The organism is Paraburkholderia aspalathi (genome assembly GCF_905220735.1).
Lineage (GTDB): Bacteria > Pseudomonadota > Gammaproteobacteria > Burkholderiales > Burkholderiaceae > Paraburkholderia > Paraburkholderia aspalathi.
Window position 1 is genome coordinate 1 of record NZ_CAJNBA010000008.1, and the last position, 115343, is coordinate 115343.

The following is a 115343-nucleotide window of genomic DNA, read 5'->3' on the forward strand; positions in this document are numbered from 1 at the left end:
TCTTCAGGAATGTTCCGTCTGCTCATTTCTCACCTCAGTTGGAGAATTATCCCCTTTAGAGGTGTCCAGGTTCATTGAACCACTACAGTGCCGCCCCGCACAGGGGCAACAATAATAGACCACTAACAAAACAAGGAAAGGCACCAAGGCCAGAACAAGGAAACCCCAACACCCCGAGCAAACAAAAACCCAACCGCCAAGCAGGCAAAGAAACGTCACTTCACCCGCCGCCGCCCCAACCCCCGCACCGCGAGCAAACACAAAACCATAACCGTAAGCGACAAAACCGTAGTCATCGTTCCAAGCGCATAAATGACAGGCGTCGTCACCGACGTGGTAAGCCCCTGCAATTCGAGTGGCAAGGTATTCTGATCCCCAATCGCCTGCGAGGTACGCGCAATCTCATCCCATGAAAGCGTGAACCCAAACATCGCGACGCCGACAACCGAAGGTCCGATGATAGGCAAAACAACATGCCGGAAACTTTGCCACGGCGTGGCGCCGAGATCCCGCGAAGCCTCTTCATAAGCAGGATTAAAGCGGTTGAACACAGCAAACATCACGAGCAAACCGAATGGCAGCGTCCACGTCAAATGCGCGCCCAGCGCCGACGTGAACAAGCCCATCGACGTCGTATAGGTATCGGCAAACGATTGATACCCCCATGCGGAAGCAAGATACTTCACACCGTTATCGAGCAACCGGAACGTTAACCCGATCCCAAGCGAAACGATAATGGACGGCATGATCAGACTGGCGACCGACACGTAAAAGACCGCCGTATCCCCGCGAAATCGTCGGCGAAAGGCCAATCCGGCCGCTACCGAGAACAGCACGGTCAACACGGTTACAGCCAACGCCAGCCGCACGGATCGCCCAAATGCCCCCCAGATATCGACATCGCCGACACCGTCACGCAGCGCGGCAAACCAGTGCAACGACACGCCACGCATCGGAAACGTCAGCCCGCCCTCGGGTCCCTGAAACGAAAGAATGAAAATCGTAATGACCGGTCCATACAGGAACAGCACGAACAAGCCGAACAGCAGCGCGAGCCAGTAAAAGCTGGCTGGCCGACGCTCCCGATGTCTGAGGCGAATGGCCTGCATCTTCACAGCTCCTTTCGGATGTCGACCACCCGCGTCAAACCCCAAACGATCATCAACACGACAGCCAGCAAAATGATCGCGTTGGCCGCCGCGGCGGGAAATTGCAGGTAGCCGGTCTGCACCTGGATGATCTTGCCGACAGATGCGATCTGCTGGCCACCCATCACGCCGACGGTCAGGAAGTCGCCCATTACGATCGTGATCACGAAGATCGAGCCGATCACAATGCCGGTCTTCGACAGCGGCAACACCACGTCGCGAATCACTTGCCAGCCGCTTGCGCCGGCATCGCGCGCGGCCTCTAGCAACGAACGGTCGATCCGCATCATCGCGTTGAAAATCGGCACGATCATGAAGAACGTGTAGAGGTGCACGAACGCCAGCACGACCGAGAAATTCGAATACAGCAACCATTCGAGTGGCTGGTCGATCAGATGTGCGCCCAGCAGGGCCTGATTGACGAGCCCGTTACGGCCGAGCAATGGCATCCACGAAATCATGCGGATTACGTTCGACGTCCAGAAGGGAATCGTGCAGACGAGGAACAGGATTGTCTGCATGCTCGTCGTGCGTACGTGAAACGCCAGGAAGTAAGCAATCGAAAAACCCAGCAGCAAGGTCACGGTCCATACGATCGCGCAGAACTTGAGCGTCGACCAGTATGTTTTCAAGGTCACGCAGACGTCCGTCATCGACGAACAGCCATTAAAAATCGCCGCGTAGTTTTTGAGCGTGAAAGCCGGGATGATCTGATATTCGTTGAAGTCCCAGAAACTGACGATCAACGTGATGACCAACGGCACGATGAAAAACAGCAGGAACGTGAGCGAAAGCGGTGTGGCCTGCAGCCATGCCGGCGCGCGCGGGTGTTTGACGGGCTCATCCTGCGCGTGAGAGGGAAGGTCGATCGTTGCCATGGGCGGGTATCAGTGGAAACACTGCGCTGCGGAATGAGCGCGTCGTCGAAGAACTGCCGGCATGTCATGCACCGGCAGTCCGGCATGCGATTCAGTCGCTCAAGTCACGCTCGAGCCACGCCAAAGCCACATTTAAGCCGCGATGAACTCGTTCCACTTCTGAACCATGTAGATGTTCTCGTCCATCACGGCATTCCAGCAGGCAATCGCCCCCATGCGCTGGTTGTACGAGCCGCCGTCACGCACGGTGCCGGCTTTTTCGAGCAACTGGCCATCGGGTGCCTTGATGTCCTGCGCGGCAGCTTTGCCTTCGATCCAGTAGTCCCATTCGTAAGGCTGCATGTGCGTCTTTGCCGTCTCGAGCACACCCGAGTAATAGCCCTGACGCATCAGGTAGGCGCCAGCCCAACCGTCCTGGAACCAGTTGACGAACTCGTACGCAGCGTCGAGCTTCTTCCCTTGCAGGGAGCGCGGAAAGCCAAAACCTGACGCCCACGAGCGATAGCCTTCCTTGAGCGGTTGGAACTTGCAGGCGACACCCATGGTGCGCACCTTGGTCACGGCCGGCGACCACATCGACTGGATCACCACCTCGCCTGACGCCATCAGGTTCACGCTTTCGTTGAAGTCCTTCCAGAACGCGCGGAACTGGCCGGCGCGCTTGGCTTCGATCAGGATCTTGATGGTCTGGTCGATTTCGGCCTTGGTCATGTTGCCTTTGTCGCCGTACTTCACGTGACCCATCGCCTCGATCGCCATTGCCGAATCCATGATGCCGATCGCCGGAATGTTCAATAGCGCCGCCTTTCCCTTGAATTGCGGATTGAGCAGTTCGGCCCAACTGTCGATCGGGCGCTTGATGAGGTCGGGACGGATGCCGAGCGTGTCCGCGTTGTATGTGGTCGGGATCAGCGTCATCCATTCGGTCGGCGTTGCGGAGAATTCCGTGGAGCGCGGGCCGGTCAGGAACATCACCTTTTTCGGCGCGGTGCCCTGATCGCCGATCTTCTTGCCGTTCACTTCACCGCGTGTCAGCACCGGCGTGATCTTGTCGGCGAGCTTGATACGTTTCGCGTCCATGCCCGCGAGCGTGCCGGCCGGAATCAGTTTCTTGAGCGCGAAATATTCGGTGTCGACAATGTCGAACGAGTTGGGCTGCGTGATGATGCGCTTGGCCACGTCGTCAGTCGTCACCGGCACATATTGAATGTCGATGCCTGTGTCTTCCTTGAATTTCTTCGCGATGTCGGCGCTCTGATTCACCGCCGTGCCGAGGTAGCGCAACGTGATCTTCTCCTGCGCATGCACGTACGGAAAACCGGCAATGCCGGCCGCCGCCACAGCGCCCTTGATGAACGTGCGGCGCGACAGGCCCTTTTCCTTCAGATCGGATGCGGCCGCTGCCGGGCTCTCGTTCGCTTCACTCATTGCCTTCTCCTCAGTTGACGTTCGTTTGGTCTGCGCCTGATGTTCGGTCAGCGCCTGTTTGTCGTTCAGTTAAAACTCGGTTCACGTTTCTCGTTCAGAGACCTTCTTTGCGCCACCGTGTCGCGCAGGCAGAACACAACCGCGCACCCGCTCAGGCCGCCAGCGGATGCGCATCCTGCTCGTTCCACCAGACCACCACACGCGCGTCGGGGCCGAGCCGTGCCGGGTCATAATCGCCGTCGCTCACCAACGAGATCAGTTCCGGCGAGCCGTCGAGCGGATCGAGCGTCATGCGTAAATGGGTGCCCTGGTATTCCGCTTCGCGCACCTTGCAGGGCACGCCGCCGATCCGCGCCAAGCCACTCTCACCGGTTGCCGTCTGAACTGGCGTGACGCCGTGCGGCACCACTCGCAGATGATCGGCGCGCACGGTAAACGAGCGGCCATTCGTGTTGAATACGTTGTGACCACCGAGAAAACGCGCGACGAACTCGGTACGCGGACGGTTGAAGACTTCATGCGGCGTGCCGCTTTGTTCGATGCGCCCGTGGCTCATCACGACCACCAGATCGGCAAGCGCCATCGCTTCTTCCTGCGAGTGCGTGACGTGCACGAACGTGATGCCGAGTTCTTTCTGCCAGCGCTTGAGTTCTGCACGCATCTGCACACGCAGGAACGGGTCGAGCGCTGAAAGCGGTTCGTCGAGCAACAGGCAGCCCGGTTGATTCAACAACGCCCGAGCGAGCGCAACACGCTGCTGCTGGCCGCCCGAAAGTTGCGCCGGTTTGCGTTCGGCATACGCGGACATCGCGACCAACTCCAGCAGCTCACCGGCACGCTTGCGGCGCACATCCTTCGCGACGCCGCGCATTTTCAGGCTGAACGCGACGTTATCGAGCGCGCTCAGATGCGGGAACAGCGCGTAGTTCTGAAAGACCATTGCCGTGCCGCGGGCAGCGGGTTCTTCCCGCGTGACATTGCGTCCCGCAATCAGAATGTCACCCTCGGTGACCGATTCATGCCCGGCGATCATGCGCAGGGTCGAGGTCTTGCCGCATCCCGAGGGCCCGAGCAGGCAGCAATACTGACCGCCGGCAATGCGCAGATCGATGGCGTCGACGGCAAGCGAGTCGCCGTATTGCTTCGACACGTGCACCAGTTCGATATCGGCGGCTGTGGTTTCTAGCACCGTTGAAGCAGGCTGAATCATGGAGTGGATGTCCTCGTGAACGGCGAAGTGCTGACGCACGCAAAACCATGCGCGATGCCTCGGCGAAGCCATCCAAATGCAAGACATGTGCCATCCGTCCATTCGCGAGGTCCGGCGATTGCAAACGCGCCGGTGTGCTTAACGTCGACGAATTGGCTCACATATTGCAAACGATCTGCGGCGTCGATCGTCAGCGATCAAAGCGTTTCTTTTTGCGCAATCGCGGTGCGTCTTCGGTCCGTCCCGGGGCATGATCCGGCCAACTCGGTTCATGCGGGGCCTAGCGCGTCGCCTTTCGTCACTCACGGCTTCTTTACATGAACGACACACGGAACATGCCCGCAGCAGAGAATCGCGCCCGTCAACCGATCGCCACCCATGGCCGCTTTGCGTATCGCCCGATCACGGATAGCGACGCGTTCCGCTGGCCCGGCGATAGCGGGCTCGCGGTCTATCTCGGCTTCAATATCGAGCACTTTGCATTCGGCGAGGGACTAGGCGCCGCGCTCGGCCCGATTTCGCCGCAACCGGATGTGCTGAACCATAGCTGGCGCGAATACGGCAACCGCGTGGGCGCGTGGCGCTGTATCGAACTGTTCGATGAGCTGGAAATGCCTGCGGGCACGCTCATCAATACCGCGCTCTACGACCATTGCCCGGAGTTGATCGCGGCGTGCGTGGCGCGTGGCGACGAACTGATCGGTCACGGGCACACCAACGCACATCGGCAAAGCGACCTCGACGAAAATGGCGAACGCGAGCTGCTTCTGCATTGCCGCGAACGTATCGCCGAAGCGTCCGGCACGCCGCCGCAGGGCTGGCTCTCACCGTGGATCTCCGAATCGCACCTGACGCCCGACCTTCTGGCCGAGACGGGTTATCGCTATACGCTGAACTGGTGTCACGATGATCGTCCGGTACGTATGGCGACACGCAGCGGACCGTTATGGTCGATTCCGTACCCGCAGGAACTCAACGATCTGCCGATGATGGTGGGCCGCCATATGGACGGCCGCGCGTTCGCCGACATGATCGTCGATCAGTTCGACGAGATGCTCGAGCAGGCGAATCGCGGCACGCAACCGCAGGCGCTCGTAATGGGCATCGCGCTGCATCCTTATCTGGTGGGGCAGCCATATCGACTACGGCATCTGCGCCGCGCGCTCGAACACATCGCCGCGGCACGAGCGAAAGGCGATGTGTGGATCACGACGCCGGGCGCAATCGCGCATCACATGGACGAACTGGAGCGGGACGGCGTGCTGCGCCCGGAGGCTGCATGAGCACGAGTACGACCACCAAGCCGAAAACCGCCGCGGCCATCGCCAGAAAAACGCCGAAGGAAGAAGCGGACGACGACGCGCGCATCTATCAATCAATCTTCGACGGCGTGCTGAACCATCGTCTGACGCCCGGCACGAAGCTGCCGGAGCCCGAATTGTGCCAACTGTTCGGCGTGGGCCGCGCAGTCGTGCGGCGGGTGTTGGAAAAGCTCGCCTACGACGGCATCGTCGTGCTGCGGCCGAACAAGGGCGCGGTGATCGCCGAGCCGACGCCTGAGGAAACGCGCGAGATCTTCGAGGCGCGGCGCTCCGTTGAACGCATGCTGGTCGAGTTGGCCGTACAGCGCGCGAGCGCTCAGGACATCAAGGCCTTGCGCCAGCAACTGGCGAGCGAACATGAGGCGATGCATCGCTTCGACCAGCCTTCGTGGGCCACGCTCGCGAGCGGTTTTCATATGCGCATCGCCGCGCTCGCGGGCAACTCGATCCTGCAAAACTATCTGAAGGAACTGGTTTCGCGCTGCTCGCTCATTGTCGGCGTATATGAGCCGCCGGGGCATGCGCCGTGCGAGCACGCGGAGCATGCGACGATTGTCGATTGCATCGAAGCGCGCGATGCCGCCGGTGCAATGGCCCATATGGAAGCGCACCTTCGCGATATCCAGGAACGAATCGAAACCTCACGGATGCGCGGCGAGAAAAGCCTGGGCCAGTTGCTCGGCATCACTGGCTATGCCAATGCGTCAGCGCGGGAAACTACGTGAGTGGCGACACGCGGCCGCTTGACACTCAGCTGACTCAAACCCCGAGCGCACGGCCGTCGCTACGTGGATCGTGCGCGCCTGATGCTGCGCCGTCCGGCTCGATGCGGATCACGCCTGGATGGCCGGCCAAAGGACTCTGCGCTGGAATGGCGCTCACTTCATGCCCACGTGCAGCAAGTTCGGCAAACACGTCGGCGCCGACGTCCTCTTCGAGCTTCAACGCATCGCGTGTATCGGAGAATGTCTTGCCAAGCAGAAAGCGCGGACGGGCGAGGGCAGTGAGCGGGTCCATCCCGTAGTCGATCAGCCGCGTGAGAATCGCGGCCAGCGTTTGCGGCTGACCGTCGGCGCCTTGCGTGCCGAACAGCAGATGTGGCCGGCCATCCTTCAGATACATGCCGGGGTTGAGCGTGTGGAACGGCCGCTTGCCCGGTTGCACCGCGTTGTGATGCCGGGGATTCGTGCTGAATGAAGCGCCGCGGTTGTGCCACAGAATCCCCGTATCGCCCGCCACTACGCCGCTACCCCAGTCGAAGTAAACCGTTTGCAGAACACTGACGCTGCGGCCTTCGCTGTCCGTCGCGCCGATGAACACCGTGTCGCCCGGGCGGAACACGTGGGGCCAGGCGCGCGCTTCATGCAGATTGATCGAGCGTGCATGGGCATCGAGCGCGGTGGGCGAGAGCATGTCATCGACCGGCACCCAGTTGAACTCAGGATCGGACACGAAGCGGTCGCGGTCCGCGAACGCGCACTTCACCGCTTCCACCAGCAGGTGGTAGTAGTCGGCGCTGCCCTCGGCAATCTGCGCAATATCGAAACGATCGAGCGTGCCCATGATCTGCAGGGTCGTCACACCTTGAGTCGGCGGCCGCATGCTGACCAGTTCGCCACCGCGATAGGCCACCCGCAAAGGCGCCTCGTCGCGTGCTTGCGTTCGCGCCAGATCGCTCGACGTCAGCGGCGAGCCGGCTTCGCGCAAACCGAGTGCGATCCGCTCTGCAAGCTCGCCCTCATAGAACTCGCGCGCGCCGAAGCGGGCAATCCGCTCGAGGCTCTTCGCCAGCGCGGGTTGCACGAAAGGTTCGGCGATGGCAGGAATTTGGCCGTGTGGCGCGAAAGTTGCCGCAAAGCCGGGCAGGGAACGCAACTCATCCGCGCGGAGTGTTTGCCAGAAATGCTGCGAAGGCGTGACGGGAAACCCATTCGCTGCATAGTCGAGCGCGTGATCGAAGAGCGATGCCCACGATTGCTGCCCGCCCCATGAGGTCCGGCTGATCTGATAAGCCTGATTCCACGTGTCGACGGTCGCTGCCGTGGTGATCGCAGACGCGGCACCGCGCAAAGGAATCGCGCCGCTGTACGGTGGCAGTTGCTGCGCGGCCTGGCCGATGCCCGACACCGTGCGCAACGTCCCTTGCCTGTCGCCGATCACCCAGAAAGCGTCGCCGCCGAGCCCAGTGAAATGCGGATACGTCACGCATAGCGCCGCGCCGATGGCGATCGCGGCTTCGATCGCGTTGCCGCCCGCACGCAGTATGTCGAGGCCCGCGGCGCTGGCAACGGCGTGCGGACTGGTGACCATGCCGCTGGTGCTGCTGGCGAGTTTCAGGTTGTGCATCAATGCTCCGCTACCGAAGGTTCGCCAAAGTGTGTTGCGAGTATAGATCGCGCGCGAGGGCAAGCAACGCGCGATCGCTGCCGCGCGCGCCGACGAGCGACAGCGCAAGCGGACGATCGATTTCGTCAGTAAAAGGGAGCGTGATTTGCGGCAGACCGCCAATCGCGGCGATCGAGTTCATCGTGAGCGCAGCTTCATAGAAACCGCCGATTGCGGTGTCCGACGCGTCTTTCGCCAACAGCGCGACGGGCGTGGTCGGCATGAGCAGCACGCGATCGGGTTCGAACGTCGCATCGAGCACGCTGCGTAGTTCGCGCCGAGTGGCGCGCCATTTTTCGGCCTGGTTTCGATCGAGCGTCTGCAGCCGTGCAAAGCGGGCCGCAATGGATGGGCCGAAACGCGGCTGCGCCGAACGGATCCAGTCGCCGAGCGAGGCATCGATTTCAAGATCCTGCGCGGCCTGATAACACGCAAGCCAGCGCGCTTCGTCCCCGGCGAACAGATCGAGCGATGTGTCCGCACCTAACGATTCAGCTAGCGCCTCAAGGCGTAAAGCATCGTCGGGTGCGTTGCGCGCGCGAGCGGCGAACGCCTCGGCGACACGAACCAGGCGCAACGGCTGACCGGACGAGGAAGCTGCCGAGGCTGCTTCCGGCAGCAGTACGTCGCCCACCGCGGCAAGCACATCGATCGACCGCGCGAACCAGCCGACCGTGTCGAAGCACGGCGCGAACGGCAACACACTTTCGAGCGAAATCGCATCGTGACTCGGCCGCATACCCCACAACCCGCAGAACGCCGCGGGAACGCGCACCGAGCCACCGGTATCGGTGCCTAACGCAAAGTCCACCTCACCGCTGGCCACTGCCGACGCAGAGCCGCTCGACGATCCGCCTGGCAAGGCATGCGGCCAACGCGGATTGAGCGGCGTGCCGTCATGATGGTTGGCGCCTTCGAGGCTATAGGCGAGCTCGTCGGTGATCGTCTTGCCGTCGAGCGTCGCGCCTGCTGCCAGCAGCGCTCCGACACAGGGCGCGTGACGGAGCGCCGGCACATGGCCCGCCCGCCAGTCAGGATTGCCACCACCGGTCGTCACGCCCGCGACGTCGATCAGATCCTTCACCGCAAAGCGCAGGCCATCGAGCGGCCCGCTCGCCGTCGCAGCGACACGTACGCGTGGGCCAGAGATAAACGCACTCATGCGGCATCCGCCAAGGCATCGACGATGCGCGCCGAATCCGTGACGAAGCCAAAGCACTTCTTCACGTTCCAGACGGCCGCCTCCGTGCAGAACGCCGGCGACGACGTCGCGCAGCAGTCTTCCACCAGCACGCAGCCATAGCCGAGAAAGTTGGCGTCGGTCAGCGAATGCAGCACGCACTGATCGGTGTTCACGCCCGCGAACATCACCGTACGAATGCCGAGGTTGCGCAGGATGCTGTCCAGCGGCGTGTCCCAGAAGCCGCTGATGCGGTACTTGTCCACGCAGATGTCCTCGGGCAGCGGCTTGAGTTCGTCGACCACGGCAGCTGCCCAGGAATCCTTCTCAAGCACATGCGAACCGTTGCTCGCGAGCGGTTCGCCGAGGCCTGTGCCGGTTCCGGTCGGCTTATATAGATGCAACTGGTTCGGCGGCATGTTGGCGAGGTCGGGCCGGTTTCCCCAATTGACCCAGATAACCGGCACGCCGCGGTGACGCAGAGTCGGCAGCAGGCGCTGCAATGGTGCAATCGGCGCGCGGTCCACCACGAAATCGCCCCCAATCTGGGCAACCCATCCTCCATTGGTGCAGAAATCATTCTGCATGTCGATGACGACGATCGCCGTGCTGCGCAGGTCGATGCGCACGTTTTGCGGTTCGCACGACAGCGTCGCGACGATTGGTTCGGGCGGGGGCAAGGACATGTCGACCAGTTTCTCGCTGGCACTCCAGCGAGAGCGGCCGTCGCGGCCCAACTGGCCGGAAACGCTTGTGCCATATGCGTCGTGTTGTTTCATCGGAGGTTCTCCATCGTGTCTGAATCGCCATAAAAAGGGTGTTGCCCGGACCTCGACCCATGGTGCGTTTGCCGTGCGCAGTCCGTTGTTTCGAGCAGATCGGAATGAAGTCCGGCGCCTGTCAAAAGTACGGCATGGCATCGAAGTTGCATTTGTTTCGTTCATGAATAACCTACTTACCCAAACCAAACGCAAGAGGAATGCCAGAATGCCGATCGCCAAGTTCAAAACCCTCGCCACCTGCGTCGTGGCGCTCGCCGTATCCACCAGCGCGGTTCATGCCTTCGCTGCCGATCCGTTACGGGTCGGCGTGCTGATTCCCGGCTCGAAATCGGACAAGGGCTGGATGGAATCCGGCTACGACGGGCTCGTTGCCGCGCAGAAGGAACTGGGTCCGAAGCTCAAGACGCAGATGATCGAAAACATCAATTACGCCGACATGGAACAGGCGCTGACCAACCTCGCGTCGAAGAACCAGTTGGTGATCGGTGTAGGCGGGCAGACCCAGGCGTCAGTGCTGAAGATCGCCAAGCGCTTTCCCAATGTGAAGTTCGCAATCGTCGGCGGTAACAAGGGGCAGGACATGCCGCCGAATGTGGCGGGATATGACGTCAAGCAGGCGGAGATCGCTTACGTCGCCGGCGCGGCCGCGGCGATGCTGTCGAAGAACGGCGCGGTCAGCTACGTGGGCGGCATGGAGATTCCGTCAATCGTCAACGCCGGCAAGGAGTTCGGCAACGGCGCGCGCTCCATCAATCCGAAGATCAAGTACTTCGAGAGCTACACGGGCGATTTCGACAATGTCTCGAAGGCGAAGGAAGCCACGCTGGCGGCCATCTCCCAGGGCGCGGACGTCCACTATCACATTCTCAATCTCGGCTTGCGTGGCATGGAGCAGGCGGCCAACGAAAAGCACACGCATGTGATCGGCAGCTATACCGACCGGTGCGGCACGGACCCGCTGTATATCGCGTATTCGATTACCGGCGTCGGCTATCAGGTGCAGTACGCAATCGACCAGATGGCGGCTGGCACGTGGCAGCCGGGCTATAAGGCGTTCGGCCTGGCAATGGGACCGAAGGCGTCGGGCATGGTTGTCTGCAAGGCGACGCCGGAGATGTCGACGAAAATCAGGCAGATCGAGCAGGACATCGAGAGCGGCAAGATCAAGGTATCGGAAGGCTGATATGGACGCCACTCCAGCTTCTGCCGCTTGCACAACGGCGTTGGCCGGTGAGGGCGCCACGGCCCGCGCGAGTCACGACGCGCCGCGCACCGCGGTACTGCGCATGGACGGCATCGGCAAGCGCTTCGGCCCGTTTCAGGCGTTGAGCGACGTGTCGCTCGAACTCTTTGCGGGAGAAGTGCATTGCCTGCTCGGTGAGAACGGCGCCGGCAAATCGACACTCTGCAACGTGGTGTTCGGCGTGCATCAGCCCGACGCGGGATCAATGTGGCTGGATGGCGAGCCGTATCAGCCCCACAGTCCGCGCGACGCTCTTGCGCACGGCATCGCGATGGTGCATCAGCATTTCAGTCTCGTCGAAGACGTGAGCGTGCTCGACAACCTGCTGCTCGGCCAGGTACGCGGCTGGCTCGATCGCAAGCGCGAGGCGCAACGGGTGCGCGCGTTGGTGGCTGATCTGGGTCTCGCGCTTGAACCGGATGCGCGGGTCGCGGATCTGTCGGTCGGCGAAAAACAGCGCGTCGAGATCGTCAAGTGTCTGATCCGTGAGCCTCGGCTTCTCGTGCTGGATGAGCCGACCGCCGTGCTGCTGCCGGCTGAAATCGATGCATTGCTCGACACCTGTGCGCGGGTTGTCGGGCGCGGTTGCGCGGTTGTATTGGTGACGCACAAGCTGGCGGAGATCCGCCGGATCGCAAGCCGTGCGACGGTGCTGCAAAGCGGCCGCGTGGTCGCTCGTGCGAGTACGCCGTCGGCCGATGTCGATACGCTCGTGCGGGCCATGATTCAACGGCCGGGGAATGAGGGCCATGAAGCGAATCACAACGCAGATCCCGGCGCGAAGCCCGCGCCGCCGAAACCCCGCAGCGCGTCCCCTTACGGCCGGCCACTCGCCGACGAAGCCTTACAGATCGACGGCCTGACGGTGCGCGATGCCGACGGTGTCACGCGTCTCGAAGACTGCACGCTGGTGGTCAACCGCAGCGAGATCGTCGGCATCGCGGGCGTGGAGGGCAACGGTCAGAGCGAACTAGGTGCGGTACTCGCCGGCTTGCAGCGCGCAAGTGCAGGGCGCTTTTTCGTGCAGGGCAAAGATTGCACACAGGCTGCGCCGCAGACATTGACGAAGGCGGGTGTCGGCGTGGTGCCGGAAGACCGGCACGCGGTCGGCTGCGTGCCCGACATGAGCCTGACCGAAAACCTCTTTCTCAACCGCCTCGACGACTACGCGCGGCACGGCTTCATGCGCCGACGCGCGATGCGGCGCGACGCCCGTGCGCTGATGCAGCGTTTCGACGTGCGTGCCGCGAGTCCCGACGTCGCTTTTCGCGGCCTCTCAGGCGGCAACCAGCAAAAAGCGGTGCTGGCGCGCGAGCTCACGCTCGAGGGCCTCGCCGTGCTGGTCGCGGCGCAGCCTACGCGAGGTCTCGATGTCGGCGCGGTCGCGGCAGTGTATGAGCACATTCGCGCCGCGCGCGACCAGGGCGTCGGCGTATTGCTGATCTCGTCCGAACTTGACGAACTGATGGCGGTGGCCGACCGCGTCCTCGTCATGTATCGCGGCCGCATCATGGGCACCTGTGTGCCGGATGCGTCGCAAATCAATCTTCAACGCGAGCGCATTGGCGCATGGATGGCAGGCCAGACAGCATGACTCCCACGACCTCTTCGACTTTTTTGTCTCTTGTCTCATGGCACGGTTCGCGGCGCTTGCGAACCGCGGCCGTGCTGGGAGGCGCCGCGCTCTTCGCGGTTGCAGCGGCGCTGGCGCTGATTGCAATCGTTCATGTGCCGCTCGGCGACGCGCTTGCCGCCTTCGCCGACGGTGCGTGGGGCTCGCCTTACGCGATCGGCGCATCGATCAATCGCAGCCTCGTGTTCGCGCTGGTCGGCAGCGGCTTCGTGCTGGCGAACCGCGCGCAACTGACTAACGTCGGCGGTGAAGGGCAGATCGCGATGGGCGGCATCGCCGCCACCGCGGTCAGCCTCTATGGCCACGTCGCGCACTTGCCGTTCGGTCTTTCGTTCATCATGCCGATGCTGGCGGCCGCGCTGGCCGGCGCGGCGTGGGGCGCGCTTCCCGGCTGGCTGAAAGCGCGCGCCGGCACCAACGAAGTGATCAGCACCTTGCTGCTGACGTTCATCGCGGTGTGGTTCCTCTACTGGTGCGTGCAATCCGAAACGCTGCTGCGCCAGCCGATGACCAACGCCGCCACGCTGCCCGAGTCGCTGGATATCCCCGATTCGACCAAACTTCCGCTGCTGTCGAGTGCCAGCTCCACGGGGCTGCATATCGGTTTGCCGATCACGCTCGTGCTGTGCATCGTGGTGGCGCTGGTACTGGTGTATAGCCGCTTCGGCATGTATCTGCGCGCCGTCGGCCTGAACGCGCTGGCGGCGCGCCGCGCCGGCATGCCGATCACGTCGACAATCGTCGGCGCGCTGGCATTGGCCGGTGCGCTCGGCGGTCTCGCCGGCGCATTGATGCTGCAAGGCGATCAATATTCGCTGAAAGCCGGCTTCTCGTCGGGCTACGGCTTTGACGGCCTTGTGGTCGGTTTGCTCGCGCGTGGCTCGATAACCGGCGTGTGCGCGGCGGCGTTGCTGTTCGGCTTTCTGCGCTCGGGCGGCATCAATATGGAAATGGTCGCATCCGTGCCGTCGGCGCTGGTGCTGGTGGTGCAGGGCGTCGTGATCGTCGCGCTGGCCGGCGGATCGCTGTGGCTCGAGCCGAAAGGAGCAAGTTGATGAACGCGGAATTCGTAGCGGTTTTCGTCGGCTCCTCGATCCGGTTTGCCGCCCCGCTGATGCTGGCTTCGACCGGTGAACTGATCAGCGAACGGGCCGGCGTGCTCAACATGAGCGTGGAGGGCATGATGCTGTCGGGCGCGTTTCTCGGCGCGGCGGGTGCATGGGCGACCGGCAATGCGGCGCTGGGTCTCGCGATCGGCATGCTCGGCGTGCTGCCGATCGCTTTGCTGCAAGCGTTCCTGAGCGTGACGTTGCGCGCCAATCAGATCGTGACAGGCATCGGCATCAACATCCTGGCGCTCGGCGCGACGACGCTCGCCTATCGCGAGCTGTTCGGCGAACGTTCGAGCGCGGTGATTCCCGGCCTCGCGCGCTGGTCGCCGCCCGGTCTGGGTGCGATTCCGGTCATCGGCGAGCCCGTGTTTCATCAGGTGTGGCTCGTCTATCTCGGCCTCGCGATTCTGCTGGCAACCTCGCTCGTGATGCGGCGGACCGCGCTCGGTGTGGCGCTGCACGCGGTGGGCGCCGCGCCGAGGTCGGTCGATCAGTCGGGGCTCTCGGTGACGCGGCTGCGTTATGGCGCCGTGCTGTTCTCAGGTGTGATGTCGGGCGCTGCGGGTTGTTTCATTTCGATCGGCGACATTCACACCTTTACCGAAGGGATGACTGGTGGCGCCGGCTACCTCGCAATCGCGGCGATCATCTTCGGCAACTGGAAGATCGGCCGCACAGTCGGCGCGTGTTTGCTGTTCGGCGCCGCGAGCGCGTTGCAGTTCCAATTGCCCTTGATCGGTGTGCATGTGCCGACCGCGTTGCTGGTGATGCTGCCTTATCTGCTTGCGCTGATCGCGGTGGCGGGGCTGATTGGCCGGCAAACCGCGCCGCTTGCGCTGACCCAGCCGTTCCGGCGCTGAGGCCGCGCTTACAATCCCGTGAAGTCACGCAACCCTGACGCATCCATTTGACACAACCCCGCCACCGCCAGGCTTTCCATCGATATGAAACGTGCTTCCGCCCGATCGACCTCCGCTGCGTCGACCGCGCCCACAACCCAGCGTCAGAAGCTTGCTGCGGCGACCCGTCAACGCATCTTCAAGATTGCGATCGCCGAGTTTTCAGACAAGGGGCTAAGCGGCGCGCGCGTGGAGACGATTGCGAGCCGCTCGAAGGTCAACATCCGGATGATTTACCACTACTTCGGCGGCAAGGAGGCGCTTTATCTGGAAGTGCTCGAGTTCGTGCTGGGGCGCCTGCGGGAAGCCGAACTCAAACTCAAGCTCGATGTCGACCAGATCGAGCCGGTCACGGCCATCGTGCAGCTTTACGATTTCATCGAGGGGCACTTCGCGGCCCATCCTGAACTGTCGAAGCTTCTGTCGTTCGAGAATCTGAACCGCGCCCGGGTGATGAAGCGCTCGAGCGCGATTCCGGAAATGTCATCGCCGGTGTTGAGCCTGCTGCGCACGGTGATCGCGCGTGGCGAAGACGACGGCTCGTTGCGCAAGGACATGGACCCGCTTCATCTGTATGTCGCTCTGGTGAGTCTGTGTTCGTTTCACAAGTCGAACGCTTTTACGTTGTCGCGGATTTTCAACACCGACATGCTCGCCACGCAGTGGCAGGAAGATCACAAGGCGCAGGCACATGAGATGGTGCGCGCGTTTGTCTCCGCCGGCGCGTCGTAAGCGCCAGGCTCGAATGCAGGGCGCAGGAGCCCCGAGTTGGGGAGCGCTGCACCATGACGCATTGATCGAAAGGCGGCAACGCGGACCGTCTTCGCCGCCGGGAAATCGGCGCGAAACCAAACCTGGTAAGGCTAACAGCATGTTCGGGCTAACCTGAAAGTCACCTGGCATAGCTCCTGCTAATTTGAGTTCAAACTTGTATTCAAGATTGAACTCAAGGAAAAACCAGTGCCAATTTCGTCGCCCCTGAAGGTCCGTAGTCTCCTCTCGGCTTATGCCGCCAAACGTCTTACGCCCACTGAAGTCGTGGCGTCGGCGCTTGCTCGTATCGCCGAAATCGACCGGCCGGAAGTCTGGATCCTGCGTGTGCCTGCTGCAGACCTGGAGGCCCGCGCCCACGCGCTCGAAGCGCTTTACGAAGCGCAGGGCAGTGCCGTGTTCGAACGGATGCCGCTCTTTGGCGTGCCGTTCGCGGTCAAAGACAATATCGACGTTGCCGGCTTGCCGACCACCGCCGCGTGCGAGCCTTTCAGCTATACGCCGGACACCTCCGCATTCGCCGTGCAGCGCCTCATCGACGCCGGCGCGATCCTGATCGGCAAGACCAATCTCGACCAGTTCGCAACCGGCCTCGTCGGCACGCGTTCGCCTTACGGCGCGGTGCGGAACACCGAGTTTCCAGAGCGTGTGTCGGGCGGGTCGAGTTCAGGCTCGGCGGTTGCGGTAGCCGCGGGTTGCGTGGCCTTTTCGCTCGGCACCGACACGGCCGGCTCAGGGCGCGTGCCGGCTGGATTCAACGGGTTGGTCGGCCTGAAGCCGTCGCTTGGACTCGTCAGCAAGCGCGGTGTCGTGCCGGCGTGCCGCAGCCTCGACACGATCTCGGTGTTCGCGCACGACGTCGACGATGCGTGGCGCGTGTTCAATGAAATCGCGTGTTTCGATCCGCTCGACGGCTACTCGCGCAAGGTCCCAGGGCTCGGTCTCCTGCGTGGCGCGCCGCGGATCGGCGTGCCGGATCATCTCGAGTTCTATGGTGACGCAGCGGCGAATCAGGCCTTCTCGGCCGCACTCGATACGCTCTCTACCCATCTGCATCTCGCGCCCACGCCGATCGACTTCAAGCCGCTCAAGCAGGTCTCCGCGCTGCTCTACGACGGCCCCTGGGTGGCGGAAAGGCGCGCCGCGCTCGGTTCATTCTTCGAGACGCATCACGAAGCGGTCCATCCGGTCGTCGCTACGGTGATCGGCAAAGCGGATCGCTACAGTGCCGCTGACGCCTTCAACGGCCAGTACGCGCTCGCCGATCTGAAGCGGCACGCCGAGCAGCTCTTCGAGACGATCGACATCCTGATCGTGCCGACCACGCCGACGCATCCGTTGATCACCGACGTGCAGGCCAATCCTGTCGAGTTGAACAGCCAGCTTGGCTACTACACGAACTTCGTCAACCTGCTCGACCTGTGCGCGTTGGCCGTGCCATGTCAGCGTCGCCACGACGGCTTGCCAGCGGGCGTCACACTGATCGCGCCGAGCGGCGCGGACCGGCGGCTCGCCGAGTTGGGCGCGCGGATCCATGCGCTGTTCGGGAATGAGGCTGCGGACGTGGCCGGGATGGTGACTGAAAAGAAACCCGCGGCCGCGGCAAACACGATCGCGCCATTGCCGTTTCAGGAGCCGACGGTCGCGCTTGCCGTGGTCGGTGCACATCTGCGTGGCCAGCCGCTGAACTGGCAGCTTCAGGAAGCCGGCGCGCGTTTTGTCACGGCGACGCAAACCGCCACCGGCTACGCGCTTTACGCGCTTGCGAACACCCAGCCGCCGAAACCAGGCCTCGTGCGCGTTACCGACCAGCAAGGCGCACCCGTCGCCGTGGAAGTCTGGGAAATGCCGCTGCGCAGCTTCGGCAAATTTGTTGCCGACGTGCCCGCACCGCTCGGTGTCGGCTCCGTGCAACTCGCCAACGGCCTCACGGTGAAGGGCTTCATCTGCGAGCCGTCGGCAGTCAGTAACGGTAGTGGCGCACTAGACATCACCTCGTTTGGCGGCTGGCTCGCTTATCTCGACAGCCTGAACGTCAACTGAGGGCCAACGCTCTTCACCCCCAACCAGGAATTGGACACCATGACCAGTCGCCGCAAGTTCATCAAGAGCGCCAGCCTGTTGACGCTCGGCAATATCCTGCCGATTCAATCGGTGTTTGCCGCGCCGAAGACGACGGTCGGCGTGATCTACGTCGGTGCACGCAGCGACTACGGGTACAACCAGGCTCAGGCAACCGCTGCTGCCGTCATCAAGAAGATGCCTGACGTGAAGGTGGTGGAAGAGGAGAACGTGCCTGAAACCATCGCCGTGCAGAAAACCATGGAAGCGATGATCGAACAGGACGGCGCCACGCTGATTTTCGCGACCTCGTTCGGTTACTTCGATCCGCACGTGCTGAAGATGGCGGCCAAATATCCGAAGGTGCGATTCGCGCATTGCGGCGGTTTGTGGAAGCAGGGCAACCCGTCGAATATCACCAGCTACTTCGGTTATATCGACGAATGTCAGTACCTGAACGGCGTGGTCGCGGGCCACATGACGAAGAGCAAGAAGCTCGGCTTCGTCGCCGCCAAACCGATTCCGCAGGTGCTGCGCAACATCAACTCGTTCACGCTCGGCGCGCAGTCCGTCGATCCTTCGATCACCACGCAGGTGATTTTCACGGGCGACTGGTCGATGCCGGTGAAGGAGGCGGAAGCCACCAACAGTCTCATCGATCAGGGTTGCGATGTGCTGACCTGTCACGTCGACGGTCCGAAGGTCGTCGTCGAAACGGCGGAAAAGCGCGGCGCGATGAGTTGCGGCTACCACGCGAGCCAGGCGGCGCTCGCGCCGAAAGGCTATCTGACCGGCGCGGAATGGGACTGGGCGACGCCGTACAAGCAACTTGTCACGGGTGCACAGGCCGGCACGCCGCAACCGAATGTGTTGCGCGGCGGTTTGAAAGAGGGCTTCGTGAAGATGTCGCCGTACGGCGCGAAAGTCACCGCGCAGGCGAAGCAGAACGCCGACTCGATCAAAGGCAGCATGGTGGCCGGCAATTTCGTGATCTTCAAAGGGCCGATGAAGGACAACAAAGGCGGCACGGCGATCGCCTCCGGTGCGAGCCACATACAGACCGATTACACGCTCGAAAGCATGAACTATCTGGTGGCAGGCGTCGTCGGCCAGATCTGAACCTAGCCTGCGTGATTATGTGAGTGTGCGTGAGTTTGCATGAGCGAAGGAGCCGTGATGCGCCCCAATGCCCCTACCGCGAGAGTGATGCTGTCGCTCTTGCCCGCGCTGCCGACCGCGTTGGCGGTGCTCGGCACGCTGCTGCTGTTCTCGTTGTTCCTGCTGGTGCAGGGGCAGCCGGCGCTCGATGCGATCGGACTGATTTTTGAAGGCGCTTTCGGCTCGTCGTTCGCGTGGCAGAGCACCTTGCTGCGCGCGTCACCGTTGATGTTGACTGCGCTGTGCGTCGCGCTGCCCGCCCAGGTCGGACTGATCGTGATCGGCGGCGAGGGCGCACTCGCACTCGGTGGCATGTGCGCGGCAATCGTCCCGCAGATGCTGCCGCACGGCACGCCGTGGCTGGTCGCCACGCCGTTGATGGCGGTGGCGGGCATGCTGGCCGGCGGGTTCTGGATCGGCGCGGTGGGCGCATTGCGGCAGTGGCGTGGCGTCAACGAGACGATCAGCAGCCTGTTGATGTCGTATATCGCGATCGCGCTTTTCAAACATCTGGTGGAAGGGCCGTTGCGAGACCCCGCAAGCCTGAATAAGCCGTCCACCTATCCGGTGCCCGACGCGATGATGATCGGCTCGATCCCCGGACTCGACACGCACTGGGGACTGTTCTGGGGCGTCGTCGCCTGCATCGCGGCGTGGGTGTTCGTGAAGTTCAGCACCAAGGGCTTTGCGATGCGCGTGGTGGGCGGCAGTCATCGCGCGGCACGTCTGGTCGGCTTGCCGGTCAATCTGCTGGCGCTTGCCGCGTGCATATTGGGCGGTGCAGCGGCGGGACTCGGCGGCATGTTCGAAGTGGCGGCGGTGCAGGGCAGCGCAAATGCGTCCTTGCTCGCAGGTTATGGCTACGCGGGCATCCTCGTGGCGTTCGCCGCACGGCAGAATCCGCTCGCGATCATCGCCTGCGCGCTGATGATCGGCGGCATCGAGGCGAGCGGTTCTCTGCTGCAACGTCGACTCGATCTCCCCGACGCCACTACGCTCGTCTTGCAAGGTCTGCTGTTCGCTAACCTGCTCGCGTGGGAAGCGCTTGGCGGGCGCATCGCTGCATGGCGCGTCAAATTGCAGGCCGCCGCGCAGGCCGACCTTCCCGTGCAACTGGAGCAGACCCATGCCTGATATGCACTCGCCCATCGTGATCCTGTTGCTGTCGCTGTTCGCCGGTGCGATCCGCGTCAGCACGCCTTATCTGTTCGTCAGTCTCGGCGAGTGTCTGACCGAGAAGGGCGGGCGCGTGAATCTCGGCCTCGAAGGCATCCTCGTGTCAGGCGCGATGAGCGGCTATGCCGGTGCTTTTCTGACTGGTTCGCCGTGGGCCGGTGTGCTTGCGGCCGGTTTCGTCGGCTTGCTGCTCGGCTGCCTGCATGGCCTCGTGTGCTCGTTGCCGCGCGTGTCGGACATTGCGTTCGGCATCGCGTTGATGCTGCTCGGCACCGGGCTCGCGTTCTATCTCGGCAAGCCCTTCATCGAACCGCAGGCGCCGATGCTGCCGTTCATCGACCTCGGCACGTGGACCTCGTCGCCCCAATTGCATAACGCGCTGCATATCAACCTGCTGTTCGTGATCGGCGTGGTGTTGTCCTTCGTTCTGCAATGGGGCTTGCGCAATACCCGTTGGGGGATGGTGCTGCGGCTCGTCGGCGATCATGCCGAGACGGCGCGCGCCATGGGCTATCCGCTCACGCGCGTGCGCATCGCCGCGACGGCGGTGGGCGGCGTGTTCGCGGGTATCGGCGGTGCGTATCTTTCGCTGGTTTATCCGGGGAGCTGGAACGAAGGGCTCTCCAGCGGACAAGGACTGATGGCGGTCGCGCTGGTGATCTTCGCGCGCTGGCAGCCCTTGCGCTGCCTATGGGCCGCGTTGCTGTTCGGTGCGGCCGGCGCGCTCGGGCCGGCGTTGCAGGCGATCGGCGTGACGAGCGGCTATTACCTCTACAACGCGGCGCCGTATGTGCTGACGCTCGCGATCATGATCGTCAATTGCCGTCCGGATCGCACGCTGGCTGGCGCGCCGGGCGAGTTGAGCCTGACTCGCTGAGCTTGCTCCACTGATTTTGCCCTGCCATGCGTGCCTTCAACGACCCCGTCAGGACCTAACAAGGATCTCACCGCCATGAACCGATTCATCGAAGCGAAACCGTACCCGTGGCCCTACGATGGCGACCTGCGACCGGAGAACACGGCGCTCGTGATCATCGACATGCAGACGGATTTCTGCGGCCACGGCGGCTATGTCGACAAAATGGGCTACGACCTGTCGCTGACGCGCGCGCCGATCGAGCCGATCAAAAGCGTGCTGAAGCCGATGCGCGAACTGGGCTTCACGATCATTCACACGCGTGAAGGGCATCGCCCGGACCTCTCCGATCTGCCCGCGAACAAACGCTGGCGCAGCCGCCGCGCGGGCACCGACGGCGTAGGCATCGGCGACGACGGCCCCTGCGGCAAGATTCTCGTACGCGGCGAACCGGGCTGGGAAATCATCGACGAACTGAAGCCGCTGCCAGGTGAAATCATCATCGACAAACCCGGCAAGGGCTCCTTCTGCGCGACGGATCTCGAACTGATCCTGCGAACGCGCGGCATCATCAATCTGGTGTTGACCGGTATCACCACCGACGTCTGCGTCCACACGACGATGCGCGAGGCCAACGATCGCGGTTTCGAATGCACGGTGCTGGCCGATTGTTGCGGCGCGACCGACAAGGGCAATCACGACGCCGCGCTGCACATGATCACCATGCAAGGCGGCGTGTTCGGCACGGTGTCGGATTCGCACGCGCTGCTGGCTACGCTACTGGCCAAGACGGCTGCGCCAGCAGCGGCGCTTGCCACTTCGGGCAGATAAATCATGACCACGGCGCCGAAGGCATTGGGTGTGGAAGTGCTGAACGCAAGCAAATCGTTCGGCGCGTTTCGCGCATTGGATGGCGTATCGATCAAGGTCAAAGCCGGCACGATGCACGCGCTGCTCGGCGAGAACGGCGCGGGCAAGAGCACGCTCGTGAAGGGACTGGTCGGTTATGGCGTGCTCGACGACGGACAGATCGTCGCCGACGATCGTGAAGTCCACATCGCGTCGCCGCGTGATGCACAGGCGCTCGGCATCGGCATGGTGTATCAGCATTTCACATTAGCGTCCGGCCTTTCGGTCGAAGAAAACCTGTTGCTCGCACGCGGGCGGATGCCGTGGAAAATCGACTGGAAGGGCGAGCGCGCCGCGCTTACCGCGTTCATGCAGCGCATGCCGTTCCGCTTGCCGCTCGACGCGCCGGTGGCCATGCTCGCTGCCGGTGAAAAGCAGAAGCTCGAGATCCTGAAGCAGCTTTATTTGCAGCAGCGCTTCCTGATTCTCGACGAACCCACCTCTGTGCTGACACCACAAGAAGCGGACGAAGTGCTCGGCCTGATGCGCGATCTGACCTCACGCGGCGAGCTGACGGTGTTGATGATCACGCACAAGTTCCGCGAAGTGATGGCCTATGCGGACGACGTCACCGTGTTGCGCAAGGGCAGGCAAGTCGGCACGAGCGCGGTTGCCAACACCAGCCGCGACGAACTCGCAGCGTGGATGATGGGCACCGTCGCTAGCCACGCGCCGAACGAAGTGCCCTTGAAGGACGAGGCGCCGGTGATGGCCGTGGTGACCGTGGAACGCCTGCCACGCAAACCCGTCGACGACACTGCGCAAGTGCGTCTCGCACTACGCGACGTATCAGTGGAAGACGATCGCGGCCACACCGCAGTCAAGCACGCGACGCTGTCCGTGCGCGCGGGCGAAATCCTCGGGCTTGCGGGCGTTTCTGGCAATGGACAAAAGGAGTTGGTGGAAGCGCTGGTCGGTCAACGTCGCGTGAAAGCCGGCGACATGGAGGTGGCGGGCAAGGCCTACCATGCAACGCGCGAAGAAATGACCCAAAGGCGCGTGTTCGCGATTCCCGAGGAGCCGCTAAAGAACGCCTGCGTCGCTGCGATGAGCGTGGCGCAGAACCTCGCGCTGCGCGACTTCGATCGCGAGCCGTTGCGGCGCGGCGGCTGGTGGCTCGACGGGCGCGCGGTGCGTGAGCGCGCCGCGCAACTGATCGCCGAGTTCAACGTGCGTCCACCGCTACCCGAACGAACCATCGGCACGCTGTCGGGCGGCAACGTGCAGCGCGCGGTGTTGGCGCGCGAGCTCGGACAGCCGGTGGATGTGCTGATCGTCGCCAATCCTGTGTTCGGTCTGGATTTCGCGTCGGTTGCCGATATCCATGCCCGTCTGATGGCTGCACGCGATGCCGGCGCGGCGGTGTTGCTGGTCAGCGAAGACCTCGACGAACTGCTCGAACTGGCGGACCGCATCGTGGTGATCGCGGAGGGCAAACTCGTGTTCGAGACGCCTGCGGCGCGCGCGGACCGGACCGTGCTCGGTCAGCATATGGCGGGGCACGGCGATGCCCCGGCGCATCCCGCCGTACCCGCAGAAAGAATGAAGGAAGCCATTGGATGACACACCAAACCCCGTTGACGATCGACGCCCAACCGGGTCCCTTCACCTTGGACCCCACGAAAACCGCGCTGGTCGTGATCGACATGCAGCGCGATTTCATCGAACCGGGCGGCTTCGGCGAATCGCTTGGTAACGACGTATCGCTGCTGGCTGAGATCGTGCCGACCGTCGCGGCATTGCTGGCCTTCGCGCGCAGGCATCAATGGCTCGTGGTGCATACGCGTGAATCGCACGCGGCGGACCTGTCCGACTGCCCGCCGGCGAAACGGCTCAGAGGCGCGCCCAATGCCCGCATCGGCGATGCCGGACCGATGGGGCGCATCCTGATTCGCGGTGAGCCCGGCAATGCGATCATCGAGCCGCTCGCGCCGCTTGCCGGTGAACTCGTGATCGACAAACCCGGCAAGGGTGCGTTCTACGCCACCCGGCTCGGCGAAGATCTCGCGATGCGCGGCATCACGCGTCTCGTGTTTGCGGGCGTGACCACCGAAGTGTGCGTGCAGACCTCGATGCGCGAAGCCAACGACCGCGGCTACGACAGTCTGCTGATCGAAGACGCAACCGCCAGCTATTTCCCCGCGTTCAAGCAGGCGACGCTCGAGATGGTGCGCTCGCAAGGCGGTATTGTCGGCTGGACCGCACCGCTTGCTTCATTGACGAAACTCGACGAGACGATCCCGGCATGGAAGTGAATCAGCCCGACGTGGTAGCCCAAGTGCAGGCGGCATTTATCGAATATGAGCGGGCGCTGGTCGACAACGACGTCGCGGCGATGAACGCGCTTTTCTGGCACACGCCGGAGACGGTCCGCTACGGCATCGCCGAAATCCAGCATGGCGGCGAAGCGATCCGCGCATGGCGCGAGAGCTGCGAGCCGGTGCCGAAGTCGCGCAAACTGCATCGCACTGTGGTGACGACTTTCGGCACCGACTTCGCCACCGTCAGCACGGAATTCACCAGCGACGCGACGCCTTTGATCGGTCGCCAGATGCAGACGTGGGCGAGGCTTGGTCCCGCCGACGGCTGGAAGATCGTCGCAGCGCACGTCAGCCTTATCGCCATGCCATGAAACGCTGATAATAAGAAAAAAGGGGATGTGGCATCAATGAACGAAGATACGACGAATCTGCTCGAGACTCCCGCGGCGCCTGACACGCCTGCCATTCCGGCCGCCGCCAATCCGCTCGCCGAGCAGGTGTACCAGCAACTGAAGAACGATATCTTCAGCTTCCGCCTGTTTCCCGGCGACCGTTTTTCCGAAAACGGCATCGCGCAGCACTACGGCGTGTCGCGCACACCGATGCGCGACGGCCTGTTTCGTTTGCAACGCGAGGGCTATCTGGAGGTCGGCTTCCGGCGCGGCTGGAAAGTTTCGCCGATCAATTTCGACCAGCTCGATCAGCTCTATGATTTGCGCATCGTGCTGGAAGTGGCGGCCGTCGAACGCGTGGGGGCGGGCGGCGACGTCGCGCATGCGGCCGTGGAAGCGCTGAAAGCGATATGGTGCGTCGAGCCCGAATCGCGCGAGAGCGACCCAGTGAAAATGTTCGGCATGGACGAGAACTTCCACCGTCAACTGGTCGCGGCGACCGGCAACGCGGAGATGCTGCGCGTGCATAACGAAGTGACCGAGCGCATCCGCATCGTGCGTCGACTGGACTTCCTCAAACCGCACCGCACGAGCGCCACCTACGATGAGCACTCCACCATGCTGAACCTGATCGAACGCAACCGGGTGACCGAAGCGATCATCCTGCTGCGCGCGCATATCACGCAGAGCAAGCTGGAAGTGCGCAAGATCACGCTCTCCATGTTGGCCGCCGCGCGCGATAGCAAGTTGCCGTTTGTGTCCTGAGTGGCCTCAGTAAAATCCGCCCGGAAGACATCGACTTCTGCTCTGGAACTATCCCGCAGCCACACGTCCCCGGGCGAATTGGAGAGCGACTTGTGCCACACGCTCGCCAAGATATTCCGCCGTGAGCAGATCCGATTGCGGCGGGGAAGCTTCGGGGCCCTCGTCAGCATTTGACTGGGCGCCGGCGCCAAGAAAGAATCCCAGCCGATTCAGATCCTGCTCGGCACCCTTGGAGTGATTGTTGCCAGGTGGCAAGCCAAGGTTGACCCAATGCATGCCATGCTGGGCAGCCAGAATAGCGAACTGGATCAGCGTCTCAAGTTTGTCGCCGGACCGGGAGGCCGAATTCGTGAAACCGGCAGCGATTTTGTCCTTCCACGCTCCATCGAAAAAAAGCTTGGACGTTGCATCCATAAACGCTTTGAATTGGGCAGAGGCACTTCCCATATAGGTTGGCGCACCAAAAATGATGGCGTCCGACTGCGTGAGATCATCCCAGCGAGACTGCGCTTCTTCAGAGGTCAGAAATAGCGTCGACGCCCCTGCAACTTTCTCGACGCCACGTTTGACTGCCTCGGCTTGTCTGGCGGTGTGACCAAACCCACTGTGATAGACAATCGCAATCTTCACGGTGTCAGTTTTGGCTTTGCACATGCGTCATCCTTTCTCAAGTGCTATCCGGTAGTCTCACTAACGAATGGCAGTCAGACCGCCACGACAGCGTTCAAAAACTCATCGATCGTCAGGACCTCGTGGCCAAAGGTCGGATAGGACACGTCAATCGCTGCGCGATGGGCCAGTTCGGTAAAGTCGGCGACCGCATCCTTGAGGAAGGTGACATGGAAACCTGTCTCCAGAGCATGACGGCCCGTGCCTTCCACACACGTTTGGGAGGTCAACCCGGCAAGGACGACCTTTTCGATGCCGTTAGCGCGAAGCTGCTGTTCCAGATCGGTGCCAATAAACGAATCGAACATGCGATGCTGGCTGATGATCGTCTCGCCTGCCTGCGGCCGAAGCGGCGCGAAGAAGTCCGCTCCGTGGCTTCCTTTCCAGAATACCTGGTTGTCGATGCCAAACTGAAAGCGCGGATGCACGTGAGGGACGTCGTCGAAGCTATGTTCGTCAACCCCGTGCGGTGAAAAGAAAATTTTCATCCCTGCGGAACGCGCGCCTTGCAAAAGCCGCTTGAGATTTTCCACCAGCGCGGTTTCCTCGAGCATCGGCGCGATCATGCCGTTGAGCTTGCCGTCTTCCGCCAGAAAGTCGTTCAGCACGTCGACCAGGATCAGGGCGGTAGTTTGAGTTGAGTAGTTCAGTGTGTTCATCACGAATCCTTTTGCAGTAGGCAGTACGTTGGCGTTTGTGCCAGTTCGATGGCGATGCGTTGCGACCTCAGTTGGCGCTTTGACCGCCGTCCACAATAAGCGCGTGTCCATTCACATAGGAAGCCAGGTCGGACAGCAAAAACAGCGCGGCCTTGGCGATGTCATCAGGCTCGGCCAATCTGCCAAGCGGAATATTGGCCGCGAAGGGGTGGGACTCGGTACCGTCCGCGTTTGCTTCGATCCGTGCGGACGTCATGGGTGTTTTCGTGATCGATGGGTTGACGGAGTTGACACGGATGCCTTGTGAACCCAGTTCGACAGCCGCCGCACGGGCCAGTGCCACGACGCCACCTTTGCTGGCGCTGTAGATCGTCGTCCCGGGATAGGCGATGCTGGCAAGTACCGAACCGTTGAATACGATCGATCCACCGTTGCCCTGTAAGCGCATCTGTGCGGCCTGGGCCTGAAGACCAAAGAATGCCGCCTTGAGGTTCGTATCGATTACACGGTCCCACGTCGCTTCATCCAGCTTGTCTAGCGGACCGCCGCCGGAAACGCCGGCGTTATTGAAGGCGCAGTCGAGGCGGCCGAAATGCGCCACGACCTGGTCAACCACGCCGGTCATACTTCCCGGCTGCGTCACGTCGGCCTGAACGAAAACGGCCTCGCCGCCGGCCGCGACAATCTCCGCAACGACGGCATGGCCCTCGTCTGCGCGACGCCCGGTCAGTGCCACTTTTGCGCCTTCCTTGCCGAAGAGGATTGCGCTTGCACGACCGATTCCTGATGTGCCGCCGGTTACCAGCGTTACTTTTCCTTTGAGCAGTTCCATCACAACTCCTGATTTCAATTCGATGCTTGCCCGATGGCCGGAGTACCTTCTCCGCGCATCGTTTTCCATGAATGAAGTGTGATCTATTCGTGATATGGTGACTATCCATCTGCGACGAAGATCAATTATTCGTTTGCCAAATGAATGATCGCTTCCAGGAGTTGAGGCTGTTCGTGCGTGCTGCCGAATCCGGCAGTTTTTCGGCTGCCGCGCGCGAAATGGGGCTGTCGCAGCCCTCGGTGTCGCGCATTGTGTCCGAGCTAGAAGCGCGGCTCGGTGTGCGCCTGTTGCTTCGCACCACGCGCAAGATCGTTCCGACCGAAGCCGGCCAGGCATATCTGAAGAAAGCGAAGCAGCTGCTGCTGGATCTCGAGGAGGCAGATGAAGCCGCTCGCGGAGGCGGTAGTCTCAAGGGTACGTTGCGCGTGGCGGTCTCCGGGACCTTTTGTATCCGAACGATTCTTCCCAACCTGCGAGACTTTCTGAACGGTCACCCGCAGTTGAAGGTGGAGTTTCTCACTGCGGACGTCATGCATGATCTGATAGCGGAGGGCGTCGACATGGCAATTCGTTTCGGGCCCTTGCCGGATTCGGCTTTCGGTGTAAAGAAACTCGCGACACTAAAGCGACAGTTGATGGCATCGCCGTCATATGTTGAACGGCACGGAGCACCGAAAACGCCCGCCGAGCTTGCCCACCACGATTGCATTTTCGGCCCCACCGGCGTGCCGATTCTGCCTTGGGAATTCACGAAGGGCACTGAAAAAATATCCGTCAAAATTGATCCGCGATACTCGTTCACGTCGGCAGAAGCGCTGATCGCGTGCGCACGCGAGGGGCTGGGTATCGCGCGGGCGTCGGTTCTCATGTGCAAAACGGAGCTTGAATCTGGACAGCTCATCGCGTTGCTTCCCAAGTTCACGCTCGCCCCGGTTGAACTCCACGCGGTCTTTCCTGCCGGGCGGATACCTTCCCAGAAAGTCAGATCGTTCACTGAGTTTTTATCCGGCGTTCTCGCTGATAAGAAATGACCCACCGGGACGGTGGGTCACAATCACTCGAACACGCTCAGGAAGCGAATCATTAGCTTGGCGAATCGACGGTGACCAATGTGCCCATCAGGCCGAGCGCGTGTTTTCCTCATCCTGGTAGCACGGATAGTCGGTGTAGCCGACGTGCGTGCCGCCCCAGAACGCTGCGCGATCATATGGGGTAAGCGGGAGCCTCTGCTGCAAACGACGTGGCAGATCGGGATTCGAAGTGAAGTGCCGGCCAAATGCGACCAGGTCGGCATCGCCCTTGTGCAGAATTTCTTCCGCGCTATCGCCATTGAAGCCGCCGGCGGCAATGATCGGGCCGTCGAAAGCGCGGCGCAGCAGAGCGGACGCCACGGGCTTCTGATGCTCGTCGAGCGTTTCGACGCCTTTGACGCGCGGCTCGATAACGTGCAGATAGGCGAGGCCAAACCGGTTCAATTGCTCGGCCGCGTAGGTAAACGTCGCTTCTGGATTGGAGTCGGATATTGAACCCCACTGTCCGCTTGGCGATAAGCGCACGCCCACACGGTTCGCTCCCCACACCGATACGAGAGCGGTAACGACTTCGATCAGGAAGCGCGTGCGTTTTTCGATGGTGCCGCCGTACGCATCCGTGCGCTTGTTCGTGCCGTCCTGCAGGAATGTATCGGCCAGGTAGCCATTCGCCGAGTGCAGTTCAACCCCATCGAGGCCGGCAGCCAATGCGCGCTCGGCGCTCTTCCGGTAATACTCGATCACGGTCTGGATTTCGGCGACATCGATCGCACGGTGCATCGAGACCGGCACCCAGCCGTTATGCGTCAATGCTTCGCCTTCGAACGGCACCTCCGACGGCGCGATCGGCGCCGCGCCACCTGTCAGGTCAACGTGCGACTGGCGTCCGTCGTGTCCCAACTGCATGAAGATGCGGCCGCCCTTCGCATGAACGGCGTCGGCGATTCTTCGCCAGCCCGCGATGTGTGAGTCTTCATAGATGCCGGGTGCACCGAGGTAGCCGCGGCTGTCGTAGGACACGTGCGTCGATTCGGTGATGATCAGGCCACCGTCGGAAGCGCGTTGGCTGTAGTACTCCAGCATCAATTCGCTGGGGCTGTCGTCGCTGCTGGCGCGAAGGCGCGTGGTTGGCGCATGCACCACGCGGTGATTCAACGTGTAAGGGCCGAGTTGAAGCGGCGAAAAGAGTCGGGTCATCGTCAATCCTTGGTGAATATCGAATGCAATTGGCGCAGCGCTGGACTAGCGCTGCTGCCGTTGTGAGGTGGCGCGATCCAGCTCGCAAAATTCGCGGTCGGATAAGGTAATCGCGCCGGCCGCCACGTTCTCTTCCAGATGCGCGACGCGGGAGGTTCCCGGTATCGGCAGGATCACCGGACTGCGCTGCAATAACCACGCGAGTGCGATCTGCGCGACGCTCGCCTGATGGTTGCGCGCAATGGTGTCGAGTAGCGAGCCGGGGCGGGTCAGCTCGCCGGCAGCAAGCGGAAACCACGGGATAAAGCCAATGCCGTGGGCCGTGCAGTAATCCAGCGCGTCTTCACTACCGCGGTCACCGAGGTTGAAGCGGTTTTGCACCGTCGCCACCTTGAAATATTTCGATGCGGCTTTGATGTCGGCCACCGAAACTTCACTCAGGCCGGCGTGACGGATCACGCCGCTGTCGATCAGGTGGCGCACGGCGCCAAACTGCTCATCGCGCGGCACCACGGGGTCGATACGATGCAACTGCCACAGGCCGATCTGTTCGATACCAAGGCGTTGCAGGCTACCGTGCGCTTGCTGAATCAGGTACTCAGGCCGGCCGTGCGGAGTCCACTGGTTCGGACCTGTGCGTGCGAATCCCGCCTTGGTCGCCACGAGCATCCCGGCGCCATACGGATGCAGCGCTTCGCGGATCAATTCCTCCGAAACGTTCGGCCCATACGCGTCCGCCGTGTCGATGAAATTCACCTTGAGTTCAGGCAGACGACGCAGCACGCGAATGGCTTCGGCACGATCGGTGGGCGCGCCCCAGATGCCCGGGCCGGTGATTCGCATTGCGCCAAAGCCGAGCCGGCGGATTTCAGCGTCGCCGCCAATTTTGAAAGTAGGGCGAGGGATAGTCATGTTTCACCTCATGCGGCAGTGACCGCACCGTTTTGCGCCCGAACCAGGTGTTTGCCGATGCTGACGCTCAGGATCAGCGCCGCGACTTCGCAGAGCGCGGCGGTCCAACCCAGGTTGTTCACCGGGGTGAAACTCAGGGTCAGGGAGCCGAGTGCGGCGCCGAGCGAAAAGCCGAGATACATGAACGAAGCGTTCAGTGACAGGGCAATCGGCGTGCCGCGCAACCCGGCGAGATTGATCAGTCCTGCTTGCTGGGCAGGGTAGAAGGACCAGTGAGCAACGCCCCAAGCCACGACGCCGATCAGAACGGGAACCAGCGCCAACGTCACTGGCAGCCAGTGCGCGCTCGCCGACATGAGGGAGAACGCGAGGATCGACACGCTCAGGCAGGGGATGATCACGCGGCGGGGACCTACGCGATCCACTGCCTTGCCGCCGATGAATACGCCGATCGCTGCCGCAACGCCCCAGGTGAACAGCACGTAGCCGATTTGCGCGCCGTGCAACGGCGTGGTCTTCGCAACGAACAGCGCCAGGTACGTATAGACCGTGTACGCGCCCATCGCCCAAAGCGTGGTGACGAGCAAGGTCATCAGGATCACCGGCTGACGCGCAACTTGAATACGCTCGCGCAGCGTGGCAACCGGCAATCCTGCGCCGATGCTGCGCGGCAGGCCGAGCAGCAAACCTGCCGTAGCCGCAGCGGACAGGGCGGCGACGCCCGCAAAGGTCATGCGCCAGCCGAGCCGGTCACCGACGAACGCGCCCAGTGGCACACCAAAAGCAACCGCGCTCGTGATACCACCGTTGACGATGGCGAGCGCCGTACCACGCCTCTCCGGGCCGGCAATGGCGCCGGCCAGCGCGTTAGCGCCGGGCACATAAAGACCGGCAGCCGCGGCGAGCAGGATGCGCGCCGCCATCAATTCCCAATAGTTCTGGGCGGCCCAGGCGATGACGTTCGCCACGGTGAAGGCAGAAAGCGACAGGATCATCAACGTGCGCCGATGGAACGCGCCGGTCAGTGCCGTCAGAACCGGCGAGCTGAGTGCGTAGGCTAAGGCAAACACCGTGACGAGCTGGCCCGTGGCGACAATGCTGGTATGCAGGTCAGTGGCAATGTCGGGCAACAGACCGGCAATCATGAAGCTTTCGGTGCCGACCGCGAATGTCCCTAACGCGAGCCAGTAAAGCGGCGTCAGGGAAGTTGGCTGGGTGGTGCTGTTCATCGTGTGCTCCGCTTACGCTGTGACAGCGTCCGTGGTTTCGGTGCTGTAGAACGGGTAGTCGGTATAGCCGACGTCGGTGCCGCCGAAGAAGGTGGGGCGGTCATACGGGTTCAGCGGCAACTGAAGGCGCAGGCGTTCGGGCAGATCCGGGTTGGCGATGAAGTCACGGCCAAAGGCGACCAGGTCGGCGTCGCCTGCCTGCAGGACGGCTTCGGCGCTCGCGGCCTTGAAGCCGCCGGCGGCGATGATGACGCCCTTGTAGTGCTTGCGGATCAGTTGCGCGGCGACCGGGTTCGGATCCTTGCTGTCGTCGTCGACGTTGCCCAGCACGCGCGGCTCGATCAGGTGCAGATAGGCCAGGTTCAGTTTCGCCAGTTCCTGCGCGACGTAGCTGAAGAGTCCTTCCGGATTGCTGTCCGACATATCGCCCCAGCTGCCGCTCGGGCCAAGGCGCACGGCCACGCGGTCGCTGCCCCACACCGAGATGACGGCACGGGTGGCTTCGATCAGGAAGCGGGCGCGGTTTTCCAACGAGCCGCCGTAGATGTCGGTGCGCTTGTTGCTGCCGTCCTGCAGGAACTGATCGAACAGGTAGCCATTGGCAGCGTGCAGTTCGACGCCGTCGAAGCCGGCTTCCTTGCCGCGAATCGCGGCAGTACGGAAGCTTTCCACCAGCCCGGCGATCTCGGGGATAGTCAGCGCGCGGCTCGGCGTGTTCGGGATCCAGCCCGCTTCGGTGTAGGCAACGCCGCCATGCGGCACGGCGGAAGGCGCCACCGGCTCCACGCCACCTGGCTGCAACTGGCTGTTCGACTGGCGTCCAGCGTGATAGAGCTGCAGGAAGATGCGGCCACCTTTGGCGTGCACGGCGTCCGTCACCTGCTTCCAGCCGGCGATCTGGCTGTCGTCGTAGAGGCCCGGCGCGCCGAGGTAGCCGTTGCCATTGGGAGCGGCGATAGTGGCTTCACCGATCAGGAAACCGCCTTCCGAGGCGCGCTGCGCATAGTACTCGGCCATCAACGGGCCGGGTTTGGCGCCTTCTTCGGCACGCATGCGGGTGAGCGGCGCCAGCACGACACGATGGGACAACTGGTAGGGACCGACTTTGACTGCGGAATGGAGCTTCGACATGATTTCCTCGAGATTGAGTGGCTGGTGACTTTCAATCGCCAGCGGGCTTTCGACCTTGAGGAGCAGTGTATGGACGGACGGAGATAAGAAAAATGGGCTAAGGTTCCGAATATATCGGACGTAGAAGTCCGCAATTGAGTCGTCACCGGGTTTCGACCGCTCGCCTGCGTCGCCCGGCCGGCGCAAATCGGCCTCAGACCTCGGGATGCGGCAATGGACAGCCTCAGTGGGATTTCGGTGTTTGTGCAGGTGGCGGAAACGCGCAGTTTTACCGAAGCGGGACGGCTGCTCGGCGTATCGTCTTCGGCGGTCGGCAAAAGTGTTGCGCGCACCGAGGAGCGCCTCGGCGTGCGGCTCTTTCACCGCAGCACGCGCAGCATTACGTTGACGGCCGAAGGGGCGCTGTTCCTCGAACGATGCCGCCGCATCCTCGGCGAGCTCGAAGCGGCGGAAGCCGAACTGTCCGACGCCGCCGGCAGTCCGCGCGGCAGACTGCGGATCAGTACGCCGCAACTATCCGAACTGATCATGCCGGCGCTGGACGGCTTCATGCTGCAATACCCGGACATCGAACTCGACGTCGATCTCTCCGATCGCATGGTGGACATCATCGAAGAAGGCTTCGACGCGGTGATACGCACGGGTGAGCAGCACGATTCGAGGCTGGTGTCGCGGCGCCTCGGTTCCTGCGGGCAGGTGCTGGTCGCTTCGCCCGGTTATCTGGCGAAGCACGGCGTACCCAAGCATCCTTCCGAACTCGTGCAGCATGCCTGTCTGCTACATAAATTCCCCGCCAGCGGCAAACTGGAACGCTGGCCGTTTCAGCTCGCTGCCTCGGAAGCGGAGCCGGAGTTGCCGCAAACCTTCGTCGCCAACACGATTGAAGTGCTCGGCTTTCTGGCGCTTCAGAACAAGGGGCTCGCCTTCCTGCCGACCTTCCTCGTGCGCGATGCGCTGGCGAGCGGCGCGTTACAGATCGTGCTCGATGATTTCATCGACCAGACCGTCACCTTCTGGATTTTGTGGCCGGCGAGCCGTTACGCGTCGCCGAAGCTGCGCGTCTTTATTGACTACGTCAGCCAGAATCTGCGGATCTGATCTGATCGCGACGGCAACGAATTGCTGAAGAATCGCTGAATAATCGCGATACCGGACTAAAGTGTCCTAAATGATCGGATTCCCAGCCCGTTTATCTCCAATCGCCTGAACTCTACTATTCCACTGTCGCTGCGCAGATAGTCTGCACAGCCTCCAACTGGAGAGTTCTTGTGAACAGTATCGTCAGGCGAGCTACAGGCTCCGGCAAAATCAGGGTAGGCGTTGTTGGGCTAGGCAACTGGTCGGAATATGGGCACGTGCCTTCGCTGAAACTGCTGCCGGAATATGAACTGACGGCGGTGTATAGCCGCAGCGCGGAAAAGGCGGCAGCGCTGGTCGCGCGTCACGGATTCAAATACGCGGCAGCCTCGTTGCAGGAACTGGTATCGCATCCGGAAGTCGATCTCGTGCTCGTATTGACGCCCGCGTTCCAGCATGAAGAGGGTATTCGCGCGGCCATCGAGGCAGGTAAGGACGTCTACTGCGAATGGCCGCTGACGCCGAGTACAGAGTTGTCGAAGGAGTTGCTCGCGTTGGCCGACAAGGCGGGCGTGCGCACCATTGTCGGCCTGCAACGGCGCCTCAATCCCGGCTACCGCTATGTGCGCGATCTGCTGGAGCAGGGCGAAATTGGCGAGGTACGTTCGGTGCGCCTGCACGTGAGCGTCGAGTACTTCCAGCGCGAACGGCCCGCTTCGCTGTACTTCACGATCCCCGAAAAGAACTTCTCCAGCCTGCTGTCGATCTACGGCGGCCACTTTCTGGACGCCTTGTTCACGACGATGGTCGGCTATCCCCAGAGCCTTTCGGCGCTGACTGTCAATCAGTTCAAAGAAGTCACGCTGATCGAAACCGGAGAAACGTTCCCGCACACCAGCGCCGACCAGGTCGTGCTGGCAGGGACTTTCGCCAATGGCGCCGTGCTGACGGTTCATATCGAGGCGGGAAAGCGCAATAACTTCGGCATGCAGCTCGACGTGACCGGCAGCAAGGGAGACCTGAAAATCTGGAACACCACCAGTTTCGGCGACGCCTTCAATCGCGTCGAAATCGCACGCGGTGACCGCCAGCCGCTGACTCAACTGCCGATTCCGGCCGAATACGAATGGCTGCCGCCAAGCGAACTTGGCGCGAGTGTGCTGGAATTGGCGAACCTGTACGCCGCCCATGCACGCGACGTCAAGACCGGTTCAACGCTTGCGCCCACTTTCGCGGACGCGATCCGGATGCATGAACTGATGGATCAGATCGCAGAGTCGAATCGCACGGGGCAGCGTATCCCGCTCTCGTTCAGCACGCCGGGTTAAGCCTGGCAACCGGCGCCAGTCTTCGAGCAGCTCCGTCATCCGCTTTCGCAAACTTCACAAGGAAACGCAATGTCTACCCATCCCGTCGTTCTGATCACTGGTGCGTTGAGCGGCATTGGCCGCGCCACCGCGCTGGCTTTCGCCCGCGAAGGCGCCCATGTCGTTGTCTCCGGGCGGCGCGCCGACGAAGGCCAGAAACTGGCTGAAGAGCTTCGCACGCTCGGTGCAGAAGCCGAGTTCATCCAGTCCGATGTCCGGTTCGAAGACGAGGTATGCGACCTCGTCGACAAGACGGTTACGCGCTTTGGCCGGCTCGACGTCGCGGTCAACTCGGCGGGCACCGAAGGCCAGAACGGCCCGGTAACGGAGCGCACGCCCGAGGGCTATGCAGCCGTCTTCGATACCAATGTGCTCGGTACCTTGCTCAGCATGAAGCACGAGATGCGCGTGATGCTGGCGCAGGGCAGCGGCAGCATCGTCAATATTTCATCGACAATGGGTTCGCGCGGCGCGGCGAACGCCTCGCTTTACGTGGCAAGCAAGCACGCGGTGGAAGGTCTGACCAAATCGGCGGCGATCGAGGGGGCCGCGTCAGGCGTGCGCGTCAACGCCATCGCGCCGGGTCCGGTCGAAACCGCGATGCTCGAACGGCTAACCGGCACCGCTGAGCGAAAAGCCGCTTTTCTCACGAACGTTCCGCTCAAGCGCGCGGGAACGCCCGAAGAGATAGCCGACGCGATCGTGTTCGTCGCGTCTGACAAGGCGAGCTTTATCACGGGCGAAATCATCCGGATCAACGGCGGGAAAACGGCCTCGTAGGCCGTCGTTCGCGAGGGGGGCTACTCGTACTTACTCGTACTTACTCGTACGAGAAGGCCCCGCCGAACTTGTCCATCCGCTCCAGCGCCATCCCCGAACCACGCACTACACAGGTCAACGGCGCTTCGGCGACAAACACCGGCAGGCCCGTTTCTTCCGCGAGCAGGCGGTCGAGATCGCGCAGCAACGCACCGCCGCCCGCGAGCATGATGCCGCGCTCGGCGATGTCGGCGCCCAGTTCCGGCGGTGTCTGTTCCAGCGCGATCTTCACCGCCGAAACGATCTGGTTCAGCGGATCGGTGAGCGCTTCGAGTATCTCGTTGCTGGACACCGTGAAGCTGCGCGGAATGCCTTCGGACATATTGCGGCCCTTGACCTCCATCTCCTTGACTTCGGAGCCCGGAAACGCGGAGCCGATTTCTTTCTTGATCGCCTCGGCGGTCTGCTCGCCGATCAGCATCCCGTAGTTGCGGCGAATGTAGTTGACGATCGCATCGTCGAACTTGTCACCGCCCACGCGCACGGAACCTTTATAGACGACGCCGCCGAGCGAGATCACGCCCACTTCGGTCGTGCCGCCGCCAATATCGACCACCATCGAGCCGGTCGCTTCAGATACCGGCAGGCCGGCGCCGGTCGCCGCGGCCATCGGTTCTTCGATCAGATAGACCTGCGAGGCGCCCGCGCTATGCGCGGCTTCCTTGATCGCACGGCGCTCGACCTGAGTCGACCCGCACGGCACACAGATGATGATGCGCGGCGACGGCGCGAACATCCGCGACTCGTGCGCCATCTGTATGAAGCGCTTGATCATCTGCTGGGTGATGTTGAAGTCGGCGATCACGCCGTCCTTCATCGGGCGGATCGCCTCGATATTGCCCGGCACCTTGCCGAGCATCTGTTTCGCTTCCTTGCCGACGGCCAGAATGATCTTCTTACCGTTCGGGCCGCCTTCCTGACGAATCGAGACCACCGAGGGTTCGTCCAGCACGATGCCCTTGCCACGCATATAGATCAGCGTGTTCGACGTGCCGAGGTCGATTGCCAGGTCGTTGGAAAAATAGCCACGCAAAAAACCGAACATGCAAATTCCTGTCTCGCTGATGCCGGGCGCGTGAGCGCGCCGCTTGGGATGCCGCCCGGAGGCGGCAGGCGACCAGGTGATGGCCGGAGAGAGGGAAGAATAACAGCTTCGGGCGCCGGGCTACTTCGGCGGGCGTGCGCGCAGCAAGTTGTCGGCCTGCCATTTGATGCGGTCGCAGTTGCTTTTGACGCGCACTGCGAATTCCGACGGGGAGTTGAGCTGCAGCGAGCGCATCTGCATCGCATCGCTATCCCCGCGCGCCCAACCGGCCTGCCAGCGCGTATCGAACTGGCTGGCTTCGGTGAGGACCTTTCTGAGTTTCTGCTTGTACTCGACCACGTCCTGCTCGGAACCTCCGCAGAATTCCTTAGCAAAGCGGGCGCGCTGACCCGCGGCTTCCGCGCTGCCGTTGTCGCTCTCTTCGCTCGCTAACGCGGATCGCGGCTGGGCCAGCAGCAGAAGCGACAAAAGCAGCGCCAGTACGGGTGCCAGCGCGAGCAGGGCGTGATAGCGAGATTGGTTTTTATACACGATGCCTCCTTGTGGCCGTCCTCCGGCGCCGCAATGAAGCGCATGTGTGCAGCGATGGAGCGTGCTGCCCCCATATTACCGTGTATAGCTATAGACGCCCGCCCAGTATTACTTACGGCGCATTGGTCAACGCCGGATCCAGATAGGCGCTCACGTTTTGCGATTGCTTGTAGACCGCGTTGCGCACATTGAACTTGTCCGCGTTCACGCTCGAACCGTACACGGAATCCAGCCCGTCACCCTTCACGAACGCCTTCCTCGCCGCCGCCGCGTCGAGCAGATGCGTGCCTTTCAGCAACGGCAGATACTGGGCCGGCGTCAGGCCGACGCGCGCGGACATGATCTTGACGGCATCCGGTTGCGTCTTCGGATCGTTGATGTAGGCCACGCAGCGATACCAGACCTTGATCACCTTGGCCCAGTCGGCCTTGCGCGACTGCAGCCTGACCGGATTGACCGTGATCGCGTCGTAGATCAGGCCCGGCGCGTCGGCTGAGGTAAAGATTGGACGTGAACCGGGCACGCGTTTGAGCGCTTCGCCCGCGTTCGGTTGCCATGCACCGACCGCGGCGACGTCGCCGGACGACGCCAGCACTTGCGGCAACTCGTTTGTCTTGGCGTTGACGAGCGTGATGTCCGATTCCTTGAGCGCATGCTTTTCGAGCGCGGTGTCCAGCAGCAGGTGATCGACCAGACCCATTTCAACGCCGACCTTCTTGCCCTTAAGTCCGGCCACCGTGCGAATGGGCGGCTTGGCAACGATCATGTCGTTGCCACTCGAGTAGTCGGTCAGAAGGATCATCACGTTTTTGGCGCCGCTTGCGCCGGTGACCAGCGCATCGCCGTTGGTCGCGCCGACCGCGTCGAGTTTGCCGGCGGAGAACGCATCGAGCGAGGCCGAGTAGTCGAACCATTGGAAATTGACATCCACGCCGGCTTCCTTGAACCAGCCTTTGTCGATGGCAACCTGGAACGCGACGAAGCCGGGCCAGTCGCTATAGCCGATGGCAAGGGGCGTGGCTGCTTGTGCAGGCGCGGCGGCAAAGCCGATGGCGACCGCAGCGGCAGCGCCGGCGATCGCGCCACGCACGCGGCGCGACGAGGCAAGGCTGCTCAGTAAAGTGAGGGACGTACGGGCGGATTCGAAGCGTTTCATCGTTTTCTCCAGGAGACCGGTCAATTGCGATTGTTGAGTTGGATCGCGCGGCGACTGCGCGATAAAACAACATGACCGGTTCCCGCGAGAATCCGAATGGTGCGGACACTGGGCGAAAACTGCGGGAGACAAACGCCGGCCACGGAGAGGCACGATAGGCATCGCTATCGCCAATCTCCCGGGCTTTTGTCCCGCCGTGTAGTGCGGCCAGCTCGTTCCCGGATCAAGTCCGGATCGAACAAACGGGTGCACCGGGCTGCTCTCGGACCAGACATTCTCGCGAACCGGAACCCTAGCATCCCTAAGATGCGACGCTGCCGCACCTCTCGGCAATTAATCTAGCGAGAAATATGCCAGCCGGATTGCGCGATGTGTCGAGATGCTTGTTATGCGAATGCTTCAACGCAGACGTGGCGTCAAAAACTCAATCCAGCGTGGCAAAACGCTGATGCACATAGGCGAGAAACTGTTCGAGGCGTTCCTCGATCGAGGCCGCGAGACTGACCCGTTTGATGCGGCGATCCGCTTCGGAACTCGTCTCCAGCAGCCAGCCGGCGTCGATCAGCTCCTGCACGTAGCGCACCGCGGTGCGGCGGCTCACGCCCGGCATGAACTCGTAGAGGGCCGTCTTGGCGAAGTCATCTTCCGGTTCCACCCACATCCGGCAAAACAGATCGCTGTAGTTGAGGTCGTTCAGCCCCAGGTCGCCGAAATGCGCGGACCACTGCCAGTCCATGTCGAGAATGGCGCGCGCGACGGCTTGCCCCTTGTGACGCGCAAGTTTCTTCTTCATCGATTCACCACGAGGAGGAGGGGTGCACAGTTTAAGTGCTAATCGCGCCGGAAATTGGGCGCGCCAGAATTATGCATGGCCAGGTTGAGATATTTTATTGACGAAGGAAATTCGTGTGTACCATTGCATGCAATTTTGCATGCAATTGGAGCGGCGATGAAATTCGAACTGTTCAAGACGTTCTGGGGCTTCGATGGCGGTCCGCACGATGCGGCGCCACTGGTACGTGCCGCCGGGTTCGACGGTATCGAAGCGCCCGTTCCGGCGGGTGGGGTTGAGCGTGAAGCGTTTGCGCAGGCAATCGCGGATGAACGTCTCGAGTTCATCGCGGAAATTACGACGGCGGGCAGTTATGTACCGGAACGGTCCGCCACGCCGGCGGACCATCTGCGCGACTTCGAAGAAAAGATCGTGTGGGGCAAGCCGCTCAAGCCACGCTTTTTCAATGTGATGGCGGGCTGCGACGCATGGCCGGCCGCCACCCAGGTGGATTTCTTCACACGCGCAGTGGAGATTGCCGCGAAGCACGAGGTGACCTGCAGCTTCGAGACGCATCGAGGCCGCTCGTTCTACAACCCGTGGATTACCCGCGACGTCGCGCGTGCCGTGCCGGACCTCAAGCTGACTTGCGATTTCAGCCATTGGGTATCGGTGTGCGAGCGTCTGCTCGACGGTGAATGGGACACGATCCTCGAGCTTGCGCCGCATGCGCATCATCTGCACGGGCGTGTTGGTTATCCGCAAGGTCCGCAGGTCCCGCATCCGGCTGCGCCCGAGTACGCCGACTGCCTCGCCTCGCATCAGCGGATCTGGGAGGCGTTGTGGAGCGCGCAGATCGACAGGGGCTATACGACAACGACCATGACGCCCGAGTTCGGCCCCGATGGCTATCTGCACACCTTGCCGTTTACGAACGCGCCCGTGGCCGATCTGTGGGAGATCAACACGTGGATGGGGCGCGAAGAGCGACGCCACATCGCGGCGTTTCTTGCTGGACGTGAGGCGCGTGGCGGCCTACAAACCGAATCGCAAACGCATTCGCCGACTCAATTTTCCACCGAACCGCAGCACGCATAGGCCACGTTCATGAGCCAATCCCACACCCGTTTCGACCGCTTGCCCGTTGTCGACGTCAGCGGTCTCTTTAGTGACGACCCGGATCAGCGTCTTGCAACCGCACTCGAACTCGACCGCGCGGCGAGTGACGCGGGTTTTTTCTACGTCACCGGCCATCAGGTCTCGCGCGCACAGCAAGCTGCGCTAATAGATCAGGCCAAGCAGTTCTTCGCCGCTCCCGATGAATGGAAAATGCGCTATTACATCGGCAAATCGACCGCGCATCGTGGCTATGTACCCGAAGGCGAAGAGGTTTTCGCAGGCGGCAAGCGAGACAGGAAGGAAGGCTTCGATACGGGCCGGGAGTTGCCACCCGACGACCCGGATGTCCAGGCCGGCACGCCGATGCTTGGGCCGAATATGTGGCCCGAGCAACCGGGCTTTCGTGAAGCCGTCGGCGGCTATTACGAGGCGGCGTTCGCGCTCGGCCGCGCGTTGTTTCGTGGCTTCTCGCTCGCACTCGGTTTGCCGGAAACGCATTTCGACAGTTATTTGCAGAAGCCCCCGAGTCAACTGCGCCTGCTTCACTATCCCTTCGACCCGTCCGCGGAAGACCGGCCGGGCATCGGCGCGCATACGGACTACGAGTGCTTCACGATCCTGCTGCCGACGGCCCCGGGGCTCGAAGTGATGAACGGCGAAGGTGAATGGATCGACGCGCCGCCGGTCGACAACGCGTTTGTAGTGAACATTGGCGACATGCTGGAGGTGTGGACGGGCGGCACGTACGTGGCGACGTCACATCGCGTGCGCAAGGTGAGGGAAGAGCGCTACTCGTTTCCACTCTTCTTCGCCTGCGACTACCACACCGTGGTCGCGCCACTGCCGCAGTTTTCGACACCGGAGGCGGTGGAGAAATATCAGCCGGTTTCGGCAGGCGATCATCTGTTTGCGCAGACGGCGCAGAGTTTTACCTATTTGAAGCAGCGTCTCGAACGCGGTGAGCTGGCGTTGCCGGAGGGATCGAAGGGGTTGGCGAGCTTTGGGCAGCAGGCTCGTTACGCGGGCACTGAGCAGGGCTTTGTTTAGCAGAAACCCCGCATCAGGACTACGGCGCCGCCTCGTCTACGAGCGGCGCCGTTGCTTTTGAAGTTCGATGAAACGTGCCGACATCAGCGTGTAGAGCGTGCGGCGAAGCGTGGCAAGCGTGAGCATGGTCGGAAGAGGGCAGTGAAGAGTGTGACGCTTCATCACGCACACACCGTGCCATCGTGCAGAGCGCCTACTCTGCGTGATAAGCGTAATCACGCAGCCCAATCATGGTGCCTCACGCATTCAACTGGTGCCGATTCACCCTCGGCCGTGGTGCGTGCGCCATCAGACCAATGAACCTCTGCTTGCCGCATTGCGCCGCCGATACCATTCAATGCCTTGCCACAATGCGCTTTCGGCTTCAGCAATATCACGCTGGCACGCAACTCGCTTAGCTACACATCGAGAGGTGCGAAGTAATTTGCATCATCTTCAGGATCGCTAGGGTTCCGGTCGCACCGCTTTAAAGGCTTCCAGAAGGCTTCAAAGCGCGCACACGATGTCTGGTCCGAGAGCAATCCGGTCTTGCCGTTCACCTTCTTTCAAGGCGCCGGCGAGGCTCCACGGAGGGATAAAAGCCCGGGAGGTCGCGATGTCGGTCAATCGCCCTCTCATGCTTTTTCCCAACCGATACCTGGAGCCTCCATGTCGACGCAAACCTCAGTCGATCTCGCACCGATCCCGCAAGTGTTGTGGGAAACAGTGATTCCTGCCGGCACGCATTGGTCCGGCGTGCTACGCCGTGGCATGGCGCTGCGCATCGTCGATTCCGAGGGCGGCGCCAATCTGGCCGCCGTGTTCTACCGGCACGACGAGCCGCTCGAACGCTACAACATGGCCGATACCTTGAAGGCGCAGCACACCGCGCATCTGACGCGCGGCCACGTGCTCTATTCGGATATGGGCCGCGTGATGGCGTCGATCACCGCCGATACGCTCGGCTGGCACGATCCGCTAGGCGGCCTCGGCGACGCCGAACTGTTCGCCGACAAATACGGCACAGCCCGCTATCAGCAACATCGCAATGCGATGGTCCGCAACGGCCGCGACAGCCTGTTGCTCGAGCTGGCCAAACACGGCCTGGGCACGCGCGACCTCGTCGCCAATATCAACTTTTTCAGCAAGCTCGCAATCGGTGAAGATGGCTCGCTCGACTTCGTAGCGGGACATTCTCCTGCTGGCGCCGCCTTCGATCTGCGTTTCGAAATGGACACGCTCGCCGCGTTTTCGAGCGCACCACATCCGCTGAACCCTTCCTTCGAATACGAACCGAGACCCGTCAAGCTGATCGCGTATCGTGCATACGCCGCCGACGCCTCCGTACCAGCCGACGATCCTTGCCGCGCCGCCTGCCCTGAGAACGGGCGCGGCTTCGTCAACACCGATCGTCTGTTCGTTTAAGGAGACCCGCGATGCCTATCATCGAAAGCAAACTCGACATCCGTCACGCGGTCTACGACCTTACGCTGCCGTCCGGCGAGCCGTGGCTGCATGAAATCAAACGCGGCCAGTTGTTCCGCATTCTCGACCTCGAAGGCAATCAGGCCGTCGACACGCTGTTCTACAACAGCGCCGATCCGCTCGAACGCTACAGCGCGCAGGACACGATTCGCGCGCAACGCAATCTCTATCTGTCCGCCGGCAGCGTGCTGATGTCGAACCTGGGCAAGCCGATGTTGACCATCGTCGCGGACACCTGCGGGCGTCACGATACGCTCGGCGGAGCCTGCGCCGCCGAAAGCAATACGGTGCGTTACGCGCTCGACAAACGCTATATGCACAGCTGCCGCGACAGTTTCCTGCATGCCATTACGCATTGCACCTGTGGCGTCGGCACGCAGCTGACCAAGCGCGACATCGTCAGCAATATCAACTTTTTCATGAATGTACCGGTGACACCGCTCGGCAAATTGACTTTCGAAGACGGCATTTCCGCGCCGGGCAAATACGTCGAGATGCGCGCCGAGATGGACGTGACCGTACTGATCTCGAACTGTCCGCAGTTGAACAATCCGTGCAACGGCTACAACCCGACGCCCGTGCGGCTGACCATCTGGGACGCCCAATGACATTCGACAAAGTCCTGATTGCCAATCGCGGCGAAATTGCCTGCCGCGTGATTCGCACGCTCAAACGCCTCGGCATTGCGTCGGTTGCGGTCTATTCAGAGGCCGATCGCCACGCCATGCACGTGATGCTCGCCGACGAAGCGGTCTGCATCGGTCCGGCGGTGGCGGCCGCCAGCTATCTGAATAGCGCGGCGATTCTCGAGGCGGCGCGTGCGACCGGCGCGAATGCCGTGCATCCCGGCTACGGTTTTCTCTCTGAAAATGCGGCTTTCGCGCAAGCCTGCGAAGACGCAGGCATCCGCTTCATTGGGCCGCGCCCCGCGCAGATGCGTGAATTCGGCCTGAAGCACACGGCACGCGAGCTGGCACGCGCGAACGACGTAGCGCTACTACCCGGCACTGGCTTACTGCCTGATGTGACTACCGCGCTAAGCGAGGCCGAATCGATCGGCTATCCCGTGATGCTGAAAAGCACCGCGGGCGGTGGCGGCATCGGCATGTCGTTGTGCCGCGACGCAGCGCAGCTGGAGAGCGTGTTCGCATCGGTCGCGCGGCTTGGCGAGGCCAACTTCGCGAACGCGGGCGTCTACATCGAGAAATTCGTCGAGAACGCGCGCCATATCGAAGTGCAGATTTTCGGCGACGGCCGAGGCGGCGTGATCGCGCTCGGCGAACGCGACTGCTCGGTGCAACGGCGCAATCAGAAGGTGATCGAGGAGACGCCCGCGCCGGGTTTGACCCAAGCCGAACGCACGGCATTGCATGCAAACGCCGTGCGTCTCGCGCAGGCTGTGAAGTATGAATCCGCCGGCACGGTCGAGTTCGTATTCGACGCTGACACGCGGCGCTTCTATTTCCTCGAGGTGAACACGCGGCTGCAAGTCGAACATTGCGTCACGGAGGAGGTGACGGGTGTCGACCTGGTCGAGTGGATGATCCGTCAGGCAGAGGGCGAGCTTGCGCCGCTCGACACGCTGGTTCCGACGCCCAGCGGTGCGAGCATCCAGGTCCGCCTGTACGCTGAAGATCCGCACAAGCAGTTTCAACCGAGCGCGGGCGTGCTGACCCACGTCGCTTTCGCCGCCGATGCGCGCGTCGATACCTGGGTCGATGCAGGCACAGAGGTCAGCGCGTTCTACGACCCGCTGCTCGCGAAGATCATCGTCAAGGGCGCAACACGCGATGCCGCGCTCGCCGCCATGCGCGCCGCGTTGGCGCAAACACAGTTGTACGGCATCGAGACGAACCTCGACTATTTGCGCGCGATCGCCGGTTCGGCGACCTTCGCGCGCGGCGAGCAAACCACCGCTTTCCTCACGCGCTTCGTGTTCGCGCCGCACACCATCGACGTGCTCGACGGTGGCGTGCAGACTACCGTGCAGCAGACGCCGGGACGGGTTGGCTACTGGGACATCGGCGTGCCGCCGTCAGGCCCCATGGACGGTCTGTCGTTCCGCCTCGCCAACGAATTGCTCGGCAATCCGGCCGACTCGGCCGGACTCGAATGCGCGATGGTCGGTGCGACGCTGCGCTTCAATACCGCGACGCTGTTCGTGCTGGGCGGCGCGCCGCTCGCCGCCACACTCGACGGTCAGCCGGTCACGCTCTGGCAGGTCACGCGGGCGCCGGCGGGTTCGGTGCTCAAGCTCGGCGGCGTGACCGGCGCGGGCATGCGTGCCTGCCTCGCACTTAAGGGTGGCTTGCAGGTGCCGGACTATCTCGGCAGCAAGGCCACCTTCACGCTGGGCCAGTTCGGCGGCCACGCGGGGCGCGCCCTGCGCAAGGGCGACGTGTTGCATCTTGCCGCCGACGCAGGCCGCGGCGAATCGGGCGCGCAACTCGATCCGGAGCGCGTGCCGGTGCTCACGCACGACTGGACTCTCGGTGTGCTCAACGGTCCCCACGGTGCGCCGGACTTCTTCACGCCCGATGACATCGCGATGCTGTACGGCACGCGCTGGACGGTTCACTACAACTCCAGCCGCACAGGGGTCCGCCTGATCGGTCCGAAGCCGCAATGGGCGCGCACGGACGGCGGCGAGGCCGGGCTGCATCCGTCGAATATTCACGACAACGCGTATGCGGTCGGCGCGGTCGATTTCACGGGCGACATGCCGGTGATCCTCGGTCCGGATGGTCCGAGTCTTGGAGGGTTTGTCTGTCCGGTGACCGTGGTGGGCGATGAACTGTGGAAGCTCGGGCAACTGCGGCCGGGGGATACGGTGCGGTTCGAACCGGTGCGTGCGCAAGCATCGCTTACGATGTCGGCAGCACCTGCAGCAACCGCAACAACGATAAACCTCGGCACTCACGACTGCATTCTCTACAGCGATCCATCGGCCGGTGAGGGCACAGGCGTGGTCTACCGCCGCTCCGGCGATCAGAACGTGCTGGTCGAATACGGCCCGCTCATGCTGGACCTGAACCTGCGCTTTCGCGTGCATGCGCTGATGAACTGGCTCGATGCACACCGGCTGCCCGGCATCGTCGATCTCACGCCGGGCATCCGTTCACTGCAAGTGCATTTCGACCCGCGCACGCTATCGCACGACACCTTGCTCGCGCATCTTCAGCAGGCCGAGCGCGAACTGCCCGCCGTCGACGAGATGCGCGTGCCGAACCGCATCGTGCATCTGCCGCTGTCATGGGACGACCCGTCGACGCGGATCGCGATCGAACGCTACATGCAATCGGTCCGGCCCGATGCGCCGTGGTGTCCGAGCAATATCGAGTTCATTCGCCGCATCAACGGTCTGGATAGCATCGACGACGTGAAGCGCATCGTGTTCGACGCGCGTTACCTGGTCATGGGTCTCGGCGACGTCTATCTCGGCGCGCCGGTAGCGACGCCGCTCGATCCGCGTCACCGGCTCGTCACGACCAAATACAACCCGGCGCGCACCTGGACGCCGGAAAATGCGGTGGGAATTGGCGGCGCCTATCTGTGCGTGTATGGCATGGAAGGGCCGGGCGGCTATCAGTTTGTCGGCCGCACCGTGCAGATGTGGAACCGCTACCGCACCACGCGCGAATTCGAAGCCGGCAAGCCGTGGCTCCTGCGGTTTTTCGACGAGATCCGCTTCTATGAAGTCAGCGAAGCCGAGCTGACCGAGTTGCGCGCCGACTTCATCGCGGGCCGCGCGAGTCTGAAGATCGAGGAATCGGTATTCGATCTCGGCGCGTACAACCGCTTCCTGAAAGACGAAGCCGAATCGATCTCCGCCTTCAAACACCTGCAGCAGGCGGCGTTCGACGAAGAGCGCGAACGCTGGAATGCCGCGGGGCACGCCGAGTATGTCGGCGAGCCGGGCAGCGACGCGGGTTCGGCCACCGGCAACGGGGCGGACGACGCGCTGGCGGCAGGCCAGCAGAGCGTCGTCGCCGACGTCTCGGGCAGCGTCTGGAAACTGCTCGTCAGCGAAGGCGAACGCGTGAGCGAAGGGCAGGTGGTGGCAATCGTCGAATCGATGAAGATGGAAGTGTCCGTTGCCGTCACCGAAGACGGTGTGATCGAAGCGATCGATTGTGCAGCCGGCGCAGCGGTTGTCGCCGGTCAGCGCCTGATGGTGCTGCGTGCCGACGTGGCGGCCGGGACCACCGAGGAGGCGACGTGCAAATGAAGCAAGCCGACGAACTTTTCGAATCGATGTCGATTGTGGCGCTGCAGTCGCGCCGCAAGTCAGGTGGATCGAGTTCCGATACCGAACGCTGCCCCGGAGAATCCCATGACCGTCATTAACAGAAGCGACTGGTTCGCGGTACGCCGCGAACTCTCCTCACGCGGCAAGTGGCTATTGGGTTTCGGTTCTTTTTTGTTGCCGGTTCTCGTCTGGTGCATCGTCAGCTATGTGCCGTTCGTCTGGCATCCACAGGTACTGGTCGAGAGTCCAGGCAGCGTCGACTATTTTCAGCCCGGCATGCGGGTCGATAAGGACGTGTTCGCCGATGAACTGAGCCATGCGCAAGCCGGCCACACGGCGTTGCCGACGGGCGAGCCGGTCAACCCGGTCTACTTGCCCGCGCCCCACGAAGTGCTGCGTGCGTTCTACACCGCATTCACGACGCCGCCTGCGTCGCGCGACGGCGTGTGGCTGCATCAAAGCCTGTGGCACAGCATTCAGGTGATCTTCTGGGGCTTTCTGCTGTCGTCGGTGATAGGCGTGCCGATCGGCATCGTCTGCGGGACTTACAGCGCGATTGCGCGGCTGCAGGAGCCGTTTTTCGAGTTCTTCCGCTACTTGCCGGCGCCCGCGTTCGGCGCGCTGATGGTGGCGATCCTCGGCATTTATGACGGTCCGAAGATTGCCATCATCGTGATCGGCACGCTGTTCCAGCAGGTGTTGATTGTGGCGAACACCACGCGCAAGCTGGAGTATGGCCTGTTCGAAGCGGCCATGACGCTCGGCACGAAGAAACTCAAGCTGCTCACGCACGTGGTGATTCCCGGCATCCTGCCCGACCTGTACCGCGACCAGCGCATCCTGCTCGGCTGGGCATGGACGTATCTGATCGTGGCGGAACTGGTCGGCACCAGCTCCGGTATCACCTGGTACATCACGCAACAGGCGCGCTATGAGCATTTCGACAACGTCTACGCGGCGATCATGATGATCGGGATTATCGGACTCGGCACCGATCTCGTGCTGGCCTATGTCGGCCGCAAGCTGTTTCCGTGGGACCGCACGCTCAAGGCGTAGCGGGACCGTTTGCGCCACGGCCCGATGTCAAACATCGCAGCGCACAGCACCTCATTGCACCGCATTCAAGGATTCAATCATGTTAAATCCGCAGCCGATTCCGTCATACCTTATCCAGTCCGACGCGGTGCGTGAGCGTTTCGACCGTCTGAAGTCGCGCGAGGTGATTCTCGAAGTTCGCGATCTCGACAAGCGCTTCGAGAGCGCGCAGGGCGAGTGCACCGCATTGAACGGCATCAACTTCAAAACGCACCGACGCGAGTTCGTCTGCGTGATCGGACCGTCGGGCTGCGGCAAGTCGACTTTGATTCGCATTCTTGCGGGCCTCGAACGGCAGACGAGCGGCAGCGTGCTGCTCGACGGCAAGCCCGTGGAGGGGCCCGGCGCCGATCGTGGCATGGTGTTTCAGGGCTACACGCTGTTTCCGTGGCTGACGGTCAAGAAGAACGTCATGTTCGGTTTGAAGATGAACGGCCACAGCACCATGCACGCGGAGCGCGACGCGCTGCAATGGCTCGATCTGGTCGGTTTGACGAAGTTCGCCAACGCGTATCCGCATCAATTGTCTGGCGGGATGAAGCAGCGCGTGGCGATTGCACGTGCGCTCGCGAACCGGCCGCGGATTCTGTTGATGGATGAACCGTTCGGCGCGCTCGACGCACAAACCCGCGCGAAGATGCAGACGCACTTGCTCGATATCTGGCGCAACATCGACGTAACTGTGCTGTTCATTACGCACGATCTGGACGAAGCGATTTTTCTCGCCGACCGTATCCTGGTGCTGAAGGCCAATCCCGGCGAGGTGCAGGAATTGATCGAGGTGCCAGTGCCGCGTCCGCGCGATTATTCGCAGGCCACATCGCCAGAATTTCTTGCCACCAAGGCGCGGCTCGAAGCACTGATTCATCCGCCCACGGCCATTGACGAGGAAGACGACGTCGTCAAGCCGCATATGGTCCGGATGACGGATGTGACGGATAACGTCGAGTAGGAACGAAGCGCGCTTGAGCCGGGAGGGGCTATTCGCCGTTCTGCGGGCAGGTATGGCCGTCCACCGTCCACCGCCAACATTACCAAATCGTAATCATCAGACGCTCCGCTTGCCGGTATGATTTAAGGGTCAAGCACAGCGGAGCACTCTCATGCGAATCCTGGTGATCGAGGATGAGCTTAAAACAGCGGCTTATCTGAAGAAAGGCCTGGAAGAATCCGGCTACGCGGTCGATGCCGCGAACGACGGCCCACAAGGGCTGCTCCTCGCGCAGGAAGAAGAATACGACGTGATCGTGCTCGATGTGATGCTGCCCGGCATGGACGGCTGGACCATCGTCAAGACCTTGCGTAGCACGCGTACCACGCCGGTGCTGTTTCTCACCGCTCGTGACGACGTCGACGACCGCGTGCGCGGCCTCGAACTCGGCGCGGATGACTACCTCGTCAAGCCCTTCGCCTTCGTCGAATTGCTGGCTCGGGTGCGCACGTTGGCGCGCCGTGGTCCGCCGCGCGAAAGCGAACTGATCAAGGTGGGCGATCTGGAAATGGACGTCAATCGCCGGCGCGTGAAACGCGGCGGCGTGCGTATCGATCTCACGCCGCGCGAGTTTTCGCTGCTGCAACTGCTCGCGCGCCGCCAAGGCGAAGTGCTGAGTCGCACGCAGATTGCGTCGTATGTGTGGGATATGAATTTCGACAGCGACACCAATGTCGTCGAGGTCGCGATCCGCCGGTTGCGCACGAAGATCGACGATAACTTTCCGGTCAAGCTGATTCATACGGTGCGCGGCGTCGGCTATGTGCTCGAAGTGAAGGACGCCGCGTGATGCGCGGCCGCTCGCTGGCCGCGACGCTCGCGCTGGCCTTCGGGGTCACCACGCTCGCGGTTTTCGTGCTGGTCGGGAGTTTTCTGTACCTTGCGCTGGACAAGCAGATCAAGGCGCAGGATGACCTCGACATCGTGCTTGCCGCGCGCCATGCAAGGCGGCTCGTCGAAGAGCTCGATGCATCGAACGGCATTCGCGAACATGGCGACCGGTTGACCAGCATCGTGCTGGGCAATGAAGCGATGTCGATGGAAGTGTTCGGTCCCGATGGGCATATGGCGATCGAGCACAATGCGGGAGAGACGTTTGCGACGCAGGGTGGCGCGGCGAACGGGGCTACCTCGGCAGCGTCAAATGCGCCTGATGATTCCGTTGCGCTCAATTCGGCAAGCGAAACGGGCACGGCGAATGATCTCCATGATCCCGGCGAGACCGCTGAAGCGGGCGGCGTCGAGATGATCGCGGCGCTGCCACCGCTAACGCGCATTGCCGCTACTGCGCGCATCACCGACGTGGATATCGGCAACTGGACCGGCCGCAACGGCGCACCGATCCGCGGCATCCTCGCGGACGCGCGGCTGCACAACGGCGACACGGCGACTGTGCTGATCGCGCGCAATATGAGCGACCGCTGGCGGCTGCTCGACCGCTATCGCGACAAACTCAACCTGGCCGGCGCAGCCGGCGTGATTCTGGCGATGCTGTTGAGCTATCTGTTGATTCGCGCCGCCTTGCGGCCCTTGCGCGATATCGCGGCGAGTGCGGGTCTCGTCACGGTCAATCGCCTGAATACGCGGATCACGGTGGCGCGCGTGCCGAGCGAACTCGAAGCGCTGGTAAACGCGCTCAATGCGATGCTCGAACGCGTCGAGCACGGCTTTCAGCGTCTTTCGCGTTTCACCGCCGACCTCGCGCACGATATGCGCACGCCGATTAGCAACATGCGCGGCGCCGCCGAAGTCGCACTTGCCCGGCCACGCTCCACCGATGAATATGAGGCGCTGCTCGCATCGAGTCTCGAAGAGTGCGACCGGCTCTCGCGAATGATCGAAAACGTGCTGTTTCTTGCGCGTGCTGAGCATCCGCAGTTCGTCAAACATATGCGCGCGTTCGAGGCGGGGCAGGAACTGACGCGGATCGCGGAATACTTCGAGGGCATCGCCGACGATGCGCATGTCAGGGTGCAGGTCACCGGTGCGGCGACGCTGACGGCGGATCTCGAACTGTTTCGTCGCGCCGTCAGCAATCTGCTGGCTAACGCGATCCGCTATACGCCGAGCGGCGGCGAGATCGGGCTCGATGTTCGCGCATCGGCCGACGCCGTGCGCGTCACGGTGTCGAATCAGGGACAACCGATTGCTGCCGAGCACCTCGATCGGATCTTCGACCGTTTCTATCGCGTCGACCCTTCGCGCAGTTCCTTGCCTTCGTCTGGCATGTCTCAAGGGTCCACGGGTTCGACGGGGCTCGGGCTTGCCATCGTCCGCACGATCATGGAGTTGCATGGCGGCACGGTACATGCGGAGAGCGATGCGCAGAGTACGCGGTTTGTGCTTACGTTCCGGCGGGTTTAGGGGGGCGAAGTGCGAGCTATGACTTGATCTCCACTGCACCACAAAGCACGGCCATTTCAGCACCGCATGACGGCTCCAGAACAAAGAGCGCTTGTTGACCGGCCTGCAATTGCTGAAAGCATTGCTCAACCTTTTCGTTGGTAATCGCTGCGGGCCTGGAATCAACGCGGCCGCCGAGCCACTCCAGCCAATTGCGCACTTCACCAAGCGAGAAGTTGTACCGCGGCGAAATCAGTAACCGTGACACGACATTCTGAGCGGCGAAATCAACCGTGCGCAAGGTGACGACGCCGAGAAACCTTAGCGATTCGCGCTCGCCTCCAACACGCCTGAAGCAGAGTTCCAGTTCATGTTCGTCGGGACGGTGTTCGATACAGACGAGTTCTGAGTCGTGGAAGCCTGGAAACTGCTCAACGCGCCTGATATCAGTGTAGGTAGTTTGATTCATAGTCGTTCCTTGAAATCAGGGCATGGGCATTGCCAGGCCGGGCCCGCGTTTGAGGTTCCCCGAAAATGGGTCAATGGTCCAATGATGGGCATGAGGGAGCCCTTGGCCGTGGTCATGATCGTAGTCGATATCGACGACCGGTCTTCCATTGCTGCCAAAGAGGCGCATTTGCCCGCTACCGGGGTTAGTGTACCAGGTGCCCGGTTCACCTTCGTTTGGAGTTTTTGCCAGTTGGAAAGCATCGCCATCCACCGTATCTTTTGTGTATTCGAACGGCTGGGCGTCGCTAAGCAGCGACGGTGTATCGGCGCTGAAATCCCCTGTAGGAATGCCATCGCTGCTGAAGTCATCCATCGCGTTCAGCATGGCGTTGCCGGTGATTGCCTTGCGCGCCGCTTCGATTTCGTTCACGCGGTCCACCATCGCGTTGTACTGGTCGATGTAGTCCCATGCTGCATTCGCGGACAAACCCATCCCTTCCATCACCAACTGGTGGAAGCTCTTTTTGACAACGGGGGGCGGCGCACCGACACCGGCACTACCGACGCTGACCGGGCGTTCGGCAATCACAACCACGCTGCCCCCACGTACCATGTCGTGAAGCACCTGTACAACTTCCAGATCGGAGCCTTTTGCCACTAGCCGGTCATGCCAATGGAAGTTGGCACCGAGAAATTGACGCACGCGTGCGACTAAGCCGACATCGTTCGCCCATATGTCAGGGTATGCCGCAAGCGTGTACTTTCGGCCCGCATCGGCGGCCTCTTGACGTCTCGCCTGCGGCTCGAACCGCAAGTAACGCTCATCTCCTCGATACAACATGTACCGTTGCCTCGAGTCTGTCTTCAATTCCATTGCCATACCAATGTCTCCGCTGGTTGAGCGGAGAACATCGTAAAGATGGGTAACCACGCAAACGTAAAGGTATGTGAACGAGCGCGCCAGTAAGTGTTGCTCGACGCATTACAGGCATTCGGCGGCAGAGAGCCTCATCAGGCCGGAGTTCGCTCGCTACCGCCTACGGTCGCCAAATCATGCGTCGCCGCAGCATCCCCCTCGTTATGCCACGTTCCACCCAGCGCCTTCAACAACAACACACTCGATTCCAACTGCCGTGCCGCAATCTGATCCGCGGTGCGCTCGTTCGTCAGCGCGATCGTCTGCGCGGTCACCACGTCGAGATAACTGACCGCGCCCGCGTTGAAGCGGTTTGTCGTCAGCCGTAGCGACAGATCGGCGGCCGTGGTCGCGCGCTGTTGGCTGGCGGCTTCGTCGGCGAGCGAATGCAAGGCGGACAGATTGTCCTCGACCTGCTGGAAGGCCACCAGCACCGTTTGCCGGTAGTCGGCGACCGTGCCGTCGTATTGCGCCGTCGCGCCATGCAGAGTGGCCGTGCGCCGGCCGCCGTCGAACAGCGTGCCGGCGAGTTGCGATCCGAGCGACCAGAACAGACTCGGTGCGCTCAGCCATGGCGCGAAGAAGGTGCTTTCCAACCCAGCGCTTGCCGACAGCACCAGATCGGGGAAGAAGGCCGCGTGCGCCTCGCCGATCTGTGCATTCGCTGACGCCACGCGCCGTTCGGCGGCGGCAATGTCGGGACGCCGTTCGAGCAATTGCGACGGCACGCCGACAGGAATTGCCGGCGGCGTCGCAGCCGATCCGTTCGGCGGCAGCGTGAAGGTGGAGGCCGGCTCGCCGATCAGCGTGGCAATCGCATGCTGCATCTGCGCGCGCGTCACGTCGATGTCCGTGTCCTGCGTGCGTGTCGCTTCGAGTTGGGTAGTGGCCTGAGCGACCGCCGAGGCATCGATCGCGCCGTCTTTCAGTTGCTGCTGCAGCAGCTTCAAGGCGGCGGCATAGGCGGTCACGCTGTCGTCGAGCAGCTTCTTTTGCGTGTCGAGTGAGCGCAGCGAAAAATAGTCGACGGCGAGGTCGGCGCTCATTGACAGGCGCACGGCTTCGAGATCCGCTTCGCTCGCCTCAGCATCGGCCTTCGCGCCGGTCACGCTGTCGCGCACGCGGCCGAACAGATCCGGCTCCCAACTCGCCGATACGCCGGCCGAATAGTCGGGAATGGTCTTGCCCGCCAGCGCACGGTCAACGAGATTCTGCGAGGTTCTCGAACGATTCTGCGCGGCACCGGCGGTGATGGTCGGGAAGAAACCGGCACGCTGATAGTCCACCATCGAGCGAGCTTGCTGCACCTGCGCAACCGCCTTGCGCACGGTCTGATTCGAGACGTCGACGCGCGCTTCGAGTTGGTTCAGGACCGGATCGTTGAAGATGGTCCACCACGGGCCACGCGGTGCCGCGTCGGCGGGTGCGGCCTGGGCCCAGCCAGGTGCCGCGCCAGCGTATTGCGCGGGGATCTCGGCGGTGGGGCGCTGGTACGGCGGCAAAGTCGAACAGGCGCTCAGCAGTGCGCCGATCAGCGTGGCCACAATCGAACGCCGCAACAACGGGCGCGGAAGAGATATCGGAGACATTCGGCTCATCCTTTCGATGACTGGCGCTCAGCTATGCGTGGCCGGCGCGATCTGCACGAGCTGGCCTGTGCTCAGCGAATCGCCGGGGTTATCGATCACGCGGTCGGTCGCCGCGAGGCCCGTGGTGATTTCCACATGCGTGCCGAAATCGCGGCCGATGTGCACCGTCTTGAGCGCCGCACGGCCATTGCCGTCGACCACGGCGACCGTCACGCCGTCGGGGCGGAAGAGCAGGGCGCTCACAGGCAGATCGAGCGCCGGTGTGGTCGACCGCAACTGCAGATGCACCTGCACGTACGCACCTGGCATCAACGCACCATTCTTGTTATCGACGTCGACCTCGACGCGCAGCGTGCGGCTCGACGGATCGATCGAACCGGTTGTGCGCGCCACTTTTGCGGCGATGCGCCTCCCGGGATATTGCTGGGCGGTCAGATATACGCCGGTGTCGGGCGTGACGTAGGGCGCGTCGTTCTGCGGCACGTTGACGAACACGCGCAGCACGCCGGTCTGCTGGATATGAAACAGCTCGCCCGACATGCCCGCTGTACCGGGCGTCCCGCCGGCCGTCACGAGTGCACCGACATCGACGTTGCGCGCGGTGATCGTGCCGTCGAACGGAGCCGTGATCTTCTCGTACGACACCAGCTCGGCAAGATGCGCGACATTGGCCTGAGCCGACGCCAGCATCGCGCGGCGCGCTTCCATGTCGCTGACCTTCGTATCGGCGTCCTGCTGCGCGACCGATTGCGTTTTCAGCATCTCCTGCCAGCGTTGTGCGGTGGTCTTCGCGAAGTCGAAGTTGGCCTGCGCGGTGGCTTCGTCGGCACGCGCCTGGCGCAGTTGTGCGTCGAGATCGGGCGCGTCGATCGTGGCGAGCGTTTGACCGCTTTTCACCTGGGCGCCGATGTCGGTGTTCCAGTGTGCGAGGTAGCCGCTCGTGCGCGCATAGATCGACGCTTCGGCGAACGGTGTTACCGCGCCGGGCAGCAGCAGCTCGTTGACGGCCGGCGCCGGGCGTGGCGTGACCACCGACACGCTGAGCACGCTTTGCGCTTGCGTCTGTTGTGTCAGCGCGGCGCTTGCGTGCAGACGCGGCACGATACCCACGATCAGTAACGCTGCGGCGAGGCCTGCCAATGCGAACGGCCACACGCGGCGGCGCGAATTGGGGCTTGGGGTCATGTCAGCGGAGCGTGCGGTGCCGGCGGCGTTGGGATGCGAGTATTCGTTGCCGCTCGTGGCCTGAGCGGACGGAGCCGCTTGAGTGGTCTCAGTGGCATGCACGGTATCTGCGGCTCGATCAGCCTCAACAGCCGGTTCAGACCGGTCGCCGAGGTCCGGCGGAAGTGATGGATTGTTCATGAGCTAGTTCTCGTCGGAGTCAAAGTGTGCGGGCGGGAACGCGGGATTCTTCTGCGGCGGTGCGAGCTGCGCGGCGTTTGTCTAGCCACGCATGCACCATCCCGTAGACGACCGGAACAAACAGCAAGGTGGACACCGTGCCAAGCGCAAGGCCGCCGATCACCGCGCGGCCGAGCGGCGCGTTCTGTTCGCCGCCGTCGCCGAGTCCGAGCGCCATCGGCAGCATGCCGATCAGCATGGCGAGCGCGGTCATCAGCACCGGACGGAAGCGGCTGAAGCCTGCCTCGAGGGCGGCCTGCAACGGTGGTTTGCCGCCGTGGTGGAATTCACGCGCGGTGTTGATCACGAGAATGCTGTTGGCCGTGGCAATGCCGATACACAGAATGGTGCCGGTCAGCGCCGGCACACTCAGGCTCGTGCCGGTGCTGAACAACATCCACGCAATCCCCGCGAGCGAGCCCGGCAAACCGCTGATGGTGATGAACGGATCGATCCACGACTGAAAATTGACGACCATCAGCAGATAGACGAGGGCAATCGCGAACACGAGACCGCTTGCGAGGCCGCTGAACGAATCGTGCATCGCCTGCACCTGGCCGCGCACCACGATCGACGCGCCCGGCGGCAATTGCGGCCGGATTTGATCGACGAGCCGATTCACGTCGGTCGCCACGCCGCCGAGGTCGCGCCCTTGGGCAGACGCGAAAATATCGAGCACCGGCTGCACGTTGTAGTGCGAGACGACGGCTTGCTGGGTGACGCGTGTCAGCGTGCTCATCGCGCCGAGCAGGTTCTGCGGAGCGGGGCCGTTGCCGGTTGCCGCAGCGGACGCCGTCGCCACGCCCGCACTTGCGCCACCGTTCTGCGCGACCGGAATATTTGCCAGCGCCTGCAGCGAGTTGATGTCGTACTGCGGCATCATCGCCATCAGCGGATAGCTGACACCGTTGTGCGGATCGAGCCAGAAATTCGGCGTGGTCTGCGAACTGCCTGAGAGCGCGATCAGCAGGTTCTGCGACACGTCGCGTTGCAACAGGCCGGCCTGAATCGCTCGCGTACGGTCGACATTCACATTGATCGCGGGTTCGTCGCCCGGTTGCTGGATGCGTGCATCGACGAGACCGCGCACACCGCGCAGTTGAGCGAGCAAGCGGTTCGCCACGACGCGATTGGCGTCGAGCTTGTTGCCGACGATCTGGATATCGATCGGCGCAGGCAAGCCGAAGTTGAGAATCTGACTGACGATATCGGCGGGCAGGAAGGCAAACGCGACGCCGGGGAAATCTTTGGATAGCGTGGTGCGCAGCGTCGCCACATAGGCGGCGGTGGGCTTGTGTCCGGCTGCGAGCGTGATCATCACGTCGGCGTCTTCCGGGCCGATCGGGTCGGATGAATCGTAGGTCAGGTTGATACCGCTCACCGGCACGCCGATGTTGTCGAGCATGGCCGCGAGTTCCTGCTTCGGAATCACGCTGCGCACACGGGCTTCGACTTCATCGGTGATGCGCGCCGTGTCTTCGATACGCGTGCCGGTCGGTGCGCGCAGATGCAGGCGGATCTCGCCGGTATCGACCGCGGGGAAGAAATCGCGGCCGGCAAATGGCACCAGCACGAGCGAACCGATACACAGCAGCAGGAAGACCGCAATGAAACGGCGCGGGCTCGCGATTGCCGAACCGAGCACGCCGCGATAGCGTTCGCGCAACCTTTCGAAGCGATGTTCGAAGGCGACCTGGAAGCGGACCAGGCGCGCAATCGGGCCGTTGCCCGTGGCCGGCGCGTTACTGCGCGCACGCATCAGGTACATCGCGAGGGTCGGCACCAGCGTGCGCGAGAAGAAATACGACGCGATCATCGCGAACACCACCGCTTCGGCGAGCGGCACGAAGAGATAGCGGGCAACGCCGGAGAGCAGAAACATCGGCACGAACACGATACAGATCGACAGTGTCGAGACGAAAGTCGGCACGGCAATTTCGCCGGAGCCGTTCAGAATCGCGTCGTGCAACGGCTCGCCGTTTTCCAGATGGTGCGTGATGTTTTCGATCGCGACGGTGGCGTCGTCGACGAGAATACCCACCGCGAGCGCGAGACCACCGAGCGTCATGATGTTGATGGTCTGGCCGAGCGCGGACAGTGCGATCAGTGAGGTCAGCACCGCGAGCGGAATCGACACCGCGATGATCAATGTGGCGCGCCAGCTGCCGAGAAATAGCAGGATCATCAAAGCTGTCAACGCCGCGGCGATCACGGCCTCACGCGCCACACCCATTACCGCCGACTTCACGAAAACCGATTGATCGGACAGCGCGGTGATATGCAGCGCACTCGGCAAACCCGCCGCGATATGCGGCAGCATCGCCTTGACCTGCTGGATGATGGTCAACGTGGACGTGCTGCCGGATTTTTCGACGGTGAGCAATGCGGCGCGTTTGCCGTTGCTGCGCACGATATTGGTTTGCGGCGCATAGCCGTCGCGCACATGGGCGACGTCGCGCACGTACACCACGCCGCCGGCTACCGTTTTGATGGGCAGGTCGTTCAGCGCGGCCACCGTGTCGGTGCTGCCGTTCATCTGCACGTTGTATTCCTTCGTGCCGATCTTGGCGGTGCCGCCCGGCAGAATCAGGTTCTGTGCGTTGACGGCGTTGACCACATCGAGCGGGGCAAGCCCTTTAGCCTGCAGCGCGCGCGGATCGATATCGACCATGATCTGCCGTACCTTGCCACCGAACGGCAGCGGCACCGCGGCGCCTTGCACCGTCGCGAGTTGCGTGCGGATCTGGCTGTTGCCGAGGTCGTAGAGCTGCTGTTCGGACAGCGTGTCGCTGGAGAGTCCGAGCTGCAGGATCGGCACCGTCGACGCGTTGTACGTGATGATGTTCGGTGGCAGCGTGCCAGGCGGCAGCACGCGCAGGATCGACGCGGAATTGGAGGCCGCTTCGGCGATCGCGCGATTGATGTCCGCGCCGGGGTGGAAAAAGATCTTCACCACCGAGACGCCGTTCAGCGATTGCGACTCGATATGCTCGATATCGTCGACGTCGGAGGTCAGCGCGCGCTCGTAGTTCGAGGTGATGCGGTTGGCCATATCCTGGGCGGAAAAGCCGTTAAACGTCCAGACGATGCTGACCACCGGGATGTCGATGTTCGGAAAGATATCGGTCGGCGTGCGCAGTATCGCAAGAGGGCCGACGATAAAGATCAACACCGCGAGGACCACGAATGTATATGGGCGGCGCAGCGCGAGCTTGACGATCCACATGACGGTTTCCTGAAAAGAGGCAGAGGGAGGCGCGCGGGGGTTGATGCGCCTGGTGGCGCGGGGCGCGGGCTTCTTCGTTGGTCAGGAGTGTGGCGTTTGCGCACTTACCGGGTGTGGTCCGGTTGATTACCGTTCTGTTATCTGGTTTTTTTTGATTTGTGCTTAGGCCAGGTGTGTAGATAACAAAACAGTAATCTTCGGGTCAGTGCTCCGACAGGTGAAATGACAAGAATGGGAAGCGTGGTTCAAGCCACTCATTTCTTGCACTTCATCGGAGAGACATCATGAAATTGCTTACCGCTATTGCTGTTGCTGCTCTTAGCCTGCCGTTTGGGGCTACTGCGTTTGCTCAATCAAATCCGTCAGGGTTGACCCGTGCTGAGGTCATTGCTCAGTTGAAGCAGGCTCAGGCTGAAGGGGTCGTGCCTACGTCTAATAATGACTATCCGCCTACGGCCAGGGAGATTGCTCGGAATCGGCAGATTTATGCTATTCAGCATGGGGGGGATGGCGCTGTGAAGACTGCTGCGGATCAGGCTGCGGCGGCTTCTAATTGATGCTGCATCCGGACTCACGCGGTGTTGGCCTTTCCTTGATTTGCTTTTCGTCTATTAGCGTTGCCCCTGTGCGGGGCGGCACCTACTTCTCTTTGCCGGCTGCAAAGAGAAGTAGGCAAGAGAAAGCAGCTCAAACCGCTAATGCTAACTGGGCACCGTGGTCTGCTACGGGTAGTGGTGCATCTGGAATCTGTGTTCGTGCCCATGCACGTGCTTGTGACAAGGGCGTCATACTTCCGGCGGCGCTGCGCGCGCCGAAGAGCAGTTCATAAAACCGATCACTTTGTTTTCGCGCTCGGTTTTATCCTCCGCTGTGATCGTGTTCTTCAACTTAAGCCCAGCGCCCAATCCACTGCTGCGTCGAACAGGCTGTTTCCCGCCGGCGACAAGTTGGCGAAGGTGTCGTTGTTCAGGAAAAACATCACGCGGCGTGCGGGGGCCAGCGATTCGTAGTCCATCGTCGCACCTTTCTCGTACGCGAAGATTGCCGCCTTTTCCGGTTGGCCATACAGCGTTGCAATCGTCGTCGCGCCCAAGCCCGGTTTGCCCCAGCTCATCGCGGCCTGTTTGACATATACGTTCGCTACGCCTGCCGGTAAACCGGCTGCGATCGGGTGCGGTGCATTGACCAGCCACAGGTAACGTTCCTTCTCCGCTTCGCCGAAATCGACGTCGTGACGCTTGCCCGTCATCGCGAAGTCGTCGAGTAAATCGTTCTCCCATGTCAACAACGGTTTGGCCAGGTAGCGCCAGCCACCTACTACCTGTTTCGATGAGACCGTCGATGAAATAACAACGAGATCCGCATCGCCAACTGCCTCCGGCGGTTGCGCCTGGTCCAGCATGCGCACGCTATAACCTCGCGCTTCAAGGTGTGCCGCGATCCTCTGGTCGACAGTCAGGCTCGGCCCGTTGAGCTGCACAACCATCACGATTTTCTTGCCCGTGCGTGGTCCGCTCGTTGCCGCGCGCGCAGCAGGTGTCGTGACCGCCAGCAGGGCGCCAAGGCCCGCTGCTGCGGTGAGAAATGTCCGGCGCTTACGTATGGGCGCTGAGCTCTGTTCAGCGCGGCGATTCTGAAGTTTCATGACGATTCCAGTCTCGTGTTGATCAAGTGAATGGGTGTATTGAGTGCGAGGTGCGATCGCGGTACGGCCTAGAACTCGAGCGTCGACAGCAAAGAGACCTGACGTGCGTCGCCAACCGACACGAAATACTTGTTCACGCTCGACGGGTAATAAGTCTTGTTGAACAGATTTTTCACGTTGAGCTGGAACGACAGATGCCGATTGCCAAGTTTCGTCTCGTACGTGGCGAAGGCGTCGGCGACGGTGTAGGCCGGTAGCGTAAAGCTGTTGGCCGAATCGCCCGGCCGTGGGCCGACGTAATGCGCGCCGGCGCCGACTCGCAACTGATCGCCACCGAAGATCGTGCCGAAGTCGTACACCGCCGCAAGCGATGCAGTATTCTGCGGGGCGTTCCACAAACGCTTGCCGGCGTAAAGCGGGTCCTCGGTGGTCTTCGCGTCGATGTACGCGTAGCTCGCAATCACGCTCCAGTGCTGGCCGATCTGGCCGGCTACGTCGAGCTCCACGCCGCGCGAACGCGCTTTGCCGGCCGTGCGCCAGTCGGTCTGCTTGGTCGTGTCGTTGTACTGCTGCACCAGCACGTTCTTCTTGTCAATATTGAACAACGCCAGCGTGCCGCTCAGGCCGTTGGGCATCGCCACCTTGGCGCCGAGCTCCCACGAGGTGGCTTCCTCAGGCAGCACCGATGAATCGATTACCACGCCCGAAGACAGCGGCGCGATCGTCGAAGTCGGTTTGAGCGACTGCGTGTAGCTCCCGTATAGCGACACCGTGTCGGTCCATTTGTAAACCACGCCCGCGCGCGGCAGCCATTTGGTGCCGTTAATGTCGGTATTGACGACAAATGGCCGGCCCTTTCCCGCGATCTGGTTGTAGCTCAGAAAGCGCGCGCCGCCGATCAGGATCCACTTGTCGGTGAGGTGCAAACTGTCCTGCAAGAAGAGCGAGCGGTCGTGCAGCGTGTCCGTCTGATCGCTGTCGCTGGCCGACACCGTGGTCGACGGACTCTCCAGACCATAGACCGGACGGAAATAGTTGAACGGATATTTCGTGGCCTGGCGCAGCAAGTCCTTGCGATAGATGCGGCGGTATTCGTCGTCGATACCGACCTGCAAATCGTTGCGCAAGCCGGCAATGTCGAAATGGCCGTCCACATAGGCGATCGCGTAGCTGTCCGTGCTGAGCGCGCCATGCGTCGCATCGTTGCTGCGCGACACGGCACCCGTCGTGCTGTTGATGCCTTGCACGCGTAACTGGCCCGCGTCGTAGGTCTCGCGGTTGTAGCTGTAGCCGAAGTGCGCCTTCCAGTTGGCGTTGATCTGATGGTCGACGCTGATCTGCGCGAGGTTCGATTCGCCGTCCATTTCGTTGAACGGTTCGTCGAGACGTTCGCGGCTCGAGATCGCGAGCGGCTTGTTGGTCTTCGGGTCGAGCGCCGTGCCGCGGTCGAACGGATAGAGAAACTTTCGATATTCGTACGACACCACCACCTGCGTATCGCGTCCATACCATGCGAGCGACGGCGCCACGAGCGTCTCGCGATGTTCGCCGAAGTTGCGCCAGTATTGTTCGTCGGTCTGATCGACGACCAGCCGGTAGGCGAGGCCGGAGTCGCCGATCGGCCCGGTCGTATCGAACGTCGCGCCGGCTCCATTGCGACCGTGTCCGTAGGTCGAGCCGAGCACGGAGATCGCGTGATACGGTTTGAGCAAAGGTTGCTTGCTCACCACGTTGACAACGCCGCCCGGATCCATGATTCCGTACAGCAGCGAAGTCGGACCTTTGAGCACTTCGACACTGTCAGCGGCTGCGTTCAGCGCGCGCCCCTGCACAAGCGGCATGCCATTGTGCATGATCGAACCGTCGCGATTGCCGCCAAAACCGCGCTTGAGCAAGGTGTCCTGCGTGCCGGCCAGCGTATTGCCTTGCACGATGCCGCTCACGTTCGCGAGCGCGTCGTCCAGATTGCGCGGACGTTGGTCGTGCAATACCTGAGCCGGCACGATGTTGACGGCTTGGGCCGTGTCGAGTACCGGTGTATCCGAACGCGTCACCACTGCGTCGGCAGGTGGCCGGTAGCTGCCGGCTTTCACCGTCGACGAACTGACGGTCACGGCGGGGAGGGTGGTGCCGTTCCCGTTGCCAATGTCCGCTGAAGGCTCAGTACGCTGCTCGAGCGTATAGCTGCCATTGGACTGTTGCACCGCGCCGAGCCCCGTGCCGCGCAGGATTCGACCGAAGCCTTGCTGTATGTCGTAATCGCCGCGCAGACCTTCGCTCATGCGGCCGTCCGTCAGCGCCGCGGGAAACGACAGCAGCAGTCCGCTCTCACGTCCGAAGCGATTGAGCGCCGCTTCGAGCGGGCCAGCCGGAATGTCGTAGCTCTTGCGCGGCGACGCTGCCGAAGCGGATGGCGCATCGGCGGCCAGCGCGACATTGAACGGCAGACCCGCCGAGATCAGCGCAGCCGTTGCAATATGCCGCGCGAAGTGTGCCGGCTGCCGCGCGCACAAAGCGCCGCGGCTGCTACGGCTGCCATTGCCGGCGCCGGTCTTTCGATGCTGTCCCATGTTCAAAGCTCGCAGGAAGGTAGACGATGTGTTGCTCTCATCTCCCTTGTCACGCGAGATTCGAAAACAGCTCACAACAAACGAAAAAATTTCAGCGCCGGTAGCGCAAGCCGGTTTTAAGAGCGAGCCGCGCGCACGGTACCCCAGTAGCGTGTGATGAACACGACCTCAACCGGCAAGGTTCTCGTCAGGGTGTCGAGCACGAGGTCGGGGTCGGCGAGCGGGAAGGTGCCCGAAAGCCGCAAACCGGCCACGGAGGGATCGCAGCTCAGATGCCCCGCGCGGTAGCGGTCGAGCTCGTTCACGAAGTCGCCGAGCCGCATGCCGCTCGCCACGATCAGGCCATCCGTCCATGCTGCGTCGTTCTCGCTGATCGGCTCGACCGCGCTGATGTCATCACGTGTAAAGCGGGCGCGTTGGCCTGCATGGACGACCGGCGCGAGACCGGGAGCATCGAATGGATTGATCCGCACGGCGCCTGCGAACACATCGACACGGCAGAGCGCGCTCTGTTGTCTGACGGCGAAGCGCGTGCCCAAAGGCTGCAAACTGCCTTGCGCCGTCTCGACGATGAACGGCCGGCGCTCACTCTCGTTGTGACCGGTCGCGATCATGATTTCACCTTTGATCAGGCGCACGCGGCGCTCGGCATTGCTGAAACGGATATCGATGGCGCTGTCGGTATTCAGTGTCAGGCGGGTGCCGTCAGCAAGCGTCATGGTGCGGCGTTCGCCGAGTGCAGTGCGCGCGTCCGCGCTCCATGCGCGCCACGGCACGTGTTCACCGGCAATCCATGTCGCGCCGCCGGTGAACAGCAGGCTTGCGAGGACTTTGACACTCGCACGGCGCTTCGCCGAGCCAGGACGCGTCAGCGCAGCGCGTGCGGCCGCCGCGCCACCTGCGTCTGCGTTGCCCGTGCCTGTTTCAGCGAGGCCCCGGAAGCGGCTGCTGACGCTGCAGATGTGTTGCCATGCACGCTCATGATCGGGATGCTCCGCGCGCCAGCGCGTTAGCGCGAGTTGCTGCGCGCGCGACTTGTCGCCGGATTGCAGTTCCATCCACCACTCCACGGCGCGCAGGGCGATGTGCTGTGGAATATCGGGTCGCGCGCTCGCGTTCATCCGTCGATCCGTCAGGCCGCGCTGAGCGCAAAGAAACACTGCGCGCCGGCGCGCACCAGATGGCGTTTCACGGTCGAGACGGACAGTTTCAGTTGCGCGGCGATTTCGGCATGGCTCAAGCCGTCGAGCTGGGCGAGGAGGAACGCACGCTTGACGGCGAGCGGCAGTCGCTCCAGCAGACTGTCGATTTCACACAGCGCTTCGAGAAGCAACGCACGCTCTTCAGGGGAGGGCGCAAAACTTTCGGGGACGAGCGCCAATGCTTCCAGATAAGCGCGCTCGATCTGCTCGCGACGCCAGTAGTTGGCTATCACGCGTTGCGCGACGGTCGTCAGGAACGCACGCGGTTCTTCCAGGGCGAGCGGTTCATCGCGGGCGAGCAGACGCACGAACGTGTCGTGCGCAAGGTCGGCCGCGCGATGCGCGCAGCCGAGCTTCTTACGCAGCCACGCGTGGAGCCAGCCGTGATGATTGCTGTAGAGCGCCTGCATCTCGTGATGCAGGGCCGATTCGATTGCCGCCATGGCCTACCGGACGCGCCGGATCGATGGATGCGGCGCCCTTGTAAATGAGAACGATTCGCATCATAGCATGACAAAATGTAAGGGTGGAATGAGAACGTGCCTGGCGCTATGACCGGTCGCGGTTACGGGTTCGCGTGGCGCCGGTGATCACCGCGAGGCCGAGCATGACGACCGCGACGATCGCGATCGTATGTTGTGCAACATGCAGCGCCATCAGTCCCCACGCCACGCCGCCTATCAGAATGATCCAACCTACGAGATAAATGAGCAGGGTCATCGTTGTTCTCCTTTTCGTTCGACGGACGGGACCAGCTTGCCTGCTATGGAAAACGTTACCGGTCGCCCCGATTGGGCCGTTGAAGTCGCTTGCCCGAACCGGCCTGCAGCAGGGCGAATCCGGCACATGCGATCAACGGGTCTATCGAGCAGCAGATTTCGCGCCTGACGTCGAATGCCCGCGCCGATTCACGCGGGGACCGATCGTGGAAGGGAATTCAGACGACCCACCACGCGAGCAGCGCCGTGAGCAGCACCACGGCCCATGAAGGCAGGCGCCACCAGCCGAGCAAAGCGAGCGCCACGATGACGAGGGCGAAATCGCGCCCGCTGTGCACCGCGCTGGTCCAGACGGGATCGTAGAGCGCGGCGAGCAGAATGCCGACCACGGCAGCGTTGATGCCGGCCATCGCCCGGCGCATCGACGCGAATGCCCGCAGTTCGCCCCATAGCGGCAACGCGGCGCCGACCAGCAGAAAGGAAGGCAGAAAAATTGCAATGGTGGCGATCAGCGCACCGGCTATACCCGCCGGGTTACCGGTGCTGGCGGCGCCTAGAAACGCCGCGAAAGTAAATAGCGGACCCGGTATCGCCTGGGCTGCGCCGTAGCCGGCCATGAAAGAATTGGTCGAGAGCCAACCGCGCGGCACGACGACCGCTTCCAGCAAAGGCAGCACGACATGGCCGCCGCCGAACACCAGTGAGCCGACCCGGTAGAACGCCGCGAACAGGTCGAGTGGATACGCATGCAGCAAGGCGGCCGCAGCAGGCAAGCCGAACAGCAACAGCCCGAAGACGGCGAGGCAAAGAAGGGCGCCAGCCTTCGTGCCGGGCATGCCGAGCGGCGCGCGCGGCACCTCGGTCGATGATTTCAGAAGCAGGGCGCCGGCGATACCCGCCACGACGATCGATGCGATCTGGCCATAAGTTGCGCCGAGCACGATCACCGCGATGGCCGACGCAGCCGCGATCGTGACGCGGGCGCGGTCGGGGCAGAGCGTGCGTCCCATCGACCAGACTGCCTGCGCAACGACGGCGACCGCAGCGAGTTTGAGGCCGCGCAGCAGATGAAGCCCGTTTGCCTCTGCCAGATGGGTGAAACCGTAGGCAAACGCGACCATCAACAGCACCGACGGCAGCGTGAAGCCGAGCCAGGCCGCCAACGCGCCCGCGATGCCGCCACGAAAGCGGCCGATCGCGATACCGACCTGACTGCTGCCGGGGCCCGGCAGAAACTGGCACAGCGCGACCAGATCGCTAAACGTGTGTTCGTCGAGCCAACGGCGGCGTTTAACGAACTCGTCGCGGAAGTAGCCGAGATGGGCGGCAGGGCCACCGAACGAGGTCAGGCCGAGCCGCAGGAAAATGCAGAAGATGCTCCATGGCGAACTATGTGCGGGCAGCTCGAGGGGCGTATCGGATTCCGTGTTCTGCATCAACATGTTCCACACCCGCTCACAGCAAGGATTTCCCCTGGGCGAGAATCTTGTCGCAGACCTGTTTCGTGACCTGTTCTTTCAGGCCGCCACCGCTCAGGTCCAGTTGCTTGCCGTCGCCGCTGCTCAAGATGCCCTTGGCACCATTGGTATAGCCGCTGTCCGTCGAGGCCGAACTGGAGCCGCCCGGCAGTTTGCTCATCAGCGAGTCCTTGACCGAAGACGCGCTGCCGCCGCTGAGATAGTTGTTCTTGATGCAGAACTCGAGCACACCCGCGACGTTGCTGGTGCTGCCTGAAGTTAATGACTGGCCTGACAAGGCACTGCCCATGCCGCCGAGGCTCCCGAGGCCGCCGGACGATCCACCACCCGAGCCCTGATTGAGCAGGTTACCGAGCTGCGCCTGAGCGGCCGGGACAGGTAGCAATGCTGCGATCAGCATTCCCGTAGCTGCGATGCGATAGGTGCGTGATTTCATACTCGAACTCCTTCTGCTGGCTGGAAGTCCTCTCTACTATAGTGCCTTTCAGACGCACGGCAGACGGGGTTGTCACGTTAAATGTTGTCATGCGTGGTGGATTACCTGCGACAGTCTCTAGAGACTGTCATCTTGATCGTATAGACCGTACGCCGTATATCTGAGCGCTGTTAGAGGGAAGGGGCTTATCGAACACGTTGCAAGGCGGAGTGAGTTTCCGCGATATTTGGCGTGCGACTGCGTTGGCATTCACCGCTGCACAGGTCAGGTTAGTCGCTGAGCCATCCTAAGCGACCGTATGAGACAGACTCAGAATGACAGTCAATGCGCCCGATTTGTCATAGTCGAAGAGTCGTGACTTCACTTTCAGCACGCCATCGAATCCCAGGTCGTCGACCTTCATTGTTACGTTGTCGCCAACAAGAGGAAGTTGATGTGCTGCCCGTGTACCGGTAGTACGGTATGTGCCAAAGCCACCCGTGTACTCGTACACATAAGTCACTTTCTCATCCATGTGCGCCCCGCCCGTGTGAATCATGTGGTCAATCTGATAGAAGTCTTGCACAACTGCGTCCGATTTCGCCTGGCCTCATTTGGACTGAACAGGATGTGAAAAAAGGGGGAGGTGAATCGTTGGTCGACGTTTGATGGGCGTTGCGTGCGCAGTGAGCGGAACGGCGTTGCTTCATGCGGAAGCTATTGACACTCCTCAGCCCGCTGCCGACGGTCAGACCTGACAACAGTCGCGGCATGCATTGCCATATATATGGCAATGCGCACACTATATGAGATTTCTATTCTTTGCCGTAAGCAAATCCTGATTTATATATAGGGATTTCCTTATTTTTTATTGAATATTTTTTGAACGCGTATCTCTCACAATAAATTACCTTAATCTATAGAAGCAATCTGCATTTCTCCCTTCAGACTGAATTAAATCGGCCGTATACCTTGATGATGCAGGGATCATCAGTAGACTTGGCGTCATGGTCTATACCAATTTCTTTCCGCATTTTTAGTCATCATTGATCGAAATTAATCAGACTGCGACGGCGTGTGTTTCACGAGGCAAGTGGAATCTTCAATACCCCTCATTGAACTGCATCATGAAAAAAGGCCGCAATGATGTTATCCGCATCTGAACGCGGACGGCACATATCGCGGCCGCAAAAGCAAACGTTTGCCAACAACTGACGGCACCCAGAATGGCTCCATAAAAAACCATCGGGACCGTCTCATTCGGAGAGAAGAAGAGCATGACGAGGTCGAAATCGAGCAAGGTCGATACACAACGAGCACACGTAAATTCAGACGCTCCTGAAGCACGGTTTGGACATGCCAACACCGTGGCGATGCAGGAGCAAATCACCGAGGGCATTTCGCGTCGCACATTTCTGTACAGCCTGGGCGCGTTGGCTCTGTCCGCCTGCGGCGGCGACGGTGGAGGAACATCGTCGGCTCAGGGGTCCCAGTCATCGCTGTCGGCGGCCGCATCACGCGCTGCGGTGCCGAGCAGTTCGTCGTCCGGCGCGTTTGTGCATCCAGGTCTGCTGCATACCCAGGCCGACTTCGATCGGATGAGCCAGAAGGTCGCGGCGCAAGCGTCTCCGTGGATCGATAGCTGGAACATCCTGATCTCGAACAGTCATGCAAGCCTGTCGTGGACAGCGCGCCCACAGGCAGTCGTCTATCGGGGTAGCGACGGAGTGCATTCGCAGAACTACTCCTTGCTGTTCAATGACGTCGCGGCGGCGTACGCATGCGCATTGCGCTGGAAAGTCTCTGGCAACACCGCTTATGCCGACAAGGCAGTGCAGATCATGAACGCCTGGTCGTCGGCGTTGACCGGGATCGGTGGCAATACCGACGCCGATCTCGCGGCCGGTATCTACGGCTATGAATTCGCCAATGCCGGTGAAATCATGCGCACCTATTCAGGTTGGGCAGCCGCGGACTTCGCGAGCTTCCAGAGCATGATGCGCAACGTCTTCTATCCGATCAACCACGATTTCATCAATCGGCACAACAACACCGAGGTGACTCACTACTGGGCCAACTGGGATCTGTGCAACGTGGCATCGATCATGGCTATTGGTGTGCTATGCGACGACCAGTCGCTATTCGATGAAGCTGTCACGTACTTCAAAAGCGGCGCGGGCAACGGCGCGATTTTGCAGGCCGTCTACTACGTCCACCCGGGCTACCTGGGTCAATGGCAAGAGTCGGGACGTGACCAGGGACACGCCACGCTCGGCATTGCGCTGGCGGGAGCGATCTGCGAAATGGCCTGGAATCAGGGTGTCGATCTCTACGGTTACGACAACAACCGCTTCCTCATGGGGGCGGAGTACGTTGCGAAAAGCAATCTGATCGAGTCGGGCACGACTTTCTACACTGTGCCTTTTGCCCGCTACACCAATGTAGACAAGGTGAACCAGACGGCGTTTTCGACTTCGGCTCAAGGGGACGCGCGGCCTTGCTGGGCACTGGTCTACAACCACTACGTCAATCGCAAGGGATTGGCCGCGCCTTACACACAGAAGTTCGCGACACTGGTCCAGCCCGAAGGTGGCGGAGGCAACTATGGACCGAACAGCGGCGGCTACGACCAACTGGGCTACGGGACGCTGACCTGCACGCTGGATGCGATCGCAAGCGGTGTAGCGCCAAGCGCGCTCGTCGCGATTGCAAGCGGAGGGGAGGTCGTTCTGTCGTGGTGGGGCACGGCGTACGCGACGAGCTATAACGTCAAGCGCAGCACCACGTCTGGCGGACCCTACACGTCCATTGCGAGTGGCGTTACCGATCTGCTCAGCTATACGGACAGCGGTCTCTCAGCCGGCACCTATTACTACGTCGTGACCGCGGTGACACCGGCCGGCGAATCGGCCGCGTCTAACGAGGCCGTTGCGGTCACGGCGGTGCAACTGCAGACCTACCTGGCATTCGACGAAAGCAGCGGCACCAGTGCTGCGGATTCTAGCGGGAACGGACATACCGGCACGCTGGTCGGCGGTGCGAGCAGGGCGGTTGGCAAGAAGGGCAATGCCGTATCACTCGACGGCAGCACGGGTTATGTCAGCCTGCCGAACGACATCGTGGCCGACGTGTCGGACTTTACGATCGCGGCGTGGGTGTACTGGAACGCAGTAAAGAACTGGGAGCGTGTATTTGATTTCGGTTCCGGCACGGGCCGCTACATGATGCTGACTCCGCGCGCCAATAACGGACTCGCGCGCTTTGCCATCACGCTTAATGGTGGCTCGGGCGAGCAGGACATTTACGGCAATGTGGCCCTGCCTACCGGGCAGTGGGCGCACGTCGCGGTGACGTTATCGGGCAACGTCGGCACGCTGTATCTGAACGGTGCGGAGATCGGCTCCAACACGACGATGTCGTTTGCACCCTTCCGTGTGGAAAGCACGAGCCAGAACTGGATTGGCCGATCGCAATTTTCAGCCGATCCGTATTTCAACGGATTGATCGACGAGTTTCGCATCTACCGTAATGCGCTAAGTGCGGAGCAGATTGCGGCGTTGATTGCGGTGTAGTGATGGGCTGGCGGATGCTGACGTGCTGTGGGCGCGTTGGCGTCCGCGCGGCTGGGCTTCAGCCCCAGCGCGGTCGTGCAAGACCGCCGCAAATCCATAAAGGTTGAACATAGGTCGATGTTGGAATTTGCAAGCTGCGCGATCTAATATGATCAATACGCATCGGCTCCAGCCAATGCCCCACGCAGCCGCACCCGGAGATCCCATCATGCTGATTGCGAAAGTCGTAATCGGAGTAGCTGCCCTCGTCGGCGTGACCACAGCCTACGCGGACGGGTTCGTCGTCACGAGATCCCTTTCGAATGGACGTGAAATGCGCCTCGTCCAACACACTGATGAATGTAATGGCGGCCCCGGCGCATTCATTTACAGGAGCGGTAAGCAGATCGATCAGACCTGCAATGTCCAACTGACTGCGGCAGGAGCGACCGTGAGGCTGCCACCTTTTGAGCCACGCATGTTCTTCCCGCGCGATACGCTGTACCAGGACTCGAAACTATGAGCGCCCGCCGGTCTCTGCAATAAACCGTTGGACGGGCGTGCATTACCGGTGCAGGCGTTGATTATTCCTGCGTTCTGCCGCCAGTACGATCGCATGGTCTGGTTCCAGGCTCGCTGGGATGCCGCAGCATGCGCCACAGCCGCCAGCCCGGAGCCGGGAACCGGACATTTCTAACGAGTCAGAACCAGACATTTACATAAAGCTGCTACAACCAGATTGTTGATAATTTATCTTATGTCAAATCACGAATATTCGACGACACCGTCAAGCAAGCCTGGTCCGAGCATCCACCATCAGCACCTTCCGACTCATGTAAACTCCCCGCATGCCCCCAGAAATCGACTACCTCAACCCAGCCCTTCCTTCCGGCCTCCGCCGCGTGTCGATGCCCGTGGTCGACGCAACTCCAGAAACCCTCACCGGATTTGGCAGGCTTGTAACGGACCCAAGCGAGTGCGCGATCGAGATTGTGCAGTGGCCGGCGTTGGGGACAAGACCCATAGACCCCGGAACCGGTAATGAAGCCGGCACAACCGAAGGCACATTCGTGAGCGAATGGCGCGGGGACATTCTCTACGGTCGAAACGAGGCTGTCGGTGGTCACTACATCCTTGCGTACGCAAAAGAGCCGGAAGCAGCCCGCGACGACCACGCCAATGCGCCCGAACGCATGTTGCTCTGGCACGCGAACTACCACCCGGACGGCGGACAACTGTTCTTCCCACTCGACCATCGCCCTTTCTACGTTCCATTGGCATTGCCCGGCGACGACATCGCGCCGGAGAAGTTCGTGTGCTTTCGCTTCAATGGACAGCAGGGTCTCTACATCCATCCAAACATCTGGCATGAAGGTGTGTTCACGCTCAGAGGGACACAGCGGTTCTTCGACAAGCAAGGCGCCGTCCACGCCCGCGTCTCTGTCGACTTTGCCCGCGAGTTTGGTTGCCTTCTCGAGGCGCCGATCATCGGCGTCGCCTAACCGTTCGGTCAAGACACGATCTACAGCGGTAAAGCGCAGCCAATCGGCGTTTCTATACGACGATTCAGCCATCGAGCGACCAGTTCAAACTCTCAAATCAGCCAGAATCTGTTCAGCGAGAAAATCGCAGGGCGGTCGCCCGGACCGCGCACTGCGCGCCAAAACGACTTCGAGGTCATTCAGCGGCGGCAACCCGTTGTTCTGCGATAGCTGAACGAGGTGCGCCGGTACGCTGCATCTTGCAAGAGGCGCTATCGCGAGCCCTGCTTCGACCATGCTGATAAGGCCCAATAAACTCGGGCTTTCGTAGGACATCCGGTATTTGATATTTTCCCGCTGGAGCGCGCTGATGGCATAGGCACGCGCAGTACTGCCATGTGCGAAAACGGCAATCGAAAGCGGGCGCTCTTTCCACACTTTTCTTGCGGGCGACCCGACCCACACCATCGGCTCGAATCGAATGAATTCGCCTGCGACGCCCCTTGTTTTCGTGAAGCAAGCCAGGTCTAGCGTGTTGTCTTTAAGCAATGGAACAAGCTCACTGCTTGGCAAACCGATCACCCGAATTTCTACACGCGGATGAGCAACCGCGAACTTTGCCAGAACCTGCGGCAGCAACGATGAAGCGTAGTCGTCCGGAACACCGATGGTTACGCGCCCCTTCATCTCCGGGCGAACTACAGACGCCCATGCTTCCTCGCGCATCGCAAGCATTCGACGGCCATAGTCCAGGAGCGTCCTGCCTTCGGCTGTGATTGCTACGTTGCGGGTGCTTCGCACGAAGAGCGGTTTTCCCAGCGCTTCTTCAAGCGTCTTGATCTGCATGCTCACTGCCGACGGCGACCGACGCACGGACTCCGCACCTCGTACAAACGATCCTGTATCAGCGACCGCCACCAACATTTCAAGCACATCCAGATCAAGCTTTTTCATTTTAGTCAGAAAATCTGATGAATATGTTCAGTTTAATCCGTTTTACTGGAGTATGCATCAAGGCGATACTGCGACCGATGACCACTTGGCGGAGCCCGGGAAAATGCACGGTACGGTTTCGATTTACGGATTTCTGGCGGTCGGCGGAATGCTTGCTGTGACACCGGGGCCGAACATGATCTACGTGATGTCGCGCTCGATTGCGCAAGGACGCACGGCCGGGCTTATCTCGCTTGCGGGCGTCATGCTCGGATACCTCTTCTATATGTTTGGGGCAGCGTTCGGCATCACCGCCTTCTTCCTGAGCGTGCCTTATGCAGGCAGCGTTCTGGGCGCTGGGGGCGCTGCGTATCTGTTCTACCTGGCGTGGCAGGCTGTAAAGCCTGGTGGCCGCTCTCCGCTGGAGGTTCGCGAGTTGCCCCGCGAACACCCTCGCCGGCTTTTCGCGATGGGCGCAACAACTAGTCTGTTGAATCCCAAGCTCGCGATGATCTTTCTGTCACTGCTACCGCAATTCATCAACTACCAGAACGGCAGCGTTCTCAGGCAATCGCTCGTGCTCGGTTCGTCGTTGATTGTTGCGTTCGCGTCCGTCAACGGTTTCGTGGCGGTCTGCTCCGGCAGTATGGCGAAGTTCCTCTCCAGTCGCCCGGGACTTCTACAGGTTCAGCGCTGGACCATGGGAATTGTTCTGGTTGCCCTCGGCGCACATATGACCATCGATGCATTGAAGCTGACAGGCATCAACTGATGCAACCGCTACACCCTGCCGTCACCGCCCTTCCCCAGGAACATATTGAACGCTGCGTCTGTATTGGCTGGGTGTCACACCTTGCTGACGAACAAAGAAGCGCGTGAAATTTCCCGGCGAGTCAAAGCCCAGATCGAGCGCGATATCCTGAAGCGCCATTTCCTGCTGCGAAACACTCTCGATCGAAAGGTCCATTCTCAGCATGCTGCTGAAAGTCGCGGGCGTCATGCCTGTCTGCTTGTGGAATAGGTGGAAGAAATGCGGACGCGATAGCCCTACCTTTTGCGCAAGATCGTCGAAGTCTGGTGTAAGGCCCCTCGCCTGTTTCATTGCTTCGATCGCGTGACGAATCCTGATGTCATACGCGATACCGCCAACGAGTCCCGCTGCTGAAAGTACGTTCCCTTGGGGCGATCTGCCGACCAGTTCGCCTGTCATGTCGGCGATCAGCCCCTGGACCGCTTCAAGCGACCTCCCCTCACGGTCGGTCAGAATATCGAGCAGGTCAGAATGAAGGCGGCTGAGATTCCCCTGCAACAGTACGGAAGAACTCGGAAAGAACCGGGGATGAATACTGTACGCGAAACGCCGGTCGACATCCCTCAACCAATCCGGCTCCAGATAAAGTGCGAGCAGCACCGTCGACTGTGATTGTGGGCGATGCTCATAAAAATGCGGCTCCCACGCATTCACGAGCAGCACGTTCTTGTCTGACAAAACGTACTCACGATTGCGGACCCCGAACTGAATGTCGGGACCGCCTTCCTTGAAGATGACGTGGGAAACCCGATGTGCATGGAGGACCATGCTCTTGTCCAGCAGCAGCAACGCCACTCGTCCGAACGGCCCGTGGATGATTCGTAAGGGTTCCGACATGTAATTACCTCCTGCCGTCCTGATGAATTCAAAGCGTTCGCAGTGTCTCGGCCGCACCGCGAAAAAAAGTCACCATACGCAATGATAAATCGGCCTCGTCTGTGACAAGTCTGCATACGGGCGGAGCCACTACAAGTGGGACATTCGCCTACTCTGCGTACAAGCCCTCTTGCACCGCAGCCATCGAAGTACGGCCTCACGGCCGATCAACACGTTTTGAAGTCCGAACGTGAATGGCGCTTGCTGCAATGCAGGATGCCTCTCGCTACATTCGCACACTCAAGGAGACGATCATGGCTGGTGTCGGCAGTGAAAAGGTATTTGAGAATGACAAAGTTATTGTGTGGAACTTCGTTCTCGCACCGGGCGAGGAAACGCCGGTTCATACCCACACGCTTTCATACATGTGGTACGCGATCGAAGGCGCGCCCTTGCATATCTTTGACGAGAACGGCGGAGACCTCGGCATCTTCGAAGTCCCGACGGGCGCGATTTACTCACTCAAATGCGAGAACGGGTATCTGGAAGTGCTGTCCGAAATCGGCAAGGGCGCCAAGGTTCCCGCGACGCACAAGGCACGCAACGAGGGTAGCAATCCATACCGCGAAGTGCTGGTCGAGTACAAATAGCCGCGCGCCTGACTGAGTCAGTCCTGGCACCTTGCCAGTATCCCCGAACGCCCCGCGATGCGAGGCGGCGTTCGGGCGACCCCGCAACGATGGCTTAAGCGCGATGCTGCAGCAATGCGGTTATGTTGCGAGTCTCGATCTCAATGAACTGCTCCACGGCATCGGCACCGTCCAGTGACAGATCCGGGTCGAGCCCGTCCGCCAGACGCTCGAGTTGCATGTTATTCCATGGCAGAAGATGAAACGGATGGAGCGCAGCTTCGGGACTAGGCGCACGATCAACTTCACCAGCGAGAATGCGCTTCGGAATCTCAGGATCGGCAATGATCGGACGGCCGAGCCCGATGACATCCAGTTCACCGCGCTCCAGCGATTCGATCATGGCTGTCGTCGTGCGAAATCCACCGACCACCATCACGGGCATCTTCGCTGCGGCACGAACGGAGGCGGCAAAATCCACGAAAAAGGCTTCGCGCTTGACGGTACTTTCGCGCGGTGCATCTTCTCCCTCGTCCATTAGCGTGAGGCCGGCAATCTTCGGCTGCTCGAGCGAACCACCCGATAGTTCGAGCAGATCGAGCGAAGAATCGTTGAGCGTCTTCACGAGTTCAACGCACTCGGCATTGGTGAACCCGCCCTTCTGAAAATCAGAAGAATTGAGCTTCAGCGCGACCGGGAAGTCCGGACCAACGGCCGAGCGAACCGCAGCCACCACCTCGAGCACGAAACGGGAACGGTTTTCAAGCGAACCTCCCCAACGGTCCGTGCGCTTGTTGGCGAGCGGGCTAAGGAACTGCGAAATCAGGTAACCGTGCGCCCCATGCAACGAGACACCGGTGAAACCGGCCTCGCGCACTTTCCTGGCCGCGAAGGCGAATTGCCCAATGGCCTGCTGAATCTGCTCTTCCGTCATTTCGCGCGGCGTGGCGAACGAAAAGCCGGCGCCCCTCATCACGTCGATGTCCACTGAAGAAGGCGCAAGGGGTGACGTGTTTATCGCATCTTGCACCTGCCGTCCGGTATGACTGAGTTGAGCCCAGAAATGCGCGCCTTCCGACGTTCCCGCAGCGGCGAGCCGTGCGAGTTGCTCCTGTCCACTGTCGTCGTCGATCACGATATTGCCCGGGCGCTCGAGATGCCACCGGTCCACCTGGATATTGCCGGAGAGAAGCAGCCCGGCACCAGAACGCGCCCAGCGCCGGTACAACGCTTCGAGGCGCGGCGTCGAATGATTATTAGCGTCGGCCATGCCTTCGCTCATGGCTGCCTTGACGAGGCGGTTTGCGAGAATCGCGCCGCTGGGTAGCCGCAACGATTGTGAAAGAGGATTGCTCATCTGAATGTCCACCAGGAAACGGTCACGTGTAAGCCGAGCCCTTGCCCAGTAAGGCAAAGTCGACTCGGCACAGTAACGACAGCGATCGCTGTCGTTTGTTGTATAGTGATCGCTGTCGTATCATTCGTCAAGCAGATAAAAGAGGGACACTTATGGTCAAGACCTGGTCGGACGACAATCCGAAAGCCGCGTTGATGTCGCGCAAGCGAACGATGATCGTCGACGCCGCGCTGCGGGCGTTCCTTGAAAGCGGCTATGCCGAAAGCTCGGTCAATCGCATCGCGGCGGACGCCGGTGTGTCCATCAAGACGCTGTACCGTCACTTCGAGAGCAAAGACGATCTGTTCAGTGCAGTGATGCAAGCGGCCTGCTCGCCTAGCGGCACAGAGTCGGCTGACGCGTCGGAACCCGCAGAACCGGGCGAACCAGCCTGGTTTAGCGAACCGCCGGCCGTGGCATTGCCAATTGCGGGTAGCGATTATTTACGACACGCTCTTTCGAAAGGGCAGTTGGACCTTTATCGCGTCGTCACACGGGACGCACCTCGCTTCCCCGAACTGGCGCGCCGCTATCGCGAGGAAGTGACGGGCACACGCGACGCACTGTTCACGAGCTACCTTGATCGCTGGCTGCCTGTCACGGGCTGGGAAGTAAGCGATAAATATGGCGCCGGTGCAACCTTCGCGGCACTTCTGAAAGCCAGGCTTTTCGACGATGCGTTGCTTGGTTTAAAGAACCCCAGCGAAGAAGATATCGCCGAATGTGCGGCTGATGCGACCGTCCAGATGATCGCGCTCATGGAAGCCGGTCGGCTCTAATCCGCCCAACCGTCCTCACCAATTAGCGGTACGAAGCTCACTTCGCCCAACCAGCACTCGTGATAATCCTGTTCGCCGTGCCGCACCAGTTTGATCAATTGCTGATGGTGACGCTCGCGCCCTACCGGCATCACGATGCGCCCACCAATCGACAGTTGCGAACGCCATGCCTGCGGGATACGCGGGCCACCAGCCCCAGCGATAATCGCGTCGTACGGCGCATAGTCGCTCAAACCGACTGTGCCGTCGCCAAGATAAACGGTCACGTTGAATATGCCCACCCGCGCCAGCGTCTCGCGTGCGATGTCGGCGAGCATCGGATCGCGTTCAACGGAATGGACGTGTGCCACGATCGCAGCCGCGATTGCAGCGGCATACCCCGATCCCGTGCCGATATCGAGAACACGGTCGCGCGGACCCAGTTCGGCCGCCTCTATCATCTGCGCGACAATGGCGGGCTGCGAAATCGCTTGCTGGTTCGCGATAGGCAACGCGCCATCGTCGTACGCGAATTCACGCAGTTGCGCAGGCACGAATTCCTCTCGCGGCACACGGCGCATCGCGGATAGCACGTTGACGTCGCGGATACCCCTCGCAACGATTTGCCGTACAACCATCCGCTCCCGGGCTTCCCTGAAATCGATCATTGTGGCCTCCGTCTGAGGGCCGCGCCGGCTTTACAGCAGGCCGCGCATAACTTCCACCGGACAATTCAATTTTGCGCCTCGTTTGACGCTGGCGAACGCGCATCGGCCTTGCCGTCAACGCGTCCCGGCGAATCAGGTATTCGATGGCCGGTCGCTTAAGGGTCAGCACTGATGGCGTCGTATGGCACACCGGTCCGTTTTCGCCAATAATGGCCCCACATCCACTACTGGACGAGGGCGGCCATGCATTACAGCCCCGACGCCATCCGCACCATCGCTCTGGTCGGCCATGCAGGATGTGGCAAGACATCGCTTGTCGAAGCCCTGCTCCACCAGGGTGGCGAATTACGCGCGCCCGGCAGCGTGGAACGCGGCAACACGGTCTGCGATTTCGACCCGCTAGAACGCAAATATCACCACTCACTGAACTCCGCGGTCGCCCACCTGCACTACCGGGATACCCGCGTCTATCTGCTGGATACGCCCGGCTATCCGGACTTTTCCGGCCTGTCGATTAGCGCCCTGCCCGCTGTAGAAACCGTCGCCATTGTCATCAATGCACAGACCGGCATCGAAATGACCACCCGGCGGATGATGGCGTGGGCAGAAAAACGCAAGCTCTGCAGAATGATCATCGTGAACGGTATCGATCGCGACAAAGTCGATCTCCCGGAACTTCTGACGCAAATCCAGGAGGCCTTCGGCAAGGAATGCCTGCCCATCAACTTACCGGCGCAGAACGGCAGCCAGGTGGTGGATTGCTTTTTCAACCCCGCGGGCGACGCCGACTTCCTGTCTGTTGCGGCGGCGCACAATGCGCTGGTCGATCAAGTGGTCGAGATCGATCCCGCTTTGATGGAACTTTACCTGGAGCAAGGCGAAGCCATCAGCCCGGAGCAGTTGCATGAGCCCTTCGAGCGTGCGTTGCGCGAAGCGCATCTGGTGCCGATCTGCTTCACGTCGGCAGCAAACGGTGCTGGCATCGCGGAATTGCTCGACGTGTTCGTCCGGCTACTGCCCAATCCCATGGAAGGCAACCCGCCCCTCTTCTACCGCGATACCCGCGGCCGCCAGGAAGTCGTGCGTGCCGAACCGGTCGCCGACAAGCATGTATTGGCCCACGCCTTCAAGATCGTCGTGGACCCTTACATCGGCAAGATGGCCGTTTTTCGCGTCCATCAGGGCACGATCAGGCGGGATAGCCAGCTCTATATCGGCGACGCACGCCAGCCGTTCAAGGTCGCCCATCTGATGATGCTGCAGGGCAAGGAACACGTGGATGTCCCACAAGCCGGCCCAGGCGATATCTGCGCCACGGCCAAGATCGATGAGATCGGTTTCGACGCCGTGCTGCACGACGCCCCCGAGGACGGCAACATCCACCTGACCCCGCTCGATTTCCCCACGCCAATCTACGGACTGGCGATCGAGCCTGCGCGCCGCGGCAACGAGCAGCGCCTCTGGGAGATTCTGCAAAAGTTGAGTGCGGAAGATCCATGTCTGCGCATCGACCACCCGGTCGGCACCAACGAGACGGTGGTGCGCGGACTGGGCGAGTTGCACCTGCGCCTTATGCTGGAGCGGCTATCCGAGCAGTACAAGCTGGAGGTCGTGACGCGCCCACCGAAGATCGCCTATAGGGAAACCATCGGCGCAAAAGCCGAGGGGCACCATCGTCACAAGAAGCAAACCGGCGGCGCCGGGCAATTCGGCGAAGTGATGCTGCGCGTGGAGCCACTGCCGCGCGGTACGGGCTTCGAATTTGTCGACGCCGTCAAGGGTGGCGCCATCCCTGGGCAGTTCATGCCCGCCGTGGAAAAAGGCATCCTTCAGGTTATCGATAGCGGGCCGCTGGCCGGCTTCCCGATGCAGGACGTACGAGTCACCGTCTTTGACGGCAAGAGCCATTCAGTCGACTCCAAGGAAGTGGCGTTCGTTTCCGCCGGGCGCAAGGCCTTCATCGATGCGGTGCTGAAAGCTCAACCCGTCCTGCTCGAACCTATCGTGGACATCGAGGTGATGACGCCTGAAGCCGCAATGGGCGACATTATCGGCGACCTCTCCGCCAAGCGCGGACAAGTCCATGGCACACGCTCGGCCGCGGGCAACGCCGTGGTCGTCGCAGGCCAGGTGCCATTGTCCGAACTCAACGACTATCAGTCGCGGCTGAACGCCATCGCAGGCGGGCACGGCAACTACAGCATCCAGCTCAGCCACTACGATCCGGTACCTCCCGCCCAGCAGGAGCGGATGGCGTCGCAGCACAAGAAACAGGGCGACGGCGCGGCGCAGTGAGTGTTGCACCTGTGTCCCAGGCGCGCTGGCTGGCACTCGAGTGCCAGCCCCGTCGCAGATGCCTCAGAACGAATGCCGCATCCCGATCCGTACATCAGACTGCGTATTCGACGACGACGGCGTGAAGCTGTAGCCGATCACCGCATTCACGCCATTCGACGCACGCAGATAGTCGCCGGAAACATACACATCAGTACGTTTGGACAACAGATAGTGCAGTCCGAGCGAGCCCTGGTTCCAGTGATTGCCTTCGAAGGCCGTGTGTTGATAGCCGCCGTACAGCGATAGCGCGGGCGTGAAGTTATACGACGCGCCTCCTTCGTAAACCTGCATGCGCGAGGTCTGCCCGAAGCCCTTGATCGTCGTGTACGTAAAATCGCCGGTGATCATCAGGTTGCCGATCGTATACGCGGCGCCGATCGCGAACGCACCTTGTTTATCCACCGGGAATGCCGAGGAGCTATACAGATCGGTCACCGCGCCAGTGGCCGGATCGACGGAAACGGTCGGCTGGCCGAGGAAGGTGTGCGTGCCGATCATCGCGTACGGGTCGAACGCATAAATGCCGAACGGATTGTTCAACTGCGTATAAGCAACACCCATGTTGAATGGACCGTGGTCATAATGCGCGCCCACACTCCATGCGCTCTTCTGATGGAAGTCGCCGGCGGTGTTACCGAACGAGTACATGCCGCCGAAGGTGAAGCCGGCAAAATCGTTCGACAGGAACTTCACCGAGTTCGGCAGACGGTCGCCGTTCATCCGGTCGAAGTCGCCCTGGTGAATCGCGTAGCCGCTCGCCCACGCGGAGATGTTGTACAGAAAGACAAACTCTTCGGTCATATCGAGTTGGTTACCGAACGAGAATGTCCCCCATGAGTTCTTGATACCGACATACGCCTGGCGTCCGAATTCAGCACCACCGAATGCATATTGTCCATTGCCCAGGTGAAAACCCGATTCGAGCACGAAGACCGCTTGCAAGCCGCCGCCGAGGTCTTCCACGCCTTTGAAGCCGATCCGGTTGCCGTACGAAATGCCGTCGTCGAATTTGAACTGGTGTGCGCCGCCGGCGTTATTCACGTAGGTGATACCGGCGTCCAGAATCCCGTACAAGGTGACGCTGCTTTGCGCATGGACCGCCGTCGGTGCGCATGCCGCGCTTGCCGCGAGAGCGAGTCCCGAAAGACTAACGGCATTTTTCTTCTTCATCTAGTTCTCCCCTGCTCTTTGCCTGCGTATTTCGTTAGATAAAGCGATCCCTGCTGCGGGTTGTCTTCCAACGCGCGGCGCTTCTCGCATGACGGGCAGTTCGAAATCGGCTGAGACTGATTGAAACGGATTGAAGCTCACTAACACTGACCTGGCCAGCTAACCCTGAATTAGCCGGCCAGGCTGATCGAAGCTATCGGCACTGCGTACGATCACCTGTATGTCTGCATCGACGGGTCAAGAATAAGTGTCCAGATTTAAGATGATTCGACCGGATGCGACATGAATCTGTCGAGTAGCGACCTCGTAGTCAGGAATGCCGGAGTTATTTCACACCGAGTGCGGTTTGCACCGCTTGCAAACCATTGGCGCCGCTGGCGGTGTTGACGCCGTCAAGCCATGACTTCAGCAATTCGGGGTGGCGCTTGAGCGCTTCGGTGGCGGCCGTGGCAACACCCGTCTTCTTCTCGAGTACCTCGGTGATCACGCCGTTTTCCAGATCGACATTGAATGTGAGTTGCCTGAACAGACGGCCGACATTCGGACACTGCTCGGCGTATCCGCTACGCGCAACGGTATTCACCGTGGCGCCGCCGTAGTTCGGCCCGAAGTACTTGTCACCGCCGTCGAGGTAAGTCAGCTTGAACTTCGTGTTCATCAGATGCGGCTCCCATGCAAGGAACACGATCCATTTTTTCTCACGCACCGCGCGGTCGACCTGCGTGAGCATGCCGGTCTCGCTCGATTCGACGAGCTTCCAGCTGCCGAGCCCGTATGCCTTGTCGTCGACCATCTTCTTGATGTTCTGATTGGCCGGCGCCCCCGGTTCGATGCCATAGATCTTGCTGTCGAACTTGTCGGCGTTCTTCGCAAGGTCCGCGAACGAATGCACGCCCGCGGCCGCCACGTAGTCGGGCACCGCGAGCGTGAACTTCGCGTTGCTCAGATTCGGATGCACAACCTCGATCGATTTCTCTTCCTCGAACGGCTTCACGACCGGTGCTTGCGCCGGCATCCAGTTGCCGAGAAACACGTCGATCTGGCCTTTCTTCAAGCCTTGGTAGGTGATCGGCACCGACAGGTTCGACACGTTCTGATGGTAGCCGAGCGCCTTCAACAGCACGCCGGTCATCGCATTGGTCGCGTCGATGTCGGTCCAGCCGGGCCCCGCCATGTTGACCTGAGTACAGGACTGCGGCTCGGCAGCCACGGCAAAGGTGGCCGCCGCGCACAGCAGCGCAACGCCGGATACAGCCTGTTTGAAGAGCTTTTTCATCATGTCGGCTTCCTGTAGATGGGTTGAATCGTGAGCGGAGACGTCAGCGCGTTACGGCGGGAAAACGCGCCATCGCTTCGAGCGTGTCGAGGTCGATGTGATTGCGCATGTAACGCTGGCTCGCATCGACATGCGGCTGCCAGTCCCATGACGCGACCGTGCCTTGCGTCGTGGCCTCGAAATGAAAACGGCGGCGGCGCTGGCTTTTCAGTACTTCGTTGTGCAGCGCGGCGAGGTCCCAGCGTTGCGCGATCTCCTCACGAAATGCTGAGACCTGTGATGCATATTCGGCGCGCGCGGCGAGGTTCTCGCGTTCGAGCGGGTCCAATGTTACGTCGTACAGCTGATCAGGATCGGCCGGCGTGTGAATGAATTTGAAGCGTCCGCGTCGCAGCATCACAATCGGCGCTATAGCGCCTTCCGCCAGGTATTCGCCGATCGCTTCGTCGTGGCCAGCTTGTGTGCCGTGCAGATGCGGTACGAGACTTTGGCCATCGAGCGAATCCGGCCAGGTCGCAGGCTGCTCGCCGCGCGCCATCTCTACTAACGTGGGCAGCAGATCGAGATGCGACACCGACTCGTGCACACGATGCGCGTCGAACTGCTGCGGCGCATGAACGATCAACGGTACGCGGCAGCCTCCTTCGAAGAACGTCATCTTGTACCAGAGCCCGCGCTCGCCGAGCATCTCACCGTGATCGGACGTCACCACGATAACGGTGTCTTTCGCGAGCCCTGACTGTTCGAGTGCATCAAGGATCGCACCGAACTGGTCATCGACGTAAGAGATCGCGCCGTAATAAGCGCGCCGTGCGTTGCGGATCTGCTGGTCGGTCGGCGGCGTGCGGTCGGTTTCGCACACGTGGCGCAAGCGCTTCGAATGCGGATCGGCTTCATCGAGCGAATCGCGATGCGCGGGCAGATCGATGTCTTCATCCGCATACATGTCCCAGTACTTCCGCGGAATCGCGTACGGGTCGTGTGGATGCGTCAGCGAGGCGACCATGCAGAACGGCCGTGCATCTTTGCCTGCATGCCGCTCACGTGCGATATCGAAGAGCTTCTGGCGCGTGGTGAACGTGACTTCATCGTCGAAGTCCAGTTGGTTCGTGCGCACGCACGGACCCGCGTCGATCACCGAACTCATGTTGTGGTACCACGTGGGGCGCGTTTCGAAATCGTCCCAGTTCGGAGTCCAGCCAAAATCGGCTGGGTAGATGTCGGTTGTGAGCCGCTCTTCAAATCCGTGCAGTTGATCGGCGCCGCAGAAATGCATTTTGCCGGACAGGATCGTGCGATATCCTTCTGCGCGAAGATAGTGCGCGAAAGTCAGCGTTTGCGACGGAAACTCTGCTGCATTGTCATACGCACCGATCGCCGACGGCAGCTTGCCCGATAAAAAAGAAAAGCGCGACGGTGCGCACAATGGACTGGCGCAATACGCGGAATCGAATACCACGCCCTGCTTCGCGAGGCGATCGAGATTGGGGGTTTTCGTTAGACGATGCCCGTATGCAGCGAGCGCAAACGGCGTCATCTGGTCGGCCATCAGAATAAGGATATTCTGTTTCGTGTCATGCATTGGAGCGTGCCTCGAATAGAATCGCAAATAGGGGTGCGGGTGTCGTTGCAAGCGGGATAACCGGTGTGCCGGTCCTCGCGTGAACACCACTATTGCCGTCCAATTTGCCGCTGTGAAGACGGCAAATCGTTATGTGCCTATAAGGGGGCCTTATGTCGAGGCAGGATCGCTTGCCGCCGATGCAGGCGTTGACGATGTTCGAATCCGCAGCGCGTCTCGCGAGCTTCACGGCGGCTGCACGCGAACTGGGCTCGACGCAGCCGGCGGTTAGTCAGCGTGTGGTGCAACTCGAAGAAGCACTCGGTGTGCCGCTGTTCGAACGCGGCCATCGCGGTGTCACGCTGACGGAAGATGGTGTGCGCCTCTTCGAAGCGGTGCGCAACGCCCTCGACACCATCCGCCTCGCCACCGCCGAGATCCGCGCGCGGCGCACGCCGCAAACGCTCACGCTCTCCACTGACTTCGGTTTCGCGACCTACTGGTTGATGCCGCGGCTTTCGCAATTCAAGGCGCTGATGCCGGACGTCGACGTCAAGATCATCACGTCGCAGAGCGTATTCGATCCATCGCACGACCAGGCGGACATTGCGATTGCGTTCGGCGATGAAGATGCGGACCTGAGCGCGCGAGGCGCGCTCAAGCTATTTCCTGAGCGTGTCACGCCGGTGTGCAGTCCGGCTTTTCTCGCGGCGCATCCGGAATTGCACACGCCGTCGGACTTGTTGAGCTTGCCGCTGCTGCATCTAGAACCGACCCAACCGGCACGCTGGCTGTCGTGGGCCGACTGGTTCGCTGCTCAGGGTCTGGATGCACCGGCAGCACATCGCGGCATCACGTTTAACAGCTTTACGCTCGTGGCCCACGCAGCGATCATGGGCCAGGGCATCGCGCTCGGTTGGGCGCCACTAGTCGACGAGCTTCTTGCCACGGGGCAACTCGTCGAACTGTTCGACACGCCGGTGGTGACGGAACGCGGCTATCTGCTCGTCACGCAGCGCGCGGCGACACCGGCGGTCAGCGCGTTCCGCCGATGGCTGCTTGGCGAATGTGGCCTCGATGCTGAGTGAGCACGGCAAGCCGTCAATGCCGTGCACCACCGCCCCACCCTCCCCTGACGCTCCCATTCCAGCGCGACGGCGGTTAGCTTCTATCCCCTTGTACCGCTGATTTGCTCTACTGCGATGACGCATGCCGCGCCCCGCGGCGTTGCCCTATTGCCTAAGTGGAGAGCGCATGTCCGCCGATTCCCGTCCCGATCAACTGGTTCTCACGGTCGCCTGTCCTAGCGCAGCGGGCCAGGTCGCCGCCGTCGTCGGCTTTCTCGACCGGCATCATTGTTATATCGACGAACTGACCGTTTTCGATGACGACCTAAGCGAGCGCTTTTTTGTACGCTGCGTGTTTCATGGCGTCGATACCAACGAGACCCTGCACATCGCGGCACTCAAGCGAGAATTCCAATCGATCGCCGAGCGCTTTCAGATGACATGGGCGATGCACGACGTCAGCACGCGGCCGAAGGTGCTGATCATGGTGTCGAAACTCGAACACTGTCTCGCCGATTTGCTGTTCCGCTGGCGCATGGGTGAGTTGAAGATGGATATTGTCGGTATCGGCTCGAACCATCGCGATCTCGAACCGCTCGCGCAGCAGCACGGCTTGCCGTTCCATCATCTGCCGATCAGCGCCGATACCAAACCCCAACAGGAGGCGCGTTTGCTCGATCTGTTCGAAACCTCAGGCGCCGAGTTGATGATTCTTGCGCGCTACATGCAGATTCTTTCCGGCGAAACGAGCCGTGCGCTCGCGGCACGTGCGATCAACATCCACCATTCGTTTCTGCCTGGCTTCAAAGGCGCCAAGCCTTACCACCAGGCACATACGCGTGGCGTAAAGCTGATTGGCGCAACCGCGCACTTCGTCACCGACGATCTCGACGAAGGTCCGATCATCGAGCAAGTCGTGGAGCGCGTCGATCATTCATACAGCCCGGAGCGGCTGCTGGCGACGGGACGCGACGTCGAATGCATCACGCTCGCGCGGGCCGTGAAGGCGTTTATCGAGCGACGGGTGTTTATCAACGGCGATCGGACTGTCGTTCTGCAATAAAAAAACGCCGCTGAAAAGCGGCGTTCTCTATCGTACGAGTTGCCGCTCTAAACAAGCGGCAACTCACTCACGTGAAATACGAAATCACTTCACCCAGCTATCCACACGATCTCCGTGTGCGCTGATCCACGCATCGGCAGCAGCCGTCGGCTTCTCGCCGTTCTGCGTCGCCAGCATCACGCTGTCGATCTCGCCCGGTTTCCATTGAAACTTCTTGAGGAACGCGACGACCGTCGGCGCCTTCGTCTCCAGTCCAGGATTGACGACGCTATCCACGTGCTCCGCTTCGCCGAACACCTTCTTCGGATCCTCGAGGAATTTGAGCTTGTACTTTGCGAACATCCAGTGCGGCTTCCAGCCAGTCACGATGATCGGCTTGCTCGCCGCTTCCGAGCGCGCCAGTTCAGCGGTCATCGCGCTGCCCGAACTCGGCATCAGCTGATAGTCGAGCCCGTATGCCTTGATCGCTTCGCTGGTTTTCTGCATTACGCCCGCGCCTGCATCGATGCCGACGATGCGCGAGCCGAATTCCGTTTTCTTCGCTTCCAGATCGCCAACGCTCTTCACGTCCGCGTTATCCGGCACGATCAGGCCGATCTTCGCATCGTTGAAGTTGGCACCCAGGTCGACGACTTTATCCTTGAAGTTGTTCCAGTACGCGCCATGCGTGACCGGCAGCCATGCGGACAGCGTCGCGTCGAGGTCGCCGCGCGCCACGCCTTGCCACATCACACCGGCCGCGACCGGCACGAGCTGCACCTGATAGCCGAGGCGCTTTTCGATCACGCGCGCAGCGACATTTGTGGTTGCAACGCTGTCGTCCCAGCCTTCCACATAGCCGATCTTGATGGTCGGCTTGGTATCGGCCGACACACTCACGCTGCTTGCCGCCAGCGCCGCGCTCAACGCGCTCAACACGAATATCTTTTTGATCAGTCTCATCGCCGTTCTCCCGTTTGCCGTCAAACTACCCATTGAGCATTTAGAATCGCCAACCAGAATTGCCGGGTAGCGTTGTTTTCCGACATCCAGTTGTCCGCATGCGACTTCGACCGAAAGTCCAGGCGCCGCTCTTGTCTTACTTATCGACGACGAGATCGCTCAACGGCTTGCTGCAGCACAGCAGCACCATGCCCTGATCGATTTCGCGCTGACGGATCCCACCGGCGTGTTTCATGGCGACTTCACCGGACACCAGCTTCACCTTGCAGGTGCCGCACATACCCTGCGTGCATGAGGACGGGAGCCGTATGCCGGCCTTCTTCGCCGCGTCGAGTACATGCTGGCCGCTGCCGCATTCGATCTCGCGATTACTTTTGGCGAAGCTCACCTTGAACGTCGTTTCTATTTCCACCGGTGTGATCGGCACCTGCGCGGGTGCAAATCCAGCCGCGTGCTCACGCGCTTCGACAAAGCTCTCCGCGCTTGCCGTGGGCGCCTGCAACGCATCGGCGACATGCGCGGTCGTCAATTGCGCGGCCACTTCGCTGATCGTCTCGAACGAGAAGCTTTCCTCGTGGTAATGGCTGCGATCGAAGCCGCCTTCATCCAGCAGATGACGGACTGCCTGCATGTACGGCGCCGGACCGCAGGTGAAAATCTCACGATCGAGAAAATCCGGCGCGATGAGTTTAAGCAGCGGCAAGGTCAGAAACCCGGTGACACCAGGCCAGTTCGTGCGCGCACCAACCCGCTCGCAGACAAACGCTGTGCGGAAATTGGCCTGATTCGATGCAATCAGATCGAGTTCGCGCGCGAAGATGATGTCGTCCGGCGTGCGGGCGCTGTGCACGAACACAATGTCGCTATCTTCGCCGAGCTCGTGATGCGCGCGGCTCATCGACATCAGCGGCGTAATGCCCGATCCCGCCGACAAGAACAGAAGTTTTCGCGCCGGATGCCGTGCACAGGTGAACTCGCCGGACGGCCCCAGCACACGAACCTGCGTACCCGCGTGCAAATTGTCGTGCAGCCAGTTCGATACCTTGCCACCCGGCACGCGCTTCACGGTGATGGAAATGGTGTGCGGACGCGTGGGCGGCGAGGAGATCGTATAGCAGCGATTCACGGCCTCGCCGTCGATCTCCAACTCCAACGTAATGAACTGTCCCGGCTCGAACACGAACGCCCGCTCGGACGGTGCGCGAAAGAAAAAGCTCTTGACGTCATGCGTTTCCTGACGGACCTGGCAGCACACCAGCGTCTCGTCGGTATCGCTGTTCCAACGCGCCGGCAACGTCTCCCAGAACCTCGGTTGCGTCACCCGGCTCGAAGTTTCGCGGCTTGACACCTCGCGGTTTGGAGCCGGCTCGGGGCTGAGCTGAAGCGTCGCCTGATCGCGCATCATTATTTTCTCCCGCTCCTGGTTGCGGTATCGCGCTCAGCGCATGAAAGACACGACTTTTTCGCCGTGCGAAACCGGCGTATCGCCGGCATCATGGGTTTGGGGCGCATTGCTGAATTCCGCAATACGGCCGATGTACCACTCGCAGAACTTCTCGACGAGGCCTTCGGTGAACGGCGAGTACGGACCCGGTTCATAGGCGCTGCTGGTCGCGCCGCGTTGCGAATACTCAACAAGCGCGCGATCCTGGTCATTGGTGGCGCGCCACACGGCCGTGAGATTGTTCACGTCGTAATCGATGCCTTCGCGTGCATCCTTGTGGACTAGCCACTTGGTGCGCACCAGCGTTTTGCCCGCCGACAACGGAATCACCGAAAAGCTGACGATATGATCGCTCATGAAGTGATGCCACGAATTCGGTTGCGTCCAGAACGAGAGACCACCGAGGTCGGCCTGCTCGAAGCCGCCGAGCAACTTCTTCGAGGCCACCTTCGCGTCCATGGTCTGCGATTCGCCGTCGCGGTCGAGCGGCAGGCGTTGCGTGCGGAAACCCGTCACCAGATCCGCCAGACGGTCGATTTCCGCCGACGGCAGTTTCATCGCCTCCCATTGCGCAGTACGGCGCGCCACAGTCTCTTCGAACGCGGCCATGCCTTCTTCATTGGCGGGCGTGCGCTGATACCCAAAACCGTATTCGTAAAGCGAAATCGTCAGCTCGGGATGGTTCGCAACGCAGTGATAGCACTCGCGATTGTTCTCCATCGTGAGCTTCCAGTTGCCCTCTTCGATGATATCGATCGTCGCTGCGACCTTGCAGCCGGCGAGATCGTGCGGCAGCAGGTACGGCTCCATCGCGGCGCGCATCACGGAAAAATCGGCAGGAGGTTCATCAGCGAGACAGATGAAGATCAGACCGGCAAGATTCTGGAGGTGCACCGCTTTCAGGCTGTGCTTGCAGCGGTCGAACTGGTCGCCCATATGCTCGGCGAACATCAGATCGCCGTTCAGGTTGTAGGTCCAGCTGTGATACGGGCAAACGATATTGCCAAGCGAACCCTTGTCCGTATTGCACAAACGTGCGCCACGATGGCGGCAAACGTTGTGAAACGCCCGCACCTGCATGTCGTCGTCGCGTACGATCAGAATCGAATCGTTGCCGATTTCCACCGTGATGTAGTCGCCCGGCTCCGGTACATCCGGTTCCACCGCGACCTGAATCCAGTGCTTGCGGAAAATCGCCTCCATGTCGAGCGCGAAAATTTCCTCGCCCGTATAGAACGGCGCTTCCAGCGTGTGATTCTTTTTGCGGCGTTCGATCATTGCGCGAACGTCTGCCGAAACTTTCATTGTGTGCTCCGTTGCATGTCACGTCTGGCGCTGCGCCAGGCCCTCCTGGTCGCATGCTGGCCCGAACCGGAAATCAGTAATCCACGAGTTGATGCTCGCGCAAATACGCGAGAATCACTTGTGCTTTTTCGACGGAACTCCCTTCAATTACGACGCTGCCACCACGGCTTTCGGTCGTCGTCGCCGAGAGCATGCGGGCATGGCCCGAGCGCTTTTCGGCTGCGGCGAGGCGCACCGGTTTGGCGGTCGCGGGGCGGATCGTCCAGGCGGGTTCGTCGGGGTTGGCTGTGGCCGGGTGGCCGGACGCAGCCGTCGCGACCGGACGGATCGTGCCTTCGCGCAGCCGTGCATAGGCGTAGCTCGGCGCCGTGTTGGCCATCGGATGCACGGCGATCAAGGCCGGCAGCCGCACTTCGACGCGGCGGCGCAAACCTTTCGGCATGAATTGCCGGACTTCGGCATGGCCGTCGCGAATCGTCAAATCGACCGCTGCGCCGACCAACGGCATGTCAAGTGCACTCGCTACTTGATACGGCAGCATGCCGCTATCGAAGGCGCCTTCGGCGCGGGTGCCGGTCAATACAAGGTCGTAGCCTTGCAAACGCGTGGCGAGCGGCGCTATCGCATCGCCTTGGAATTCAGGCGTTGCCGGAACCTCCAGCACTTCGACAGTGCGCGCGCCAAGTGCCAGATACTCCTTGAGCGCCGGATTCGACGGATCGCCCGCATGCAACACGTCGAGCGTCGCGCCGTGCGTTTTGGCGAGCGAGAGCGCGATCGTCAGCGCGGCGGCGTCGTTGCGGCTGTAGCGCGCCGTGCCGCTGACAGGGTGCCGCCCCACGGAAACCAGTACGGCGATTTTCATGCAAGCGCTCCTTCCGCAACAGCCGTTGAATTCAATAGCGCAGCCCCCGTGCCGCGTGCCGTGCGTGCAGCCTCCGCGGCTTCATTCAGCGCCGCGATGGTTTCCTGCGCGTCGGCGATGACGGTCAGATTGGCGCGTTTGGCGATTGGCGCGCTGGCGTCGAGATTCACGGCGATCACGTGCCGGCAATCCTTGATGCCCTGCAGATGCTGAACCGCGCCGGAAATGCCGAACGCGATATAGACGCTCGCCTCGACCGTCTTGCCGGTGGCGCCAATCTGCTTGTCGCGGGTGAACTTGCCGTCGTCCACGGCGACGCGGCTTGCGCCGATCGCAGCGCCTAACGTGGCCGCAAGACGCTCGAACGCGGGCACATCGCTAACGCCGTTGCCTGCCGAAACGATGAAATCCGCTTCTTCGAGCGCGAGTTGGGCGGCGTCGATCTCCTCGATGCCAAGATCGCGCACGACGCTTTTGGACGATGCCGGTTCGCCGTCGAAACGCCACACCACTCGCTCGCCCGCCCCCAAAAACGGCAGCTTCGGATCGACCGCGTTCGGTGCAAGCAACACGACCTCCGGCAGCGCGCGTACGGCGTATGCCGTATTCGTCTGAATATAAGCAGCGACATGGGCCGCATCGATCTCGACGACATGCGTCGCGACACTCGCGTTCGCGGCGGCCGCGTAACGGCGACCGAGGTCGCCGTCGCCGGTCGCGTTGTCGGGCAGGAAAATATGCGCCGGTGCATAGGCCGCGACGCACGCGGCCAGTGCGTTCAATTCGTCGAGCGGCGCGAAAACGCGGCGGTCGAACATCGGCAACTCGATGAGCTTGTCGGCGCCGAGCGCGGCGGCGTCGCCGCTGAACTCACCGAATACGAGCAGTACGACTTCGGTTGTCGCATCCGCGATCAACGCGGCGGCGGCCAAGGTCTGACGCGCGAGATCATCCAGCGCGCCGCGGTCCGCGTGAGCAGCCACCAGCAGCACGCGCTGTGCTGCAGCCGTCGTGCGGCGCGGTTTTGCGTGCTCGCGATGCGCCGACCCTGTCGAGCCGTGCGCCGCCAGTTCCGTCGAGCCGGCAACAGCCGTCACGCCGAGCGTAATGCGCCTGAGCCCATCGGCCGTAATCGTGAACGGCCGGCGCGGATCGATTCGTTTGAGATTGTTCATGGCGTTACTCCAGCGCCGCTGCAACCAGTTCGGCGACGTCCAGCACTTCCGGACGCGGGCCGACCACGCCTTCGAGCATCGCCGTGCAATTCGGGCAACCCACCGCGACGATTTCGGCGCCGATCGTGCGGGCGTCGTCTATACGGATGTCCGGAATGCGTTTTTTCCCGGGGATGTCAGTCAATGGCGCACCACCGCCGCCTCCGCAGCAACGTCCACGCATACCATTGCGTTCCATCTCGACCACCTTGATGCCGATGGATTTCAGCAAGCGGCGCGGCGCTTCCGTCTCACCGTTATAGCGGCCCAGATAGCACGGATCGTGATACGTGATCTTGCGGTCCGCGAACGCAGCGACCGCCTTCGGCGAAAGCTTGCCGCTCGATACCAGTTCTTCGATCAGGGCCGTGTGATGCTGAACCTCGTAGAAACCGCCGAGTGCGCGATATTCGTTGCGCAAGCTGTGCAGCACGTGCGGATCGGCGGTAACGATCTTGCGGAACGAGTACTGCGAGAGCGTGCCGATCAGCCGCTGAGCGAGTTGCTGGAAGGTCGCTTCGTCGCCGAGGCGCCGTGCCGTATCGCCGGTATCGGTTTCGACGCCACCGAGCACCGCGTAGTCGATCCCTGCCCGGTTCAGCACCTTGATTAGCGCACGCAGCGTGCGCTGATAGCGCATGTCGAATGCGCCTTCACCGGCGATCAATAGCACGTCCACCTGCCGACCCGGTTGGGCGACCTGTACTTGCAGATCGACCGCCCAGTCGTAACGCGCGCCGATGTCATAGCCGTTCGAGCTACCGGTTTCGCGCAGATTGGCGAGCGTGATCGGACCTTTGCCCGGTACGCTGCCTTCGACCAAGGTCTGATTGCGGCGCATATCCACGATCGCATCGACATGCTCGATCAACATTGGGCATTCCTGCACGCAAGCGCGGCAAGTGGTGCACGACCACAGCGTATCCGCTTCGATCAGGCTCGACACGAGCGGCTTGCCCGGCGCGCCACCGTGTTTGCCGACCGGAATGCCAGGCGTCGGGCTGCCGGCATAAGCTTCGTCCGTGCCACCGACCATGCCCGTGACAAGATCCTGAATCAGCTTCTTCGGATTGAGTGGCTGCCCGGCGGCAAACGCGGGGCACGCTGCTTCGCACTTGCCGCATTGCACGCAGGCGTCGAAGCTCAGCAACTGGTTCCAGCGGAACTCGACCGGCTTGCCTACGCCGTATTCCTTCGCGTCGAGGAGCGGCACCTTCAGTGCAGTCGGCGGCACGACATCGTTATCGTTGCGCTCGGCAAAACGCTCCTGACGCGGATGAAACGCGAGGTGCAGCAACCCGGCGAGCGCATGCTTCATCGGACCGCCGCGAGCCGCGCCGAAGGTCATCGTGAACGCGCCGACTGCGATCAGCAACGCGACGATAATCGCCAAAGCACCCGACATCGCCGCGGCCGGCAGCGCAATGAAGAGCACCAACCCGAGCGCGAACGACCCAAGCAGCAGCGGGAGATGATCCCAAGGCCCGCGCGAGAGCCGTGCCGGCACCGCCTTCGTGCCATGCCGCCGGCGCCACACGAACACCGCGCCGACCAGCATCACCAGCGCCGCCAGAAAGATCAGCTTGTCGAGCCACGGCGAGTAGATCGCAAGACCGTAGTTGACGAACACCAGCGCCATCGCGAGGATCGCCCCGCCCGCCGTCGCGACGTGCGTCTTCGCGATGTACGGGTCACGAGCGACCACATGGTGCAAGTCGACGAAATAGCGCTTCGGGATCGCCAGCAGATTGGTCCAGCCGTACGCACCCGCCGCCGTGGCACGGCCTTCACGCCAGTAGGCAGCGCGTTTGGCGAGCGCGAACGCCAGACCCGCCACCGACAACCACAGCAGGACGGTGATGACAAACACGGGGCTCATCGTCAGAAATCCTTGCAAAGGCGCAGCGCGTCATAGATCGCGCCGTGGATGTTGTGCATGGAAATGCAGTCGCCGACGCGGAACAGCAGGAAGCGGCCGTTGCCGAGTTCTTCGCTGAGCGACGGTTGCGGCTCGGACGCAAAGAGTCTGTGCACGTCCACCTGGCCGCGATTCACCGACTCGGGCTTGAGCGTCCAGTAGAGCTGGTCGTTTGGCGTGCTGCCGTTCTCGATCACCACCTGGTCGACCGCGCGCTCTTCCTGCTCTTCCGTGTACTCGTTGCGGATCACGGCGATCTTCTTGCCGTCTTCCTCGTACACCTTGTCGAGCCAGTAGTTAGGCGTATGAATCACACCTTGCGCGTAGAGGCGGCGATAGAAAATCGGGAACGTGGTGCCGCCGACGTCGTCGGCCACCTTCACGTCAGGCGTGACGATCTCGACGTTCGACCCGCGGCTCGACATGAAATCCGCGACGCCTGCGCCAGCGTGCGTGCTGACGCCGTCATAAACCAGCACGTTCTTGCCCGGCTCGACCTTGCCCGACAGCACATCCCATGAACTGACCGCGAGCCCTTCTTCGACGCCCCACGCCGCGACTTGCGACGTGAACGACGAACCGCCCGTGGCCAGCACGACGATGTCCGGCTTCTCGGCCATGATGGTCTTTTCGTCAGCCGCAACGCCAAGACGCCGATCGACACCGAGGCGTTTCGTTTCCATATCGAACCAACGCACGATGCCCGCCATCTGCTCGCGCTGCGGCGCTTTCGCGGCCAGCATGATCTGACCGCCGACGTAGTCGTTCTTCTCGAACAGCACCACGTCATGACCGCGCGACTTCGCCACGCGCGCCGCTTCCAGTCCAGCCGGGCCTGCGCCGACCACCACCACCTTGCGCTTCGGCCCACGTGTCTTCGCGATCACGTGCGGCATGGTTTCTTCGCGGGATGTCGCGGCGTTCTGCACGCACAGCACGTCCAACCCGTTGTATTGGCGGTCGATGCAATAGTTCGCGCCGACGCATTGCTTGATCTCGTCCTCGCGACCGTCGCGGATCTTGATGACCATATGCGGATCGGCGATCTGTGCGCGTGTCATCCCGACCAGATCGACCATGCCGCTCGCGAGCAAACGTTCTGCCTGGCCCGCATCGCGGATGCTTTGCGCATGCATCACCGGCAGCTTCACCACCGACTTGATCCCGGCCGCGAGATGCACGAACGGCTCGGGTGGCAGCGCCATCGGCGGCATGCAGTTCGCCAGCGTGTTGTGCGTATCCGCACCGGAACCGATCACGCCGAGGTAATCGATCAGGCCGCTTTCGCTCATCGCCTGGGCGATCTCTTTCAGCTGTTCGTGATCGAGACCGTCTTCATGGAATTCATCGCCACACATGCGAAGACCAACACAGAAATCCGCGCCTACCGCTTCGCGCACCGCCTTCAACACTTCCGTGCCGAAGCGCAGGCGGTTCTCGAGCGAACCGCCCCATTCGTCGGTGCGGAAATTCGTGCGCGGGCTCCAGAACTGATCGATCAGATGCTGGTGAGCCGCCGAGATTTCGATGCCGTCCATGCCGGCATCCTTCACGCGCTTGGCAGCCGCGGCAAAGTCCGTGATGATGCGGCGAATCTCTTCCACTTCGATGATCTTCGCATTGCCGCGGTGCACCGGCTCACGCACGCCCGACGGCGACATCAGATGCGGCCAGTGTTCGCCATGAAACGCCGAGCGGCGCCCCATATGCGTGGCCTGAATCATGATCTTCGCGCCGTGCTGATGCATCGCTTCGGCGAGCCGCGCGAGCGGATCGATGATCTTGTCGGTCGAAAGATTCACCGATTTCCACCAACCTTGCGGGCTGTCGATCGACACCGGGCTCGAGCCGCCGCACACGGCGAGGCCGACGCCGCCCTTGGCCTTCTCTTCGTAGTAACGGATATAGCGGTCGCCGGGCAGACCACCCGGTTCCGCATACACCTCAGCGTGCGCGGTGCTGACGATGCGGTTACGCAAAGTCAGTTTGTTCAGCGTGAGAGGCTTGAAAAGGTTCGGGTAACGCATCGCGATCGACCTCGGAATGGATAGGCTTTGTGCGTTTTTACGACGCGAGCGGCGACACTTCGAACACGCAGTGATCGTGGCCTTCGGCCGCGCAGCGCGCTTCCTTCGAATGGGACGGCGGACCCTTGCGCTGTCCGTCAGGCGCAGTGTCGTTGACCCAGTCCATCGCGCCCGCGAACCAGCCGGCGAACATGTAGCAAAGCTTGCCTTCCTTGCCCGGCTGCGCGAGCACGAACGACGAGTGGTGCAATTCAATGCGGGCACGTGAGCTGGACGGATCGGCTTCTGTGATCGTGAAGAGGCCCCAGCCACGTTGCGACAGGCGGTTCAGGTAATGCTCGAACACCGCCATGCCCGCAATACCGTGCTGTTTCGCTTCCTTGTCGCACCAGAAATACGCGGACTTGTAGCCGGCTTTGTAGAGAATCTCGGCATACGTTTCGATGCCAAGTGCTTCCTCGACGGCCGTATGGTTGTTCGTGAAGAAATGACGCGGCACGTAGAGCATCGGCAGCGCGTCGGTGGTCCAGACGCCGGTGTTCGGATCGACGTCGATAGGCAGTTGGGGTTGCATGTGGGGGCTCCGTTTTTTTAGGTTCAGGTTCGGTGAATGGCGAATCAGACTTTCCAGACTTCGCCGAACACGCGTACCCAGTTTTCACCCATGATCTTCTTGATGCGCGTCTCGCTCCAGCCGGCGCGTTCCATCGCGGCCGTCAGGTTCGGAAACTCGCCGATCGTGCGAATGCCTTCCGGATTCACCACCTTGCCGAAGTTCGTCAGTTGGCGATAACGGCCCTTGTCGTGCGTGATCCAATCGAAGAACTCAGTGCTATAGCCTTGCGTGAAGTCCGTACCAATGCCAACCTGGTCTTCACCAATCAGGTTCACCACGTATTCGATTGCTTCGATATAGTCTTCGACGGTTGCGTCCGGGCCACGCTTGAGGAACGGCGCAAACATCGTCACACCCACGAAACCGCCTGCATCGGCGATCTCTTTCAGTTGCTCATCGCTCTTGTTGCGCGGATGCTCTTTCAGGCCCGACGGGCAGCAATGCGAATAGCACACCGGCTTATTAGAGGCGGCGATCGCTTCGGACGACGTCTTGCCGCCCACATGCGAGAGGTCGACCATGATGCCGACGCGATTCATCTCCTGAATCACTTCACGGCCATAGCCCGACAGGCCGCCGTCGCGTTCATAGCAGCCCGTGCCGACCAGATTCTGCGTGTTGTAGCAAAGCTGGACCACGTTCACGCCGAGGTCCTTGAAGGCCTCGATATAGCCGAGGTTGTCTTCGAACGCATGCGCGTTCTGGAAGCCGAAAATGATGCCGGTCTTGTTCTCTTTCTTCGCGCGCAGGATGTCGTCGGTGGTGCGCACAAGCGTCAGGATCTCGCCGTATTCGCGAATCTGTTGCTTCATCTCGGCGATGTTGTCGACGGTCTTCTGGAAGCTTTCCCAGACCGACACCGTGCAGTTCACCGCAGTTACGCCGCCCTTGCGCATGTCTTCGAACACCGAGCGCTCGAACTTCGAAATGTTCAGACCGTCGATGATGATGCTGTTGTCGTGCAGAGTGCTCATCGTTTGCTCCAGGCGTGCTTAGTAGATGGGAAAGCGTTCGCACAGCGCGAAAATTTCGCGGCGCACGCGTTGTTCTGTTGCGGCATGGCCTTCCGGATGATCGCGCAGCGCATCGAGCACCTCGACGATCAGCCGCCCGACTTCGCGGAACTCACTCACGCCAAAGCCGCGCGTCGTGCCCGCCGGCGTGCCGAGGCGAACGCCGGAGGTGACCGTCGGCTTCTCGGTGTCGAAAGGGATGCCGTTCTTATTGCAGGTGATGCCTGCGCGTTCCAGCGCCTGCTCGACCTGGTTGCCTTTGAGGCCCTTCGGACGCAGATCGACCAACAGCAGATGATTATCCGTGCCGCCCGTCACCAGATCGACGCCGCCCGCTTTCAGCACTTCGCCGAGTGCCTGCGCATTCGCGAGCACGTTATCGATGTAGGTTTTGAAACCCGGTTGCAGCGCCTCGCCGAAGGCAACGGCCTTGCCGGCGATCACATGCATCAGCGGGCCGCCCTGCAAGCCCGGGAACACGGCGGAGTTGATCTTCTTGGCGATGTCTTCGTCATTCGTCAGTACAAAGCCGCCGCGCGGCCCGCGCAACGTCTTGTGCGTGGTCGACGTGACGACATGCGCATGCTCGACCGGATTCTGATGACGCCCGGCCGCGATAATGCCGGCGATGTGCGCCATATCCACCATCAGCTTCGCGCCCACGCCATCGGCGATTGCGCGCAGCCGTGCGAAGTCCAATGCGCGCGGATAAGCGGAGAAGCCGGCGATCAACAACGCCGGTTTGTGCTGCTGTGCGAGTTCTTCGATCTGCTCGTAATCGATCAGCATCGTGTCGCGATTCACGCCGTATTGGACCGCATTGAACCACTTGCCCGACATCGCCGGCTTGGCGCCGTGGGTCAGGTGGCCACCCGCGTCGAGCGACATGCCGAGCACCGTGTCACCCGGCTTCACCAGCGCGAGCATCACCGCGCCGTTGGCCTGCGCGCCGGAATGCGGCTGCACGTTGGCAAACTTCGCGTTGAAAATCTGCTTGATGCGATCGAGCGCCAGCGTTTCGATCACGTCGGCGTATTCACACCCGCCGTAATAGCGCTTGCCCGGATACCCTTCCGCGTACTTGTTGGTCAGCACCGAGCCTTGCGCTTCGAGCACCGCGCGCGACACGATGTTTTCCGACGCGATCAATTCGACTTGCGACTGCTGGCGCTCCAGCTCTTTCAAAATGGCGCCGCGCACCGCCGCGTCACGCGTGGCCAGCGATTCTTCGAAGAAAGGATTCGGGTTCGACATGGAAGGTCCGTGGGGTGGTTGGCGAAGGACCGGAAGCGGGCTGCTGATCGGGCTGTGAAGCCCTGCTGCCACCGGTCTGCATTGGGTCTATTCTTGACTCTCGCCTCGCGCGCCAATTTACGAATTCAGACGCGTTCTTTGCCTTTTCCGCCATGAGCGACCTTTTTCGACAAGTCGCGATGGCAGGTTTCGAACGATCGTTAGCGGTTGGCGCTTTTGCTGCACTGCAGCTGATCGTTGTGCGCAGTTCGGGTGCGCGTGTGGGCTCGGGTGGCTCCGTTCTGGTGCTGTTCGTTGAGCGATCCGACTGTATTGATGCGCAACCGAGGGTTTAGCCTGATGGCACGTTAGTTGCGCTAGTACTCAAAATTGCAGGAGTCGCTGCTCCCCACGGCGACGCGACATTACAGATTCGAAGGAATCATTTCCCCCATGTCCACCGATCGCACGGCGTCGTTGTCGCACTTTGCATTCATGCCGGTGCCGAACTTCACGATGATCGCGTTCACCAACGCGATCGAAGTTCTCCGCATGGCGAACTACCTGACTGGACAAACGCTTTACCGCTGGTCGATCGTGAGCCCCGAAGGCGGCCCGGTGACGGCGAGCAACGGCCTCTCGGTCGATACGGGTCCGGTCGAGTCTGTCGGTCAGCCGGACATCGTGTTCGTGGTCGGCGGCATCGACGTGCAGCGCGCCACCACCCCTGCCCATCTCGTCGCGCTGCGCCGCTTCGCCCGCATGGGCAGCGTGCTTGGCAGCCTGTGCACCGGCACCTATGCGCTGGCGCGTGCCGGCTTGCTGGCCGGTTATGCGTGTGCGATTCATTGGGAGAACATGTCGGCGCTCAAGGAAGAGTTTCCCGACACGCGCTTTCTGAAAGAACTGTTCGTGATCGACCGTGATCGCGTCACCTGCACGGGTGGCGTGGCGCCGCTCGACATGATGCTCAACCTGATCACACCGCGAGTCGGCACGGCACGCGTCACGCAGATCGCGGAGCAGTTCATCGTCGAACACGTGCGCGATAACAGCGCACAACAGAAAATGCCGCTGGTGGCGCGGCTCGGTTCGGCAAACAAGTCTCTCTTCGAAGTGATCTCGCTGATGGAGAACAACATCGAAGAGCCGCTTTCGCGCGAAGAACTCGCACGGCTCGCCGGCATGTCACAGCGGCAATTGCAGCGGCTGTTCCGCGAACATCTCGGGATGACGCCGACGCATTACTATCTGACGCTGCGCTTGCGGCGCGCCCGCGAGTTGCTGCTGCAGACCGACATGTCGATCATGCACATCACGATGGCTTGCGGTTTCCAGTCGGCTTGCCACTTCTCGAAGAGCTACCGCGATGCGTTCGGCACCGCGCCGACGCGCGAACGGCGCAAGCAGGCGCCGTCGCTGGCCGCAGTGCCGGTGCTCGCGGCTTGAGTCGAATACCTCGCTGATTGAAGGGACCGCGAACGCGGTCCCTTTCCGCGCCATCAAGCCGCTTTCAGCAACCCGTGCGGGTCGATCACAAACTTCTTCGGCGCGCCGCCATCGAACTGCCGGTAACCGTCCGGGGCCTGATCGAGCGAGACGACCGTCACGTTCACGATATCCGCAATCGGCAGCCGGTCCCACAGGATCGCCTGCATCAGATTGTGGTTGTACTTCATCACCGGCGTCTGCCCCGTGTGGAACGAGTGCGACTTGGCCCAGCCGAGGCCGAAGCGGATGCTCAGGCTGCCTTTGCGGGCAGCGGCATCGGTGGCGCCCGGATCGTCCGTTACATACAGGCCCGGAATGCCGATCGCGCCCGCGGCACGCGTGATTTCCATCAGCGAATTAAGCACCGTGGCTGGTGCTTCCTCGTGCGAGCCGCTGCTGCCGTGACCGTGCGCCTCGAAACCGACGCAGTCCACCGCGCAATCCACTTCGGGCTTGCCGAGAATCTGTTCGATCTGCTCGCCGAGCGTCGCGTCCTTCGACAGGTCGATGGTCTGGAAACCCATCTTGCGAGCATGCGCGAGACGCGCCTCATTCATATCGCCAACGATCGTGCAGGCTGCGCCCAGCAAGCGTGCGGATGCAGCCGCCGCCATCCCCACCGGCCCCGCGCCCGCGATATAAACGGTAGCGCCAGGCTTCACGCCTGCCATCACCGCGCCGTGATAGCCGGTCGGCAGAATGTCGGACAGACACGTCAGGTCGCGGATTTTAGACATCGCCTGCGCGTAGTCGGGGAATTTCAGCAGATTGAAGTCGGCGTACGGCACCAGCACATACTCGGCCTGACCGCCGATCCAGCCACCCATGTCGACGTAGCCATAAGCGCCGCCCGCCCGCGACGGATTCACATTCAAACACACGCCGGTGTGCTGCGCCTTGCAGGTCGGACAGCGTCCGCAAGCGACGTTGAACGGTACCGACACCAGGTCGCCAACCTTCAACGTTTCAACATCGCGGCCCACCTCGATCACCTCGCCGGTGATCTCGTGGCCGAGTACCAGGCCGACCTCGGCGGTCGTGCGGCCACGCACCATGTGCTGATCGGAGCCGCAAATATTTGTGCTTACCACCTTCAGGATCACGCCGTGGCCGATTGACCGGCCACGCGGATCGACCATCTTCGGAAAGTCGATCGACTGAACTTCCACCTTGCCCTGCCCTAGATACACGACGCCGCGATTGCTGCTCATTTGTCTGTCTCCATGTCTCGTGAGCGGCGCGCCGGACTCTACGTGACGCGCCGTTCAACGAGCGTAGCGCCCGCTGAAACAAAGGACATGTACCGAACACGACACCGGTTTGGCAGGAACCGACACGCCGGGCGCAACCCACGTCCACGCTGATGCAACCCGGTTTTTATTGATTGACCGTTCAATATAAAAAAACTAGTATTCCCCATCGAACACTTGGGCGGCTGGCCTGCGCCCGCCGCCTCCAGCCCCATGCCCAAACTTGGAATGCGCGAAATCCGCCGCGCCCAGCTGATCGACGCAACGCTGCTGACCATCGACCAGACTGGTCTCGCCGGTGCGACGCTCGCTTCGGTCGCGCAGCGCGCGAGCATTTCCACCGGCATCGTCAGCCACTATTTTGGCGACAAGGACGGTTTGCTCGAAGCCACCATGCGCCACGTGCTGCGCGATCTGTGGCAAGCCACGTCGAGACGTCGTCGTGCGGCGAAGGCCGATCCACGTTCGAAATTGCGCGCGGTCGTCGCGGCGAATTTCGACGCCGAGCAGACCAGCGGCCCCGTCATGAAAACGTGGCTCGCGTTCTGGTCCGAGAGCATGCACAAGCCGCAATTGCGCCGGCTGCAATACGTAAACACGCGGCGCTTGAACTCGAACCTGTGCGCGGATTTTTCCAAAGCGCTGCCACGTCCGGCGGCGCGCCGTGCGGCGAGCGGCCTCGCGGCACTGATCGACGGGCTATGGCTGCGTGGCGCTTTGTCCGGTGAGCCGTTTGATACCAAGGCTGCACTGCGCATGGCAAACGAATACATCGATCTGGTGCTGGAAGCACGTAACTAGACCAGCGAACATTTCCGAAAAAAGGAGCAACTCATGGCGGTATTCGAAACGCAACGTCTCTATATAGGCGGCGCCTACGTCGACGCGACCAGCGGCGAGACCTTCGACACGCTCGACCCCGCCACGGGAGAAACGCTCGCCGCCGTGCAACAAGCCTCAGCGGCGGACGTGGATCGCGCCGTGCAATCGGCACGTGATGGTCAACGCGAGTGGGCCGCGCTCACGGCGATGCAGCGCTCGCGCATCCTGCGCCGCGCGGTCGAGATCCTGCGTGAACGCAATGACGAACTCGCCGCACTCGAAACACGCGACACCGGCAAGGCGATTGCGGAGACTCGGGCGGTCGATATCGTCACCGGCGCGGACGTGATCGAGTACTACGCAGGGTTGGCGACCGCGATTGAAGGTCAGCAGATTCCGTTGCGGCCCTCTTCGTTTGTTTATACGCGGCGTGAACCGCTGGGCGTGTGCGCAGGTATCGGCGCATGGAATTACCCAATCCAGATCGCATGCTGGAAATCGGCGCCCGCGTTGGCAGCCGGCAATGCGATGATCTTCAAGCCGAGCGAAATCACTCCGCTGTCCGCATTGAAACTCGCCGAGATTTATACCGAAGCCGGTGTACCAGCCGGTGTGTTCAACGTCGTGCAAGGCGACGGCCGCGTGGGGGCGATGCTCGCCGCACATCCCGACATCGAGAAGATCTCGTTCACCGGCGGCGTTGAAACGGGCAAGAAGGTGATGTCGCTGGCAGGCGCCTCGTCGTTGAAAGAAGTGACGATGGAACTGGGCGGCAAGTCCCCCCTGCTCGTATTCGACGACGCCAACCTCGGACGTGCCGCCGACATCGCGATGAGCGCCAACTTCTTCAGCTCCGGCCAGGTCTGCACGAACGGCACACGCGTCTTTGTGCAGCGTAGCGTGCTGGAACGATTCGAAGCGCTGGTGCTGGAACGTGTGAGGCGGATTCGCGTCGGCGCACCCACGGACGCCGACACCAACTTCGGCCCGCTGGTCAGCGCCGCGCAATTGCAGAAAGTGCTCGCCTACATCGAAAGCGGCGTGCAGGACGGCGCGCGGCTCCTCGCAGGCGGCAAGCGGCTGACGGAAGGCCACTTCGGCAACGGCCAGTACGTCGAGCCGACGGTTTTCACCGGCTGCCATGACGACATGCGTATCGTGCGCGAAGAAATCTTCGGCCCGGTGATGAGCATCCTCGTTTTCGATGACGAAGACGAAGCAATCTCGCGCGCCAATAACACCGCTTACGGTCTTGCTGCGGGCGTTGTCACCGAGAACCTGGCGCGTGCGCATCGCGTGATTCATCGGCTCGAAGCGGGTATCTGCTGGATCAACACCTGGGGCGAGTCACCCGCGGAAATGCCGGTAGGTGGCTACAAGCAATCGGGCGTCGGCCGTGAGAACGGCATTACCACGCTCGAACACTACACGCGCATCAAGTCCGTGCAGGTCGAACTCGGCCCGTATCAACCGGTGTTTTAAGGAGGGTTGGCGATGGCTTCGAACGAATACGACTACATCATCGTCGGCGCGGGTTCAGCGGGCAACGTGCTCGCTTCGCGCCTGACCGAAGACGCGGACGTGACCGTGCTGCTCCTCGAAGCAGGCGGCCCCGACTACCGTTTCGATTTCCGCACGCAGATGCCCGCAGCCCTCGCCTATCCGTTGCAGGGTCGGCGTTACAACTGGGCGTACGAAACGGACCCCGAGCCGCATATGAACAACCGACGCATGGAGTGCGGGCGCGGCAAGGGGCTCGGTGGTTCGTCGCTGATCAACGGCATGTGCTATATCCGCGGCAATGCGCTCGACTACGACGGTTGGGCAACGCGTTCTGGGCTGGAAAACTGGACCTATCTGGATTGCCTGCCGTACTTCCGCAAAGCCGAAACACGCGATGTCGGCGCAAACGCGTATCACGGCGGCGACGGCCCGGTCCATGTGACGACGAGCAAGCCGGGCAACAATCCCTTGTTCGCGGCGATGGTCGAGGCCGGCGTGCAGGCGGGTTTCCCGCGTACCGACGACCTGAACGGCTACCAGCAGGAAGGCTTCGGCCCAATGGATCGCACGGTCACGGCGAACGGCCGACGCGCCAGCACCGCACGCGGCTATCTGGATCGCGCGAAGAAACGCCCGAATCTGACCATCGTGACGCATGCCATGACCGATCGCGTGCTGTTCCTCGGCAAGCGTGCGATAGGCGTCACGTATCTGCATCACGGTAGTGCTGAAACTGCGCATGCGCGCCGCGAAGTGTTGGTGTGCAGTGGCGCGATTGCCTCGCCGCAGTTGCTGCAACGCTCAGGCGTGGGCCGTTCGACGTGGCTGCGCGAACTCGACGTGCCACTCGTGCACGATCTGCCTGGTGTCGGTGAAAACTTGCAGGACCATCTGGAGATGTACATCCAGTACGAATGCAAGGAGCCGGTTTCGCTGTATCCCGCGTTGCAATGGTGGAATCAGCCTGCCATCGGGCTTGAATGGATGTTTAACGGCACGGGTATTGGGGCGAGCAATCAGTTCGAAGCGGGCGGCTTCATCCGTACCCGCGATGAGGACCTGTGGCCGAACATCCAGTATCACTTCCTGCCCGTCGCGATCAACTACAACGGTTCCAACGCGATCAAGATGCACGGTTTCCAGGCGCATGTCGGCTCGATGCGTTCGCCAAGCCGTGGACGCGTGAAGCTCACGTCACGCGATCCTGCCGCGCATCCGAGCATCCTGTTCAATTACATGGCCGATCCGCTCGACTGGCGCGAATTCCGTGACGGGATCCGTATTACGCGCGAGATCATGCGGCAGCCTGCGCTCGATCGTTATCGCGGGCGTGAGTTGAATCCGGGCGCGGAGTTGACCACCGATGAGCAACTCGACGCGTTTGTGCGCATGCGTGCGGAGACCGCGTTTCATCCGTCGTGCTCGTGCAAGATGGGTTATGACGATATGGCCGTGGTGGATAGCGAGGGACGCGTGCATGGGCTCGAGGCGCTGCGCGTGGTCGATGCGTCAATCATGCCGCAGATCACAACCGGCAATCTGAACGCGCCGACGATCATGCTTGCGGAGAAGATCGCCGATCGGATTCGCGGGCGGGAGGCGCTGGAGCGGGTGGAGACGCCGTACTTCGTGGCGAATGGAGCGGTTTCACGGAAGCGGGAAGTAGCGGCGGTCTAATCCGCGTCGACACCGACAGCCGCCCCCACCGGAAGTAAAAAAGCCGCGAACATTTCGCGGCTTTTTTCGTGTTCGCTCAGAGGGTAAGCGGTTATTCTCAGACGAGACTGGACACTCGGTAAGCGTCACTCCCGCGCAGGACTCAACACTCCCTGCGCGTCCGGCTCGACCGCTTCCGACACCAAGGTCTCCAACGCCAACCCACGCGTCTCGATCCCCATGATCCATACTGCCGCGGCAGCGATCACAAAACACATCGCGCCAAGCGAAAACACGCCGCCTTGCCCGAACGTCGGCAGAACCACGCCGACTACATAAGGCCCGATCAACGAGCCCACACGTCCAATCGCTGACGCAAACCCAGACCCCGTAGCCCGCGCTCCCGTGCCATAAAGCTCAGGCGTATAGGTGTAAAGCACCGCCCACATCGCAAACATAAAAAACTGCATCGCAAGTCCGGCGCAAATCAGCAGCGTCGGCGTTTGCGCGTGCAGCGCGGTTTGCCCGTAGACATAAGCCATCACCGCGCTGCCCGCCAGCGACGCGATACAGGTCGGCTTACGTCCCCAGCGCTCCACGAGCCACGCAGCGCAGATAAAACCCGGAATCCCGCCGAGCGAAATCAGTACCGTATACAGCACCGACTTCGTCACCGCAAAGCCCGCTTGTTGCATTAACGCACCGAGCCACGACGTAAGTCCATAAAAGCCGAGCAATGCAAAGAACCACAGCGTCCACACCATAATCGTGCGACGCCGGTAGGCCACGCTCCAGATCTCGCGGAATGCACTCGTACCCTTCGCAGCCGGCGGTTCCTGCAACATCACCGGTGCGCGCAACTGGCTCAGTCCAGCCGCTTTCATCACCTTCACTTCGACTTCGGCGAGGATCTTGTCCGCCTCGGCGAGGCGTCCGCGATGCTCCAGCCAGCGCGGCGATTCCGGCACGACGCGGCGCACAATTAACACGAACACGGCGGGAATCGCCAACAGTGCGAACTCCGTGCGCCACCCAAACGCCGGCAACACGAAGTACGAAACCACGCCCGCCGTGATAAACCCGAGCGGCCAGAAGCCATCCATCAACGCGATCAGTCGTCCGCGTGACTTGGCAGGCACAAATTCGGAAAGGAGCGTCTGCGCAATGGGAAACTCCATGCCCATGCCAATACCAAGCAGCACACGATAAAAAATCAGCGCTTCGACACTCTGCGCGGTCGAGCACAGATACGACGCGAGCCCCCACAGCACCATGCTCCACTGAAATACGGGGCGCCGTCCGAAGCGATCGGCCAGCAATCCGGCAACCGCCGCGCCGATCACCATACCGAAGAAGCTCGCACTCGCAACCAACCCTGCCGTCGCGCTCGACAGATGAAATTCGCTCTTGATCGAACCGAGCACGAAGGTCATCGTGCCGAGATCGACCGAGTCAAAAAAGAACGCGATCGCGATGATGATGAAAATGGTCCGGTGATATCCGGAGAACGGCAGACGTTCGAGTCTGGCGGCTGCGCTCGCGCGAGGCTGAAAAACGGTAGACATGTCATGCCCTCGTTGATGCGGCGGCTGCCGCGTGGACGTTCCGATCAGTGCGTATTCAGTAGACGCCGACATAAATCGGCCACATAGAAGGAATACGTCATCGGGATGGAACGAGGGCGTCGTTAGGGCCGCAACCGCGCCCGCGCAGCGCCGGCAATCCGCGCGAGCGCATCCGCACTCAAACGAGCGGCGATCTTCTCAACGTATTCGTGATGCCGCGACTGCAGCGGCGCGCCCAACTGCTGTGCAAGGAGATAGCGGATCAACGCGATACGCCGGTGCCGCAAGACGATGCTCTGATCGAGCAGCGCGAGCGCGGCATGGGCATCGCCCTGTTGGCACGCGCGTTCGGTGAGACGCGCGGTGGCTAGACGTGTCGACGTCATGTCAATCAGTTGCCGGAGAAGTGGAGAGCGGAGCCTCACAAGCAAGACACCGCTCGCCGCGCTTCACGACATCAACGGCTCGGCCGCATCGAGCATGATCTTGACAAAGTAGTCCGCAAAACTGCGGCGCACGATGATATCGAAGCTGTCTGCGCCGGTGGGCAACAACGTCATCGACGCCTTGAAGAAGTGACTCTGTGCGCACTGCCCTTCGCTGAACAGTTTCGGATGCAGATCGAGCGGACAACCGCGCGCCAGCACTTCACGCGTCCGCGTGCCACTGATCTCGAGCACCGTATAGCCGCTGCCGATATCCACCGCCGACGCGAACACGCCCACAAATGCCGCACCGAGCTTCGCCTGCAACGGCGCGGTACGCGTCGCGTCGTGTGCCATGGCCGAGCGCACCAGCCACTCGTCGGGGCCAAGCCACAGCATGTCGTAGCCATTACCGCGTGCAATGGTGTTCGCCTTCTCGGGCGGCCGGCAGCCGATCACGCTTTCCACCGCGCTCACGAACGCCGCGTCACGCGTGTCGCCACGCACGTTCACCAGTTCCAGGAACGGCCGCTCGCTCAAACGGAACGCCGCCGACACCGTCGCCTGATGCTTCTTCAGCAGTGCATCCGCGCCCACCAGCGGCGACTCCTGCCACACGCCCGTTTGCTGGCCGACAGCGCGATCCACCGCCGACACTGTCCCTCTTGTTTCATTCCACATGTTGACGTGCTCCTTCGCTGTCGTAGAACACCGAGCTGGTGACCTTGGCCGCAATCTGTCTACCGCTCGCGAGCGGAATCGTGACCGTTTCGCCGATCTTGTCGAGACCGCCCTTCACTACCGCCATTGCAATCGAGCGCTTCAGGATCGGGCTGTAATAGCTCGACGTGACGTGGCCGAGCATCGGTGCGGTATCGCCCTGGAACGGACCCGCGACAATCTGCGAACCTTCGGGGATCACGAACGACGGATCGTCCGCGAGCAGCCCGACCAGTTGCTTACGGCCGGCCTTCGCCGTATCCGAACGCGTCAATGAACGCTTGCCGAGAAAGTCTTTCGACTTCGCGACCAACCCGCCCATGCCGAGGTCGTACGGCGTCATCGACCCATCCGTGTCCTGGCCGACGATGATGTAGCCCTTCTCGGCACGCAGCACGTGCATGGTTTCCGTGCCATACGGCGTGATGTCGAATTCCGCGCCCGCAGCCATCAGCGCCTCCCACACCGCGCGGCCGACGTTCGCGGGCACGTTCACTTCATAAGCCAGTTCGCCCGAGAAGCTGATCCGCATCACGCGCGATGCCGCACCCGCCACGGTGCCTTCGCGATAGCTCATGAACGGGAACGCCGCGTTCGCAAAGTCGATGTCGTGGCAAACTTTCTGCAGGACCTTGCGGCTGTTCGGACCGACCACCGCAAACGTCGCCCAATGATCCGTCACGGAAGCGAGACGCACGCGCATATCCGGCCACTCGGTTTGCAGCCAGCGTTCGAGCCACGTCAGCACGCGCGCTGCGCCACCCGTGGTGGTCGTCATCATGTAGTGTTGGTCGGCAAGACGCACGGTCACGCCGTCGTCGAAGATCATGCCGTTTTCGTCGAGCATCAGGCCGTAGCGGCACTTGCCGACTTCCAGCTTGCTCCACGGATTCGTATAGACCCAGTTCAGCAGCTTCGCCGCATCGGGGCCCTGGATGTCGATCTTGCCGAGCGTCGAAGCGTCGAGAATGCCGACGCTCGTGCGCACCGCGAGCGACTCGCGTGCCACCGCGGCATGCATGTCCTCGCCGGCCTTCGCGAAGTACCAGGGGCGCTTCCAGTTGCCGACGTCCTCGAACGCCGCACCGTTTTCCACGTGCCATTCGTGCACCGCGGTCTTACGCACCGGATCGAGAAACTCACCCAGCTCCCGACCCGCAAACGTGCCGAACGTAACCGGCGTGTAGTTCGGACGGAACGTCGTCGTGCCGGTTTCGGGAATCGTCTTGCCGAGCGCCTGCGCGAGAATCGCCATACCATTGATGTTGCCGAGCTTGCCCTGATCGGTGCCGAAACCCATCGCCGTATAGCGCTTCACGTGTTCGACCGATTCGAAACCTTCGCGCGCCGCGAGAAAAATATCGGCTGCCGACACGTCGTTCTGGAAGTCGACGAACTGCTTCGGCCCGCGCGTCGCCAGTTCGCGGCCGCCGACGAGCCACAGCGGCTGCATCTTCGTTTCGCTAACCTCGGCCACGTGCACCGGATTCGGCCGCGCAACGATGTGCCCCGCTGCACGCGCCGCCTCGACACCGGCATCGACCGCGAAGCGAATCCCCTGTCCTAGCGTGAAATCGCCGGCACACGCACCAACGCTCGTCTCGGCTTGCATCGCCTTGCCCGGCACGAAGCAGGCCTTGTCGTCATGCCAGTGCGCTTTGCCGCCCGATTGCGCGAACAGATGCAGCACCGGGCTCCAGCCACCGGACATCGCGAGCAGATCGCAGGGTAGATCGCCCTGCTTCGCACCGACCTGTCCGTTCGAATACGACGCCACTTCGACCGAGGCAACCCGCAGCTTGCCGTGCGCGGCTGTCACAGCCACACCGTTCATCACCTTGACGCCATAGCGCCGTGCGAGCGCGGGCAGCGTGCCCTTCGACTCGGCCGCGCGCGGATCGACGACCGTCACCTGAGCACCGGCCGCTTTCAGATCGAGCGCGCATTGATAGCCGTCATCGTTGTTCGTGAACACGACGGCATTGCGGCCCGGTAGCACCGCATAGCGATGCAGATAGGTCGACACGGCCGAGGCCAACATCACGCCCGGTAGATCGTTGTTGCCGAATACGATCGGCCGCTCATGCGCGCCTGTTGCGAGAATCACGCGTTTCGCGCGGATCTTCCACATCAGTTCGCGCGTACCCTTTCTCTGCGACACCGGCAGATGCTCGGTGAGCCGTTGCGTGACAGTGATGAGGTTATGGTCCTGGTAACCGAATGCGGTGCTGCGACACAGGATCTTCACGTCCGGCATCTGCCGCAGTTCGTCTTCGATCTTGTGGACCCATTGCAGCGCCGGTTTGCCGTCGATCTCCGCGCGGCACGACAGCAGCGAGCCGCCGAGTTCCGGCTGATCGTCGATCAGCGTCACGCGTGCGCCGGACAATGCCGCCGCATGCGCGGCCGCCAGCCCCGTCGGGCCACCGCCGACCACCAGCACGTCGCAGTGCGCAAAGCACTTGTCGTAGCGGTCCGCGTCGGTTTGCTCGGGCGCCTTGCCGAGACCGGCCGCATCGCGAATCACTTCCTCATATTTCGGCCAGAATTTGCGCGGCCACATGAAGGTCTTGTAGTAGAAGCCCGCCGGAATGAAGCGTGCGAACTTCTGGTTGATCGCCATGCGGTCTTTTTCGATGCTCGGCTGCGCGTTCACGCTGGTCGCGACGAGTCCCTGATACAACTCCACTTCAGTCGCACGCGCGTTCGGCACCGTGTATGCGCCGGTTTCGAGCTGCACAACCGCATTCGGCTCTTCCACACCCGCCGTCACGATGCCGCGCGGCCGGTGGTACTTCCAGCTGCGCGCCACGAAGTGTTCGCCGTTCGCGAGCAACGCGGACGCGAGCGTGTCGCCCTGATAACCCTGAAGCTTGCGCCCGTTGAACGTGAAGTTCAGTACGATCGCACGGTTGATGCGTCCGCCGCTGGGGAGTCGGTCTTTCTGGCTCATGGTGCCTTGCCCTCGTGTGCCTTGTCTTGTGCGTTAGCCTCGTTGCTGTCCATCGCGAGCAGAGGACGTTCGAACGTCTCGTAGCCCTGAATCTCGTAGCTCACGGTGTCGCGCTGGGCCTTGAACCAGCGGCGGCATCCTTGCGCGTGCATCCATTGCTCGCGATGCACGCCGCGCGAATTCTTGCGCATGAACAGGTAGTCACCCCATTCCTTGTCGGTGAGCTTGTCGGTGTCGAGCGGGCGCGCAATATCCGCTTCGCCGCCGCAGGAAAATTCGGTTTCGGCGCGTGGCCCGCACCAAGGGCATTCGATCAGAAGCATCTGGTTTTCCTAATGTGCGTTAGTGGGCAACAGCGGCAGCGCCGTGCTCGTCGATCAGGTGGCCGGTGTAAAAACGATCCAGCGAGAACGGCGCGTTCAGCGGATGCGGCTCGTCCTTCGCGATCGTGTGTGCATAAGCCCACCCCGACCCAGGCGTCGCCTTGAAGCCACCCGTACCCCAGCCGCAATTGAAATAAAGCCCCTTCACGTCGGTCTTGCTGATAATCGGGCACGCATCCGGCGATACATCCACGATGCCGCCCCACTGGCGGTTCATCCGCACGCGCGAAAACACCGGGAACATTTCGACGATCGCTTCGAGCGTGCCTTCGATGATCTGGAAGCTGCCGCGCTGACCGAAGCCCGTGTACTGATCGACGCCCGCGCCAATCACCAGGTCGCCCTTGTCGGACTGGCTGATGTACGCGTGCACCGCGTTCGACATCACCACCGTATTGACGACCGGTTTGATCGGCTCGGAGACCAAAGCCTGCAAAGGATGGCTCTCCAAAGGCAAACGGATACCCGCCATATCGGCGAGCGACGACGTATTGCCCGCCGCGACCACCGCGACCTTCTTCGCCTTGATGAAACCCTTGGTGGTATCCACGCCAACCACCTGGCTACCGTCGCGGCGAATCCCCGTGACCTGGCAGTTCTGCACGATATCGACACCATGCTGATCCGCGCCGCGTGCGAAGCCCCACGCTACTGCATCGTGTCGCGCCACACCGCCGCGACGTTGAATCGACGCCCCGAGCACCGGATAGCGGCTGTTCAGATTGATGGTCGGCTCGATTTCCTTGATCTGCTCCGGCGTGAGGAACTCGGCATCCACACCATTCAGCCGGTTTGCATTCACGCGGCGCTCAGTATCGCGCACGTCCTGCAGCGTGTGCGCGAGGTTCATCACGCCGCGCTGGCTGAACATCACGTTGTAGTTCAGGTCTTGCGAGAGACCTTCCCACAGCTTCATCGCCTTCTCGTAGAGAGCGGCCGATTCGTCCCACAGGTAATTCGAGCGCACGATGGTCGTATTGCGCGCGGTATTGCCGCCGCCGATCCAGCCCTTCTCCAGCACGGCGATATTGCGCACACCATGCTCCTTCGCGAGGTAATAGGCAGTGGCGAGGCCATGCCCGCCGCCGCCGACGATCACGACGTCGTATTCACGCTTAGGCTCGGGGCTCTTCCACTGACGCTCCCAGTTCTCGTGATACGACATCCCGTTGCGCAACAGGCTGAATATCGAATAGCGGCTCATTGTTGGTCCTTTGGGTCCTGTTGTTACTCTTTGATTCTCAACTTGTTCAACACTCGATGACGTTCACGGCGAGTCCACCGCGCGACGTCTCCTTGTATTTGGTCTTCATATCCGCGCCGGTTTCACGCATCGTCTTGATCACGTTGTCCAGCGACACGTAGTGCTGGCCGTCGCCCTTCATCGCCATGCGCGCCGCGTTGAGCGCCTTGATCGCGCCCATCGCATTGCGTTCGATGCAGGGAATCTGCACGAGGCCGCCGACCGGGTCGCAGGTCATGCCGAGGTTGTGTTCCATGCCGATCTCGGCGGCGTTTTCGACTTGCGTCGGCGTGCCGCCCATCACGGCAGCGAGCGCCGCGGCGGCCATCGAGCACGCAACGCCGACCTCGCCCTGGCAGCCCACTTCGGCGCCGGAGATCGAAGCGGTTTCCTTGTAGATAATGCCGATCGCCGCAGCCGTCAGCAGGAAGGTGACGATGCCCTCGTCGTTCGACGCATGCATGAACTTCACGTAGTAATGCAGCACCGCGGGAATCACGCCGGCCGCGCCGTTGGTCGGCGCCGTGACGACACGCCCACCCGCTGCGTTCTCTTCGTTCACAGCCATCGCGTAGAGGTTGACCCAGTCGAGCATCGACAGTGGGTCGCGCAGCGATTCTTCCGAACGCGATCGTAATTGCGCGCACAGGTCGGCGGCGCGGCGCTTCACGTGCATCGGGCCTGGCAACTCGCCACGCACCTTGCAGCCACGTTCTACGCAGGCGGACATGACGCGCCAGATCGTCAGCAGCCCTTCGCGCACTTCCTGTTCGGTACGCGACGCGCATTCGTTGCGCAGCGTCACCTGCGCGATCGACAAACCGGTTTCACGGCAGACACGCATCAGATCGTCGCCGGTGCGAAACGGAAACGGCACCTCCGCGCCGGCGCGCAATCCATTGACGCGATCGCCTTCGCGATTGATCACAAAGCCGCCGCCGATCGAGTAATACTCCTTCTCCACCAGCAACTGGCCGTTCTCGTCGAAGGCCTGAAAACGCATGCCGTTCGGATGCACGATGCTCGAGCCCGGCGCGCCCGGCATCAGCTTGCGAAAGAAGCCGATCTGTTCGCGCTCGTCGAATTTGACCGGATGCTTGCCGAGCAGCACCAGTTGTTTCGTTTCGCGAATCGCCTGGAGGCGCGGTTCGATCACGTCCGGGTCGATCAGATCGGGCAGATTGCCTTCAAGGCCGAGCAGCACCGCCTTGTCCGTGCCATGCCCTTTCCCGGTCGCGCCGAGTGAGCCGAACAGCTCGACCTTGACGCGCCGCACGAAGCTCAGCAGATTGGCGTCTTCGATATGCGAGGCAAAACGGC

100 protein-coding genes and 2 riboswitches (1 of these 102 running past the window's edge) are annotated in these 115343 nt (G+C 61.6%); of the genes, 44 read left to right on the forward strand and 56 right to left on the reverse strand.

Features of this window, described 5'->3' with window-relative positions:
* Positions 1 to 215: 215 nt before the first annotated feature.
* The 4 genes from KHO30_RS32475 to KHO30_RS32490 all read right to left on the reverse strand — a co-directional run bounded on the left by KHO30_RS32475 (position 216) and on the right by KHO30_RS32490 (position 4664).
* Entirely contained in the window at positions 216 to 1109 is an 894-nt protein-coding gene (locus KHO30_RS32475; protein WP_211703382.1) for an ABC transporter permease, read from the reverse strand.
* A 2-nt stretch (positions 1110 to 1111) separates the two neighbouring features.
* The gene (locus KHO30_RS32480) at positions 1112 to 2026 is read right to left on the reverse strand and encodes an ABC transporter permease (protein ID WP_211703383.1); all 915 of its coding nucleotides are present in this window, start codon (positions 2024 to 2026) and stop codon (positions 1112 to 1114) included.
* A 132-nt stretch (positions 2027 to 2158) separates the two neighbouring features.
* Positions 2159 to 3454 carry an ABC transporter substrate-binding protein gene (locus KHO30_RS32485; RefSeq protein WP_054042307.1) on the reverse strand — a complete coding sequence of 432 codons (1296 nt, stop codon included), beginning with the start codon at positions 3452 to 3454 and terminating at the stop codon, positions 2159 to 2161.
* 151 nt (positions 3455 to 3605) lie between these two features.
* Entirely contained in the window at positions 3606 to 4664 is a 1059-nt protein-coding gene (locus KHO30_RS32490; protein WP_211703384.1) for an ABC transporter ATP-binding protein, read from the reverse strand.
* 317 nt (positions 4665 to 4981) lie between these two features.
* On the opposite strand from KHO30_RS32490, the gene KHO30_RS32495 reads away from it, so the two are divergent.
* Together KHO30_RS32495 and KHO30_RS32500 are read left to right on the forward strand one after the other, a co-directional pair.
* Positions 4982 to 5947: a polysaccharide deacetylase family protein gene (locus KHO30_RS32495; protein WP_211703385.1), complete on the forward strand. Its 966-nt coding sequence runs from the start codon at positions 4982 to 4984 to the stop codon at positions 5945 to 5947.
* Entirely contained in the window at positions 5944 to 6711 is a 768-nt protein-coding gene (locus KHO30_RS32500; RefSeq protein ID WP_200620305.1) for a GntR family transcriptional regulator, read from the forward strand. Before KHO30_RS32495 ends, KHO30_RS32500 begins: the two co-directional genes overlap by 4 nt.
* Positions 6712 to 6745: 34 nt before the next feature.
* Here KHO30_RS32500 and ggt read toward each other — a convergent pair whose 3' ends face one another.
* Genes ggt through KHO30_RS32515 form a run of 3 tightly spaced genes read right to left on the reverse strand, consistent with a single transcriptional unit; the run spans position 6746 to position 10330 of the window.
* Positions 6746 to 8332, reverse strand: a complete 1587-nt coding sequence (ggt, locus tag KHO30_RS32505; protein ID WP_211703386.1) for a gamma-glutamyltransferase — start codon at positions 8330 to 8332, stop codon at positions 6746 to 6748.
* A 10-nt stretch (positions 8333 to 8342) separates the two neighbouring features.
* Entirely contained in the window at positions 8343 to 9533 is a 1191-nt protein-coding gene (locus tag KHO30_RS32510) for an amidase (RefSeq protein WP_211703387.1), read from the reverse strand.
* Positions 9530 to 10330, reverse strand: a complete 801-nt coding sequence (locus tag KHO30_RS32515; protein ID WP_211703388.1) for a cysteine hydrolase family protein — start codon at positions 10328 to 10330, stop codon at positions 9530 to 9532. The genes KHO30_RS32510 and KHO30_RS32515 overlap by 4 nt, the downstream gene beginning before the upstream one ends.
* Before the next feature lie 208 nt (positions 10331 to 10538).
* On the opposite strand from KHO30_RS32515, the gene KHO30_RS32520 reads away from it, so the two are divergent.
* The 14 genes from KHO30_RS32520 to KHO30_RS32585 all read left to right on the forward strand — a co-directional run bounded on the left by KHO30_RS32520 (position 10539) and on the right by KHO30_RS32585 (position 25569).
* Positions 10539 to 11516: a BMP family protein gene (locus KHO30_RS32520; RefSeq protein ID WP_093645955.1), complete on the forward strand. Its 978-nt coding sequence runs from the start codon at positions 10539 to 10541 to the stop codon at positions 11514 to 11516.
* A 1-nt stretch (position 11517) separates the two neighbouring features.
* Complete coding sequence (locus KHO30_RS32525) at positions 11518 to 13170, forward strand: ABC transporter ATP-binding protein (RefSeq protein ID WP_425312930.1); 1653 nt, start codon at positions 11518 to 11520, stop codon at positions 13168 to 13170.
* Complete coding sequence (locus tag KHO30_RS32530; protein WP_211703389.1) at positions 13167 to 14264, forward strand: ABC transporter permease; 1098 nt, start codon at positions 13167 to 13169, stop codon at positions 14262 to 14264. The genes KHO30_RS32525 and KHO30_RS32530 overlap by 4 nt, the downstream gene beginning before the upstream one ends.
* Positions 14264 to 15181 carry an ABC transporter permease gene (locus KHO30_RS32535; protein WP_093645951.1) on the forward strand — a complete coding sequence of 306 codons (918 nt, stop codon included), beginning with the start codon at positions 14264 to 14266 and terminating at the stop codon, positions 15179 to 15181. Before KHO30_RS32530 ends, KHO30_RS32535 begins: the two co-directional genes overlap by 1 nt.
* An 84-nt stretch (positions 15182 to 15265) precedes the next feature.
* A complete protein-coding gene (locus tag KHO30_RS32540) occupies positions 15266 to 15952 on the forward strand; it encodes a TetR/AcrR family transcriptional regulator (protein WP_093645948.1) in 687 nt (228 codons plus the stop codon).
* 228 nt (positions 15953 to 16180) lie between these two features.
* A complete protein-coding gene (atzF, locus tag KHO30_RS32545; RefSeq protein WP_211703390.1) occupies positions 16181 to 18034 on the forward strand; it encodes an allophanate hydrolase in 1854 nt (617 codons plus the stop codon).
* A gap of 39 nt (positions 18035 to 18073) precedes the next feature.
* A complete protein-coding gene (locus KHO30_RS32550; RefSeq protein WP_200620312.1) occupies positions 18074 to 19171 on the forward strand; it encodes a BMP family ABC transporter substrate-binding protein in 1098 nt (365 codons plus the stop codon).
* A gap of 57 nt (positions 19172 to 19228) precedes the next feature.
* Complete coding sequence (locus KHO30_RS32555) at positions 19229 to 20344, forward strand: ABC transporter permease (protein ID WP_211703467.1); 1116 nt, start codon at positions 19229 to 19231, stop codon at positions 20342 to 20344.
* Complete coding sequence (locus tag KHO30_RS32560; protein WP_171928398.1) at positions 20337 to 21263, forward strand: ABC transporter permease; 927 nt, start codon at positions 20337 to 20339, stop codon at positions 21261 to 21263. Before KHO30_RS32555 ends, KHO30_RS32560 begins: the two co-directional genes overlap by 8 nt.
* Positions 21264 to 21338: 75 nt before the next feature.
* Positions 21339 to 22073 (forward strand): biuret amidohydrolase, encoded by a 735-nt coding sequence (gene biuH, locus KHO30_RS32565; protein ID WP_211703391.1) that lies wholly within the window; start codon positions 21339 to 21341, stop codon positions 22071 to 22073.
* Between the two features lie 3 nt (positions 22074 to 22076).
* Positions 22077 to 23714: an ABC transporter ATP-binding protein gene (locus KHO30_RS32570; protein WP_211703392.1), complete on the forward strand. Its 1638-nt coding sequence runs from the start codon at positions 22077 to 22079 to the stop codon at positions 23712 to 23714.
* A complete protein-coding gene (locus KHO30_RS32575) occupies positions 23711 to 24406 on the forward strand; it encodes a cysteine hydrolase family protein (protein ID WP_211703393.1) in 696 nt (231 codons plus the stop codon). The genes KHO30_RS32570 and KHO30_RS32575 overlap by 4 nt, the downstream gene beginning before the upstream one ends.
* Complete coding sequence (hpxZ, locus tag KHO30_RS32580) at positions 24397 to 24783, forward strand: oxalurate catabolism protein HpxZ (RefSeq protein WP_200658385.1); 387 nt, start codon at positions 24397 to 24399, stop codon at positions 24781 to 24783. The genes KHO30_RS32575 and hpxZ overlap by 10 nt, the downstream gene beginning before the upstream one ends.
* 36 nt (positions 24784 to 24819) lie before the next feature.
* Entirely contained in the window at positions 24820 to 25569 is a 750-nt protein-coding gene (locus KHO30_RS32585) for a GntR family transcriptional regulator (protein ID WP_200573427.1), read from the forward strand.
* Positions 25570 to 25617: 48 nt separating this feature from the next.
* On the opposite strand, the gene KHO30_RS32590 is transcribed toward KHO30_RS32585, so the two are convergent.
* The 3 genes from KHO30_RS32590 to KHO30_RS32600 form a co-directional block, all read right to left on the reverse strand.
* Entirely contained in the window at positions 25618 to 26223 is a 606-nt protein-coding gene (locus tag KHO30_RS32590; RefSeq protein WP_211703394.1) for a flavodoxin family protein, read from the reverse strand.
* 50 nt (positions 26224 to 26273) lie between these two features.
* Positions 26274 to 26897 carry a cysteine hydrolase family protein gene (locus KHO30_RS32595; protein WP_211703395.1) on the reverse strand — a complete coding sequence of 208 codons (624 nt, stop codon included), beginning with the start codon at positions 26895 to 26897 and terminating at the stop codon, positions 26274 to 26276.
* 67 nt (positions 26898 to 26964) lie between these two features.
* Entirely contained in the window at positions 26965 to 27729 is a 765-nt protein-coding gene (locus KHO30_RS32600) for an SDR family NAD(P)-dependent oxidoreductase (protein ID WP_211703396.1), read from the reverse strand.
* Positions 27730 to 27869: 140 nt separating this feature from the next.
* Here KHO30_RS32600 and KHO30_RS32605 point away from each other — a divergent pair, with 140 nt between their 5' ends.
* Entirely contained in the window at positions 27870 to 28760 is an 891-nt protein-coding gene (locus KHO30_RS32605) for a LysR family transcriptional regulator (protein WP_211703397.1), read from the forward strand.
* Positions 28761 to 28847: 87 nt separating this feature from the next.
* On the opposite strand, the gene KHO30_RS32610 is transcribed toward KHO30_RS32605, so the two are convergent.
* Genes KHO30_RS32610 through KHO30_RS32625 form a run of 4 tightly spaced genes read right to left on the reverse strand, consistent with a single transcriptional unit; the run spans position 28848 to position 33229 of the window.
* Positions 28848 to 29957: an alkene reductase gene (locus tag KHO30_RS32610; RefSeq protein WP_211703398.1), complete on the reverse strand. Its 1110-nt coding sequence runs from the start codon at positions 29955 to 29957 to the stop codon at positions 28848 to 28850.
* Between the two features lie 45 nt (positions 29958 to 30002).
* Positions 30003 to 30869 (reverse strand): aldo/keto reductase, encoded by an 867-nt coding sequence (locus tag KHO30_RS32615; protein ID WP_211703399.1) that lies wholly within the window; start codon positions 30867 to 30869, stop codon positions 30003 to 30005.
* Between the two features lie 8 nt (positions 30870 to 30877).
* Positions 30878 to 32098, reverse strand: a complete 1221-nt coding sequence (locus KHO30_RS32620; protein ID WP_211703400.1) for an MFS transporter — start codon at positions 32096 to 32098, stop codon at positions 30878 to 30880.
* Between the two features lie 12 nt (positions 32099 to 32110).
* A complete protein-coding gene (locus tag KHO30_RS32625; RefSeq protein WP_211703401.1) occupies positions 32111 to 33229 on the reverse strand; it encodes an alkene reductase in 1119 nt (372 codons plus the stop codon).
* 213 nt (positions 33230 to 33442) lie between these two features.
* On the opposite strand from KHO30_RS32625, the gene KHO30_RS32630 reads away from it, so the two are divergent.
* The 3 genes from KHO30_RS32630 (at position 33443) to KHO30_RS32640 (ending at position 36453) form a co-directional block, all read left to right on the forward strand.
* Positions 33443 to 34327, forward strand: a complete 885-nt coding sequence (locus tag KHO30_RS32630; RefSeq protein WP_211703402.1) for a LysR family transcriptional regulator — start codon at positions 33443 to 33445, stop codon at positions 34325 to 34327.
* 170 nt (positions 34328 to 34497) lie between these two features.
* Complete coding sequence (locus KHO30_RS32635) at positions 34498 to 35634, forward strand: Gfo/Idh/MocA family protein (RefSeq protein ID WP_280531456.1); 1137 nt, start codon at positions 34498 to 34500, stop codon at positions 35632 to 35634.
* 69 nt (positions 35635 to 35703) lie between these two features.
* A complete protein-coding gene (locus KHO30_RS32640) occupies positions 35704 to 36453 on the forward strand; it encodes an SDR family NAD(P)-dependent oxidoreductase (RefSeq protein WP_211703403.1) in 750 nt (249 codons plus the stop codon).
* A gap of 40 nt (positions 36454 to 36493) precedes the next feature.
* On the opposite strand, the gene KHO30_RS32645 is transcribed toward KHO30_RS32640, so the two are convergent.
* From KHO30_RS32645 to KHO30_RS32660, 4 genes are all read right to left on the reverse strand, one after another.
* On the reverse strand, positions 36494 to 37537 hold the full coding sequence (locus KHO30_RS32645; RefSeq protein WP_028194510.1) for a rod shape-determining protein: 1044 nt from the start codon (positions 37535 to 37537) through the stop codon (positions 36494 to 36496).
* A 120-nt stretch (positions 37538 to 37657) separates the two neighbouring features.
* Positions 37658 to 38068 carry a hypothetical protein gene (locus KHO30_RS32650; RefSeq protein WP_244864191.1) on the reverse strand — a complete coding sequence of 137 codons (411 nt, stop codon included), beginning with the start codon at positions 38066 to 38068 and terminating at the stop codon, positions 37658 to 37660.
* A gap of 112 nt (positions 38069 to 38180) precedes the next feature.
* Positions 38181 to 39224: an ABC transporter substrate-binding protein gene (locus KHO30_RS32655; protein ID WP_211703404.1), complete on the reverse strand. Its 1044-nt coding sequence runs from the start codon at positions 39222 to 39224 to the stop codon at positions 38181 to 38183.
* 173 nt (positions 39225 to 39397) lie between these two features.
* Positions 39398 to 39531, reverse strand: a riboswitch (guanidine-I (ykkC/yxkD leader).
* 117 nt (positions 39532 to 39648) lie between these two features.
* Positions 39649 to 40017 carry a helix-turn-helix domain-containing protein gene (locus tag KHO30_RS32660; RefSeq protein ID WP_211703405.1) on the reverse strand — a complete coding sequence of 123 codons (369 nt, stop codon included), beginning with the start codon at positions 40015 to 40017 and terminating at the stop codon, positions 39649 to 39651.
* A 156-nt stretch (positions 40018 to 40173) separates the two neighbouring features.
* On the opposite strand from KHO30_RS32660, the gene KHO30_RS32665 reads away from it, so the two are divergent.
* From KHO30_RS32665 to KHO30_RS32705, 10 genes are all read left to right on the forward strand, one after another.
* Entirely contained in the window at positions 40174 to 41094 is a 921-nt protein-coding gene (locus tag KHO30_RS32665) for a sugar phosphate isomerase/epimerase family protein (RefSeq protein WP_211703406.1), read from the forward strand.
* A gap of 9 nt (positions 41095 to 41103) precedes the next feature.
* Positions 41104 to 42162 (forward strand): isopenicillin N synthase family dioxygenase, encoded by a 1059-nt coding sequence (locus KHO30_RS32670; protein WP_211703407.1) that lies wholly within the window; start codon positions 41104 to 41106, stop codon positions 42160 to 42162.
* A gap of 433 nt (positions 42163 to 42595) precedes the next feature.
* A riboswitch (guanidine-I (ykkC/yxkD leader) is annotated at positions 42596 to 42753 on the forward strand.
* 57 nt (positions 42754 to 42810) lie between these two features.
* Positions 42811 to 43566, forward strand: a complete 756-nt coding sequence (locus KHO30_RS32675) for an urea amidolyase associated protein UAAP1 (protein WP_211703408.1) — start codon at positions 42811 to 42813, stop codon at positions 43564 to 43566.
* An 11-nt stretch (positions 43567 to 43577) separates the two neighbouring features.
* Complete coding sequence (locus tag KHO30_RS32680; protein ID WP_054042339.1) at positions 43578 to 44234, forward strand: urea amidolyase associated protein UAAP2; 657 nt, start codon at positions 43578 to 43580, stop codon at positions 44232 to 44234.
* Positions 44231 to 47854, forward strand: coding sequence for an urea carboxylase (gene uca, locus KHO30_RS32685; protein ID WP_211703409.1), 3624 nt, complete (start codon positions 44231 to 44233; stop codon positions 47852 to 47854). The genes KHO30_RS32680 and uca overlap by 4 nt, the downstream gene beginning before the upstream one ends.
* A complete protein-coding gene (locus tag KHO30_RS39610) occupies positions 47851 to 47973 on the forward strand; it encodes a hypothetical protein (protein ID WP_267914019.1) in 123 nt (40 codons plus the stop codon). Before uca ends, KHO30_RS39610 begins: the two co-directional genes overlap by 4 nt.
* Positions 47960 to 48931 (forward strand): ABC transporter permease, encoded by a 972-nt coding sequence (locus KHO30_RS32690; protein ID WP_093645903.1) that lies wholly within the window; start codon positions 47960 to 47962, stop codon positions 48929 to 48931. The genes KHO30_RS39610 and KHO30_RS32690 overlap by 14 nt, the downstream gene beginning before the upstream one ends.
* 79 nt (positions 48932 to 49010) lie before the next feature.
* Positions 49011 to 49922 carry an ABC transporter ATP-binding protein gene (locus KHO30_RS32695; protein ID WP_200653198.1) on the forward strand — a complete coding sequence of 304 codons (912 nt, stop codon included), beginning with the start codon at positions 49011 to 49013 and terminating at the stop codon, positions 49920 to 49922.
* 151 nt (positions 49923 to 50073) lie between these two features.
* Positions 50074 to 50751, forward strand: a complete 678-nt coding sequence (locus tag KHO30_RS32700; RefSeq protein ID WP_211703410.1) for a heavy metal response regulator transcription factor — start codon at positions 50074 to 50076, stop codon at positions 50749 to 50751.
* Positions 50751 to 52325, forward strand: coding sequence for a heavy metal sensor histidine kinase (locus KHO30_RS32705; RefSeq protein ID WP_211703411.1), 1575 nt, complete (start codon positions 50751 to 50753; stop codon positions 52323 to 52325). Before KHO30_RS32700 ends, KHO30_RS32705 begins: the two co-directional genes overlap by 1 nt.
* Positions 52326 to 52341: 16 nt before the next feature.
* Here KHO30_RS32705 and KHO30_RS32710 read toward each other — a convergent pair whose 3' ends face one another.
* The 5 genes from KHO30_RS32710 to KHO30_RS32730 form a co-directional block, all read right to left on the reverse strand.
* On the reverse strand, positions 52342 to 52773 hold the full coding sequence (locus KHO30_RS32710; protein ID WP_200653196.1) for a hypothetical protein: 432 nt from the start codon (positions 52771 to 52773) through the stop codon (positions 52342 to 52344).
* Between the two features lie 15 nt (positions 52774 to 52788).
* Positions 52789 to 53634 carry a hypothetical protein gene (locus KHO30_RS32715; RefSeq protein WP_211703412.1) on the reverse strand — a complete coding sequence of 282 codons (846 nt, stop codon included), beginning with the start codon at positions 53632 to 53634 and terminating at the stop codon, positions 52789 to 52791.
* 131 nt (positions 53635 to 53765) lie between these two features.
* Complete coding sequence (locus tag KHO30_RS32720; protein WP_211703413.1) at positions 53766 to 55259, reverse strand: efflux transporter outer membrane subunit; 1494 nt, start codon at positions 55257 to 55259, stop codon at positions 53766 to 53768.
* Between the two features lie 27 nt (positions 55260 to 55286).
* A complete protein-coding gene (locus KHO30_RS32725; protein ID WP_211703414.1) occupies positions 55287 to 56624 on the reverse strand; it encodes an efflux RND transporter periplasmic adaptor subunit in 1338 nt (445 codons plus the stop codon).
* Positions 56625 to 56643: 19 nt separating this feature from the next.
* The gene (locus KHO30_RS32730; protein ID WP_200620332.1) at positions 56644 to 59889 is read right to left on the reverse strand and encodes an efflux RND transporter permease subunit; all 3246 of its coding nucleotides are present in this window, start codon (positions 59887 to 59889) and stop codon (positions 56644 to 56646) included.
* Between the two features lie 284 nt (positions 59890 to 60173).
* Between KHO30_RS32730 and KHO30_RS32735 the strand changes: the two genes are divergently transcribed.
* On the forward strand, positions 60174 to 60446 hold the full coding sequence (locus KHO30_RS32735; protein WP_093645887.1) for a DUF4148 domain-containing protein: 273 nt from the start codon (positions 60174 to 60176) through the stop codon (positions 60444 to 60446).
* Between the two features lie 326 nt (positions 60447 to 60772).
* On the opposite strand, the gene KHO30_RS32740 is transcribed toward KHO30_RS32735, so the two are convergent.
* The 8 genes from KHO30_RS32740 to KHO30_RS32775 form a co-directional block, all read right to left on the reverse strand.
* Positions 60773 to 61534 carry a hypothetical protein gene (locus KHO30_RS32740; protein ID WP_200620333.1) on the reverse strand — a complete coding sequence of 254 codons (762 nt, stop codon included), beginning with the start codon at positions 61532 to 61534 and terminating at the stop codon, positions 60773 to 60775.
* A 68-nt stretch (positions 61535 to 61602) separates the two neighbouring features.
* On the reverse strand, positions 61603 to 64104 hold the full coding sequence (locus KHO30_RS32745) for a TonB-dependent siderophore receptor (RefSeq protein ID WP_211703415.1): 2502 nt from the start codon (positions 64102 to 64104) through the stop codon (positions 61603 to 61605).
* Positions 64105 to 64220: 116 nt separating this feature from the next.
* A complete protein-coding gene (locus tag KHO30_RS32750) occupies positions 64221 to 65225 on the reverse strand; it encodes a FecR domain-containing protein (RefSeq protein WP_211703416.1) in 1005 nt (334 codons plus the stop codon).
* 11 nt (positions 65226 to 65236) lie between these two features.
* Positions 65237 to 65749 (reverse strand): sigma-70 family RNA polymerase sigma factor, encoded by a 513-nt coding sequence (locus KHO30_RS32755; protein WP_200620336.1) that lies wholly within the window; start codon positions 65747 to 65749, stop codon positions 65237 to 65239.
* Between the two features lie 106 nt (positions 65750 to 65855).
* Complete coding sequence (locus KHO30_RS32760) at positions 65856 to 66026, reverse strand: hypothetical protein (protein ID WP_167378525.1); 171 nt, start codon at positions 66024 to 66026, stop codon at positions 65856 to 65858.
* A 217-nt stretch (positions 66027 to 66243) separates the two neighbouring features.
* Entirely contained in the window at positions 66244 to 67461 is a 1218-nt protein-coding gene (chrA, locus tag KHO30_RS32765; protein WP_211703417.1) for a chromate efflux transporter, read from the reverse strand.
* 19 nt (positions 67462 to 67480) lie between these two features.
* Positions 67481 to 67939 (reverse strand): YjjA family protein, encoded by a 459-nt coding sequence (locus KHO30_RS32770; RefSeq protein WP_200567597.1) that lies wholly within the window; start codon positions 67937 to 67939, stop codon positions 67481 to 67483.
* Between the two features lie 286 nt (positions 67940 to 68225).
* On the reverse strand, positions 68226 to 68504 hold the full coding sequence (locus KHO30_RS32775; protein WP_236074789.1) for a hypothetical protein: 279 nt from the start codon (positions 68502 to 68504) through the stop codon (positions 68226 to 68228).
* A 787-nt stretch (positions 68505 to 69291) separates the two neighbouring features.
* Between KHO30_RS32775 and KHO30_RS32780 the strand changes: the two genes are divergently transcribed.
* The 3 genes from KHO30_RS32780 (at position 69292) to KHO30_RS32790 (ending at position 72971) form a co-directional block, all read left to right on the forward strand.
* Positions 69292 to 71490, forward strand: a complete 2199-nt coding sequence (locus KHO30_RS32780; RefSeq protein ID WP_211703469.1) for a LamG-like jellyroll fold domain-containing protein — start codon at positions 69292 to 69294, stop codon at positions 71488 to 71490.
* Positions 71491 to 71698: 208 nt separating this feature from the next.
* Entirely contained in the window at positions 71699 to 71992 is a 294-nt protein-coding gene (locus KHO30_RS32785) for a hypothetical protein (protein ID WP_211703418.1), read from the forward strand.
* Between the two features lie 325 nt (positions 71993 to 72317).
* The gene (locus tag KHO30_RS32790) at positions 72318 to 72971 is read left to right on the forward strand and encodes an ureidoglycolate lyase (protein ID WP_211703419.1); all 654 of its coding nucleotides are present in this window, start codon (positions 72318 to 72320) and stop codon (positions 72969 to 72971) included.
* Positions 72972 to 73055: 84 nt separating this feature from the next.
* On the opposite strand, the gene KHO30_RS32795 is transcribed toward KHO30_RS32790, so the two are convergent.
* Entirely contained in the window at positions 73056 to 73904 is an 849-nt protein-coding gene (locus KHO30_RS32795; RefSeq protein ID WP_211703420.1) for a LysR substrate-binding domain-containing protein, read from the reverse strand.
* Positions 73905 to 74007: 103 nt separating this feature from the next.
* Here KHO30_RS32795 and KHO30_RS32800 point away from each other — a divergent pair, with 103 nt between their 5' ends.
* Positions 74008 to 74655 (forward strand): LysE family translocator, encoded by a 648-nt coding sequence (locus KHO30_RS32800; protein WP_093644565.1) that lies wholly within the window; start codon positions 74008 to 74010, stop codon positions 74653 to 74655.
* A 21-nt stretch (positions 74656 to 74676) separates the two neighbouring features.
* Here KHO30_RS32800 and KHO30_RS32805 read toward each other — a convergent pair whose 3' ends face one another.
* A complete protein-coding gene (locus tag KHO30_RS32805; RefSeq protein WP_211703421.1) occupies positions 74677 to 75531 on the reverse strand; it encodes a helix-turn-helix transcriptional regulator in 855 nt (284 codons plus the stop codon).
* 248 nt (positions 75532 to 75779) lie between these two features.
* Here KHO30_RS32805 and KHO30_RS32810 point away from each other — a divergent pair, with 248 nt between their 5' ends.
* A complete protein-coding gene (locus KHO30_RS32810; protein WP_233468880.1) occupies positions 75780 to 76160 on the forward strand; it encodes a cupin domain-containing protein in 381 nt (126 codons plus the stop codon).
* Between the two features lie 94 nt (positions 76161 to 76254).
* Here the strand turns inward: KHO30_RS32810 and KHO30_RS32815 are convergent, their stop codons facing one another.
* A complete protein-coding gene (locus tag KHO30_RS32815; protein ID WP_211703422.1) occupies positions 76255 to 77496 on the reverse strand; it encodes an NADH:flavin oxidoreductase/NADH oxidase family protein in 1242 nt (413 codons plus the stop codon).
* 212 nt (positions 77497 to 77708) lie between these two features.
* Here KHO30_RS32815 and KHO30_RS32820 point away from each other — a divergent pair, with 212 nt between their 5' ends.
* A complete protein-coding gene (locus KHO30_RS32820; RefSeq protein ID WP_211703423.1) occupies positions 77709 to 78314 on the forward strand; it encodes a TetR/AcrR family transcriptional regulator in 606 nt (201 codons plus the stop codon).
* On the opposite strand, the gene KHO30_RS32825 is transcribed toward KHO30_RS32820, so the two are convergent.
* On the reverse strand, positions 78311 to 78961 hold the full coding sequence (locus KHO30_RS32825; RefSeq protein ID WP_211703424.1) for a protein-L-isoaspartate(D-aspartate) O-methyltransferase: 651 nt from the start codon (positions 78959 to 78961) through the stop codon (positions 78311 to 78313). The genes KHO30_RS32820 and KHO30_RS32825 overlap by 4 nt on opposite strands.
* A gap of 243 nt (positions 78962 to 79204) precedes the next feature.
* Here KHO30_RS32825 and fusA point away from each other — a divergent pair, with 243 nt between their 5' ends.
* Positions 79205 to 81256 carry an elongation factor G gene (fusA, locus tag KHO30_RS32830; protein WP_093644415.1) on the forward strand — a complete coding sequence of 684 codons (2052 nt, stop codon included), beginning with the start codon at positions 79205 to 79207 and terminating at the stop codon, positions 81254 to 81256.
* A 63-nt stretch (positions 81257 to 81319) separates the two neighbouring features.
* Here the strand turns inward: fusA and KHO30_RS32835 are convergent, their stop codons facing one another.
* From KHO30_RS32835 to betC, 3 genes are all read right to left on the reverse strand, one after another.
* A complete protein-coding gene (locus KHO30_RS32835; protein ID WP_211703425.1) occupies positions 81320 to 82468 on the reverse strand; it encodes a porin in 1149 nt (382 codons plus the stop codon).
* 325 nt (positions 82469 to 82793) lie between these two features.
* Complete coding sequence (locus KHO30_RS32840) at positions 82794 to 83747, reverse strand: choline ABC transporter substrate-binding protein (protein ID WP_211703426.1); 954 nt, start codon at positions 83745 to 83747, stop codon at positions 82794 to 82796.
* Between the two features lie 40 nt (positions 83748 to 83787).
* Positions 83788 to 85326 carry a choline-sulfatase gene (betC, locus tag KHO30_RS32845; protein ID WP_200652640.1) on the reverse strand — a complete coding sequence of 513 codons (1539 nt, stop codon included), beginning with the start codon at positions 85324 to 85326 and terminating at the stop codon, positions 83788 to 83790.
* 152 nt (positions 85327 to 85478) lie between these two features.
* On the opposite strand from betC, the gene KHO30_RS32850 reads away from it, so the two are divergent.
* Both KHO30_RS32850 and purU read left to right on the forward strand, forming a co-directional pair.
* Positions 85479 to 86393 carry a choline sulfate utilization transcriptional regulator gene (locus KHO30_RS32850; RefSeq protein ID WP_093644421.1) on the forward strand — a complete coding sequence of 305 codons (915 nt, stop codon included), beginning with the start codon at positions 85479 to 85481 and terminating at the stop codon, positions 86391 to 86393.
* A gap of 166 nt (positions 86394 to 86559) precedes the next feature.
* Positions 86560 to 87435, forward strand: coding sequence for a formyltetrahydrofolate deformylase (gene purU, locus KHO30_RS32855; protein ID WP_093644423.1), 876 nt, complete (start codon positions 86560 to 86562; stop codon positions 87433 to 87435).
* 84 nt (positions 87436 to 87519) lie between these two features.
* Here the strand turns inward: purU and KHO30_RS32860 are convergent, their stop codons facing one another.
* The 10 genes from KHO30_RS32860 to KHO30_RS32905 all read right to left on the reverse strand — a co-directional run bounded on the left by KHO30_RS32860 (position 87520) and on the right by KHO30_RS32905 (position 100033).
* Positions 87520 to 88377, reverse strand: a complete 858-nt coding sequence (locus KHO30_RS32860) for a glycine betaine ABC transporter substrate-binding protein (protein WP_093644425.1) — start codon at positions 88375 to 88377, stop codon at positions 87520 to 87522.
* 136 nt (positions 88378 to 88513) lie between these two features.
* Positions 88514 to 89782: an FAD-binding oxidoreductase gene (locus KHO30_RS32865; RefSeq protein ID WP_211703427.1), complete on the reverse strand. Its 1269-nt coding sequence runs from the start codon at positions 89780 to 89782 to the stop codon at positions 88514 to 88516.
* A gap of 33 nt (positions 89783 to 89815) precedes the next feature.
* A complete protein-coding gene (locus KHO30_RS32870; protein WP_054038716.1) occupies positions 89816 to 91126 on the reverse strand; it encodes an aromatic ring-hydroxylating oxygenase subunit alpha in 1311 nt (436 codons plus the stop codon).
* A 73-nt stretch (positions 91127 to 91199) separates the two neighbouring features.
* Entirely contained in the window at positions 91200 to 91991 is a 792-nt protein-coding gene (locus tag KHO30_RS32875; RefSeq protein WP_211703428.1) for an adenine nucleotide alpha hydrolase family protein, read from the reverse strand.
* Positions 91988 to 93166 carry an electron transfer flavoprotein subunit alpha/FixB family protein gene (locus KHO30_RS32880; protein WP_211703429.1) on the reverse strand — a complete coding sequence of 393 codons (1179 nt, stop codon included), beginning with the start codon at positions 93164 to 93166 and terminating at the stop codon, positions 91988 to 91990. The genes KHO30_RS32875 and KHO30_RS32880 overlap by 4 nt, the downstream gene beginning before the upstream one ends.
* Before the next feature lie 4 nt (positions 93167 to 93170).
* Complete coding sequence (locus KHO30_RS32885) at positions 93171 to 95084, reverse strand: (Fe-S)-binding protein (RefSeq protein WP_211703430.1); 1914 nt, start codon at positions 95082 to 95084, stop codon at positions 93171 to 93173.
* A gap of 2 nt (positions 95085 to 95086) precedes the next feature.
* Positions 95087 to 97150 (reverse strand): NADH:flavin oxidoreductase, encoded by a 2064-nt coding sequence (locus KHO30_RS32890; RefSeq protein ID WP_211703431.1) that lies wholly within the window; start codon positions 97148 to 97150, stop codon positions 95087 to 95089.
* Between the two features lie 37 nt (positions 97151 to 97187).
* Positions 97188 to 97724 (reverse strand): DUF5943 domain-containing protein, encoded by a 537-nt coding sequence (locus tag KHO30_RS32895; protein ID WP_200652632.1) that lies wholly within the window; start codon positions 97722 to 97724, stop codon positions 97188 to 97190.
* Between the two features lie 44 nt (positions 97725 to 97768).
* Positions 97769 to 98740 (reverse strand): dipeptidase, encoded by a 972-nt coding sequence (locus KHO30_RS32900; protein ID WP_007177107.1) that lies wholly within the window; start codon positions 98738 to 98740, stop codon positions 97769 to 97771.
* An 18-nt stretch (positions 98741 to 98758) separates the two neighbouring features.
* Positions 98759 to 100033, reverse strand: a complete 1275-nt coding sequence (locus KHO30_RS32905) for a serine hydroxymethyltransferase (protein WP_200620507.1) — start codon at positions 100031 to 100033, stop codon at positions 98759 to 98761.
* 432 nt (positions 100034 to 100465) lie between these two features.
* Between KHO30_RS32905 and KHO30_RS32910 the strand changes: the two genes are divergently transcribed.
* Positions 100466 to 101461, forward strand: a complete 996-nt coding sequence (locus tag KHO30_RS32910) for a GlxA family transcriptional regulator (protein WP_093644444.1) — start codon at positions 100466 to 100468, stop codon at positions 101459 to 101461.
* 53 nt (positions 101462 to 101514) lie between these two features.
* On the opposite strand, the gene fdhA is transcribed toward KHO30_RS32910, so the two are convergent.
* Positions 101515 to 102714, reverse strand: coding sequence for a formaldehyde dehydrogenase, glutathione-independent (gene fdhA / locus KHO30_RS32915; RefSeq protein ID WP_093644447.1), 1200 nt, complete (start codon positions 102712 to 102714; stop codon positions 101515 to 101517).
* Between the two features lie 252 nt (positions 102715 to 102966).
* On the opposite strand from fdhA, the gene betI reads away from it, so the two are divergent.
* Genes betI through betA form a run of 3 tightly spaced genes read left to right on the forward strand, consistent with a single transcriptional unit; the run spans position 102967 to position 106755 of the window.
* Positions 102967 to 103554 carry a transcriptional regulator BetI gene (gene betI, locus KHO30_RS32920; protein WP_093644449.1) on the forward strand — a complete coding sequence of 196 codons (588 nt, stop codon included), beginning with the start codon at positions 102967 to 102969 and terminating at the stop codon, positions 103552 to 103554.
* Between the two features lie 33 nt (positions 103555 to 103587).
* Entirely contained in the window at positions 103588 to 105057 is a 1470-nt protein-coding gene (betB, locus tag KHO30_RS32925; RefSeq protein WP_093644451.1) for a betaine-aldehyde dehydrogenase, read from the forward strand.
* 12 nt (positions 105058 to 105069) lie between these two features.
* Positions 105070 to 106755, forward strand: coding sequence for a choline dehydrogenase (betA, locus tag KHO30_RS32930; RefSeq protein ID WP_211703432.1), 1686 nt, complete (start codon positions 105070 to 105072; stop codon positions 106753 to 106755).
* 125 nt (positions 106756 to 106880) lie between these two features.
* On the opposite strand, the gene KHO30_RS32935 is transcribed toward betA, so the two are convergent.
* The 7 genes from KHO30_RS32935 to KHO30_RS32965 form a co-directional block, all read right to left on the reverse strand.
* Entirely contained in the window at positions 106881 to 108299 is a 1419-nt protein-coding gene (locus KHO30_RS32935) for an MFS transporter (RefSeq protein ID WP_211703433.1), read from the reverse strand.
* Between the two features lie 122 nt (positions 108300 to 108421).
* Entirely contained in the window at positions 108422 to 108685 is a 264-nt protein-coding gene (locus tag KHO30_RS32940) for an SET domain-containing protein (protein ID WP_063499004.1), read from the reverse strand.
* A gap of 63 nt (positions 108686 to 108748) precedes the next feature.
* Complete coding sequence (locus tag KHO30_RS32945; protein WP_093644458.1) at positions 108749 to 109405, reverse strand: sarcosine oxidase subunit gamma; 657 nt, start codon at positions 109403 to 109405, stop codon at positions 108749 to 108751.
* Positions 109395 to 112397 carry a sarcosine oxidase subunit alpha family protein gene (locus KHO30_RS32950; RefSeq protein WP_211703434.1) on the reverse strand — a complete coding sequence of 1001 codons (3003 nt, stop codon included), beginning with the start codon at positions 112395 to 112397 and terminating at the stop codon, positions 109395 to 109397. The genes KHO30_RS32945 and KHO30_RS32950 overlap by 11 nt, the downstream gene beginning before the upstream one ends.
* On the reverse strand, positions 112394 to 112720 hold the full coding sequence (locus KHO30_RS32955; RefSeq protein WP_054038700.1) for a sarcosine oxidase subunit delta: 327 nt from the start codon (positions 112718 to 112720) through the stop codon (positions 112394 to 112396). Before KHO30_RS32955 ends, KHO30_RS32950 begins: the two co-directional genes overlap by 4 nt.
* 19 nt (positions 112721 to 112739) lie before the next feature.
* On the reverse strand, positions 112740 to 113984 hold the full coding sequence (locus tag KHO30_RS32960; protein WP_054038698.1) for a sarcosine oxidase subunit beta family protein: 1245 nt from the start codon (positions 113982 to 113984) through the stop codon (positions 112740 to 112742).
* A gap of 46 nt (positions 113985 to 114030) precedes the next feature.
* On the reverse strand, positions 114031 to 115343 hold the 3' portion of the coding sequence (locus tag KHO30_RS32965) for an L-serine ammonia-lyase (protein ID WP_211703435.1). 82 nt of this gene lie beyond the right edge of the window; the window shows 1313 of its 1395 coding nt (coding positions 83-1395); its start codon lies beyond the right edge, outside the window — the gene reads right to left on this strand; the stop codon is at positions 114031 to 114033.

Bases quoted from the DNA above. Each gene is read 5' to 3' on its own strand.
- KHO30_RS32475 (WP_211703382.1), bottom strand. From the start codon at position 1,109: ATGCAGGCCATTCGCCTCAGACATCGGGAGCGTCGGCCAGCCAGCTTT.
- KHO30_RS32480 (WP_211703383.1), bottom strand. From the start codon at position 2,026: ATGGCAACGATCGACCTTCCCTCTCACGCGCAGGATGAGCCCGTCAAA.
- KHO30_RS32485 (WP_054042307.1), bottom strand. From the start codon at position 3,454: ATGAGTGAAGCGAACGAGAGCCCGGCAGCGGCCGCATCCGATCTGAAG.
- KHO30_RS32490 (WP_211703384.1), bottom strand. From the start codon at position 4,664: ATGATTCAGCCTGCTTCAACGGTGCTAGAAACCACAGCCGCCGATATC.
- KHO30_RS32495 (WP_211703385.1), top strand. From the start codon at position 4,982: ATGAACGACACACGGAACATGCCCGCAGCAGAGAATCGCGCCCGTCAA.
- KHO30_RS32500 (WP_200620305.1), top strand. From the start codon at position 5,944: ATGAGCACGAGTACGACCACCAAGCCGAAAACCGCCGCGGCCATCGCC.
- ggt (WP_211703386.1), bottom strand. From the start codon at position 8,332: ATGCACAACCTGAAACTCGCCAGCAGCACCAGCGGCATGGTCACCAGT.
- KHO30_RS32510 (WP_211703387.1), bottom strand. From the start codon at position 9,533: ATGAGTGCGTTTATCTCTGGCCCACGCGTACGTGTCGCTGCGACGGCG.
- KHO30_RS32515 (WP_211703388.1), bottom strand. From the start codon at position 10,330: ATGAAACAACACGACGCATATGGCACAAGCGTTTCCGGCCAGTTGGGC.
- KHO30_RS32520 (WP_093645955.1), top strand. From the start codon at position 10,539: ATGCCGATCGCCAAGTTCAAAACCCTCGCCACCTGCGTCGTGGCGCTC.
- KHO30_RS32525 (WP_425312930.1), top strand. From the start codon at position 11,518: ATGGACGCCACTCCAGCTTCTGCCGCTTGCACAACGGCGTTGGCCGGT.
- KHO30_RS32530 (WP_211703389.1), top strand. From the start codon at position 13,167: ATGACTCCCACGACCTCTTCGACTTTTTTGTCTCTTGTCTCATGGCAC.
- KHO30_RS32535 (WP_093645951.1), top strand. From the start codon at position 14,264: ATGAACGCGGAATTCGTAGCGGTTTTCGTCGGCTCCTCGATCCGGTTT.
- KHO30_RS32540 (WP_093645948.1), top strand. From the start codon at position 15,266: ATGAAACGTGCTTCCGCCCGATCGACCTCCGCTGCGTCGACCGCGCCC.
- KHO30_RS32550 (WP_200620312.1), top strand. From the start codon at position 18,074: ATGACCAGTCGCCGCAAGTTCATCAAGAGCGCCAGCCTGTTGACGCTC.
- KHO30_RS32555 (WP_211703467.1), top strand. From the start codon at position 19,229: ATGCGCCCCAATGCCCCTACCGCGAGAGTGATGCTGTCGCTCTTGCCC.
- KHO30_RS32560 (WP_171928398.1), top strand. From the start codon at position 20,337: ATGCCTGATATGCACTCGCCCATCGTGATCCTGTTGCTGTCGCTGTTC.
- biuH (WP_211703391.1), top strand. From the start codon at position 21,339: ATGAACCGATTCATCGAAGCGAAACCGTACCCGTGGCCCTACGATGGC.
- KHO30_RS32570 (WP_211703392.1), top strand. From the start codon at position 22,077: ATGACCACGGCGCCGAAGGCATTGGGTGTGGAAGTGCTGAACGCAAGC.
- KHO30_RS32575 (WP_211703393.1), top strand. From the start codon at position 23,711: ATGACACACCAAACCCCGTTGACGATCGACGCCCAACCGGGTCCCTTC.
- hpxZ (WP_200658385.1), top strand. From the start codon at position 24,397: ATGGAAGTGAATCAGCCCGACGTGGTAGCCCAAGTGCAGGCGGCATTT.
- KHO30_RS32585 (WP_200573427.1), top strand. From the start codon at position 24,820: ATGAACGAAGATACGACGAATCTGCTCGAGACTCCCGCGGCGCCTGAC.
- KHO30_RS32590 (WP_211703394.1), bottom strand. From the start codon at position 26,223: ATGTGCAAAGCCAAAACTGACACCGTGAAGATTGCGATTGTCTATCAC.
- KHO30_RS32595 (WP_211703395.1), bottom strand. From the start codon at position 26,897: ATGAACACACTGAACTACTCAACTCAAACTACCGCCCTGATCCTGGTC.
- KHO30_RS32600 (WP_211703396.1), bottom strand. From the start codon at position 27,729: ATGGAACTGCTCAAAGGAAAAGTAACGCTGGTAACCGGCGGCACATCA.
- KHO30_RS32605 (WP_211703397.1), top strand. From the start codon at position 27,870: ATGAATGATCGCTTCCAGGAGTTGAGGCTGTTCGTGCGTGCTGCCGAA.
- KHO30_RS32610 (WP_211703398.1), bottom strand. From the start codon at position 29,957: ATGACCCGACTCTTTTCGCCGCTTCAACTCGGCCCTTACACGTTGAAT.
- KHO30_RS32615 (WP_211703399.1), bottom strand. From the start codon at position 30,869: ATGACTATCCCTCGCCCTACTTTCAAAATTGGCGGCGACGCTGAAATC.
- KHO30_RS32620 (WP_211703400.1), bottom strand. From the start codon at position 32,098: ATGAACAGCACCACCCAGCCAACTTCCCTGACGCCGCTTTACTGGCTC.
- KHO30_RS32625 (WP_211703401.1), bottom strand. From the start codon at position 33,229: ATGTCGAAGCTCCATTCCGCAGTCAAAGTCGGTCCCTACCAGTTGTCC.
- KHO30_RS32630 (WP_211703402.1), top strand. From the start codon at position 33,443: ATGGACAGCCTCAGTGGGATTTCGGTGTTTGTGCAGGTGGCGGAAACG.
- KHO30_RS32640 (WP_211703403.1), top strand. From the start codon at position 35,704: ATGTCTACCCATCCCGTCGTTCTGATCACTGGTGCGTTGAGCGGCATT.
- KHO30_RS32645 (WP_028194510.1), bottom strand. From the start codon at position 37,537: ATGTTCGGTTTTTTGCGTGGCTATTTTTCCAACGACCTGGCAATCGAC.
- KHO30_RS32655 (WP_211703404.1), bottom strand. From the start codon at position 39,224: ATGAAACGCTTCGAATCCGCCCGTACGTCCCTCACTTTACTGAGCAGC.
- KHO30_RS32660 (WP_211703405.1), bottom strand. From the start codon at position 40,017: ATGAAGAAGAAACTTGCGCGTCACAAGGGGCAAGCCGTCGCGCGCGCC.
- KHO30_RS32665 (WP_211703406.1), top strand. From the start codon at position 40,174: ATGAAATTCGAACTGTTCAAGACGTTCTGGGGCTTCGATGGCGGTCCG.
- KHO30_RS32670 (WP_211703407.1), top strand. From the start codon at position 41,104: ATGAGCCAATCCCACACCCGTTTCGACCGCTTGCCCGTTGTCGACGTC.
- KHO30_RS32675 (WP_211703408.1), top strand. From the start codon at position 42,811: ATGTCGACGCAAACCTCAGTCGATCTCGCACCGATCCCGCAAGTGTTG.
- KHO30_RS32680 (WP_054042339.1), top strand. From the start codon at position 43,578: ATGCCTATCATCGAAAGCAAACTCGACATCCGTCACGCGGTCTACGAC.
- uca (WP_211703409.1), top strand. From the start codon at position 44,231: ATGACATTCGACAAAGTCCTGATTGCCAATCGCGGCGAAATTGCCTGC.
- KHO30_RS39610 (WP_267914019.1), top strand. From the start codon at position 47,851: ATGAAGCAAGCCGACGAACTTTTCGAATCGATGTCGATTGTGGCGCTG.
- KHO30_RS32690 (WP_093645903.1), top strand. From the start codon at position 47,960: ATGACCGTCATTAACAGAAGCGACTGGTTCGCGGTACGCCGCGAACTC.
- KHO30_RS32695 (WP_200653198.1), top strand. From the start codon at position 49,011: ATGTTAAATCCGCAGCCGATTCCGTCATACCTTATCCAGTCCGACGCG.
- KHO30_RS32700 (WP_211703410.1), top strand. From the start codon at position 50,074: ATGCGAATCCTGGTGATCGAGGATGAGCTTAAAACAGCGGCTTATCTG.
- KHO30_RS32705 (WP_211703411.1), top strand. From the start codon at position 50,751: ATGCGCGGCCGCTCGCTGGCCGCGACGCTCGCGCTGGCCTTCGGGGTC.
- KHO30_RS32710 (WP_200653196.1), bottom strand. From the start codon at position 52,773: ATGAATCAAACTACCTACACTGATATCAGGCGCGTTGAGCAGTTTCCA.
- KHO30_RS32715 (WP_211703412.1), bottom strand. From the start codon at position 53,634: ATGGCAATGGAATTGAAGACAGACTCGAGGCAACGGTACATGTTGTAT.
- KHO30_RS32720 (WP_211703413.1), bottom strand. From the start codon at position 55,259: ATGTCTCCGATATCTCTTCCGCGCCCGTTGTTGCGGCGTTCGATTGTG.
- KHO30_RS32725 (WP_211703414.1), bottom strand. From the start codon at position 56,624: ATGAACAATCCATCACTTCCGCCGGACCTCGGCGACCGGTCTGAACCG.
- KHO30_RS32730 (WP_200620332.1), bottom strand. From the start codon at position 59,889: ATGTGGATCGTCAAGCTCGCGCTGCGCCGCCCATATACATTCGTGGTC.
- KHO30_RS32735 (WP_093645887.1), top strand. From the start codon at position 60,174: ATGAAATTGCTTACCGCTATTGCTGTTGCTGCTCTTAGCCTGCCGTTT.
- KHO30_RS32740 (WP_200620333.1), bottom strand. From the start codon at position 61,534: ATGAAACTTCAGAATCGCCGCGCTGAACAGAGCTCAGCGCCCATACGT.
- KHO30_RS32745 (WP_211703415.1), bottom strand. From the start codon at position 64,104: ATGGGACAGCATCGAAAGACCGGCGCCGGCAATGGCAGCCGTAGCAGC.
- KHO30_RS32750 (WP_211703416.1), bottom strand. From the start codon at position 65,225: ATGAACGCGAGCGCGCGACCCGATATTCCACAGCACATCGCCCTGCGC.
- KHO30_RS32755 (WP_200620336.1), bottom strand. From the start codon at position 65,749: ATGGCGGCAATCGAATCGGCCCTGCATCACGAGATGCAGGCGCTCTAC.
- KHO30_RS32760 (WP_167378525.1), bottom strand. From the start codon at position 66,026: ATGACCCTGCTCATTTATCTCGTAGGTTGGATCATTCTGATAGGCGGC.
- chrA (WP_211703417.1), bottom strand. From the start codon at position 67,461: ATGCAGAACACGGAATCCGATACGCCCCTCGAGCTGCCCGCACATAGT.
- KHO30_RS32770 (WP_200567597.1), bottom strand. From the start codon at position 67,939: ATGAAATCACGCACCTATCGCATCGCAGCTACGGGAATGCTGATCGCA.
- KHO30_RS32780 (WP_211703469.1), top strand. From the start codon at position 69,292: ATGCAGGAGCAAATCACCGAGGGCATTTCGCGTCGCACATTTCTGTAC.
- KHO30_RS32785 (WP_211703418.1), top strand. From the start codon at position 71,699: ATGCTGATTGCGAAAGTCGTAATCGGAGTAGCTGCCCTCGTCGGCGTG.
- KHO30_RS32790 (WP_211703419.1), top strand. From the start codon at position 72,318: ATGCCCCCAGAAATCGACTACCTCAACCCAGCCCTTCCTTCCGGCCTC.
- KHO30_RS32795 (WP_211703420.1), bottom strand. From the start codon at position 73,904: ATGAAAAAGCTTGATCTGGATGTGCTTGAAATGTTGGTGGCGGTCGCT.
- KHO30_RS32800 (WP_093644565.1), top strand. From the start codon at position 74,008: ATGCACGGTACGGTTTCGATTTACGGATTTCTGGCGGTCGGCGGAATG.
- KHO30_RS32805 (WP_211703421.1), bottom strand. From the start codon at position 75,531: ATGTCGGAACCCTTACGAATCATCCACGGGCCGTTCGGACGAGTGGCG.
- KHO30_RS32810 (WP_233468880.1), top strand. From the start codon at position 75,780: ATGCAGGATGCCTCTCGCTACATTCGCACACTCAAGGAGACGATCATG.
- KHO30_RS32815 (WP_211703422.1), bottom strand. From the start codon at position 77,496: ATGAGCAATCCTCTTTCACAATCGTTGCGGCTACCCAGCGGCGCGATT.
- KHO30_RS32820 (WP_211703423.1), top strand. From the start codon at position 77,709: ATGATCGTCGACGCCGCGCTGCGGGCGTTCCTTGAAAGCGGCTATGCC.
- KHO30_RS32825 (WP_211703424.1), bottom strand. From the start codon at position 78,961: ATGATCGATTTCAGGGAAGCCCGGGAGCGGATGGTTGTACGGCAAATC.
- fusA (WP_093644415.1), top strand. From the start codon at position 79,205: ATGCATTACAGCCCCGACGCCATCCGCACCATCGCTCTGGTCGGCCAT.
- KHO30_RS32835 (WP_211703425.1), bottom strand. From the start codon at position 82,468: ATGAAGAAGAAAAATGCCGTTAGTCTTTCGGGACTCGCTCTCGCGGCA.
- KHO30_RS32840 (WP_211703426.1), bottom strand. From the start codon at position 83,747: ATGATGAAAAAGCTCTTCAAACAGGCTGTATCCGGCGTTGCGCTGCTG.
- betC (WP_200652640.1), bottom strand. From the start codon at position 85,326: ATGCATGACACGAAACAGAATATCCTTATTCTGATGGCCGACCAGATG.
- KHO30_RS32850 (WP_093644421.1), top strand. From the start codon at position 85,479: ATGTCGAGGCAGGATCGCTTGCCGCCGATGCAGGCGTTGACGATGTTC.
- purU (WP_093644423.1), top strand. From the start codon at position 86,560: ATGTCCGCCGATTCCCGTCCCGATCAACTGGTTCTCACGGTCGCCTGT.
- KHO30_RS32860 (WP_093644425.1), bottom strand. From the start codon at position 88,377: ATGAGACTGATCAAAAAGATATTCGTGTTGAGCGCGTTGAGCGCGGCG.
- KHO30_RS32865 (WP_211703427.1), bottom strand. From the start codon at position 89,782: ATGATGCGCGATCAGGCGACGCTTCAGCTCAGCCCCGAGCCGGCTCCA.
- KHO30_RS32870 (WP_054038716.1), bottom strand. From the start codon at position 91,126: ATGAAAGTTTCGGCAGACGTTCGCGCAATGATCGAACGCCGCAAAAAG.
- KHO30_RS32875 (WP_211703428.1), bottom strand. From the start codon at position 91,991: ATGAAAATCGCCGTACTGGTTTCCGTGGGGCGGCACCCTGTCAGCGGC.
- KHO30_RS32880 (WP_211703429.1), bottom strand. From the start codon at position 93,166: ATGAACAATCTCAAACGAATCGATCCGCGCCGGCCGTTCACGATTACG.
- KHO30_RS32885 (WP_211703430.1), bottom strand. From the start codon at position 95,084: ATGAGCCCCGTGTTTGTCATCACCGTCCTGCTGTGGTTGTCGGTGGCG.
- KHO30_RS32890 (WP_211703431.1), bottom strand. From the start codon at position 97,150: ATGCGTTACCCGAACCTTTTCAAGCCTCTCACGCTGAACAAACTGACT.
- KHO30_RS32895 (WP_200652632.1), bottom strand. From the start codon at position 97,724: ATGCAACCCCAACTGCCTATCGACGTCGATCCGAACACCGGCGTCTGG.
- KHO30_RS32900 (WP_007177107.1), bottom strand. From the start codon at position 98,740: ATGAGCACTCTGCACGACAACAGCATCATCATCGACGGTCTGAACATT.
- KHO30_RS32905 (WP_200620507.1), bottom strand. From the start codon at position 100,033: ATGTCGAACCCGAATCCTTTCTTCGAAGAATCGCTGGCCACGCGTGAC.
- KHO30_RS32910 (WP_093644444.1), top strand. From the start codon at position 100,466: ATGTCCACCGATCGCACGGCGTCGTTGTCGCACTTTGCATTCATGCCG.
- fdhA (WP_093644447.1), bottom strand. From the start codon at position 102,714: ATGAGCAGCAATCGCGGCGTCGTGTATCTAGGGCAGGGCAAGGTGGAA.
- betI (WP_093644449.1), top strand. From the start codon at position 102,967: ATGCCCAAACTTGGAATGCGCGAAATCCGCCGCGCCCAGCTGATCGAC.
- betB (WP_093644451.1), top strand. From the start codon at position 103,588: ATGGCGGTATTCGAAACGCAACGTCTCTATATAGGCGGCGCCTACGTC.
- betA (WP_211703432.1), top strand. From the start codon at position 105,070: ATGGCTTCGAACGAATACGACTACATCATCGTCGGCGCGGGTTCAGCG.
- KHO30_RS32935 (WP_211703433.1), bottom strand. From the start codon at position 108,299: ATGTCTACCGTTTTTCAGCCTCGCGCGAGCGCAGCCGCCAGACTCGAA.
- KHO30_RS32940 (WP_063499004.1), bottom strand. From the start codon at position 108,685: ATGACGTCGACACGTCTAGCCACCGCGCGTCTCACCGAACGCGCGTGC.
- KHO30_RS32945 (WP_093644458.1), bottom strand. From the start codon at position 109,405: ATGTGGAATGAAACAAGAGGGACAGTGTCGGCGGTGGATCGCGCTGTC.
- KHO30_RS32950 (WP_211703434.1), bottom strand. From the start codon at position 112,397: ATGAGCCAGAAAGACCGACTCCCCAGCGGCGGACGCATCAACCGTGCG.
- KHO30_RS32955 (WP_054038700.1), bottom strand. From the start codon at position 112,720: ATGCTTCTGATCGAATGCCCTTGGTGCGGGCCACGCGCCGAAACCGAA.
- KHO30_RS32960 (WP_054038698.1), bottom strand. From the start codon at position 113,984: ATGAGCCGCTATTCGATATTCAGCCTGTTGCGCAACGGGATGTCGTAT.